Consider the following 115,343-nt stretch of genomic DNA (forward strand, 5'->3'; position numbering starts at 1 on the left):
AATTATACTGGCCTACCAGCAGGCTGACACAAAGCTATCCGGTTTTGCTGGGGTGGTGGTCAGGAGAAAATACCATGAACCGCCATTTATGGCCGGGAATAAGCGTTGGTCGCGATACAAGCTCCGTAAATACTACCGAGGTGACCAATGAGATCATGATCAGCCGCGGCATCACTCCTAAAAGCAGTGGCGTGGTGCATTGGAGTATTTCTTCACTTACTAAAAATCCCAAACTTGCTCAGGCCTTACTGGATGGCCCCTACAAAAAACAGGCGCTGGTGCCACCCAGCGGTTGGTTAGATAACATTGCTCGGCTGCGCCAAAAGTTAGCCTGAAGAAAGAGCCGGAAGAAGTGGAAATTAGCTGGACTCACGACCATAAAAATGATGTAGCGCAATGGGTAGTATATTATCAGTATGGAAAAACCTGGGGGTATCAAATACTGAACAGCCAACAACAGTTGCTGCGGTTAAAAAAGGCCCAGGGTAAAAATACTTTGAATAATGTGGCCGTAAGTGCTGTAGACCGGTTGGGAAATGAAAGTATAAAGGCGGCCATTTTCCCCGATATCGTGCATATTGAACTCCGCAAGGCCTGGAACGCCAGCGAACCAAAACCCTTTAAGCAACAGAAACCCGTGCGTATTACGGTTCATCATGAGGGAGGCAGGGTTTTATCGGATACCGCAAGCGCTACCACGCGTTTGAAAAATATTCAAACCTGGTGTATGGGACCGGACAGAAAATGGACCGATATTCCCTACCACTATCTGATCGCACCCGACGGAACGGTGTATGAAGGACGCAACCCGCTTACTGTTGGCGAAACCAATACAGAATACGACCCCTCCGGACATTTGCTGATCTGCTTTCTAGGTAATTACGGTCAGCAAAAAATGAATCAGCACTTGTTGGATGTACTTTCCAGGCTGATTGCTCACTTCTGTATTCAATACAATATTTCACCCGAAACCATCTCAACCCATCGTGATCATAGCAAAATGACCACCTGCCCCGGTGAAAATATTTATCCTTACTTTAAAAATGGCTACGTAAAACAGCGGGTTAAAGAGCTGTTGCAACAGATTGCTATTACTAATAAAATCTAATGTATTAAAATAATGTCCAACGGGCAAGATGATGCATTTAAATTTAATGGATATATATCATCGTTTTAAATCCCACAGGGATGTAATAATTGTAAAGATGTGCCAGGTAAGATTTGAAAGTACCCCGAAGGGTGTGATATTTTGTTCCTCCGGGATTTTAGAATATCTGCGAATATGTTTCCCGGTAATTATGTCGGCGCTGCCTGTACTTCATTCGGGATTTCAGCCTTAAGTATTTTTTAGATGAGTTTGTGCCTGGCATCATCTAAAGATGCCATACATTTAAAGCCACTTTCCTCTAATTTTGGCATTGCAAAAATTTAGGTATGGCAATGAACTGGGTCAATTGTTTTTCTTCAAAAAGGTACGGCATTGAGTATACAACAGAAGATGAGCGAAGCGATTTTGAAAGAGACTGGGATCGCATCATATTTTCTAGCCCCTTCAGGCGTTTGCAAAACAAAACACAGGTATTTCCTTTACCTGAAGAAATTTTTGTACATAACCGCTTAACGCATTCGTTGGAAGTAGCCAGTGTTGGTCGCTCTTTAGGAGGTCTGATAGGCGAAAAACTCGCTCAGTTACCTGATGTTGCTGCTGACAGCCGTGCCACCGATTTTTATACCAGTAACCTTAAATATGTAATAGCCGCTGCCTGCCTGGCACACGATATGGGGAATCCCGCTTTTGGTCATTCCGGGGAAGATGCTATTTCTAAATATTTCCGGAAAAGGGATACCAACAAGCCTGATGATATGGCATTTAAGCAATTGTTTACGCCCGCGCAGTGGAAAGACCTTACGACCTTCGAAGGAAATGCGAACGCGCTACGGATACTGACCATGCATCAGAATGGCCGGGCCAAAGGTGGTTTCCGGCTTACTTACAGTACATTAGGATCCATCATCAAATATCCCTGCGAGTCGCTGGGTTCTGGACGGAAAGGTGTTGCTCATCAAAAAAATACGGCTATTTTAATATTGATGAGCCGGTTTTTTTAGCTATTGTGAAAGAACTGAACATGGTGCCGGATGAAGGACAAAATTTAATGGTATACAAACGGCATCCCTTTGTTTTTATAGTGGAAGCAGCAGATGATATCTGTTATAATATTATTGATTTTGAAGACGCTCATCGCCTGGGCTTACTTGATTATGAAGAAGTTCGTGATAGCTTTATCAGCATCATACAGCATCATACCAGCAATATAGAGCGTGTAAAACAAATTGCGGAAGACCTGCGCGCCGACCCTAATGAGTCGATAGCGTACCTACGGGCCAAGTCTATCAATGTATTGATCAATAAGTGCACCGAAGTGTTCTGGCAGCACAGGGAGGAAATTCTAAAAGGCGACTTCAATCAAAGTTTGCTGGATGCTATACCCGGTATGCAGGAGGCTTTGAAAAAATTAATGAAGTATCGGTGGCAAGAATTTACAACGCCAAAAAAGTAATTGAGTTGGAGATCGCAGGTTTTCGTATCATGTCGGGCCTGGTAGAAGATTTTGTTGCTGCGGCGCTAACACCGAAGGATGTAAGAGATAAAGAGCATAAAAAATATTGGAGTTATTACCTCAACAGTTCCGTTTTGAAGATGCCGGTTCGCCGTATGAAAAAGTAATGCGCATGCTGGATTTCATATCGGGTATGACGGATGTATACGCTTTGAAGCTTTATCGTAAGCTAAGGGGGATTGAGATGTAGCATAAGACATTTCGTATATTTTTAAACCTGTGCAACCGGTTGTTCGTTTGCATTTCATAATCTGCGCTTACCTTTGATCAGACTTTTGAGGGCCACTTTTATGGAAACGATAGATAATTGGTATTGCAATCACAGGGGGAGACTTTTGGCTATTGCTTGTCAAAAGGGCTACAGTTACGAGGAAGCAAAAGATATTGTACAGCAGTTCTTTCTGGATATGCTCCAAAAAGAGCTGGGCGAGATCAACAATCCTGAAGCATTTCTGCTTACGGCATTTAAAAACCGTTTAATTGATCTGTATCGCTCAGGAAAGTCGGCGCCTGCATTTGAAACAGCGCCTGACGTGCCATCCACGCAGGAGATCATCGAAAACCTGGAATCTGATGCGGAATTGATTGAAAAAATTTCCCGCGCCTACAAGAAGTTACCCGCCCGATATCGCCGCGTTATCTATATGAAATACTACAGGGGCTTAACCACTGAACAAATTGTTGAAGAAACCGGGTTTACTTATCAAACGGTTTATAATAATCTATCCAAAGGTATTCAGTTGCTGCGGCGTAATCTCCAGGATAGCTCAGGCAATGTTGCCAACCTGAAAATGGCGGCTCTGCTGGGTATTTTATTTTCTCAAATTTTTTTGAATAAAAGCGATTAGATTTTTACAGGTCGTCCGTCTATATTAATAAACGGAGCTTCGCTATTATGCATTATTCTGTTGACGATCTGGTTATCAACGACTCATTTATTGCTTACTGTACAGAGCAGCATGCGGATGATATGGCATTCTGGGATCAATACCTGGAGCAGCATCCGGAGGCGCTACCGGTTATCGAAGAAGCCAGGCTACTGGTATTGGGGCTGAAATATATGCTGCAGAAAAAGCAAAATGAACTTTCTGCCAGCGATGAAAAAAGCGGGCACACACTTTATGTACCGGAAGCTACAGTGCAACAATTAAACCCCGTTAGTGATACAAAGCGAACCTATACTTTTAAAAGAAGATGGGCCTTGGCTGTAGCCTTGGTTGTCTTCGAGAGTAATGGCCCTGGGTATTTTTTACCAAACTACCCGGTCTGTAAATAGCAATCAAAAACCTGTCGAAAAAATTGCTTCAACAAAAACACCTGTTGAATCAAAACCAGGTGAGCTTAAAACATTGGTATTGCCGGATAACTCCGCCATTACCTTGAACATGGGCTCCACTTTAAAACTTGCTGAAGGATTTGGCACTGATAACAGGAATGTTTACCTGGATGGAGAGGCCTTTTTGATGTAACGCACAATAAAAATCTTCCTTTTGTAGTACACGTAAAAAATTATAAAGTAAAAGTGTTGGGAACAAGATTCAATGTAAAAGCCTACACAAATGACAGGATTAGTGAAACCTCTTTGCTGGAAGGAAGTGTGCAGATTATAGTAAATAAGAACGGTAAAGACGAAGTATATAAAACATTACAGATCAACCAAAAATTTACAATCAAGGCCGATTCCTCAGCTCAGCCTGTTAATGCTACTGAAAAAGTTTCGGGAGAAGTGGTTCCCCTTTCTTACTACGATGAGAATCAAACAGTGGAGACTGCCTGGGCCAAAGAGCTACTCATTTTTGAAGGCCAGTCCATGGAAGAAATTAAAAATGTTCTTGAGCGTAAATTCGATATGAAGATCATCATAGCTGACAAACCGGTTCGGAAGTACATGTATTCAGCCAATTTCAGCAACGAATCCATCGATGAAATATTAAAAGCTTTGCAATTGTCCTATCCATTTACCTACAAAAAAGAAGGAAATACGATCATTATAAATAAATAAACTATGCAGTAAAACCATCGCCAACAAAAAGGGAGCAACGGATTGCGGCCGTTCCTCCCCGGTAATGAAAAATGGAAGGGAAAAGCCTTCCACCTTTTAATTAAAACCAAAATAAAAGTATGAAAAAAGTGCTTACTTGAATAGGCGGCTCCATGGGCTGCTTAAAAACTGTTGTTTATGAAATTATCTATTGCCCTGCTATGCCTCACCGCAATGCAGGTTGCAGCAACAACACTTCGCTCGCAGGAAACGGTCTCCCTTAACCTGGACAAAGCCAAACTGTCTTCGGTGCTTAAAACAATAGAAAAGAAATCTGACTTCCGTTTTGCATACAGCAATAAAGTAGTTGATAGAGTTGCCATCACGCTTAAAATAAAGAATGTGTCGGTGCTACGGCTGCTACCAACGCTGTTGGAAGGAACCGGTCTTGAATTTCAGAAATTAAACGATAAACTTATTGTTGTAAGAGAGAAGACCCTGGCAACTATTATTGTAAAGGGCATGGTCGCAAATAATAAAGGGAGCCTGTAGCCGGGGTAACCATTACTTCAAACAAAGGAGAAACTACGGTTACCGACACTAAAGGTGAATACAGTATAGAGGTGAATGAAGATGCGGAACTTACTTTTACCCATATCAGCTATAAATCATACATAGTAAAAGTAAACGGTCAAACCTCGATCAATGCTGTATTACAGGACGCGGAAAGATCGCTGGATGAAGTGGTTGTTACAGCGCTCGGTATCAAACGGCAGGAAAAAGCGCTCGGTTATGCTACGCAAAAAGTAAGCGGGCAAAGCCTTCAAACAGTAAAAGGTGTTGATCTGGGAACTTCACTTACTGGTAAGGTAGCTGGATTGGTAGTTAAAAATTCTACAGAGTTTAATGGACGTCCATCGCTTGAAATGAGAGGCGAATCGCCGTTGGTAATTATTGACGGCGTTCAGTATTCCAACCTCACGTTAAGAGATATTCCAACTGACGATATTGAAAGCATCGACTTTTTGAAAGGACCAACAGCGGCGGCCTTGTATGGTGCTGGTGGTAAAAATGGTGCCGTAATGATCTCTACAAAGAAAGGCAAGGGCAAGGGCGTCTCCGTAGATTTCAATACGAATAATATGTTTACGCTGGGATATATCTCCATCCCTAAAGTGCAAACTTCTTACGGGCATGGTGAAAATGGAAAGATAACCGATGACTATGTTTGGGGACCTAAGTTAGATATAGGCGACAGCGCAATGCAGTGGAACCCTGCTACAAAAAAGAAGAAATGATGTTGCTGAGTTCAAGGGGAAAGAACAACCTGAAAAACTTTATGCAAACAGGCCTGATCACCAACAATAATATCAGCGTTACTCAAACCGGCGACAATGGTTACTTCAGGGCGGGCTTGAACCATATTTATAACAAAGGCCAGTTCCCCAATCAAAAATTAAACATTACCAATTTCACCATGGGTGGTGAAATGAGAGTGGGTACTAAGTTTTCGATGGAAGCGCATATGGGTTATACGCGCAAAGAGTCCCCCAGGTATGGGGCTCGGGCTATGGCGACCAGGGCTATCTCTACCAGATATTAATATGGACAGGCCCCGAATATGACCTGAGCCAGTATAAAGATTATTGGGCGGTAAAAGACCAAAAGCAAAACTGGCTGTATAAAAACTGGTATGATAATCCCTATTATATTGCGTATGAAAAACTCTGGGGTCTTAACCAAAACCTGATGAATGCCAGTTTCGTGGCTAACTATAAGTTTACCAATGATCTTAAATTGATGGTACGCAGCGGTTATGATTATTATAAAAATGAAGACGTTGTTAGAAATGCTATTGGTGCTATATCTACAAGGGGGCAATCTACAGGAGGTATGTCTTGGTCCTGGAATGCAAAAGGAATGTATGGACAGAATCAGACCTGGGGATTCACTACCACCAACGATGCGATCCTAAGCTATCAAAAGAACTTTGGTAAGTTTGGCGTAGATGTATTGGGTGGAGGCTCTATACGTTATCTCGAAGATCGTCAGCAGGGAGCCCGTACACGCAATGGTTTAAGCGTACCCGGCTGGTATTCTTTGGCAAATGCAATACCCTCAACAGTTGCAGGCCAGGATGCTATTGTAAACAACTACGGTTATCGGAGGTCGCAGGTGAACAGTGCCTACGGTAAAGCCACTTTATCCTGGGACAATGCCCTTTTTGTTGATGTAACGGGGAGGAATGATTGGTTCTCTACACAGCCTAAGTCAGAGCGGTCTTATTTTTACCCTTCTGTAGCAAGTAGCTTTGTTCTTTCCGAGTATATTCCGTTACCCCAATGGGTTAACATGTGGAAGCTAAGAGGCTCCTGGACCTTATCAAAGTCTGCGGCAAGTATGTATGAAATCAACAGAACCTATTCTACCGGTGCTGTATGGGGCAATGTTTCTGCTTCTTATCCAAGCAATTTGTATCCGCTCGATTTATTACCTTCCTCTGAAAGAACCTGGGAAATTGGTACAGCTGCGTACCTGTTAGGCCAGCGCTTACGCTTGGATGTAGCTTACTTTAATAAACTATACTACAATACAAAAATCTCTCAAACCATCTCTTCTGCTTCCGGTTTCGGAAGTACCTGATCAATAGTGACGAACAATTGGTTAGAAGAGGTTTAGAAATTACGCTTGACGGAACGATTATTAAAAACCAAAATCTTACCTGGAACTCTCTGGTTAACTGGTCATTCCAGCACCGCTATTATCATCAGCTCGATCCGGAATATTCTTCCGATGATGCTTTCACGAAAGTGGGCAATCGTTACGATATCTATAAGAGAGAACTATTTTTAAGAGACCCCGGTGGAAACATTATACATAGAAATGGCTACCCGGTAGAAAGCGATTATCAGTACCAGATGGGATATGGAGATCCTAACTTCTCGTTTGGCTTTTCCAATACCGTTAACTGGAAGAACATCATTTTTGGAATTTCAATTGATGGGCGCATAGGCGGGTTAATGTATAATTATATCTGGGATAAAATGTTTGATACGGGGGTACATCCGGATACCGATACCAAAGAGCGGTATGATGAAGTGGTGAATAAACTGACCAATTACATAGGCAAGGGTGTGAAAGTAGTTTCCGGTACGGTAGAGTATGACCAGTATGGTAATATTACCAGTGATACGCGCCAATACGCACCCAATGATGTGGCTGTAGGTTACCAGAGTTATATGCAGGATATTTCGGGCAAGGGCGAGCATGGTGTTATGAAGGAAAGCTTTGCCAAATTGAGAGAGATCTCTATTGGTTACCAGTTGCCTAAATCCTTCCTGGGTAATTCAAAGATCAAAAATGCATCAGTTTCGCTTACAGCTCAAAATGTATTGCTGATAACCGGGTTCAAGTATTCCGATCCGGACAGAGATACGGAAGATTTGAATGCACCTTCTCAAAGAATGGTTGGTTTCAGCATTAAGCTGGGATTATAATTACTGAACCCCAAACAAGCACAATCATGAAATTTATATATAATAAGCTATTTATAACCGGAATACTATTGGCAGCACTTACTTCCTGCAGCAAGTTTGATGCTATCAACAGCAACCCTGATACCAGTAACACGGCAAATCCCGAGTGGCTGGCCACATCGATCCTCGGTTCTATTACCGTAAGTGATATTTCAAGCCAGAAATCATTTATACAGCCTTTTCTGTTAAGCAAATACATGATCTGGAAAGAAGGAGGCCCCGAGTCTTTTCAATACAACCGGTTTGGACGTGCCAACTTTAATAGAATGACCCCATTGCGTAATATCGCTCCAATGATTGCGAATGCGACCACCGAGGAACTGAAAAATTCGTATACAGCGTTCGGTCATTTTGCGCGGGCCTGGCAGTTTTTTCAAATGACGATGCAGGTAGGAGACATTCCTTATACCGAAGCCATCAAGGGAGAATCAGAAAAAATACCAAACCGAAGTATGATACACAAAAGGATGTTTTTATTGGTATTCTGAATGAACTGGATCAGGCAGATGAGCTTTTAAAAAAGGTACTACATTTTCCGGTGATTTTATATACAGTGGTAATTTAACCAAATGGCGCAAGCTGGTTAATTCATTCCAGCTGCACGTTTTAATAAACCTGTCGAAAAAGACGGGGAAGCAGGACTGGATATCGTATCCCGTTTCCAGAAGATTGTAGCAGAACGCCCCATAATGGACACTTATACCGACAACTTTGCCGTTACTTACCTCAATGCTGCAGGTAGCTGCTACCCTTGGTCAAATACCCCTGTACAGGTTAACCCCTTTGTTATTTACTCCGCTTTATCTACTACTTTTATTAACCCGATGAAGACCAACGGAGATAGAAGATTGTTTTATGTGGCAGAGCCGGCTCCGGCCAAAATTACAGGAGGACTAACTGCTTCAAATTTCGATGCATATATGGGCATTGAACCTTCTTCAAAAATGGCGGATATTGTGGCAGCTTACAACGCTGGTAATTTTTCAGATTTTAACAAGCGATACGTGAGCTTATTTAACGCAGAACCGGTGGGGCTTTTGTGTGCCTGGGACGTCAAATTTATCTTAGCGGAAGCGGCTGTTCGAGGCTGGATTACCGGAACGCCTGCCCAAACCTATTATGCTGCGGGTATCCAGGAGTCCATGAAGTTTTTGGCTAATTATACTCCGGCAACTTATAATCATGGGGTAGCGATGGATGCGGAATATATCAACACCTATCCTGCAACAACAGGTGTAGCTTTAACCGGCAGCGCCGATAACCAGATCAGGCAGATTATTTCACAAAAGTATATCGCCGGGTTTTTGCAAAATTGCGATTACAATGCCTGGTATGAAAACAGGAGAACAGGTTATCCTGCTTTTGTGCTGAATCCTGAGACCAATTTAAACGACCCTACCTCTAAGTTTCCTTTGCGCTGGTTATATCCTTCTTCCGAATTGTCGTATAATACAGATAATCTTACGGAAGCGATCAAACAGCAGTATAATGGTAACGATAATGTGAACGAAACGATGTGGCTGCTTAAATAGCGCTGACAGCACCTGTATTTATAAAAACTTTGGAGTACAATGGGCATAGACTTTTCACGGAGAGATTTTTTAAAGAGAGACAGGATTGCTGGCGGGAGGCGCGGGAGTATTTTCCGCGTTTCCTGATGCTATACAAAAGGCAATGGCGATCAACCCTGCAAAGGGGACTACTTTTGAAGATGCCGAACATATTGTTTTGCTGATGCAGGAGAATCGTTCCTTTGATCATTGTTTTGGAGCGCTTCGTGGTGTACGGGGTTTTAATGACCCCCGTGCGCTCAGGCTGGCAAACGGTAACCCCGTATGGCTGCAAACCAATAAAGACAATAAATCCTACCTGCCTTTTCGGCTGGATATGCAGAACACAAAGATCACCTGGATGGGTGGGCTGCCGCATACCTGGAAAGACCAGGTGGATGCCAGAAATAACGGCCAATACGATCAATGGCTGACTGCAAAGAAAACAGGCTATAAAGGCTTTGAAGATAAACCCATGACGCTGGGTTATTATACCCGGCAAGACCTTCCTTTCAATTATGCATTGGCTGACGCTTTTACCATTTGTGATCAGCATTTTTGTTCGTCGTTAACGGGCACCACCCCTAACCGCCTTTACTTTTGGTCGGGAGCACTTCGCAAGGATGGATTAGCTGAGAATCCAGCCCTGGTGCGAAATCATGAAGCCGATCATAATGCTGAAGTTAGCTGGAAGACTTTGCCGGAGCTATTGCAGGAAAATGATGTTTCGTGGAAGGTATACCAGAACGAACTGAGTATACCGTCTGGTTTAAATGGGGAAGAAGATGCATGGCTGAGCAATTTTACCGATAACGACCTGGAGTGGTTTTCCCAGTATCATGTACGCCGGTCAAAAAAGTATGAAGCCTATTTAAGTGGCAAGCTGGCAGAATACGATAAAAGCCTGAAAGAGTTAAAAGAGCGGGTTGATAAAAATCCGGAAGATGAAAAAACGCAACGTGTCTGGAAAGGCTTAACCGAAAGAAAGCAATTCTACATTAAAGAATTAGATCGTTGCAGGGAAGAATTGAAAAAGAGCTAAGTGACCATGAGCAGGCTTTGCACAACAATGCTTTTGTAACCAATGAAGCCGATCCGCACTATCACAGCCTGGAAGAAATAACATACGATCATAAGGGTACCCAAAGAAAAATGAATGTTCCGAAATCAGATGTGTTGGCCAATTTCCGGAACGATGTAAAAAACGGAAAACTTCCTGCTGTCAGCTGGCTGGTAGCCCCTCAATATTTTTCTGATCACCCTTCGGCTCCCTGGTTTGGCGCCTGGTATGTATCAGAAGTGCTAAATATCCTCACACATAATGAAGAGGTTTGGAAGAAAACCATCTTTATTTTAACCTACGATGAGAACGATGGGTATTTCGATCACGTCTTACCTTTTGTGGCGCCCGATTACAGGGATCAAAAAACCGGCGCTGTTTCAGCAGGTATCCGAAATATAGCCAATGAGTTTGTTACGTTAAATGACGAGATCAACCAGAAGGGAGTGTCTAAGCCGAATGCCAGGGAGCATGCGATCGGACTGGGATATCGTGTTCCATTTATAGTAGCCAGTCCCTGGTCCAGGGGCGGCTATGTAAATTCTGAAGTGTTGGATCATACCTCCGTTGTTCAGTTTATTGAAAAGTTTGCTTCGCGAAAAACAGGCAAAAAATTGCAGCTGGATAATATATCAGATTTCAGGCGTGCAGTATGTGGAGATATGTCATCCGTTTTCAGGCCCTATAACGGCGAGAAATTACCACAACCCGACTTCCTGAAAAGGGATGCTTTTTTACAGCGGATTAATGAAGCCCGGTACACACCGGCTCCTGAAGGCATACATCCGGTAGATAAAAATGAAGAAGGGTTATTGAGGCAAGACCCTGCCGCTACAAAAAATATTTCAGGCAGGAAGCAGGTACTAAACCCTCTTCAGCATTGCCTTATGAGCTGTATGCAGAGGGCGCTATCGATAATAACCAGATGAAGTTTGAATTTGGTGCAGGAAAGGCATTGTTTAAAGAACGGTCTGCCGGGTTTCCATTGGTATTGTACGCCTATGAACCTTACCTCAGTCCTGATGGGAGTGAGAAGATAAGGAACCGTAACTGGACATTTGCTGTAGCGCCCGGCGAGCGTTTGAAATATGAAATTCCATTGAGTGGATTTGCAACAGCAGCCTATCACTTTGCTTTGTTTGGTCCTAATGGTTTTTTTCGTGAGTTAAAAGGGGATGGCATTACATCCATTACTACCAGCTGCGGCTACGAACTGGGCACTGTAAAAAAGAAAAGACAGGTTAGACTAACCATCAATAATTCAGCTAACAAGGCCATAGCGGTGCATATAAAAGACAATAGTTATGGTCAGCCAACTATTAAACGAACAGTGGCGGCGAAAGCCGCAACGGTACTGATTTTGCCGCTTGATACAACGCAGGGTTGGTACGACTTTTCAGTTTTGTGCGTTGATGATAAGACTTTTGAAAGACGGTATGCCGGAAGGGTGGAGAATGGGAAAGACTCCATCAGCGATCCTGCAATGAGCTAATTCATTTGTTTTGCTTTAGGCATAAAACGTTGATCATTCTCATCAGAGTCCTTGTAGTGTTTTCTTGTTTCCTGCAGCTTCTTGTGCATCATCTTTTTGTGTCGGCGTAACCAGGGTCATTGTAAACATTATTCAGCTCTTCAGGATCTTTTTGCAGATCGTATAATTCCCATTCGTCTGTATCATAATAAAAATGAATCAACTTGTACCGGTTTGTACGGATACCATAATGCCTTTTAACCATGTGAATGGAGGGGTACTCATAATAAGTATAGTAGATAACATCCCTCCATTTCTTTTCTTTGCCGCTGGCTAATTTTCTGAAAGATTTTCCCTGCATGTCTTTGGGTGCTGCTACCCCGGCATAATCGAGTAGGGTTGGCGCGAAGTCGAGATTTTGTACCAATGCGTCTGAAACTGTTCCCGCAGGTATCTCGGCCGGGTAGCGCACCAGCAAAGGAGTTCTTAAAGACTCTTCATACATAAATCTTTTATCAAACCAGCCATGTTCTCCCAGGTAAAAGCCCTGATCTGAAGTATATACAATAATCGTATGCTCATCCAGGCCATTTGCTTTTAAAAAATCAAGCATCCGGCCCACGCCATCATCCACTGCGGCAACGGTACCCAGGTAATCCTGCATATAACGTTGGTAGCGCCAGCGCATCAGTTCCTTGTCGTTCATAGAGGCATAATTCTTTTTAAACGCCTCCATAATAGGATTGTACACGCTGTCCCAGCTTGCACGCTCTGCCGGTGTCATTCGGCCAAGATTGTTATTAAAAGCGGCTTTATCCCAGCTCAGGTATTCCTTAATGCCCAATTCATCCATCAGGGTTGGTGGGATCTTATTATCTCCTGCCCAGTTCATGTGTTTTAAAATATTCATCTCAGCAGTTCTGGCAGCAGTACCTCTGTTGGTATAATTATCAAAAAGCGTTTTAGGTTCAGGAATGGTCATGCCAGTATAAGTAGACAAATGCCTGAGCGCCGGCAACCATTCGCGGTGAGGTGCCTTTTGATGATAGAGCAGGCAAAAGGGCTTTTCCGGGTCCCGGTTTTTGATCCAATCGATGGCCATGTCGGTGGTAAGGTCGGTAACGTATCCCTTCAATTCTTTCTTAGTGCCATCAATTATAAAATTGGGATTATAATATTCGCCCTGGTCAATCAACACTGCAGAATGATCAAAGCCCTGTGGTAAACCGTCCATATGTATTTTGCCTATGAGTGCTGTTTGGTAACCATGTTGTTGCAACTGCTTTGCAAAATTGTCCTGGTTCCAGTTAAACCGCGCTTCATTATCTACCTTGCCATTAACAAAACTGTGTTTACCTGTAAGCAGAACGGCCCTGCTGGGGGCACAGAGTGAGTTGGTAACAGTGGCTCTTGTAAACAAAATGCCTTCTTTAGCCAGCCGGTCAATATGAGGTGTTTTATTCAACCCATATCCATAAGCGCTGATGGCCTGGTAGCCATGATCATCGCTCATAATGTAAACGATATTGGGTCTTTGCTTTTTAGAAAGGTTGGATTGCCCTTTTGTACTTTGCCAGGTACAAAAAACGATCAGAGTCCAGGTTATTTTCTTTAAAGCCGCCTTCATGTGGATTGTTTTGTCAATAAATGTACAAAACAAATAGAAGCGGCAGTGCTGCAAGGGTTGTTAAACGGAAGCGGATTAAAAAAATAATACTGTGGTAATGTGTAAAAATAAAAAGGGAGAAGATAAGAATACCCCCTCCGTTGTTTTACATGAGAAAAAATTAGATCAGCCTATTGCCAGGCTGAGTTTGTCGAAGCTTATTTGTCGCCTCTTTTATATTTTGCTACTAACTCTGTATCGCCAATGCTATTGGCATTAATATGAGTGTAGGATTTGTCATCTTTTAAAACAATGCGGTAGTTCACCCCGTTTTTGTTGGCTACTTCAGTTACCCCAAATACTTCTTTGCCTTTATATTCTTTTTTAACTGCGTAAAGCACATTAGAAGGAAGGTTATTCTCGTTATAGTAACGAATGGTTTGGATCAGGTTGCCTTTCGCATCAATAGTAGCACGTGACTTAATGCCATCGCTCGTAAAGAATGCTTCATAAGTATTCCCTGTATTTGTCCATTTCACATCATCCGCATTTTTAAAAAGCTGGTTGAAGGTTTTCTCTGCTTTTGCAGTTACCGGCTCAACGGTGGATGCTGCAGCGGTAAAAGCCATAGTCAGCATCATTGCGGCAGAAAGAATTAAAGTTTTCATTTTATTAAGTTTAAATATTTTTTTAATTGTTTCACAAACATACACCTGGAGCAAGGGCGAGGTCAACAGCTAAATGGTAAACGACACTTAAATTACCGGTGAATAGCAGTTTTGTCTGGGTGAAAGTCCTGCTCTTATGCAACCATGGTTTGTTTATTTGTTTTTAATTTAGAGGAGTAATGCATTATTCCCGTCTCGATATATATTATTCGCAACAACAGGAATAATGTTACAGTTAAAAAGAATTTTTTTAAAGAATGACAATTGAAGACTCATTTAAATGCCTCATAACAAACTATGCTGCCAGTAGCAGCAGGGTTGATGATTATTGGAACGAGATCGTTTCCTGTTATACACAGCCACATCGGCACTATCATACACTTACGCATCTTAACTATTTAATAACAGCGCTTGCCGAAATCAATACACAATTGAAAAAACCGGATGCCGTACTGTTGGCGGCTTACTATCATGATGTCATTTATGATCCGTTGCGATCGGATAACGAAGAACAGAGTAGTGTATTGGCCCGTGAGCGATTAGCGCAGGCTGGCGTTCCTGATTGCATTACGCAACAAACGATCGTTTGCATTATGGCTACCCGCTCGCATGTGTTAACTGAGAGCTCCGATGCTAATTATTTTACAGATGCCGACCTGTCAGTTCTGGGCCAGGCTCCGGGTGTTTATGAAAAATATAGCAGCGATATCAGGAAAGAGTATGGAGCCTATCCCGATGTGGTTTACCAGCCGGCACGCAGGCAGGTTTTATCAGCTTTTCTGCAAATGCCCCAAATTTTTAAAACCGGTTTCTTTTGTCAGAAATATGAAGCACAGGCCAGGCTCAACATAGCTGCCGAAATTGCATTAATAGATAGGGGAGGGCGATAGGGTGTATTTCAAATTTTCGCTAAAGTCATGCCGTTCGAAGTGGAGCGTCTCGGAAATAGTAGAGATTTCCTCGGGCCGATGCATGAATCATTAATATATCGCTGCGATACAGCTCTACCCCTTTGTGATTATTGTTTTATTAGTATATCACAGCTATGCTGCTTTTATTGTTTTGATCATTGCCGCATAGCGGCATCGTATTAATATCTGCCATAATAATTCGTCAGTTATCTGAGCTGCGTAGCAGTGATATATTCTGTTTCATACAAGAGGAATTGATGCGATCGCACTGGAGATTTCCCGACAGGCTCAAAGGGATCTACAAAAGGAACTATAGCATAAGCGAAAATTTGAATTGCACCCAAGCGATAGTACCTATTGCTACAGTAGAAATGCTCATTGTATCTTTGGGGAGAAATACAGTAATTATGGATGTAAAAATGCTTACAATGTGTGGGCACATCAATATGATACCAATAAAAACAGGACAAGAGACCTGGAAGCAATATCATTAAAGGCAACGTTAAATAATATTCAATTTGATAGCTGTTTGGAAATAGGATGCGGCACGGGTAAGAATACACAATGGTTGTTAACCAAGGCCAGGCATATTACCGCAGTAGATCTATCTGAAGAAATGTTATCAAAAGCAAAGCAAAAGACCGATGCGGCGCATGTGCAATTTTTTCAGGCAGATATTAATGAGAACTGGTCTTTTGCGCAAGGTGTATATGATCTGGCTACTTTTAGCCTCGTGCTGGAGCATATTGAAAACCTGGATGCAATTTTCGAAAAGCTTTCGGAAAAGATCAAGCCGGGAGGCCATGTTTATGTGGGCGAGCTACATCCTTTTAAACAGTATAGCGGCACAAAAGCAAGATTTGAAACCGAAGATGGTACTGCTATTGTAAACTGCTTCAATCACCATATATCAGATTTTACCGGGGCCGCTGTAAGAAACGGGTTTCAGATAGTAGGGGTATCAGAATACTTCGATGACGATGACAGAACCGGCCTGCCGCGTATTCTCACTTTGTTATTTAAAAAGAATTAATCTAAAAGGCGATTGATGAAAAGCAGTTTTTAAAGATCTGGATGGTCTTCCTGTACTCTTCGTTTGCTTTTCAGGTATTTGTTATATACAATTTCCTGCATCGGCCTGCCGGCCACCTTGCTTTCCAGCCAGGAGATAATATCCAGGTAAGCCAGCGAGCGGGTTTCAAAACGGTTACCCTCCAGGTGCTGCACTTTTTCCAAAAAGTGTTCAAATTCGGGTTTCAGCTGGCGGTTGGTAAACTTAAAGGAGTTGCGTAAGAAGCGGAACATTTCCTGCTCAATGATCGTCAGGTTTTTCATACGTGACATATAGCGGAATACCGAACGCGTAAGCGAGTCCATCAGCTCCAGGTTGCCCAGTTCGTAATGCGCCAGCAAATGCATCAGGCGTGCATAACATTGCAGGTCCGTTCTTAGCTCCGATGAATCGTTGATGATCTTTTGCAGGTAATCGATACAGGTACTGTAATCCCCCGATAAATAATAGAGCAGGGCGATCTTATAAGTGATCACCATCACCCGGTGCTTATCCAGGAAAAGATCGTACTCCGCCATTTTTTCTTCGATCTGCGGAATGGCTTTTAAGCCTTCATCGCACAGGCCGGTAATATTGTAGAAATTGATCTTAGCGCGGCTATATAAACAAAGGACTGAACCGTAAAGTTTTCGTTATCCTGTACCCTTTTGCTTTGCGAAAATTCTTCAAACTCTTTTAGTACAGCTCTTAGCTCCGCATAATTGCGTAAATCAAAATGGGCATTCAGCAGGCTATGGTAACCCTTAACCAGGTGACCCGTTTCAACACGCATCATATTCGGCATCTCTTTAAACAGATCTACCCATTTTTGTGCATAACGGTAATACATTAAAAAGTCTTGCCTGATAAATGCATACCAGGTATAACATTGATAAAAATAAAGTCTTTCATAAAAACCTTCCTGCTGCCCGGAGCCTGAAGGCAGCGACTGGCGGAAAAACTTCTTTACTTTTTCTTCCTCATCCTCATTACGGGCATGCCCGTTGGCGATAAAGAATCCGTACATCTGTAAAGAAAGGTTAGAAAGGCGGGTGATCATGTCCAGTTTCCGGTTGGCCGCATTGGCTTCTTCCGATAACTCGTCAATACGCGTCTTAAAAGTATCCGTTACATTCAACGCTTCAATTCTTTTTCAAGGGATAATAACAGCGGCAGGAAGAAGAATTTCTGGTTCACATTGGCAACTTCCTTAGCCTTATCTATTGCGCGCAGACTCTGGAAGAACAATCCTTTTTTGTAAAGAATATGCGCCGAGTCAAATAGCTCGTTTAATTGCAGGTCGAGACTGTCGTTACTCTTCAATAAACGCAGGCTTGCCAGCAGTTCTTTGTACAAGTGAGACTTTAAATTGGATAATTGGGGCTTGGTAACACCCTTCATTTTCTTAATGAGCACTTTTTCATCATAAGCATCCATTTTATCCAAAACATCAAACAGCTTGATGATCTTAAGGTCCTCATTTCCCGAACTACGGGTAATGTACAATTTAAAGTGCCTTTTCTCTGCTTTCTCTAAAGAAAGAATCAATTGAAACAATATGTCGCTCGGCTTCTTCGGCATTTAAACAAAAATAACTTTAATAGTAAAAAAAACAATAAATATTGTTGAACATAACTGAAAAATAACTCCGAATCGATTGTATTATAATGTTTTTTGATGAATGGGTACCCATTTGGCATGCTATTATACCTCAAAATTGGTATATGCAAACAAATGGGCATATATTATCTTTGTGCTGTGATTGAGAGACAGAGAGGGAAAAGACAAGAAATAGATTTTTATTAAGATTTTTCATATGGCAAGCAATCGTTAGAGGTCAGTCCGTTTCTACGGAAGGACCTTTTTTATTTTCAGGCCATATTATAAAAAAAGCGATGGAATAAATCCATCGCCTTCGAAATATAGCAAAGCGGCTATATATTATTTAGGCTCCAGGGCCTGTTTAATCCTGTCTTGTAAATCCAGTAAATGATTTTTCGAAGCGGCATCTCCATAGCTGGCTGCAGCGCTGCGCAATTCTGCAGATACCGTACGTAATTGACCTTTTACTACAGACATAATATCACTGGTAGCAAAATTGATCTCTCCACCTCTTGATAAAGCAGCCTGCTCTTGTTTTGAAGGATTAGCTAAAGTAATTAACTTCTCTACAAAAGATTTCTGCAGCTGTCGGCGATACACGTCAATAGCTTTACGGGATGCCAGCTCGGTAAATACCGATTTTCTTACATCACTCAACATTTCTGTAGCAGCGTAGGCTTTTGCACCTTCCCTCGCTTCTGCGCTGATCAGTTTGCTAAGCGTTGAAGGATTGATAAGGATATTTAATGCCCTGTCCTGTACACGGGATACCACGCTTAAAGGTTCCTGCCCGGTTAAAGCAGCATATTCTTTTTGCACGATCCATGTAGGTGTAGTAAACACGTTGGTTTGTAACCAGGCCATTGCTTCTTTTTGCGTTGACTTATTGGTGAACTGGTATACAGAACCTGTTTGTTCCACACGCTTCGGGGTGCGTTCGATGCCACCGATATTATTGGTAACATGACCAATATAGCGGCCAAACTGGCCCACGATCTCACTGTAAATTGTAGACAGGTTGGTATAGTCTTTAGTAGCCTGGTGAGTATATTGAGGCAGGTTGGCAACAATACGTTTCAGGTTTTTAATACCATAAGTGCTTGCCTTCATCGCATTATCACTCAAATCTTCCGTCTGGCTTCTTGGATCATCGCGATTACCTTCGCCATCTCCCCACCATAAACGTGATTTTTTAATTTGTCAATAGTAATCTTATTTAACAATGCCACTTCCTGGTCTGCATTTTTAGCTTCGGGGTGCCAACGGTAACCCCATTCAATCGCCCATGTATCATAGTCTCCAATGCGTGGAAATAAACCTTTCTGTGCAATATTATCTTCCGGCTGTGCGATATAGTTAAAACGCGCATAGTCCATGATGGATGGTGTGTGGCCATTCGCTTCCACCCATGCTTTATCTCTCAGTTTTTCCGTTGGTACGGTAGAAGAAGATCCAAAATTGTGTCTTAATCCTAATGTATGGCCAACTTCATGGCTGCTTACAAAGCGGATTAACTGACCCATCAGCTCATCATCAAACTCCATTTTACGGGCCTGCGGATCAACCGCCGCTGTTTGGATCATATACCAGTTACGCACCAGGCTCATTACATTATGATACCAGTTGATATGGCTTTCCATGATCTCTCCACTGCGGGGGTCATGTACGTTCGGACCACTCGCATTAGGAATATCTGAGGGTTTGTAGATGATCGCGCTGTGGCGGGCATCTTCCAGGTTAAAAGTGCTGTCTTCCGCATAAGTGGGCGCCAGCTTCGCTACTATCGCATTTTTAAAGCCTGCTTTTTCAAAAGCGATCTGCCAGTCGTTTACACCCTGTATCAGGTAGGGGATCCATTTTTTGGCGTGGTAGGATCGATATAATAAACGATCTGCTTTTTAGGCTCTACCAGTTCACCGCGTTTGTATTTTTCGATATCCTCGTCTTTGGGCTCCAGCCTGTAACGTGCTATATAACGATAGCGGTCAACACCCTGCGGATTTACATCGAAATCAGTAATGTTTTGTGTGGTAAAATAACCCACCCTGTCATCGAAATAGCGGGGCTGCATCGGAACTTTGGGTAATAATACCAGTGATGTGTTTAGCTCAAAAGTTAAAGGAGCGCTCACCGCGTAAGGGTTAGGAGGCGTTCCCGGAGGCGTTACCGGCGTGTAACTATAGGTCTTTACCGTCTTAACCTCTATATTGGTTGGATAGCTTCTTACACTTTGAGTATAAGACCTGTCAGACTGCAACATGCCCAATCCTAATATTTTTTTATCACCGGGGAAAAGAAGAAGTAATCATTATCTCCGTTTATATAATCGGTAACATCAACTACTGCGGCTGCATTATCAGGCGACCATGCTTTTACATCAAAAGAAGCACCAATGGGTTGAATATTACTATTCATCACATTACGATACATTCCTTCTGTACTGTCGCGACCTATTTCCTGGAAAGAAGTACGTTTCAGGTAAATACGGTTATTAGGCCCTTTTTCGAAACGAACAGTACCCGAATTGATCTGGTCTCCTGCATAGCTGGCTCCGGTTCTGAAACCGGCTGCTGCCTTTGATAAGCGCGATACCACCAGGATGTCGCGATCTTGCATATCATTAGGAATCTCAAAAAAGTATTTATCCTCTATTTTATGCAGGGTAAACATACCTTTCGTCGTAATAGCTTTTGCTGTAATTACTTCTTTGTAGGGTTTGGGTTGGCCGGGAGGGCCTACAACAGCTTTTTTGGTAGTATCAGCTTTGGTCACAGCGGGCGGCGGCTGATTTTTTTGTTCCTTTTTGCGCATGAGAAGCGGTAGTTTGCAATCCCAGTAATGCCAATAAGGAAATAGTCAAAATTCTTTGCATGTGTTACAAGTTGGGGATTTAGTTTGAGAAAGAAGCGAATTTACTAATTGAAAGCACATGAAAAATCGTTTTTTGATGAACGGCAGTGTTCTGGTTAATTTGTTGATACATTATTATACTTAGTATAAAATCTTTGATGAATCTTTAATATCGCCGGTTGAAAACTTGCAATCTTTTTGAACCGTATCTTTGCCACCCTTAAAATAATAAGATGACCAGCAGCGAAATACGCGAACAGTTTTTGGAGTTTTTCAAAAGTAAAAGCCACCATATAGTGCCTTCGGCCCCCATTGTAGTAAAAACGACCCTACCCTTATGTTTACCAATGCGGGTATGAACCAGTTTAAGGACTTTTTCCTGGGCAATAAAAAAGCCCCAATCCGCGGGTGGCCGATACGCAGAAATGTTTGCGAGTAAGCGGTAAACATAATGACCTGGAGGAAGTGGGCGTTGATACCTACCATCATACTATGTTTGAAATGCTGGGCAACTGGAGCTTTGGCGATTACTTCAAAAAGGAGGCGATTGCCTGGAGCTGGGAGTTATTGACGGAGGTATATAAAATTGACAAGGACAAGCTCTATGTAACGGTTTTCGAGGGAGACGAAAAAGAAGGATTACCCTTTGATCAGGAAGCTTACGACGAATGGGCGAAGTGCCTGTCCGAGTCGGGTATGTCCGAGGCGGAGATTGCCGGCCGTATCTTAAAAGGAAATAAGAAAGACAATTTCTGGGAAATGGGTGATACAGGTCCATGTGGCCCCTGCAGTGAAATACATGTAGATTGCCGCTCGGATGAAGAAAAGAAAGAGGTAGCAGGCCATACGCTGGTGAATGCCGATCATCCGCAGGTGATAGAGATATGGAATAATGTATTTATCCAGTTCAACCGTAAAAAAGACGGCAGCCTGGAGAGCCTGCCGGCCAAACACGTAGATACCGGTATGGGCTTTGAGCGCCTGGTTCGGGTATTGCAGGGTAAAACCAGCAACTACGATACAGATGTATTTACCGGCACCATTGCAGAAATAGAAAAGATCACCGGTAAAACCTACGACTTCAGTGATACCAAACAGGCGATCGCTTTCCGCGTACTGGCCGATCATATCCGTGCTATCAGTTTTACTATTGCAGACGGACAATTGCCTTCTAATACAGGAGCAGGCTATGTAATTCGCCGCATTTTACGCCGTGCTGTACGCTATTATTACTCTTATTTAGATTATAAGCAGCCATTGCTGCACCAGCTGATCCCAGTTATTTCCAGTCAGTTTGCAACCGTGTTCCCTGAGCTACTTCAACAGGAAGCTTTTGTAACCAAGGTGATCCGGGAAGAAGAAGACTCTTTCTTAAGAACATTGGAGAAAGGACTGAAGCGAATTGACGATATCGTTCAGGCTTCAACAGGTGGCGAAATCAACGGAAAAGAAGCTTTTGAGTTATATGATACCTATGGTTTCCCCGCAGACCTCACAAGACTGATCGCTTCAGAAAACAACCTGCAGGTGGATGAAGCAGGGTTTAAGGCCGAAATGGAGCAACAGAAAAACCGTTCAAGGGCCGCAACCGCGGTTGATACCGAAGACTGGATATTGGTTACAGAAGAAACGCCTACTACATTTATTGGTTATGAACAACTGCAGGCGGTAACACATGTAGTAAAGTATCGAAAAGTAAAGGCCAAGGGAAAGGAACAATACCAGCTGGTATTACAAACCACGCCTTTTTACGCTGAAAGCGGAGGCCAGGTGGGCGATAAAGGAACCCTTCAGTTTGGCGATGAAAAGGTACTGGTGACAGACACCAAAAAAGAAAATGACCTGATCATTCACTTTACGGATAAATTACCCGGGCAGATAGAGCTGGAAGTGTTAGCTTCTGTAAATGCGGAGGAGCGTGCCCATATCACTTGCAACCACACTGCAACGCACCTGTTACATGCGGCTTTAAAACAGGTATTGGGAGCGCACGTAAACCAGAAGGGTTCCATGGTATCTCCGGAAGTACTGCGGTTCGACGTGTCACATTTTTCAAAAATCACAGACGAAGAGATCAAACAGGTAGAGCAGATCGTTAACCAGAAAATACGTGAGAATCACCCGGTAGTGATCAAAGAAATGCCAAAAGAAGAAGCGATGAAGCTGGGCGCTATGGCATTATTTGGCGAAAAATATGGAGATACCGTACGCGTGGTAACAGCAGACCCTGCATTCTCATTGGAGCTTTGCGGCGGAACGCATGTGCAGCAAACCGGTAATGTCGGTTTGTTTATTATAACCTCAGAGGGAGCTGTTGCGGCCGGTGTCCGTCGTATTGAAGCCTTAACCGGGCAGGCGGCTTTCGACTTTGTTGCTCAAAAGCTGGAGGAGCACAAGCAGGTAACTGAAGTGCTTAAAAGCAAAGAGCCATTAAAAGCGATTGAGAAGCTTTCTGCTGAAAAAGCAGCCCTGGAGAAAAGAGTAGAAAGGCTGGAAGCGAAAGGACTGGTTGGTATTCGTAATGAATTACTGCAAAAAGATGAGATCATCAACCAGGTGAACTTCATTGGGGACATAGTAGAAGTAAGCAATGCTGATGCCTTGAAAAAACTTTGTGCCGATTTAAAGAATCACCTGAAAGATTTTGTGATCGTGCTTTGCGCCAACATCGGAGGTAAGCCATTTGTAGCAGTAAGTGTTGCGGATAATGTGGTAGCTGCAAGGGGTTTGGATGCCGGACAGATCATTAAGCAATATATCGCACCGCTGATCAAAGGCGGCGGCGGCGGACAAAAACACTGGCTACAGCTGGCGGACAGGAAGCTGGTCAGCTACCGCAGGTGATCGAAGCAGTAAAGAGCCTTTTATAATTAATATGACCACATTCTCTATAAGTCTCACGGAAATTCAGCCGTGAGGCTTTTCTTTAGGCGTAAAAATTGTATTAAGAACACAAATACACATTATGCCTGAAGGTCCTTCCATTCTACTATTAAAGAAGCAATTACAGCCTTTCGTGGGTAAAATAGTGAAACAAGCAGGCGGTTATGGGCCAATGTCTACCGGTTGGCTGAAAGGCAAGAAACTGAAAGACATACAAACCCATGGCAAGCACCTGTATTTTATTTTTACGAACGGGGTAGTTCAGCTTCACCTGGGACTTTTTGGAGATGTATTAGTCAACGAACGTAAAAAAGTGAACCGGAAGTTTTACCTGGAATTTGCCCATGGAGAAATTAACGGCTATGTGGTAAGTGTAAAGAAAGTAGAAGGTGATAAAAAACTTTATGATCCACGTACTGATATTTTAAGCGCAGATTTTAGTGCGGCCCATGTAAAATCATTGGTTGGGGAGCAACCGGAGAAAGACATAGCCGGGCTATTAATGGACCAGAAAATCTTTGCAGGAGTGGGTAACAAAATAAGGGTGGAGGCTTTGTACAGATCGGGCATACACCCACTTAGCAAAGCAGGGAAGATTCCCTCCAAAGTTTTAAGTAAATTGATAGCCTCAGCGCGCAGCTATGCCAAAATCTTCTATAAAAACCTCGAAAAAACAGGAAGCAATAAAGATTTTAAAGCCTATCAGCAAGAGCATGATCCGCAGGGCAACGAAATCACTATGAAATATTTAGCCAAAGAAAAGAGGAAAGTATATTTTAGTGAACGCAAACAAAAATTATACACCTGATCGAATGCTCATTGTTTAGTACCTTACTATTATGTCTCTTTTAGAATGATACCTGATAAGCATGATGTGCTACAGGACGAGAATGCACCGGCTGAGAAAAGTACATTCCGGCATTGGCTATATGTGACCATTTTCCAAAGTAGTACACCCGCCGGGAAAGTATTCGATATAGGGCTATTTATTCTCATATTGGCCAATATTGCCCTGCTTATCCTCGAAAGTGTTGAGTCGATCGCAATTGCCTACGACAAAGTATTCAACCGGCTCGATTACTTTTTTATGATCGTATTCAGCATAGAGTATCTCCTCCGTTTATATTGCGTTAAAGAGGCCAAACGTTACGCCAAAAGCTTTTACGGTATTGTTGATCTGCTGGCTATATTACCTTCCTATCTTGAATTTATATTGCCCAACTGGCACATGTTAATGATCATTCGCTCTTTCCGCTTGTTAAGGGTCTTCAGGATATTCCGCATGGTTCGTTTTCTCGATGAAAGCCGCTATATGCTTTTTGCCCTTTTGCGAAGCTTTAGTAAGATCATGGTATTCTTATTTTTTATCGTGCTGTTGACTGTCTTTCTGGGATCAGTAATGTACGTATTGGAGTATGAGCATAATCCGGGCTTTCATAGCATTCCGCAAAGTATTTACTGGGCCATTGTAACCATCACTACAGTGGGTTATGGAGATGTGGCGCCTGTTACAGCCGTAGGAAAGATCATTGCCTCTTTTATAATGATCCTGGGTTATGCCATCATCGCCGTACCAACGGGCATTATGTCTGCCTCACTGGTTTCGCAGTACCGCGATATGGATAACGACGACAGAGCTTGTACCAATTGTAATAATCGAAACCATGCAGCCGATGCTAAATTTTGTAAAAAATGTGGAACCCAGCTTCCCGGAACAGGAGAATGACCCTATTTTAGAAATTATGAAAGTGATACTGGTGTAGATGCAAAAATATCTGCAAATCTTTAACAGTTCCGAAACGTTTCGTATTTCTTTTTTAGCCTATCTTTGAAATACGAAGACTAACGTAGTTTGGTTTTTCAGTATTAAAGAAGACAAAAATTTTTAAAATGAAAAAATCTTATTGATTACCGCCGCTGCCTTACCCGGAATATTATGGGCTCAGCAGGATAATGGCAATAAAAAAGAAGTGGAGCGCATCATTATCACCAAAAAGGGTAATGAAACGGGGAAAATGAATATCGTGGTGGATGGTGAAAACATAACGGTAAACGGAAAGCGGTTGGAAAGGATGAGGATGGGAATGTAACCGTGAGACGTTTGAAAATTAAAGATCCCAATACCTTTAACTGGTCGCCGGAGATAGGGTTTAATGATGAATCAGGCAATGGAAGCCGACAGATCAGCATTTTTCGTGCTCCCAATAAAGCCATGCTGGGGGTAACTACCGAAAAGACCGATGAAGGAGTGAAAGTGATGAGCGTAAACGATGAGACCGGAGCAAAAAAGCAGGTTTAAGAGAGGGAGATATTATCACGAAAGTAGACGATAAGGTGATTGAAGCTCCGGATCAGCTATCTGAAAGTCTGAAGGATAAGAAGCCGGGCGATAAAGTAACTATTTCTTACAAAAGAGATGGAAAAGCAGCTACTGCCACTGCAGAACTGACTAAATGGAATGCGCCGCAGGTAATGACTTTTAGTAATGGAAGCGCTAACTTCTCTACACCGGATATTAATTTTGAAGAGTTGATGTCACGGATTCCTAATAATGGGGATAATGGTAACTGGAACAATCGGAATGAGAATATCCGTATTTACGGGGCGCCTGCCTTTGGCATTAATGCCTCTGGTCCAAAATTGGGTGTTAAAATACAGGATGTGGAGAAAGGCTCGGGCGTGAAAATTATCGAACTGGAAAAAGGCTCGGATGCGGATAAAGCTGGGTTAAAAGAAGGGGATATTATTCAGGAAGCAAATGGAGCTGTTGTAGAAGGAACGGATGACCTGTTGGCGCAAACCCGTAAAAGTAAAGGGGGATCTACGTTAAAGCTGAAGGTAGATCGTAACGGGAAAGCACAAAATATAGATGTTGTATACAGTAAAAAGCTAAAAACAGCCGACCTGTAACGTCGAACAAAAAGAGTTTTCTGATTGTTGTTTAAATATAGTTTTTGAAGGTAGAATGCCTGAAATTTTCGGGCATTTTTAAAAAAGTTTGTGATTTAGGGTTTCGAAAGCGGTGGTGCCAAACACTACGGCTTTTTCTTAATTGGGTTCATTGATGGGGCTTTTTCAAATTTCAAACCCTAAATAAGAAATCCGCCTTATTTTTACAGCCTTCCATGAGTACAATTAATGATCAATACGAAATAGTTATAGGGCTTGAGGTTCACGCCCAATTGCTAACCCAAAGCAAGTTGTTTTGTGGCGATAGCATCGCTTTTGGGGCAGAAGCTAACACGCATGTAAGCCCCATTACACTGGCACATCCGGGTACTTTGCCTAAAATGAACCGCCAGGCTATTGGCCATGCCATTAAAATGGGACTTGCTTGTAACTGCGAAATAGAAAAGAAAAATTATTTCGCCCGCAAAAACTATTTCTACCCTGATTTGCCCAAGGGCTACCAGATATCGCAGCATACCACCCCCATTTGTAAAGAGGGGTTTGTGCCGATTAAAACCGAAGCCGGTGAAAAAATGTGCGGTTGAATCGTATTCACATGGAAGAAGATGCCGGTAAAAGCCTGCATGACGTTAATGAATACAATACGGCCGTGGATTATAACAGGGCGGGTACACCTCTTATAGAAATTGTAACGGAACCGGATTTACGCAGTAGCGATGAGGCTTTTGCCTATGTGAGCGAGTTGAGAAAGCTGGTGCGCTACCTGGGCGTTTGCGACGGGAATATGGAGGAAGGAAGCATGCGCTGTGATGCGAACGTATCCGTAAGAAAAAAGGAGATGAGCAGCTGGGAACCAAAGTGGAGGTAAAGAACCTGAATTCCATCCGTAATGTAAAACGAGCCATTGATTTTGAAGCGCAACGCCTGATCGATATGCTGGAGGCCGGCGAAACCATCAAACAGCAAACAAGGAGTTTTGATGCGAACAACGGCACTACATTCGCTATCCGCGATAAAGAGGATGCAGAGGATTATCGTTATTTCCCCGATCCGGATCTGACACCTTTTGATCTGAAAGATGATTTTATTAACGAGATCAAAGCTTCAATTCCGGCTTTGCCGGCTGAGCGTGTTGCTCTTTATTGCTCAGAATATAAGCTACCCGAGTACGACGCTTTGGTGCTTACTGAAGAAAAAGAAACCGCAGACTACTTTGAAGCAGCTATTCAGCACACAAAGAATTATAAGGCAGTGGCCAACTGGCTGTTAGGCCCGGTAAAAAGCTGGATAAATGATCATTCCCAATCGATTAACGATTTTGAGCTGAAGCCGGACCAGATTGCAGCCCTGGTTCAATGTGTAGACGATGGAAAGCTGAGCTTTTCAACCGCTTCCACCAAACTGTTCCACCTTTTATTGGAGAATCCAACGATGGAGCCAGCTGTACTTGCCGAACAAAATAACCTGATCCAGCAGTCTGACTCTTCGGAGCTGGAGCCGGTGATAGATGCGGTATTAGAGCAGTTAGCAGATAAGGTGACTGCTTACAAAAAAGGAAAGAAAGGGCTGTTGGCTTTATTTGTGGGAGAGGTAATGAAGCGTACGAAAGGCAAGGCAGACCCTAAAAAGACCAATGAGATTATATTAGAAAAACTAAAATAGTATATAAGTTCATGGGAAATGGTTCATGCGTTTTAATGAACAATGAACTATGAACCATCAACTTTCAAAAAATGAAAAAGATACTTTTTGTAGCATCGGCCCTCCTGGTACTGGTTGCTTGTAAAGATGATAACAAGAAAAACAGCTTCACTGTTTCGGGTAAAATCACCAACGGCAGTGGTAAAATGGTTTACCTGGAAGAAGTACTTATTGGCACAATGCGGCCGGTTATTGTAGATTCTGCTGCACTGAACAGTGACGGAACTTTTAAGATTGAAACAGAAACCGGTGAGTCGGCGATTTATAATGTGAGGTTGGATCAGGCTATGTACCCGGTGGCATCGGTTATTAATGATGGGCCTTCGGTTGAGCTGGATGTAGTAATGAACAAAGAAAATAACCAGTTTTCTGAAAAATACGAGGTGAAAGGTTCTCCCGCCAGCGAAAAAATGAAGACATTTATGTTTGCCTTCAACGAAAAGTTGCAAAATGTGTATGCCCAGGCAACTAAAATCGACAGCCTGCACCAGCTGAGCAAACCGGATAGCGTGATTGCTCCTTTATTACAGGCAAGGGCAGAAGGTACATCTTACTTAAGAGATCTTACTTTGAGTGAAATTAAAAAGTCGGATAATGCTGCATTAACTATGTTTGTGTTGGGGTATTACCAGTCTTCGGCCAGCAACCCGGCGGTTGGGCTAGAGCCTTTAAGTAATGAGGAAGTAAATACTACCGTTGCAGATATTATCAAAAAAATCCTGCTCATTCCGGGCTGGCAACACTACAAAAAGACCTCAAAGCGCAGATGGATAATGCGGGGAAAGGAAATTTAGTAGGTAAACCGGCACCTGAATTTACGATGCCTGATGTAAATGGCCGCCCTGTTGCATTAAGTTCTTTTAAAGGGAAATATGTATTGGTTGATTTCTGGGCGAGCTGGTGTAAACCCTGCCGCATGGAAAACCCGAATGTGGTAGCCGCCTATAACAGGTTTAAGGATAAGAATTTTACGGTATTAGGCGTTTCACTGGATCAGGCTAAAGAGCCCTGGCTAAAAGCGATTAAAGCCGATAAGTTAGACTGGCCTCAGTTGAGCGACCTGAAATTCTGGGAATCTCCTGTTGTTGCTTTATATGGGTTTGAAGGCATTCCTTTCAACGTGTTGCTTGATCCGGAAGGAAAGATCATTGCACAGGGGTTAAGAGGAGCCGATCTGGAGAGCAAGCTGGCCGAACTATTGAAATAGCTTAAGCCTGGTTATAATATTGATTACCAAAGTATGAGGGTTTGTAACCCATTATACTTTGGTTTTTTTCATTATAAGAATAGGATCCTTCTTTATTTTAATCCTCCTAAAATATAAGGATCTTAAATATTCACTCACTTAAGCTATATTAATGCATCATTAAGAACTATTCTCGTAAATTTGCGTTTCTTTTCCAGTATATGAGTGATGCAATTAAACACGAATGCGGCTTAGCCTTTATCAGGCTTCGCAAAAGTTTCTCCCATTATTTAAAAGAGTATGGAACCGTAATGTGGGGGCTGAACAAGCTATACCTGCTTATGGAAAAACAGCATAACCGCGGACAGGACGGGGCAGGAATTGCCGCTATAAAGCTGAATGTGGAGCCCGGCCATCCTTTTATGCACCGTATCAGAAGTGCGCAACCCCAGGCGATTGGCGCTTTGTTCCAGAATATTGCCGAAGAAGTAAATGAGCTCACGAAGTATAATCCTGAGATCGTTAACCACCCCGGATTAATGAAAGGGCATGTAAAGTTCTTAGGCGAATTGCTTTTAGGGCATTTGCGCTACGGAACCCAGGGTAAAAATAATGCGGAGTTTTGCCATCCCTTTCTAAAAAGGCATACTATGACTACCCCGACCTGGCGTTAGCGGGTAATTTTAATTTGGTGAATACCGAAGAGCTTTTTGCCAAACTGGGCATAGAGCCAGGCCCTTTTCAAAAACAGAGTGACCTGGCGGCAATGATGGAAATAGTGCATAAGCACCTGGTAGATGCTGATGAAGCATCCCCGGCAAAGCCAGATATTAAGAATGTATTGAAAGAAGTAATTCCCCAATTTGATGGTGGTTTCACTGTGGGTGGGGTAACCGGAGATGGGGTAGGCTTTGTTTTCCGCGATCCGCACGGTATCAGGCCTTGTTACTACTATGTTGATGACGATGTTATTGTGGCAGCTTCAGAGCGTGCAGCTATCCGTACTACTTTTAATGTCGGCGAAAACGAAGTAAAAGAATTGATGCCGGGCAATGCGTTGATCGTTCATGAAGACGGCAGCTTTGAAATAGAAGCGGTAGTGGGACCCAAAGAGCGTAAAGCCTGTAGCTTTGAACGGATTTACTTTTCACGCGGTAGCGATGAGAAAATATATAAAGAGCGCAAGGCTCTGGGCTTTAACCTGAGTGAGCAGGTATTGAATGCGATTGACTTTGACTTAAAAAATACGATTTTCTCTTATATCCCTAATACTGCGGAAGTTGCCTTCCTGGGCTTACAGAAAGGCATGCAGATGTATCTCAATAAAATTAAAACGGAGCGCATCTTAAGCTGGGGAAAGGACTATGATGAAGAGAAGCTGGAAGAGATGATCAGTCGCCGCATCCGGGTAGGTAAAATTGCCATAAAGGATGTAAAAATGCGTACGTTCATCACAGAAGATGCCAGCCGCAACGAAATGGTTCAACACGTATACGACATCACCTACGGCACGGTAAGGCCGGGTATCGATACGATTGTTATTATTGATGATTCTATTGTGAGGGGCACTACGCTGAAGCAAAGCATTATTAAAATGCTGGCCCGTTTACAGCCTAAAAAGATCCTCATATTATCCTCTGCTCCGCAGATCCGTTACCCGGATTGTTACGGGATCGACATGAGCAAAATGGGTGATTTTATAGCATTTAATGCAGCGGTGGAAATACTAAAAGATCGTGGGCAGGAAAACCTGCTGCATGAACTTTGGCAGCAATGCAAAGATCTTAAGGCTCAAAACCTCCTGCATACGGAGAACCTGGTTCAGAAAATTTACAAAAGCAGCACCAGTACCGAAATTGCTAATAAAATTGCAGAAATGATCACACCTAAAGACCTGGGTCTGCCGGTACAGGTGATCTTCCAGAGCATTGAGGATCTGCATAAAGCCTGTCCTAATAACCTGGGTGACTGGTATTTTACCGGTAACTATCCCACTCCGGGTGGAAATCGCGTGGTAAACCAGGCGTTCATGAACTATATGGAAGGAAAGAACGAAAGGGGATATTAACTCATCGTTTCAAGATAAAAAGTCCCCGGCATGCATCAGGCCGGGGATTTTCGTTGATAGGGATATTTGATTTTATAAAAATGACAGAGCAACAAACCTAATTTTTTTGATGAACACAACTGAAAATAAATACATTTGATGCCAAAAAACTTCCTTACCGCAAATTATTTATATGAAGACCTTGATCATTGTCAGACATGCAAAAGCAGAGCAGGGCTACGGAGTAGATAGCAAACGCAGGCTTGAAGAAAGAGGCCACCGCGATGCGGCTCTTATGGCACAACGGTTATTAGATAAAGGCTATAAAATCGATAAGATCTTTTGCAGCCCCTCTGAAAGAACCAAAGAAACGGCTGTTTATTTTGCTCAGGTGCATCATGTAGCAAGTAAGGATATTAAATACTTTGAGGATTTATACCTGGGCGACACCCTGCAGATTACCGAGGCTATTAACTGGTTGCAGGAAAATGTAGCAACACTGGCGGTTATTGGCCATAATCCGGGAGTTACTAATTTTACGAATGATGCTACAGGTTCCGATATAGAATCATTGCCAACTTCGGGCATCGCCATTATTAAAGTAGATTGCGATGACTGGCAGCAATTTAATGATGCTCAAAAAACATTGGTTGAAATAGATAGCCCGAAAGGAAGCTAATTTGTGTACGATGTGTGGGTTGTACGGCGTACGTACATCAAACATCGTACATTGTACATATCCTGTCATCTTAAATTATGGGACAAAAAAACTAATCCGTTTTGCGGAGCTCCTTACTTTCTCAAATGTGCTGCAGTACCCCGAAAATATGTCGGGTAGCTGGCATGAGCACTTCAATAATAACAATCCCCTGGTTTTAGAACTGGCCTGCGGAAAAGGTGAGTATGCTTTAGGACTGGCTCGAATTCATCCTGATAAAAATGCAATAGGGGTTGATATAAAAGGCAACCGTCTTTGGGTAGGTGCAAAAAAGCCATACAGAATAATATATCAAACGTTGCCTTTTTACGGGCACAGATTGAGCAGTTGACGCAATATTTCGCAAAAGATGAGGTGGATGAGATCTGGATTACCTTCCCTGACCCGCAATTGAGATTTTCGAAAGCAAAGAAGAGGCTAACCCATCCCCGGTTTTTAAGAACCTATCAGCAGGTATTGAAACCCGGCGGAAAAATACATCTTAAGACGGATAGCCCAGACCTTTACCGGTTTACCAAGGAAGTACTAACCATGTATAACTGCAATGTTATTGCTGATACGGATGATTTGTATCAGCAGGAAGATCGTGCTGAAGAATTAAAGCTTAAAACGCATTATGAAGCGCTTGACATAGCGCAAAGCAGCCGCATTCACTACCTGTGTTTTACTTTACCCGAGCCATTAGCGGGTCCTGAAATGGATGAGCAGTTAAAAGAAGCCATACGGTATGAGTTGGATAGAGGGTGAAGACTATTACCAGAATGCCGAGGGCCTGGTAACCTTAACTGCAAAATATTTGCGGGAACGTGGTTTTTGTTGTGGTAAAGGTTGTTTGCATTGCCCCTATGATTATATAAGAGTTCCCGAACCGCTTCGAACCGAATTGCTCGATGAAAGAAAAAAATAATACAGAAAGCGGATAGCTTAAAAGCCATCGTACCCTCTGGTCAGCAAGATCTTGATTTTTCCGAACAGGTGTACGAAATAGCGCGGCAAATACCTAAGGGGTGCGTTACGTCTTACGGTGCAATCGCCAAATGTATCGGTACAGGAAAGTCTGCACGGCTGGTAGGTTGGGCTATGAGTGCCTGCAGCGGTGTAAAACCTAAAGTTCCGGCACATAGAGTTGTAAATAGCGCCGGCGTATTAAGTGGCAAGCTGGCTTTTAAAACACCTACCCACATGGAAGAGCTTTTGGAAAAAGAAGGTGTTACCGTAAAAAATGATAAAGTAGTAGATTTTAAAAAACGTTTTTGGGATCCATCAATTGAAATGCAGTTTTAAGCGATTTGAGCTTCAATGGCTTTCTTAAGTGTGGTAAGAGCAGCTATGCTTTCTGTTTCATTAAAGGAGCCAAACCCCAACCTCATTGCCGTAAGGTCTTTGGTTTGATATAACAATGTAGTTGGGAGTTGCAAACCCTCCACGAGGCATTCTTTTGCAACCGCCGAAAGATTGAGCCGGGCCTGGAACGAAAGCCAAACAGCTAAACCTCCCTGTGGTAATTTATAATCGATTCTTGAGTGAAGGGTTTTATTTAAATGATTACAAAAGTGATCGCGGCGCTGATGATATACCTGGTGCGCTTTTTTCAAATGTCTTATTAGTTCTCCTTCGGCAACCATTTCTCCCAATACCTGCTCCATCATCAGGTCTCCGTTAAAATCCACAATGGCTTTCAGCTTGTTTATTTCTTTAATCAGGTTTTCGGGGCCCACAATAAACCCTGTTCTGAAACCGGGAGCCAGCGTTTTACAGAAGGAGCCGAGGTATACCACCATCCCTTTATCATCTATGCTAGCCAAAGGGAGGTCTACTTTCATGTTAAAGCTGAAGTCATAGTCATAATCATCTTCCAGGATGATGAAACCAAAGCGATATGCCAGTTCCAGTAATTGTAATCTTCTTTCTGTACTCAGTATTGAGGTAGTGGGATAATGGTAGTGGGGAGTGATATATACCATTTTTACCGGGTGTCGCTTACAGAGCCTTTTAATCGCTTCTACATCAATGCCGTCATCGTCAACCGGGACTGGTTTTAGCATAGCGCCCGCCTGCTGAAAAACCATATTAGCTTTGTGATAGCTGGGGTTGCCTACTACAACAAGGTCTTTTGGGCGCAGTAATATCTGAGCAGCCAGGTATAGATTCATTTCCGTACCACGCGTGGTAATAATGTTTTTAGGAAATGCTCTTAAACCACGCGTACTGTTAAGGAAATTGGTAAGCTGATTTTTAAAAAAATGTTTTCGCCGCCAGGCCGGTAACCCCATAACCGGCGGTTTACTTTTCGCCCAAGAGCAGCAGCGTACCTTGCCGCCAGTTCCTCGGCATAAGCCAGCCTGATATCCGGTTGCCCGTCATCAAAGGAAAGTTTAAATGAAACGTTATCAAAAACATGATCAAGAAGGGTATTGGTTACAACCGGGAAACCGCTTGCTGCAGGATAAGATACTAGTTGCCCTTTAATTGTTACCGCTTTTTTATTCTTTACAAAGCAGCCCTTGTTGGGTAACACAGTAATCCAGCCTTGCATTTCGAGTTCATTAAAAGCCGCTACAACTGTTTTTCTATGGACGCCAAGCAAACTGCTCAATGTTCTCGTGCCGGGTAGCTTATGATTTGCAGGCAGATGCCCACTACCGATTAAATGGACCATGCTTTGGGCTATTTGCAGGTAAACAGGAGTATGCTCTTCTGTGTCGATACGGATCAGACGCTGATAAGGAAAAGTAACCGGACTACTCATTTTATTAAAACCGGACTACTAGCCGGCAGCTGCAAGGTAATAGTTTTGCACAGATTTATTAAAACTGAAACATTAGTAATGAAAAGATTGAAGCGTTTAACCGTACTGGTTATTTTTATGATTGCAGGAATGAGAGGGGTGGCGCAGGAGCAAACCCTGGATCCCATTACGGTAACTTCTTCTCTGTCGGAGAAAAGGAGCTCAGAAACCGGCCGGAACATAATGATAGTGAGAGGGGAAGATATTTCAAAATTGCCGGTACACTCACTGGATGAATTATTGAAATATATCCCTGGCGTGGAAGTACAATCCCGCGGGCCACAGGGCGCTCAAAGCGATATAAGCATTCGCGGTGGTACCTACCAGCAGGTGCTGGTGATATTAGATGGCTTGAGGCTGAACGATCCCAATACCGGGCATTTCTCCGCCTATATTCCCATCACACCGGCTCAAATAGATAGGATAGAAGTGCTAAAGGGAGCATCCGCGGCTATTTATGGGTCAGACGCAGTAGGTGGGGTGATCAATATTATTACGCGTTCTTTTAATGCAGCAGCACAAAAAGCAATACCCTGGTGCAGGCCCAGGTAGCAGCAGGGGAACATAACCTGGTTAACACGAATATAGGAGGGTATATTCAGTCAGGGAATTTCAGTGTGGATGCCGGACTGCTGTCCAATCATTCAACTGGGGTACAACAGCGGGGCATAAAAGGATATTTTCATAATACCTCTGCTTCCGTTGGATTAAACTACAAAATAAATGAGTTTTGGAACATCTCTGCACGCAGTACTTACGATAACAGGGATTTTGCTGCCCAGAACTTTTATACCACTTTCGCTTCAGATACAGCTACCGAAACTGTAAGCAGTTGGTGGCACCAGCTAAGGGTCGGTTTTCAAAAGAACAAATCCAGATTAAGCCTGGATGCAGGCTATAAGACACTGGACGATGAATACCTTTTTAATAGCGCATCTATTGCCAATGAAAATACTTCCAGGCTTTTCCAGTCTTTATTACTGTTTCAACAGCAATTAAGTAGTAACACTTCGTTAAATACAGGTGTCAATTATCAGCATAAGGTAATTGCTTCTAACGACAGGGGAAATCATTCATTGAACATAGCAGCGCCTTTTATCAGTCTTTCACAAAAATTGGGCACTTATTTTAGCTTATTACCTTCTGTGCGGGTTGAATTTATTGGAGATAATAATCCTGAAGTATTACCCCAATTAAACGCGTCTTTCCATATCAGCAATTGGCAGTTAAGGGCCAGCGGTGGCAGAACGATAAGGGATGCAGACTTTACAGAACGATACAATAATTATAATAAACCTATTATTCGGAGTGGCAGTGTAGGCAATCCCTGGCTGGTACCTGAGGTTTCGTGGAGCTATGAAGCTGGATTCGACTGGTTTTATCAGAATTCGCTAAGGGTATCGTCCACTTTTTCCAGCGCTTTCACTCCAGGCTTATAGATTGGGTTACCACGCCTTACGCAAATATGCCCCGGCAGGAAAAACCTGGATGCTTCTGGTTCTTTTGCTTTAGCCAAGAACATATCAGAAGTGAATACTACCGGTTTGGAAACCGACATACAGTACATCGGTGCAATAAGCGAACAGCAAAAACTGGTTATAAATGCGGGACTGGTATGGTTATATAGCAAGAGTAGCGAAGCTAATCCATCCTTTTACATATCTTCTCATGCCAGATTTTTGAGCAACTTTAATGTGCAATATCAGTTAGGGAATGCAGCGCTCAGCTTTACCGGTATTTACAAATCCCGCCGGCCACAACAGGCGCCGGGCATTAATGCTTTTGTTAGTAAAGACTATTTCCTTTTGAACGGAAGGGCCTCTTATAGCTTGGTAAAACAGAGACTGGCTGTATTTGCACAGGTAGACAATATTTTTGACAGAAGCTACAGCGACTTGCTGGGTGCAGTAATGCCGGGCAGATGGTTGCAGGGCGGGTTGAGCTTTAAACTGTCGAAATAAAATAAGACGAATAATGCTCTGTTTAATAAAATAAGGGATTCATTTGAGTATGCCGTATTCGAATGACTCTTATTTCATTTATACTTACATGATAAGTTATTCTAAATTTATGAATTTCAAAAGCTCTAAACGCGGGGTCGTTATTGAGTCTATATTTATCGGCAGCATGCCTATGCGGATTATCAGAGAGTTGCTTAATGCAGGAAAAAATATCAGCCTTCACTTTTTCTGCATTTTGAAGAGAGTTTTTTCGGATATAAATAAAAGCCTGTTTAATGGCATTGCTTGCCTCTATATCTATGATGACTTTTAGCGTAGCCATTACCAGGTTCTCATTTCTTTTTCGAGATCTTCCATGGTTATATAAATCCCTTTGTCTATTCGCTCCATGGCCTCGTCTAATTCTTTATTATATCGGGCTACAGAGGTTTCATCAACGCTGTTTGTTACTGGCTTCAAAAATGACTTCATCATCTCAATAAGAGATTTTTTTGCGATTCATCAAGAAGCAAAAAGTATTTTAAGAATTCTCTGTCAATAACTGTTGCCATACAAATCCTGTTTTTACAAATTTATTTCTTTTTGATGCATTTTAAAGCGAAAATCCGGCAATTTGCCGGATTTTACAATGATATTTCAGCATTATACTAAAACCGCTTTTTCTTATAATTACCGTTGTTGTTGCCGTTACCGTTGCGGCGATTGCCGTTATTATTGTTGTTGTTATTATTGTTACGCTGCTGCTGGAACTTATTACGCTTTCCAAAATTGTTGTTCTTAGAAAGGGCCAGATCCTGCTTCATGCTATACGCTTTGACGTAAGGTGTATTGGTAAATTCCAGCTGACCATCGGTAATAGAGTTTAATTCGCTTTGGATCGCGTCATCATGAACTACCTCTTTATGCCAGTTATTATAAGCCAATTTCATGTAATAAGCAATAGCATTAGCAAATCCCTGGCGTTTCTCAGGATCTTGTTCTGCCAGTGCTTTATCAATAATGTCTTCCAGGTTCTTACCCAAATGTGAAAATCTTGAAGAACGCTTGGGATAAGGTATCGGCTGTGGTTTTGCCTTATACGTTTCTTTTGTGGGAATGGGATAAGGAGAATCTACCTTGAGACTGAAATCTGAAATTAAAAATAAATGATCCCAAAGCTTATGCCTGAAGTCCTCAACGTTTTTGAGGTGCGGATTTAAAAAACCCATTAATTCAATTACCGCTTCAGCGTTACTTTGCCTTCTTTCAGGATCTTCGATAGCCTGTATATGTTCCACCATTTTCTGTACATGTCGACCATACTCGCGCATCGCCAGGTGGTTTCTAGTAGTATTATATTCCATAAAAACTTTTGGTAAAAATGTATCTGCAAACAAACTTTTGTGTGGTGTTATACCTTTGCAGCTATTTAGCAAAGATATAGGAAAAACGTTTATTTATAATAATGGCAATAATTTTAGATACAGATGGACTTACAGGTGAAACCTATCGGGGATATCTGCAAAAATTACTATTTACTAAACTGGCTGCTTCGCTAACCGGGGAGCAGTTTATCGGCACATCCGCTACTGGTACTCAGGATCTGGCAACTGGTACAAACGCCGGCGATTTACCTGCGCAGAAAGGATTATTTTATCAAAGAAAGACGGAGAAATGGTTAGAGCAGCTAAATGCGTCCATTTTTATCAGCTTTAAAAGAATGTTAAAAACCAACTATCCGCTGAAACAGGTGCTCATTATTGCCGGTGAAGAGCAGCTTCATGACGAAAAAATGGTTCGTTCGGCAACCGCTATCGGTATCGTTTCGGCAGGCTTACACCAGGTTTTTAGCGAAAAGTATCCTGATCTGCTTTCAAAAACTATCCGGATTAATGGCATATTAGATGAGCGTATGCCTGTGTATACAACCATTGATGATATCAGGGAAACCGTGGCATCCGGCAGGGAGTATTTTATTTTAGCAGATTTTAATCTGACGCCTGAAACGCTCACTACGCTTTTAAAAGGCTTTTCGGCGTTTAAAAAAATGCTGCACAGCAGCTGGAAGTTCATGCTGGTATTGCGATCGGAAGAAACCATCAGGCGGATGGATGTGGAGCAGCTTCTATCCAATTATAAGTACCGGGAAGATATAATTGTGACTAACGAAGATCTGTTGGCTGAAAAGTTAAGAGATGCTTACGTCCTCGTAAGTATGGATGGGTCCGAAAGGCTTCCATTACCTGTAATTGAGGCTTCAAGGGGGAATACGCCCGTAATAGCGCCCGAAACGTTGACGCTAAAGCAAATTTTCGGAGACACCATTGTTTATCCGGAAAACAATACCAGCGAAGCCATCGGAAAAATGCTCATGAAAATGTATAAAGACGAAAATTTCAGGCAGGCTCAGAAGAAGAAGCTGGAAAACAGATCCTTATCATCTGGCTGGGAGGATACCATGCTGGCATTATCCCGGCTATTACGGATCGAATCAAAAGAAGGATAAATGCTTACTTTTGCGGCTTAAACTTTCGAAATCTAAAAATACTGATGACAAAATCGACAATTACTATTGATGTGCAAATGGACGAAAACCGTGTACCGGACTCCATACAGTGGAATGCTACTGAAAGTTCAGCGGATAATGCACAGAAAGCCAAAGCCATGATGATATCTTTTTGGGACAGTGCGGACAAAGCGGCTTTAAGGATTGACCTTTGGACCAAAGACATGATGGTTGACGAAATGGCCGATTTTTTTACCAGACGATGATGACCATGGCCGATACCTACGGCCGTGCTACCAAATACCAGGACCAGGTAGCTGAGATGAAAAGTTTTGCAAAAGATTTTTATAAAAAATTCCAAACCAAGCAGGTAGAACAAAATAAAGCGGGGTAGGGCTTGGCTAAAGCACTAAATAGGCTTCAGCAACTTAGGTAGTAGTACATTATTTACAGATCTTTTCACTTTGCGAATGAGATGGTATTCTTCGCGGTAATATGATATTTAATTGAGTTTTAAATTAAAAGACATTATTGTATTTGAAGACGAAAGCATCATAGGCCTGAACAAGCCGCCTGGTATGCTTTCCATTCCGGACCGGGAAGCCTCTGAGCCCAGTTTAAAGGATTTGCTGCAGCAACAATATTCCGAAATCTACACCGTGCACCGGCTGGATAAAGACACCAGCGGCCTGATTATTTTTGCAAAAACCGCCGCAGCGCATAAACATTTTAGCCGCCAGTTCGAAGAAAGAAAGACCGTTAAGATCTATTTGGGATTATTGATAGGGTCGGTGCAGCCTCCTGAAGGCACTATTGATCAGCCCATCGCCGAAAATATGACCAAGCGGGGCAGCATGCTGATCCATAAACGTGGTAAATCTGCGATCACCGATTACCAGGTATTGAAAGACTTTAAACAATATAGCTGGGTACAGTTTCGCATACACACCGGCAGAACCCACCAGATACGCGTGCACGCCAAATTTTTGGGCAATCCTTTAGTGGGAGATCCTATTTATGGAGATGGCCGAACTATATTACTGTCGTCCTTCAAAAATAAATTCAAGCTGAATAAAGATACGTTGGAAGAAAAGCCCCTGCTCAGCCGCCTGGCCCTGCATGCTTTTCAGTTAAGTATAACTGATGAAAATGGAAAGCTACTGGAGCTGGAAGCGCCGCTGTACAAGGATATGAAAGTGACTATGATGCAGCTGGAGAAGTTTTTGAAGAGGTAGTTGTTAATCAAAACACCATCTGCTTAGATTTGATACACCAGTTAAGGCAATGAATTGTATTGCAATTCACCGTAGTACAAAGTTTTTAATTACAAGAGACTGTTTAGGAGATTAGAGTTAGCTTAATCAGCCATATTTAAAATGCAAGAAGGAACAAGATTTTCATCTCATTCCTTCTTGAAAGTTTTTAAGGTTAAGAAATGTAATAGCAGCTCTTAAAATTGTCGATTCTCTAGGTTACATTGCATCCCCATTCGTTAGTGAGAAAGTGGCCTCCCCTCCATTATGAGGAGCCGGTCCATTTGTACTAGTTATGTCAATTGAAAGCGGTTGTGTTATCAAGCTCGAGTAAGCATTGTTGGTTAACGCGTATCCCCACCATCCGGTGTAATTATTTAAAACATTATCATTAAGTACTTGTGCCTGGCCAAGATACGATTGATTATTATATGGTATTCCGGGAATGTTATTCAACTCTGAAGGGTTAGAAACTAAATAATCAGATCCTAACACCACACCCTGATAATCGTAAACGTTACTGCCAATTGCCCCCTTAGGGTATAGAGGACCGTTCACCAGATTATGTGTCCCCATTGGCATGAAAACTATATCAAGTTGACCAAATAGGACTACTGCTTCAACACCTCTCTTGATCCATGTACCTAAAAGATTTCTCGATTGAAAATTTGCTTCTACCGTGATGAATCCCCTAACTCCGTTGCTTATAGTGCTAACGTTAAATAGACGTAGTCTCGCATATCCCCTACCATCAGAAGGATGAGGAATGCCAGAAGTTTCATTTCCCTGATTCCAAAGCTGATTTCTCAATGACCATCTTAAACCAGGACCCATAGCTGTCGATGATATGTTTCTGGCCGTTGTTTTACCCACATTTGCTGGGATTGAATACTTATGTAGAGTAGGATCAGAATTAATTAAAAGACTATTATCAGAGCTAAAATGTTTCTTTGACTTTAGAATATCAAGTACTTCATTAGGTCTTTTATTTAAAAATGTTACGGCTTGATTAGCTCCAAAATATATAACATCATTTTCAACCTTTACAATTCCATCTTTGTTTATCAAACAGGCTTCTAGTGAGCCAGAAGAATTGATTTCATATGAGGTATCTGTTGGTAGAACAATTCCTTTATACTTTGCAACATAATGATTGATTCTATTTTTGTACTCTGTGATGGAGGTAATGCTTTCTAATTGGTTAACGTCATCTAAGAAATTATCATACTGAGTTTTCATCGATTTAAATCCTATTTGTTTCTCCCAATTTAGCCGCTGTTCGCGTGTTATAGATGCTTGACCCATTATTGCATTGAAAAAGCTTGGTAATTGCTAAAATGCAAAATTCCATTTTCAACAGTGGTCGGAGACTCAACATTTTTTTCTTCTGATAGATTAGCTGTATTGAAATCTTTGGAACATGATAATAAGTAAGAGACTAGGATTAAAAAAATCCATAACAGGCTTTGTTTTTTCATAGTAATTGATGTTTTTACTTGGTGAGCAGCGAATATATTAGCTTTTGTTTAGAAACCAAAAAATTATGTAGAAATAAATACAGTATAGTAGTATCAAATCTATAATTCACTTAAGCGAATAGTCTGTATGCGTAACGTTTTCGCTATTGTAAGCAATTTAACTAAATGCTAATATGCCTTAATTATGGATATCATTATTACTAGTCGACTTGCAAAAGTTTAGAAAAAATGATCGTTACTGTTACGTCTTTCTTTTTAGCGAAAATTTTTTTGTTGCATTCTTGTGAGGTTTCTCGTTTGAAAAGCATCGTTATCTTTGAAAGAATGAAGGACACTTAATACTTTTGCTGCTGAGGGCGTATGTTGGCAGATTTAAAAATATAATTGATGAAGGTTTACGACTGTTTCACTTTTTTTAACGAGTTAGATCTTTTAGAATTCAGATTACGACTTCTGGAAGATTATGTTGATTATTTTGTTATTGCAGAATCCAATCTGACACATGCAGGGCATTCTAAAGAATATTTGTATGAAGGAAATAAAGATCGATTTACGAAATGGCACCATAAAATAATATATCTACCAATATCCCAGACTACGGAAGGCTTGCTCTTTAATGAAAATGAAACTTCATACAATGTTGAAAACGGGTCATGGAAACTCGAAAATGAACATCGTAATGCATTACTTAAAATAGTTAGCCGTTTGAATCCTGAAGATCTAATAATACTGAGTGATTTAGACGAGATCCCCGACCCGGCAATTCTTAAAACATTCAGAGCTCCTGAGTCTCCAATGGTTTTATCAATGCTATTCCACTATTACTTCATGAACTGTCAGCATTCTGGCCATGAAAGGTGGTGGAATGGTTCAATTGTGTGCTCCGGGAAGGACTTTAAGCAGCATACACCGCAGTCTTTAAGAGATAAACGTGACGGTGGACTGCCTTTAATTAGAAAAGCTGGGTGGCATTTTTCTTATTTGGGAGGGCTTGAGAAAATTAAATATAAGCTACAATCTTTTGCTCATACTGAATTTAATAAACCGGAATACTTAGATGATAAGAATATTCTTTCCTCATTGAAAAAGGCAAAGATGTTTTAAAAAGAAAAGGAACGCATTTCCGATTTGTACCGATAAATAAATACCCTAAGGATTTAGCTGATCTGATGGTTCAATACCCCGCATTCATCTCATCTGTGCCTTTAAAAAATAAGATTAAAGAATTGTTCCGCAGATATGATGCTACACAATAGTACTGTAACAAGCGGTGACTTTAGCCTTGCCTAATATAGCAGTATTTCAATCTCACTGGCCTTATTATGAATAGGCAGGCTTAAAAAGATGCTTTAATTTATAACGATACTGGCATTTAGTTCTGTAAAATTTGATGAAGGACCTTTGACAAAAGCTGCCCGAAACGCTTTTGCAACTCCTGTTTAAATTCATCTTTAACTTCCTGAGAAAAACTGGAGCGGGCTCTATAATATGCTCTTATGAACCGGCAAAGTCCTTTACGATACATCTTATCTGAGATATAGTCTTCATTTATCATTATATGTAAAACCCGCACTTCTTCTACAATTCCTTTCCCTGTTTTATACATCTTGCCACTAACATCATTGTCATGCTTTCTAAAGTAGTTAAGCACGCGGCCGCTGATATGTACTTTACCTATGGTTGCAAGTTGTACCCAAAACAGCCAATCACCACACATCTTAAAATCCATAAACCGCTTTGATATCAGATCATAATAACTCTTTTTCCATATAGCCATACTGGCATTAAAAATGGAGGTCTTTTCTATCATAAAGTCCCGGATAAATGCAGGTCCATCTTTGATCTCAGATAGAAGTGTATGATGTGAAGTAAAACGAATTTTGTTGTAGCCATCAACACAATAAGCCTGGCAGTAACTCACCGCACAATCAGGATCAGATTCTATTCCATCGACCAGGTATTTCAGCATGCTGGGTTCACACCAGTCGTCGCTCTCTGCAAACCAGATATATTCCCCTTTTGCTAGCCCAACACCCTTGTCCCACTGCTTAAATGTGCTACCAGAGTTTTTTTCGTTGTATATAATACCGGATATCTTTGGATTCCCTCGATATTTTTCAATGACATTCCTGCTATTATCAATAGAAACGTCGTCTAGTATAATTAATTCAAAATCCTGGAAAGTTTGATTTAGAATGCTGTCGATTCTTTCCTGTAAATAAATTCCGTGGTTGTAGTTAGGTAGTATAACTGATACTTTGGGCATTGAGAATATAAGCTTTATTAATAGGAGGCTTTTGCCATTTTTAATACATGTTTTAAAGCGCGGGGTATCGGTCTGCCTGTGGCCTGGTAGGCTCCCGCACGCATGCTGCAATAGGATATTAAGTGTATGATTTTCCCTGTGTTATTTGATAGAATTGCTTTTGCCATCTTTTTGTAAATCTTTGCTGAACGCCACAGGCTTTTTTCAAAGGGTTGCCGAAATTGGCTTTATACTCAGGCATTACTTGTGTCATAATCAAGTCATAATCGATGTGTCCGCCGTACGCCAATCGTTTCATGTAATTTAAGTTAGCCCGGCTCGCTGGGATAACGTGGTTCATTTTTAAGTCTGGCGATCGGCCGGCTGCATAGCCACTTATAATACAACATAACACCATTTGAGTGTCTTCTCCGCTGCTTAATCTATTCCCCTCTCTCCCTTTAAGCGTGAAATTTCCGCTTTCAAACATATTGACGTATAATAAAGCATGTTCGGTTTTTATGCACAAGCCCGTGCCGAAGGGGTAGCAATCTTGCCAGGATCTAAGACATGCAAAAACTGTGAAGTCATCATGTCTCTCCTGGAAAAGTTCCATCGCTTTAATTTTCAAATCGTCATCAACTCCATCAATAAAATTCACCCAAACGTTTCCGGGTCCCCATGCTCCAACGGATGAGTGTTGTTCGATCAATTTTGAAAGTACCTGCAAATAGTCAGAATGAGGATCATTGTCTCCGTCAAATATAACAATATATTTACCCCTGGCAGCCTTTATACCTGCGACCCTGGCATGACTGATCCCCTGTTTGGGTTCGACTAATGTAATCAGGTTAGGGATTATTTTCTGTGCATTCTGAACGATGGGATAGGTGTTTAGTGACGGGTTGCTATTATTATCGACTAAAATTACCTCTAGCGATATATTTGATGTATCCAAACCATTTACCGCATATATACATTTTGATAAAAGGCGCTCATCGGGGTTATACACACAAATAAGGATAGAAAAATCAATCATAAGTTTACTGAATACAAATAAAAATCTGGTCGAAGCATATAGCGTCGCTAAAATGTCAACCTTAATACATACACGATAGGTTACTTAAGCCTCCATATACCCGTTAGCTCTGTAAGTATATTTAAACAAAACGGTTTCCCGGTAGATCATTTCGTTGGGTACATAGTTCGCCCTGGAACTTCTTGGATGAAAAATATGATATCCTATAGCAGCCATTTTAAGCCGCTTCTTTTTAATTCCCAGGTTAATTAAGCGCTCTCCAAACTCATAATCTTCCCATCCCCAACCTTCGAAACCGCTATAATAACCATTAACTCTTATATAATCTTCACGCCAGAAAGCCAGGTTACAACCTTTTATATTGTAAGATTTTTTCGGATTTACCCAAAAAAGATTGGAAAAAGAGGTATCCTGAAAGAGTTGAAGCGGCTATATATGCCTCTTGCAAACGGATGCAAACCTTCTATATTTTTATCATCTAACAGGTCCTGACTTTTCCATTCTGTAAGCATGGTCCGGCTGCCCTGTATAAAAATCCTTTTTAGCGGCTTTGATATGATCGGCAATGAACTCGCGATGCATTATTATGTCACCGTCAATTTCTACCACATAGTCTGACTCAATTTCTTTAAAGGCTTTGTTTAAAATAAGGCTCTTCCTGAAACCAAGATCCTCGTGAGATACATGTTTCACTGGTATACCGTAGGCTCGTTTAAATCTTTCAATGCTATAAACGGTGCGTAAATCATCCCCATCCTCGGCAATGATAATTTCATCGGGCATCCGACTTTGATATACCACACTTTTTAATACAACTTCCAATGCCTCCGGCCATTTATAGGTCGAAATAAGTAAGGCTACTGTAAAAGGAGTTTTAATCATAAATTCATCTCGGTTTTCTATTTTTGAACCGGCCTCTCCGATTCTTCGTTTTTATACAACGAAAAGAAATATAAAAACGCAACTCGCCCCGGCCGGTAACAAAAAAATAATTTAATCTTTCACAATTTTCGTACCAGTGCAGCTTTTTTATAATACAATAAGAAAATGAGCACTTCACAAAAACAATTATCTGAAAATCAATTTTTTGGCGAAAGATTATTTGCAGTTTAGTTATCGATGGGGCAAAATTAATTTTTTTAATGAAAACCATGCAATAAAAAAGAACGATGGCTGTTATACTACTCTTAAACTCAGGTTTATATGTCGAATAAATTCTTTGAAGGATCGATTCTGTTGCCTAATAGGGTCTGTTGAAGTGTTTGAGCGCAAAGGCTGATCTCAGCCTAAAACCTCTTGGTATAAACTCCAGTATTTATCAGCAGCATTATTCCAGTCAAATTGCATAGCCCAATTTATCAGGTTTGTTCTTGTTTCAGTATTTATGTCGCTATTAAGGAATTCAGCAGCAGTTTGGCTTATAGCTTCTGCGCTGAAATCGGTGAAATATCGGGCATATGGACCACCAATTTCAGGTAAAGAAGTTGCATTTGACAAAATGACGGGTGTACCAAATTGCATTGCTTCCAGAACCGGGGCGCCAAAACCTTCGGCTAAAGATGGCAGGCAGAACGCTGCACAATTCTTATAAAGCCAGTACTTTTCGCTTTCAGTAATAGCGCCAAGAATATGAACCCGGTCAGCTACGCCAAGCTTTTGGGCGGTTTCCATTATATATGTTTTATAATCTTCTTCACCAACGACTCCTGCAATTACAAGTGTGTAGTCATTTTTCAAAAGCATTGCCGGCAATACATGAAAATTTTTTTCCGGTTAATAGTGCCTAGTGCAAAAAAGAATGTTGTATTAAAACTGCCGGTTGGTTTGTCAAAGTTTTGGTAGAGCGGTTTATTATGCCCATGATAGATGACTTCTATCTTATCACTATCTACGTTAAAAGCTTCAATAATATCCTTTTTTACAAAATTCGAAATTGCCACAATTTTGTCGGCCCTTGTCACCAATTTTTGGATTTTTTGGTGATGCTTATGCTGCATTTCTGCCGGGATGCCCTCGTGCAAGAAATTCAGATCGTGAATGGTTGCCACTATTTTAGCATGCATTCTTTTGGCTGGAAAATAGTTGCTTCCCTGGAAGGTGCAATGCCAGATATTGCAATTGGGCACATTTTTAGGCAAAAATTTATGAAGGTGATTTTGGATGACATAGTTACTATCCTTGCCAAAAACGCCTTTCTTATTTTCGGGGACGTAAAATGCGAGATCGCTATTTGGGGGTTGTTGATGAAGCAGGGCGTCGCCCAATTGTTTGCAGTAAGAATACAGGCCGTTATACGCAAACCGCATTCTTTCACAATCGAGTACTACATGTCTGTTATTGTTCAATTTCAAGGAAGGCATGATAATAAATGGTCAAAAGGTAGAGTTCTGAAAATGGATTTAACGAGCTGATGATTACTCCGTATATAGTTTCCAATACTTTTTGGCAGCAATATCCCAGTCAAACTGCATGGCCCAGTTAATGAGATCCTGGCGTGTGGCTCCTTTTATACCTGTTTTTATGAAGGTGTCAGCAGCTTGTGTAACAGATTCTGTATTCATGCTATTAAAGTAAACAGCACAGGGTCCGCCCACTTCAGGCAGCGAAGTAGATTTTGATAATATTACAGGCGTCCCTAATTGCATCGCTTCTATTACAGGCAAACCAAAGCCCTCAGCCAGTGAGGGAAAGCAGAAGGCCGCACAATGTTTAAAGAGCCAAAATTTTTCTTCTTCTGAAACGGCCCCGATCAGATGCACTCTTTTCTCTACCCCCAGCGCTTTGGCTGCTTCAATTATTCTATTATAATAGGTGGGGCTTTGGGTAATGCCGGCTATAATGAGGTTGTAATCATTATTCAGCAACATCGCGGGCAAAACGTGAAAATTTTTTTTATCTGTAATCGTTCCGATGCTAAAGAAAAAGGGCGCGTCACTAACCAGAGATGCTGGCCTTTTGAACGACCTGCAAGTGGGAACGTTTCTCCCATTATAAATAACGCTTAATCGTTCTGCATCTACCTGAAGATACTCAAGAACCTGTTGTCTTACAAAATTGGATATGGTAACAATATGCGCCGACCGGTCTGCCAGGCGCTGCAGCTTTTCCAGGTATTTGGTCTGCTTTGCGGATGATTTACCCTGTGCAAAAAGTTGAGATCATGAATGGTCGATATGATCTTGATCTGGCTGCTTTTGGGAGGCAAATAATTACTGCCCTGGTAGGTACAATGCCATATATCGTAACGGGACACTTTTCTTGGGAAAAATTTATGTAAATGGTTCTGAATCAGGTATTTTTGATGATTCCCGAATACACCCACCTCTTTTTCCGGCACATAAAAAGAAAGCTGATTGACCTGATCGTTGTTCTGCCTTACCAATGCTGATCCCAGCTCTTTGCAAAAGGAATAAAGACCCGTATACGCGTACTTCATTCTTTCACAATCGAATATAATAAGTCTGTTCACGTATTGGTTTATTAATATAGACTAAGGCCAACCGGCAGTCGCAGCCTTGTTTTTTTATTAAAAATAGGAAAATTGTGCTGTACGTAGCTTTTATTTCAATAATGTCGTTTGTCTGTATAAACAACTGTGATCACGATGTATGAAAACACTCATTGAGTTTCACCCCATGCAAAGTTGTTAAGCAAATTTTCGGTCTGCATTCATGGGCTTTTTATACGCTTTGCTGGCGGCGTTAAAACTGTAAAGTAAAGGCGTTAGAGGTAGTATTGGCATCTTTTTCGCAAATTTGTATCCATGACCAATTTTATACCCATATTTCCCTTGCAGGTAGTGGTATTCCCTGGCGAGAACCTGAACCTTCATATTTTCGAACCCCGGTATAAACAACTGATATCCGAATGTTTTGAGCAAAAAAGCCGTTTGGAATACCTGCGGTGATCGGGAGTGAATTGAGAGATTATGGATCGCTGATTTATATTAAAGAAATTGCCGCCACTCATGCCAACGGGGAAATGGACATCAAGACAAAAGGAGATAAGGTATTCAGGATACTTGAATTGATTAAAACCATTCCCGACAAATTATACTCCGGTGCTATTGTAAATTACCCTCATAATGAACTGAGAGGAGATCAGCAGGTGATGAAAATGCTGGTTGATAAAATGAAAGATCTGCATGCCAGCCTCCAGGTGAAAAAGACTTTCATAAGGACGAAGGGGATCTGACTTCCTACGATATCGCCCATCATGCAGGACTTACAATGGAGCAGGAGTACGAGTTTTTACAGCTAACCATGGAGCGGCAGCGACAGGAATATTTGAAAAGGCACTTCGAAGCTACGCTGCCGGCCGTTGACGAGATGAAAAAACTAAGAGAAAAGATACAGATGAACGGACACTTTAAAAACCTGTCTGGGTTCGATCTGAAATAGATTTTTTCTGCCGGGCTACGCAGGAATTCCCAGCACTTTTCCTACCTTTTTAACTGATCAACTTTTTAACTTTTCAACTATTCTGCCTACTTTCACACTCATGTCCACAACCCTTTGTTTTGACTTTGGTAATACAAGGAGAAAAGTCGCTGTTTTTGTGAACGGGGAAATCACAAAAGTGTTGACGTTAGAAGATGACGCCAGCGCCACCATTAATTCTTTAATAAATACTTATCGGCCCAACAGGTCGATACTGTCTTCTGTTATAGACCATAACGCTGAATTAGAGGATTTGCTGAAAAAAACACCCGGTTTCATTTACTCAATCATGCGTCTAAACTTCCTATTACTACGCCTGTTGGTAAACCAGAGACCATCGGAGCCGACCGTTTGGCAATAGCGGCGGGCGGAGTGCATTTTTTCCCGGGTAAAAACCTGCTGTTAATAGGTTTAGGAACCTGCATCACCCTCAATTTTGTAAATAAGTATAAAGAATTCCTGGGTGGGTCTATTTCGCCTGGTTTGGAAATGCGGTTAAAATCCCTGCAATACTACACGGCAAAGCTCCCTTATACGCCCGCCAGGGCTGACGTTCCACTAATTGGTTATGATACGGATACTAATATACTTTCGGGCGTAATTTTAGGAATGGCCTATGAATTAGATGGGTTTATAGATGCATATAATGCTAAATTTGACAACTTTAACGTGGTATTAACCGGTGGTGATACACAACATTTGGCATCACACGTTAAAAACAGGATATTTGCCGACCCTGATTTAATATTTAAAGGTCTTTATGCGATTAGTGAAATTAACAATGCTTAGGAAAAGAGAACTAGCAGCACCCCTGGCATTAACTATACCTTCAATTTTTTTATTCATTGGAGCGTCAGCGCAGGATAATTCTCCTATTCCAGGTATGGTTTGGGAAATCAGGCGCCAACAACCAATGTGGCCAACAGGGGAATGGGTGGTGTTGCAGCTGCATATAACGATCCTTATACGGTCAACTATGCCAATCCGGCATCTTATTCGTTTTTCCAGTCTTTACAGGAGGCTAATTCAAAAAAATTGAATTCCGGGAGAATCGTTTTCAATATTGGAGCAGACGGCCAGGGACGTACTCTTACCGACAAGTCAGAAACGAATAAATTTACCTCACCTAATCTATTATTCAGCCATGTAATGATAGGTTTACCCTTGAGAAAAGATTGGGGTATTGCTTTTGGCGTACGTCCCATCACCAATATCAACTATAAAATTCAGAATAACGGCAGAACCTTCGATCCCAACAGCGGGAAACTGATTGACTCCTCTTCTACATTGTATGAGGGACAGGGGGCGCTTACCTGGGTTCGCTGGGAACAGCAGTTAAGTTTAAAACCGGTAAATCGCAGTACCTGAGCCTTGGAGCCAGTGCGGTTATATGTTTGGAAGCCGGGATTATAATACCCGTTTATCGCTGTTCAACGATTCTACCCGTTATGCCAATGCGCACTATGAAACTAAAACCAGTATCGGTGATTTTTATTTTGATGCAGGTTTGCAATATCATTTTAAGGCCAGCGAAAAAATTTATATGAGCCTGGGTGCTTATGGTAACTGGAAGCAGGACATCAGAACTAATGCGAATACAGTTGCTCAAACCTTTACTTATAGCACAGAAACAGGCTACATTCCAATAGATACGGCTACTTTTACAAAAGACGAACGTGGCAGTTTCATATATCCTTCGAGCATTACAGGAGGGTTTATTATTCAGAAAGTGGGCGGCGGACCGGAAAGAGAAGCCGGTTGGTTAATTGGTGCCGACTTTACGAGTAATAACTGGAAACAATACCGTGTTAACGGTTTACCCGACGCTGATGTAAGAAGCAACTGGCAGGCTAAAGTGGGAGCTGAATTTCACCCGGCCCCTAAAAATAATTTCTTCAGCAGAACTTCTTACAGGGTGGGTGCATTTACAGGTCCGGATTATATCTACACCCAACAAACGAAAATACCAGTACTGGGTATTACCGCCGGTCTTGGGTTACCCATTGCAAACTATAGCTTGATGAGCCGTCAGGCTAGTATGATCAACCTAAGCTTTGAGTATATTAAGCGGGGTAATAATAACAATATTCTGCGAGAGAATCTGTACAGGCTTTCAGTTGGATTCTCGCTTACCGATCTGTGGTTTGGTGGAAAAACCAAGTACTACGAAGATTAACCGTGTTTCATCGATATCTTCGCTTTTTATTCAACCATTAATTTTGAAAAGGTTTTTAATCGTCATAGCAGCTTTGGGTTGGTTCTCCTGCGAAAACAGCGAGAGCGAGATCAAAGCCTTGTCGGACAAGAACATTCAAAAAGATGAGTCCATTAAAGTGGAAAGCTTTCTTTCGCAAGGCGGTGTTGTAAAAGCAAGACTAACGGCCCCCGTAATGCTGCGCGTGATGGCTCAGCGTATGGTAGATACGCCCTATGTAGAGTTCCCTAAAAAATTACATGTAGATTTTTACAATGAGCAGAAAATTGTAGAAAGCGGCTAGACAGCAAATATGGTCGCTACTTCGAATCATTGCAAAAAGTGTACCTGCGGGATAGCGTAAGGGTGGTTAGTATTAAAGGCGATACGCTGACCTGTGATGATCTTTGGTGGGACCAGGGTCGGCAAAAGTTTTATACAGATAAGCCAGCCAAACTCAGAAGACCGACGGGTCTTATAGATGCAAAATTGGGCCTTGAAGCAAATCAGGACTTCAGTGATATTCAATTCAAACAGGTAAAAGACAGCCGTATCTTAACGGAAGAAGGCGCTGTGCCTAACAGCCAATAACGATTTAATCTTTGATTAATCACAGCTTTAATTTTGCTGGCAAGGCCAATTGCTGTTGCTTTTTAGTATCTTAACCTGAGCAAACACTATTATTCCATTTTCAACCTGCGAGCCATGTCATTAAAAAATAAGACCGCATTTATTACCGGAGCCAGCCGCGGTATTGGTAAAGCTATTGCCCTTCGCCTTGCTAAAGAAGGTGTAAATATTGTTGTTGCCGCAAAATCTGTCAGGGAGAACGAAAAACTGGGTGGCACTATATTTACTGCTGCAGCGGAGATTGAAGAAGTGGGAGGAAAAGCGCTGGCCGTACAATGTGATATCAGGGATGAAGTAATGATAGAGGATGCCGTTGCTAAAACAGTAGCACAGTTTGGCGGGATTGACATTGTTATTAATAATGCGTCGGCCATAGCGCTTACAAAAACTGAGGAAACTAAAACCAACCGGTTCGACCTCATGCATGATATTAATGTGCGGGGTACTTTCCTGGTAGTGAAAACCACGCTTCCTTATTTAACTCAATCAGCACACGCACATATTCTTACCTTATCGCCACCCGTTAATTTAAACCCCAAATGGCTGGGAAATCATATTGCTTATACCATGAGTAAATATAATATGACGATGATGGCTTTAGGCTGGGCGGAGGAATTTAAAAAGAATCCCATTGCCTCTAACTCCTTGTGGCCGCGCACCACTATAGATACTGCAGCGGTAAGAAATTTGTTAGGCGGAGAGACGCTGGCCAATATGAGTCGTACCACGGATATTATGGCCGATGCGGCGTATCATATTCTTAAAGAAGCTCCTGCCAATTGCACCGGTCACAGCTTTATTGACGAAGATATTTTAAAGCAAAATGGTATCGAAAATTTCGAGCACTATGCCGTAAAAAAGGAGCGCCTTTATATACTGACTTATTTCTTGACTAAAAGCTTTACAGTTCTTTAAGAAAAAACAGGCTATTTTCTCAATAAATAGCTAAAACCGATGGTAAAAACCCTGTTTTGTACAGTATTTGATTAGGTAATGATTGAGCACAACGCTCCATTAATCTTAACCAAATTGAATTATTATGGACAAAATGGAAAAACTGGAAGCAATGAATAAGGTTTTGCGGGAACTGGAAGATCTGAAAAATAGTGAAACCTCAGTGTTGAAAAAGGTGGCACAGGTAGAGGCCGAAAATATAAACCTGGGTATTGGTTTATTGGATAAAAAACTACCCGATATTCATGAGTATTCAGATAAGTCAATTGAAACTATAGATGGCCTGCTCAATGAATTTTTGGAGTACCGTGATAAATTTGTAAAAGACAATAACCTGACTCCAAGCGAAGAAGTTATTTCATAATTGGTTTTTTATTACTAGGGGTTTAGCAAACTGCCCGCAATTTTTAGTTGCGGGCAGTTTCTTATTCTGTAGGTTGAGCGGGTTCAGATTGTTGTTGTTCTGAACTTCTGATGGCTTCCTCCAGTATATAGTCTTTACGTTTGAGCTCAAAGTTTCTACCCAGGTATAGTTTACGCACCTGCTCATTAGCAGCCAATGCCTCAGCTGTTCCCTGTTCAAAGATTTTTCCGTCAATCAGCAAATAAGCACGATCGCAAATAGACAGGGTTTCGTTTACATTGTGGTCGGTTATTAAAATACCGATATTTTTAAACTTCAGCTTTGCCACAATACTTTGAATATCTTCCACCGCAATAGGGTCAATACCGGCAAAGGGTTCATCTAATAAAATAAACTTAGGATTCACGGCTAACGCCCGCGCAATCTCTGTACGTCTGCGTTCACCTCCACTCAACACATCACCGTTACTTTTGCGTACGTGGCCCAATCTGAATTCGGCCAGTAAAGACTCCAGCTTTTCTTTCTGTTCGGTCTTATTCAGCTTCGTCATCTCCAGTACGGCAGAAATATTGTCTTCCACACTGAGTTTTCTAAATACAGAAGCCTCCTGTGGCAGGTAACCAATACCCATCTGGGCCCGTTTGTACATGGGTAGTTTGGTGATGTTCTGATCGTTCAGGAACACATTTCCCTCATCTGGTTTAATTAATCCTACTACCTGGTAAAAAGAGGTTGTTTTGCCCGCACCATTAGGTCCCAGCAATCCCACAATTTCGCCCTGGTTTACTTCAAACGAAACATTATTTACAACGGTACGTTGTCCGTAACGCTTCACCAGATTTTTTGTACGTATGGTCATTTCCATAAGGCACAAAAGTAACATGCTAATTCGATAATAGTGCTATGTGTTTCTGTTAAAAAGCAAATCAAAACATATAATGCCTGTACTTGACCAATGTTTGGGAGGGTTTGACTTTTATAATTAACAAAAGGGCCTGAAAGTACCCGGATAGGTGATAAGATTATTGGGCGTTTATACAATGTTGTGGCCCTCCTCCGAATGATATCTCAAAAAATATGGAATCTATAAAAGGCAGAGCGGGTGTTTGAATTACGGTAAACAAAAAATCAGATCAGGTGTTTGCCGCTAAAATTTCCTCTACATATTTTCTTTCATTGCAAAGCCTTGGTACTTTGTTTTGACCTCCGAGTTTGCCTTTTAGCTGCAGCCATTTATTAAAACTGCCTTTAGGCATATTGTGTACTTTGGGTAAGCTAAGCGCTATGTTCTTATACCGTTTTGCTTCATAGTCGCTGTTAATGCTTTGCAAGGCTGCATCAAGTTCGGTAACAAAAGCATCAAAATTGGCGGGTTCCTTTTCGAACTCAATCAGCCATTCGTGAGCCCCGTTGTTATTGTCAGAAAAATAAACAGGGGCTGCTGTATAATCATTTACCACAGCACCGGTTTTCTTACAAGCTATACCAATTGCCTGATCGCTATTGTCCACAATTACTTCTTCACCAAAAGCGTTAATATAGTGTTTTACCCGGCCGCTTACGATTATTTTATAAGGCTCTTTCGATACAAATTTGATGGTATCTCCCAGTAAATAACGCCATAAGCCACCGTTGGTGCTGATCACCAAAGCGTAATTGGTGTGGAGCTCTATATCTTTCAAACCAATTGTTTGTGGATTGGGGGTGCCATATTCGCTCATGGGCATGAACTCCATGAAAATGCCATGATCGGTAAACAAAGCCATACCCTCATCACCCGGTATGGCATTAGCTGCTGCAAAAAAATCCTTCGCTGGCATTATAGCTTTCCAGGTAATGAATGGGCTTGCCAATAATACTTTTAAATTGTTCGCGGTAAGGTGTAAACGAAACGCCGCCATGCATATACAGCTCCAGATCGGGCCATATTTCAGCAATCGTTTTTTTACCCGTCATCTCCAGCAATCGCTTAAACAGTATCAGGGTCCAGGTGGGAACCCCACTGATAGAAGTTACATTTTCATTGACGGTTTGAAGCGCCATTTTCTCCAACTTATCCTCCCATTTATCCATCAGCGCAATCTCCAGGTCGGGCGTACGAAGCCAGTGACCCCAAAAAGGACTATTTTGTAAAAGCACAGCGCTTAAGTCTCCGTATTGCGCTTCGTTATTAACCGGGTTAATAGTATGGCTACCTCCCAGTACCAGCCCTTTCCCGGTGAGCATGGCGCTGTCCGGGTTATAGGTATAATACATCGTCAATACATCCTTGGCTGCCTTAAAATGACAATCTTCCAGGCTTTCCTCGCTAATAGGTATAAACTTGCTTTTGTCGCTGGTTGTACCACTGCTTTTGGCAAACCAGAATATAGGACTATTCCATAGCAGGTTTTGCTCTCCCTTCATCATCCTTTCGATATAGGGCTTGAGGTCGTCATATTCACAAATAGGAACAGCCTTTTTAAAGTCTCTTATATTATCGATATTATGAAAATCGTGCTTGCGGCCATATTCTGTGTACTGGGCTGAAGTTACCAGGTTTTGAATAACCTCCCTTTGAGAATCTACAGGATGGCTACGCCAGGCATCAATACGCCATTGACGCATACGGGCAAGAGATGATATGGCAGGACTTAATAGAGCCATGGTGAGTTGCGCAATATTAATACAAAAGCTTAATAAATAAATGGGTTATGATGGGAATCATCGGCAACTGTGAGCAATATCAACTGTAACCCAACAAAAGCGGTCAGATAGCGCCATGTTAAATTTTAATCAAAAAAATTAATATAAAGAAAATGTAACAAATCGTAAATTTTAGAAATTTTTATTTTGTTTTGCTTTCTGAAACTTTTGTTATATTTGGTTTCATAAGTTTTCGTTTTAAATAAATCGAAACTTCTATGCAAAGTATTTTTAACCGCGATTATGTCTTGCAGCAACTGGCCTCCCAGGAGATCTGGGATGTGTTGGTTATTGGTGGTGGGGCTACAGGGTTAGGTGTGGCGATGGATGCGGTATCGAGAGGGTATAAGACCCTTTTGGTAGAGCAGGCCGACTTTGCCAAGGAACATCCAGCCGTAGTACCAAGCTGGTACATGGCGGGGTACGCTACCTTGCACAAGGCGATATAAAGCTGGTGCGGGAAGCTTGCATAGAACGGGGGTTGCTTCAAAAAATGCACCTCACCTGGTGAAAAATCAAACCTTTGTCATTCCAGTTTATAATTTCTGGGATAAAATAAAATACACGCTGGGCTTAAAGGTTTATGACTGGATTGCCGGTAAGCTCTCGTTGGGCAGATCGGTATTTATAACAAGAGCCGAAACCCTGGAGCAGTTACCTGGTATTAAAGAAAAGGGACTGTTAGGAGGCGTTTTATATCACGACGGGCAATTTGACGATTCGAGATTAGCTATCAATATCGCGCAAAGCGTGGTTGAGAACGGCGGATTTGTACTAAATTATGCTAAGGTGACTGGCTTGCTCAAAAACGAAAATGGCAAGCTTAATGGCGCTACGGTTGTGGATGAAGAAAAGGCAGAAGCCTACCAGGTAAAAGCCAAAGCAATTGTAAATGCTACCGGCGTGTTTGTCGACGATATTTTAAAAATGGATAATGCCAAAGCCGGGCAAACAGTAGTGGCGAGCCAGGGGATTCACCTGGTGGTTAATAAAAAATTTTATCCTTCTGCGCATGCATTAATGATCCCGGAAACCAGTGATGGCCGCGTGCTGTTTGCAGTACCCTGGCATAACGAAGTGGTGCTGGGCACTACCGATACACCTGTGGGCAAGCCCAGCATGGAGCCTCGGGCATTGGAGCGGGAGATTGACTTTATATTACAAACGGCATCGGCTTACCTGCATGATGCGCCTACCCGTAAAGATGTTTTAAGTGTGTTTGCCGGTTTACGACCCCTGGCGGCACCCCAAAATGATTCTCAGAAAACAAAGGAAATATCCCGGAGTCACAAGATCATTACCTCCTCATCTGATCTCTTTACTATTATTGGCGGTAAGTGGACCACTTTCAGGAAAATGGGGGAGGATATGATGAATATCATAGAAAGTCATTTGCAATGGCCGTCTCAAAAAACCAAAACCGAAACTAAAAGAATACACGGCTTCAGCGAAACAGTTAACTGGAGCGACCCTTTTTATTTTTATGGCAGCGATGCCCCGGCCATCAGGCAACAAATTAATGGAGCTCACCATACATGGTTAAGTGAAAGCCTGAAAATACACGAGATGCAGGTACGCTGGGCGGTACGGCATGAGATGGCCCGTACAGTGGAAGATGTTTTAGCACGCAGAACAAGGGCACTACTCCTTGATGCAAAGGAGAGCTTGCGAATATGTTCTGATGTAGCGCATATTATAGCTACTGAATTAGACCGGGATAATGACTGGATCGACGAGCAGATTGACAGTTATACGAAGCTTGCAGAGCAGTATCAATTAGCTTAAAAGCCGCTACAGTACTGCGTTTGCTGCGGTATGACTATTTCGATATTATCTTTTTATTATCAAAAGTTGAAAAAATTATTACCATTTTTTTCGTGTGATTTGGAACGGTTATTAACACTTCTTTTGCAAACCAAAAAATAAGCTACAATGTCCTTTTTAAACAAGATTCCTCATTTTCGGCAAAGAAAATTATTGGTTGTGCTGTTGTTAATGCTATCGGGCATGACAACATTTGCGCAGCAGCGTATGGTTACCGGTACGGTAAAAGATGCAAAAACAAAACAGCCTTTGGCGTTAATCAGTGTGCAGGTAGAGGCAAGTTCAAGAGGTACCATGACTGATAACAAAGGTGTGTTTACGATTCAGGTTGCTACTGGCGAAAGATTGACATTTTCAGGCGTAGGCTATGCTACAAACCAAATAGTTATGGACAACAGAACAACACTAAATGTTGAGCTGGTGGCTGGTGAGGGTGAGCTGGAAAATGTGCAGATCACCACGGCCCTGGGTATCAAAAAGAAAGCCCAGGGAATTGGGCTTTGCAACCACTACTTTAGAAAACGAAGATTTAACCAATGCGTTGTCTAACAACTGGACAGATGCTCTTTCAGGTAAGGTTGCAGGTTTAAACCTGGTTCGCTCTAATAGTGGGCCTGATGGTTCAAATAAAATTATACTTAGAGGTGAAAATAACCTTACGGGTGAAAATGAGGCATTGATCGTTGTTGATGGTGTTGTAATTAACAACGGTAGCGCCCGGCGTTCTGCAAATGGCAGCGATCAGGTTTATGGTGTTGGTAGCGATAACATGCCTGCTGACTACGGTAGCGGCTTGAATGATATCAACCCGGAAGACATCGAGTCGGTAACGGTTTTGAAAGGGCCGGGTGCAGCGGCTTTATATGGTTCCAGGGGTGCTAATGGTGCTATTATCATTACTACAAAATCGGGATCCAACAGAGATAAAAAGAAATGGAAAGTATCTTTAAATTCCAACTACGCATGGGAGCAGGTAAATAAATGGCCTGACTTGCAATATGAGTATGGTATTGGCTTAGATGGCCAGGCTGACTTATTAACCAACACCGGCACCTCATCGGCGTACGGACCAAAATTCGAGGGGCAACAGTTTACGAATCAATTTGGGCCAGGGCTGCAAACAAGAGATGCACAGAATGCAACACTTTGGCGCCCTTATCCGGGAAAACATGGTGTTAACGGTTATTTCGAAAACGGAGAAACATATACTAATTCTATAACACTGGCACGTAGCTGGCAAAAAACAAACCTTAGACTGTCTTACACCGACGTAAGGAATAGCTGGATTACCCCGAATACAGGCTACCAACGTGGAACTTTTGCGCTTTCGGGTGACACGAAGATTACTGATAAGCTTAAAGTTTCAGTAAAAGGCGGTTATACCAACAAATCGAGTGATAATATTCCCGGTGCGGTTATGGTAACCAGTCCATTATGTATTGGTATATTTTCTGGCAGCCCAATGCGGATATTGATTGGCTGAAAAACTATTGGGTGAATGGGCAGGAAGGTCGAAAAATATTTTATCCGTATTCTACCTTTCCTGAAAACCCCTATGCTATAGCTTATGAGTTCTTAAACGAATATGAGCGGAATAATCTAACGGGAAACGTTCAGGTGAGTTACGATTTTACGAAGGACTTAAGCCTGATGGTGAGACAATCGGGTGATTATACCATGGATGACCGCGCTCAAAAGCGACCATGGGATGCGGGATCTAAAATGATACGCGGCAGCTATCGCACCCAGGACATTACTTCGCAGGAATATACTTCAGATTTCTTGTTAGGCTACAAGAAGCAGCTAAACAGCAATTGGGATTTGAAAGGAACGCTTGGCGGGAGTATTACTAAAAACAGGTATAGCAGAGAAGACTTAAGGGCCGATGGGCTTTTATCTCCCGGCGCCTACACTCTTGATAGTGCCGAAACAGACGTGCAGTCCTATCCATACAGAAGTATGTTCGAATACAGTAGTTTGTACGCGATAGTGAACGCCGGCTATAAAGATTATTTGTATTTAGAGCTGACCGGGCGCAGAGACTGGACCAGTACGCTCGCCAATCCTTATAGAAGCAACTCAGTTGGGTTCACGTATCCGTCTTTAAATATTAGCTATATCTTATCGGAAGCTGTCAAACTTCCTTCAAGTATCGACTATGCAAAATTAAGAGCGTCCTTTTCTAATGTGGGTAGCGGTGGTACAGTACCTTATCGTACTTCTTACGGATATGGCCCGCTTCCTATGTACGATTCATATGCGAATGGCGATTATTATTCTGCCCCATTGGTTTTGGTAAAGCCCGATTTAAGGCCGCTGCGAACCGTAACATACGAAGTAGGAGCCGAAATACAAATGCTTAAAAGGCGTCTTGGTTTAGATATTGCCGCGTATATGGGTAATACAAAGGACCAGATACTGCAATCCATTATAGACCGTTCGTCTGGTTACAGCGGCGAAATTATCAATGCAGGTAAGGTTCGCAATATAGGTTTAGAAATAGCGTTGAATGGTACACCTGTAAAAGTTAAAGCAAAAAATGGGTTTAAGTGGGATGTTAATGTTACTTTTTCCAGCAATAGAAACAGAATTATGGAAATTCCCGACTCCTCTGTAGTGTTAGGAACCGGAGCTGTAGGTAGTGGCCAGATTGTGGCAAGAGTTGGAGGTAGTATGGGTGATATGTATGGCCGGGGCTTTGTACGTTCTCCTGACGGACAGGTGGTTTTTGATCCCGTAACCGGCAACGCTAAAATTACCGAAGGGGTAGTGTTTATAGGTAACACCATACCGAAAGGCAAATTGAGTATTCAAAACGCATTTTCATTCAGAAACTTCAGAGTCTCTGCCTTATTCGATGGACAGTGGGGTGCAGTAGGTCACTCATTAATGCATTATAAAATGGTAGAGCAGGGTAAACTTAAGGTAACTGTACCTGGCCGCTATAATGGTATTATTGGCAATGGCGTATTAGAAGTGTTAGACGCCAAAGGAAATGTAACCGGATATAGGAAGAATGATGCAGTGGCAACAGATATAGATGAGTACTATCGATCGATGATGGGGGTAGATAATGCAGAAGGAAGTTCATTCAGCACTGACTTCATCAAATTTAGAGAAGCGCGCATAGACTATACGGTACCTGCCAGACATTTAAAAAGACTAGGTATTGATAGAGTAACGCTTGGCCTTTATGGCAGGAACCTGTTTATCTGGTCGCCATGGCCCATGTTCGATCCCGAATTTGGTACTCTGAGCGGAACCGATATTACACAAGGATTTGAAATGGCTCAGTTCCCTTCCACACGTACTTTGGGAGCCAATTTAGTAATTACGTTCTAAACATTAAAATATTTGACATGATAAAGAATATATTATTGGGAACTTTATTGCTGACATTTGTGCTGCAATCCTGTACCAAAAGATATGACGAAATTAATACAAACCCTAACCTTCAACCTGTCGTAAGTCCCGAGCAATTATTTGCACCTGCGCTTGTAAATATTCTGAGCATCAATATGTCTCGTAACTACAGTTTCAATAATGAGCTGATGCAGGTTACGGTAAATATGGGTGATGGTGACGGTAAGGTTTTTCGTTATGATATTCGCACTACCTGGGGTACACAGCCCTGGAACAATTTGTACTTGCAGCTTACTAATCTTAAAAATGTATACAGTATCGCTGATACAAGCAGCAGGTATAAAAATGATAGCTATAAAGGGGTTTCTATAATTCTGCAGTCCTGGGTATACTCGATACTGACAGATACTTATGGTGATATACCTTATTCAGAATCGAACCTGGGCAGGCTGGAAGATGGTGCCAATCGCAGGCCGAAGTTCGATAAGCAAAAGGACATTTACATGGCTATCTATGATAGTCTTGAAGTGGCGAATAAAATTTTAGAGCAAAGTAAAGATACCATCACCAGTAACTCCGATCCTGTATTTAAAGGCGATATAACCAAGTGGCGCAAATTTGGCAACGCTTTATATATGCGCCTGTTGTTGCGTTTGTCTGGTAAAAGCGAGGTTGCTGCAGCGGTCGTTTCAAAATTTCAAAATATTATAAATAATCCTGTACAATATCCCATTATTTCAAGTAATAGTGAATCGGCCATTTTACGTTGGTCAGGCAGCGCAGTAGCAGCCGAGCCCATGTCTTCTCCGTTTAACTCGATGCGTGTGCAGGATTTTCGTTCTCCGGGTCTGGGAGAATTTTTTATAGGCAATTTGCGTAACTGGAACTCTCCTCTTATACAAACTGCTGCGCGCACGGCACCAACAGCATTAACCGTTTAGGTATTGCGCAGGGCTCTAACGCCTGGTCCGGTATACCTTCAGGTTATGCTCCCGGCCAGGATGTTTCAAAATCGTCTTACTTTTTCAGTAGCGATCAAAATACAACCAACCAGGTTACAACTCCCAGAATTAACATGCAAACAGATCCACTCACGGGACAAATGCTGAATTACTCAGAGGTGCAATTTATGTTAGCTGAAGCGGCATTAAAAGGCTGGATTAGCGGAAACGATTCTCTTTATTATAATAAGGGAGTATTGGCTTACATGCAAATGTGGTTACCTACTTCATTCACTCAGGCCCTCCTTACTTCAGGCGGTACTACCGGCGGCGGATTTTTAGGCGACGCAGATATATCTTACCTGCCGCACCTTTCTTTCGACGAGAAAATGGATCTTATTCATCTGCAAAAATATTACGCTTTGTTATGGTGCGATATGCAACAGTGGATTGAATATCGACGTACCGGACATCCGGTTTTGCCTAAAGGTCCGGGCTTGAGAAACAATGGTGTTATGCCTGCAAGATTGAACTACCCGGTAGAGGTTCAATCTACCAACCCTACGTACTATAAAGAGGCGGTTGCATCGCAGGGACCAGACAATATAGCTACACAAGTGTGGTGGCAAAAACCATAACCCATTTTATTAAAAGCAACATCAGAAAACGATAAAAAAAGAGATAGATGAAAAAAATATTTTAAACAGCTTTTTTATAGCCTTGGTGCTTTTGGCTTTGGGTAGCTGTAAAAAAGGAGGCTTTGGCAACTATCCCGGAGGTGTACCCTACGAATATATTGCAATATTCGATATTCGAAATATATACAAAGGCCAGGATGTACAGTTAACCAGGGATGCTTTAGCCGGAGCAACATTCTTACATGCGATAGTAACTTCAGATCACTCCGGAGGTAACCTGCCTGAAGGCTTGCTGGTTTTGCAGGATAATCGCCGCAATAACTGGCTGAGAGGGATTTGCGTAAACCTTGGTGCCGATGCAGCTAATTATCATCCGGGAGACTCCGTAAAAATAAAAATTGAAGGCGCTACGCTGACCCGTAAAGATGGGGTATTACAAATTACTGATTTATCAGCCAGTGATGTGGTTAAGACTTCTTCAGGCAATGAAGTAACGGTTACAAAAATAGATGCAGGCGCCATTTTAGCCAATCCGCAGACGTATGAAAGTATTTTTGTAATGGTCACCAAGGCTGGGTTTACGCCAGTCCCTCCAGAAGGTGCTTTAATGAAGGATGAAGAATATGTGAATGATGGTTTTGCTACTATACGGTTAATTACGAACCCTAACGCTGTTTTTGCCAATGACCCTGCCCCGGGGTTGGCTGTTTACAAAGGGATTACTTTTAACACTTTAGATGCGGCTGGCAAATTAATTCCACAACTAAGACCCAGAATTAAGAGCGATTTGATTTCTATGGGTAATATTTCTTTGGCTCAACCCCTTATTATTACCGGTTTGCAGCGCGACCCGCAAGGGGGCGACGGTAACTACGAGTATGTGCAGATGATGGCTACTAACAATGATATCGATTTTTCTGTAACGCCTTATTGTATTGTGTTTACCAATAATGCCGGAGCTTCCACACCGTTGGGTGCTCCTGCACATGGGTGGGCTACAGGAGGCCAGCGAACTATTAAGTGGAATATAACATCTGGCATTGCCAAAAAAGGACAATTCTTCTATTTTGGAGGAACTACCAAAATGATTAACGGATCAGCATCTACTCCTTACACCGGGGATAGCTGGTATGCAAAACAATTTATCACAACAACGGGCTATTTTAATGCGGGAGATGGAGGCGTTGTAACGCCTTCCGCTTTTGGTTCTGCTACAGGTACTCCATCGGGCCCTTTTGCTAACTCTGGTAACCCATGCGGTGTGGCTATATTTAAAGGTATCAACATCAATAAAGAATCGGTTCCGGCAGATGTGATTTTTGTGAGTTTAAAAGGTACAGGAGGCTCTTTGTACCAGCCGGCTACAGAAACAGCACAAGCGCTGGGGTATAGGGTAACTACAAACGATTGGTACGATGCCGTAAATCCTGATAACCTGGAGCCACAGCCGTTCGCAAGAATGACAACGGGTGCTTTGGGTATCAACACCAAAAGTGTTCCATACTACACAGCAGATTTGGGGTATTTCGATTTGTTAGGAGGCGTATATAATACAACATTAGGCAGGTGGACCAAAGCACGTTCCGAATCTACCTTTATAGACCTAGAAAAGACGTCTACCTGGGCTGAAATAGAAACAGGAGACAATGTTACCAGGCTGGAAGAGTAGTACATCAATGTTCTTTATTATTATCGGTTTCAGGTCATATTGCTTATTCAATAACTTAAAAATTTTAAAATGAAAATCAAAAGCATTTACACCTTATTTGTTGTGTTTCTTATTATCGTAGGGAATATATTCCCTTCACAAGTTAACGCAACAATGCAGGCGACTACCGGCTTACCTAGTTGTCATACATCATTAATTGGCCGGCTCGGAAGTTTCAACTGTTCGGGTTATGGCGAATATCTATCTATAAAACCGCTTACACTTACTAAAAATGATCCTACGAAACCCTATTTGAAATTAAATATACTGGATAGGGACACCGTAGTTGTAGAAGAGGATAATGAACAAAAAATTGTAGAAGTACGGGGAGATATTGTTTTACACTTCTATACAGATGCAACGATGCAGTATTTTGGAAATGCGGCTTATGTAACGGCTAGTATAAGTATAACCGGAGCGTCAAGCCCGCTTATAACTACTATTGAAGAAGTGGAGAACTACATTCTTTATGATGCAACATTAAGCAGGAGCCATTATTACAAGGATGGAAGTGGTAATTGGGTTTTTGGTTGCCCCGCCGGTTAATACTTCATACATACTTAATTCCAGTAGTGAATATAATGTATTATAAAGTTTAACTTAAAAGCGAAAGGGTTGGTTAGCATTTTATCTTTTGTTGCAGTAAAGAAGATGAGGGAAATGGCCTTATCCACGTGCTTCTTTATGCTATTGTCGTGTTTATGTACAGCAACTTGTCTCGGTCAAATAAATTTTGATGCCCAGGCTCACCGGGGCGGTCGCGGACTGATGCCTGAGAATACTATTGCTGCAATGCGGGATGCGATTGACTGGGGAGTAACTACCCTGGAAATGGACCTGCAGCTAACCCGGGACAAACAGGTAATTGTTTCGCATGACCCTACGTTCAATGCTAACTTCGCCATTACGCCACAAGGAGATACAATGACTGTCGCAGCCGCACGTAAAGTCATTCTTTATCAGCTGCCTTACGATTCGATTGCGAAGTATGATGTAGGGCTTAAGTTCAACCCTGAATTTCCCAGGCAAAAAAGATGCCTGCCATAAAACCACTTCTGGCTGTTTTGTTGGACAGCACGGAGGCCTATGCCAAAGCAAAGGGCAGGAAAATTCACTATAATATTGAAATCAAATCTAAGCCGGCTGGAGATGGTATTTATTACCCGGACATCGCCACGTTTGTTGACCTGGCGATGCGTGTGATAGACAGCCGGAATATTACTGATAGAGTGGTGATTCAATCTTTTGATATCAGAGCTTTGCAACTGCTGCATCAAAGACATCCGCAATACGCTTTGTCTTACCTTATCGATGCAAAAGAAAACAGAACCTTAGCTGAATTGACCAGTGCTTTAGGATTTAAACCCGAAGTGTTAAGTCCGAATAGCGCTATAGTGAGTACTAAATTGATTAAAGATTGCCATAAACAGGGTATAAAAATAATACCCTGGACGGTTAACGATGCAGACGGTATACGAAAGTTGAAAAAGATGGGTGTGGATGGAATTATTACCGACTATCCGGATTTGTTTTCTCAATTGTAAGTTCTATCTTGGTATAATAAATTAACGATTGAACGAAGCTTGCAGGTTTAGTATATTAGTGAGTAATGCGAATTGGGTTTAAACCATTAAGGAATTAAGAAATGTTAAGTACAGTTCCTATGGCATCAATGGTTCGTTACTATGATTAGTGATGAACGCGGGTTTAAACAACTTAAGAGTTAAGGACGATCAGGAGGCATTTTCTTAATAACCTTAACGACTTAATGTTCATCAATGTTATTATTATGAAGCGTTATTTATAAAATAATACTGTTCCTGATATTGAACAATAAAACGATTGATTATGTCAAAATACATCCTGTCATTTGACGCGGGCACTACAAGTTCGCGCGCTATTGTTTTCGACAAAAAGGGCGACATTATTGCGGTTGCTCAAAAAGAATTTCAACAGATATTTCCTAAACCCGGTTGGGTAGAACACGATGCCAACGAGATCTGGAGCACCCAGATAGGTGTTGCCGCAGAAGCTATTGTAAAAGCGGGGATAACAGCTACAGACATTGCTGCGATAGGCATTACCAACCAGCGGGAGACCACCGTTGTATGGGACCGCGCTACATCACAACCCATTTACCATGCTATCGTTTGGCAGGACCGCCGCACCAGCGATTACTGCGATGAATTAAAAATAGATGGCACGGCTGAAATTATTAAAGAAAAACCGGGCTGGTAACCGATGCTTATTTTTCGGGGACCAAGCTAAAATGGATATTGGATAATGTTGAGGGCGCCAGGGAAAAGGCGCAAAACGGAGAACTGTGTTTTGGCACCGTAGATACCTGGTTGCTCTGGAAATTAACTAACGGCAAATCGCATTGTACGGACGTGAGTAATGCATCACGTACCATGATCTTCAATATACATACCCTGCAGTGGGACCAAGAACTGCTGCAGAAAATGAACATACCGGCGGCTGTATTGCCTGAAGTGCGCTCCAGCAGTGAAGTGTATGGGCATACCCAACACCTGCTAACATCGGCCGAAATACCTGTAGCAGGTATCGCAGGCGATCAGCAGGCGGCCTTATTTGGCCAGATGTGCACCCATGAAGGCATGGTAAAAATACATACGGCACGGGCTGCTTTATGTTGATGCATACCGGCACACAACCGGTTGTCTCTAAAAACAACCTGCTAACCACTATTGCCTGGAAGATCAACAATGAAGTGCATTACGCTTTGGAAGGCAGTGTATTTATTGCCGGAGCAGTGGTGCAATGGCTGAGAGACGGATTAAAAGTAATTAAAAAGTCGGCCGATGTAGAAGCATTGACGGCTACAGAGCAGGACAACGGCGGGGTGTATATGGTGCCGGCGTTTACCGGCCTGGGAGCGCCTTACTGGAATCAGCATGCAAGGGGCATTATTGTAGGATTAACCCGCGGCTCCAGCGATGGTCATATTGCCCGTGCTGCCGTGGAGAGTATTGCTTACCAAACAATGGATGTACTAAAAGCGATGGAAGCCGATGCCGGGATTACAATTAAAGAAGTACGGGTCGACGGTGGCGCTACAATCAATGATTACCTGATGCAGTTCCAGTCCAACCTGCTCAATACAGCGGTAGTACGACCTACGATTACAGAAACTACTGCGCTTGGGGCAGCTTACTTGGCTGGACTGGCAGTTGGTTTCTGGGAAAGTGTTGATGAAGTGCAGGCTTATTGGAAAAAGGAAAAATCTTTTGAGCCTTATATGAAAGATGAGGTTCGAGGCAAACTTCAAAAAGAATGGAAGCGGGCGATAAAAGCTGCACAGACCTGGTCGGAAGAGTAATTCAATGTTAAAACTGCGGTTGCTTATACACACGTAAACCTTAAACAGATTTCAATGAACATATTTACAAGCGAATTAGTAGGTACGGCTATTCTTATTCTATTAGGGAATGGCGTGGTAGCTAATGTTGTACTTAATAAGACGAAGGGTAATAACAGTGGCTGGATCGTTATTACGTTTGGTTGGGCCATGGCTGTTTTTGTCGGCGTATTTATTTCATCTAAAGCGAGCGGGGCACATTTAAATCCGGCGGTAACACTGGCTTTAGCTTACCTGGGTAAAGTCGAAGGGGCTCTGATCCCTTCTTATATCGGGGGCAAATGCTGGGCGCTATGTTGGGTTCCTTATTGGTTTGGCTTACTTACCGGCAGCATTATACCGCTACGGAAGATACAGCAGCTAAACTGGCTACCTTTAGTACAGGGCCGGCAATAAGAAATACTTTTCATAACCTGGTTACAGAAGCTATCGGCACTTTTGTGCTCATATTCGCAGTGTTATTTATTATTGCACCTGCCAATAGCTTAGGCGCTCTCGATGCTTTACCCGTTGCCTTTATAGTACTGGCTATAGGCTTAAGTTTAGGAGGGGCAACCGGCTATGCTATCAATCCTGCGAGAGACCTGGGCCCTCGTATCATGCATGCCCTGTTGCCCATTGGTAAAAAAGGCAGTAGTGATTGGGCTTACAGCTGGATACCTGTTGTAGGGCCAGTTCTAGGGGCTCTGGCAGCAGCAATGATTTTTAAACATTATATGATGTAGTTTGCCTTTGCTTCTTTAGCTTTTAAGGCTCATTGTATCAATGATTATTTTGAACCAGGGTGTATATTTGTCTGGATGAGCTGAAATGTCCTGTTGAAGTGAATCCATTGATGTGAATTTCCAGTTGGCTACTTCATCTGTATTGATAACAGGGTTACCGCTAAATGTTCCAACAAATACATGATCATACTCATGCTCTGTGAGGCCATTGTCAAATTCGGCTTTGTAAATAAACTCAAATGACTTTTGCAGGTCGCATTCAATCCCCATTTCTTCCTTAAGTCTTCGAAAGGCTGCGTCTTTTACATCTTCATCAGGATATGGATGGCTGCAACAGGTATTGGTCCATAGTCCGCCACAGTGGTATTTGTCAAATGCCCGTTGCTGCAAAAGCAGTTCTTTTTATCATTAAATAAGAGTACTGAAAACGCCCGATGGAGGACGCCTTTTTGATGCGCTTCCAGCTTCTCCATTAATCCAATAGGTTTGTCATCTTTATCAACGAGTACTACCTGCTCATGTAATGAGTTCATGTAGCGAAGATAAGATTTCGTGAATGTAATTGGTGTCCGGCAAAGGACTAAGTACATTCCACATTATAATATAAGGCTTTGTTGCGTTCAGTTTCGATTGAACGTCATTCTAAATAAACCATAATTTATGAGAAACACGTTTTTAATAACCCTGTTTTTAGCAACTGCTATGATATCTATTTTTACGGGTTGCAATAAAAGAAGCGGCGGCAGGGGATGTGATGTCTCAAGAACCGTTTATTCAAGAGAAGTGGCGATGGTGTTATCTTTTATAAACAAAGACAGCATCAATCTTCTAACAACCAAAGAAGTGAACCCCAGGATATAACTGTGAAGTATGGTGGTGTGGATGTAGATACGCTATTGGTTTATGATGGAAACAACCCTCAAACTCTAAAGTATTTATCAGTTCTGAACTTCACTAAGACCGGTGAAAATACACTAACCATTTCCGTTAGGGGGATACCACACACCTAAGCTTCAACAGTAAATGGGTGCCGGGAGGCTGCGCCGGACCCAAAAAGGATCTTTCTGATTTTAAAGTGGATGGTAAAGTTGTGACATCAACATTGACATCCGAGCAGGTATATGCAAGGGGTACTAAAATGAATATGAATTTTATAAAGCTTTACTTTATTCTGTAAGCGCTGTAGCAATTTGGACAACCTCAGAATGTTTATGCTATGAGCAGATATGAGCAGAGCTAACAAAAAAGTCCCTGCCAGTGGCAAGGACTTTCTCGAGATAACTAGAAAGTTGTTATTTACTCAAAAACATGCTTCTGTCTTTATAAAGCTGTCTGAAATAGGGATCTTTTAAATCTTTAATAAAGCGGATGGCTTCACCTGTACTTTTCATTTCAGGGCCTAACTCCTTATTCACTCCCGGGAACTTATTAAAGCTGAATACAGGCTCCTTTATAGCAAAGCCTTTTAGCTTCTTTTCAAACTTAAAATCTGTCAGTTTATTAGCCCCCAACATTACTTTAGTAGCGATGTTCAGGTAAGGGATCTGGTAAGCTTTTGCAATAAATGGCGTAGTACGCGAAGCACGAGGATTCGCTTCGATTACAAACACGTTACCATCTTTAATAGCAAATTGTATGTTAATCAAGCCCTTAATGTTTAGCGCTCTTGCAATTTTCTCAGCATAATGCTCCATGGTCGTTACTTCCATTGGAGAAAGGTTGAAAGCGGCAGCATGGCGTGGCTGTCACCACTGTGAATACCAGCAGGCTCAATATGTTCCATCACACCCATTACGTGGAAGTTTTCACCATCAAAAATGGCATCCACTTCTGCCTCCTGGCAACGATCCAGGAAATGATCGATCAGGATCTTATTACCAGGAATATGTTTCAGCAGGCTGATTACTGCTTTTTCCACTTCTTCATCATTAATTACAATACGCATGCGCTGACCACCTAATACATAGGAAGGGCGAACGAGTACCGGATATCCCACGCGGTTGGCTACTTCCACGGCTTCATCCACCGTCCAGGCTGTTCCGTAGTCAGGGTAAGGGATCTTTAAGTCTTTCAGCATATCGCTAAAACGACCACGATCTTCGGCAATATCCATATTATCAAAAGAAGTACCGATGATCTCCACGCCCAGGTTCTTGATCTTCTCAGCCAGCTTTAAGGCTGTTTGTCCACCCAGCTGAACAATTACACCTGCAGGTTTTTCGTATTCGATCAGCTCACGTACATGCTCCCAGTATACCGGCTCGAAGTATAATTTGTCCGCCATGTCGAAGTCTGTACTTACCGTTTCGGGGTTACAGTTCATCATAATGGCTTCGTATCCTGCTTCTTTAATCGCCAGAAGTCCATGCACGCAGCAGTAATCAAATTCAATACCCTGGCCGATGCGGTTAGGGCCACTACCTAAAACAATGATTTTTTGCTTTTCGGTGATTTTTGATTCATTATGTGTTAGTCCGTCGCCTCCAAAAGAAATGCTCGGACTGTCAAACGTACTGTAGAAATAAGGCGTTTTTGCTTCAAATTCTGCGCTGCAGGTGTCTACCATTTTATAAACGCGGTTAATGCCTAAAGTTTTACGTTTAGCATATACCTCGTCTTCTTCAGCACCTACCAAAGCCGCTATCTGTGCATCGCTAAAGCCGTTTACTTTCGCTTCGCGGATGATCTCAGTTGTCAGATCTTCCAGGCCCAGCTCAGTTAATTTTTTCTCTATTACGCAAAGTTTCTGTATCTCAGAAAGGAACCAACGATCGATACCATTAGTGGCTTTCGATATGGTACCTACTGATACACCAGCCATCAGAGCATCCTTGATTCGGAAGATCCTGTCCCATTTCGGAGTTTTGATGTATTCCAGTAACTCCTCGCCATGCATCAGGCTTTTACCATAATAGCCCAACCCGATCGCATTATTCTCCAGGCTCTGGCAGGCTTTCTGTACCGCTTCGTTAAAGCTGCGGCCAATAGCCATTACCTCACCCACACTCTTCATCTGTAAGCCAAGGGTATCGTCGGCTCCTTTAAATTTATCAAAGTTCCAGCGTGGAATTTTTACGATCACATAATCCAGCGCCGGCTCAAAATAAGCTGATGTAGTTTTGGTGATCTGGTTTTCCAATTCATCCAAATTATAACCGATAGCTAGTTTCGCAGCAATTTTTGCAATAGGATATCCTGTTGCTTTTGAAGCCAGGGCCGAAGAACGGCTTACCCGGGGGTTGATCTCGATAGCAATGATTTCTTCAGTAGTTGGGCTCATAGAGAACTGAACGTTGCAGCCTCCTGCAAAATTCCCCAGGTCGCGCATCATTTTAATAGCGGTATTTCGCATCAATTGCATGCCGGTGTCGCTCAGGGTCATAGCCGGAGCTACGGTAATGGAGTCGCCGGTATGTACGCCCATTGGGTCAAAGTTTTCCACTGTACATATAATACATACGTTGTCGGCATTATCGCGTAAAAGTTCCAACTCAAACTCTTTCCAACCCAAAATAGCCTTTTCTACCAAAACCTCGTGAATGGGGGATGCCTGTAAGCCTCGGTTGAGGGCTTCATCCAATTCATCTTTATCATGAACAAATCCACCACCGGTACCACCAAGGGTAAAGGAGGGGCGAATTACCAGCGGAAATCCGATTTCCTGTGCAAATTCCTTTCCTTCAAGGAAGGAGTTGGCTGTTTTGGCAGTGGCCACGGGTACGCCCAGTTGAATCATCCACTGGCGGAACTTTTCGCGGTCTTCCGCTTTGTCGATCGCTTTAATGTCTACACCAATAAGCCGTACATTGTGGTGCTGCCAAATGCCCAGTTCCTCAGCTTCTTTAGCCAGGTTCAAAGCGGTTTGTCCGCCCATAGTAGGCAACACCGCATCAATGTCATTCTCCTGCAGTATCTGCTCAATGCTTTCTACTGTAAGGGGCAACAGGTACACCTTATCCGCCATCATAGGGTCTGTCATGATAGTGGCGGGGTTACTGTTGATCAGTATTACTTTAATACCTTCTTCGCGTAAACTTCGGGCGGCTTGCGTACCAGAGTAGTCAAATTCACAAGCTTGTCCGATAATAATGGGGCCGGAGCCGATAATCAAAACTGATTTTATAGAAGTATCCTTGGGCATTTTTTTATTTTCCTTTTTACCTAAAAAAACAAATTGCGCAAAAGTACGGGTTTGAAGGGAAAAGGGGGCTGGTTTTTTATTATTTTATCATCAAATGTGAGCTCCCGTTTGGATTTTTGTTTGCTGTGGGTATTATCGGGGTCGATCAGTCAAAATTTAATGCGTATAGTTTTTCTTTTTCCAAACGGCCTTTTAGTTCGATGGTCCCGATTTCCGTAATGATGTAAGAGAAGGGTTGATGAAAATTGTTCATAAATCCGCCCGAAACGATGAAAGGTTGCCCAAATTCATGGCATTTTCCCCGCAGGCGGGCCGTGGTGTTTAATGTGTCGCCGCTATAAATCAGGTCCTTTTTTATAATACCAACAAAACCAGCGGTTACGGATCCACAGTGCACACCCGCCTTGAATGTAGGAACCGCCCCATATTTATCTCTATAAAATTTCTCTCTTCTTTTTAATATATAAAAAGCCTGGCGGATAAATCGTAATGCATAAATTTTATTTTCCGGCGATTCTTTCCACGATAACACAACTTCGTCACCTACGTACTGATAAATTTCGCCGCCATTAGCTAATACCGGTTGGGTGATATCCGAAAAGAAATCTCTCAATAGTAAGAAATACCGTTCATGCCCGATTTGTTCAGCAATGGAAGTGGCATCGTTAATGTCGAGGAAAATAAAAATTCGGTTTTCTATTTTAGGTTGATGATACTCGCCACGCATCATACTCCAGAAACCACCTGGTCCGTATTTATCAGTAATTTCAAGCCATACCAGCGACAGTAGAGTGAGTAGCCCCATGTCCAGCATGAAAACCAAAAATCCCCTTGTATATAATATATCTTCAAAAAAGCGTTCTGAAAACCGGGTGATCGTTCCATTGTAGCTAAAAACAAAATAAGCCAGCAACATGAAGAAAGCTACAATGATAAACAGGCCCAATGCCAGGGCGAGTTTAAACAGGAAGGCCAGCCACAGGGCATGTTTTCGAAATGCATTACGCAGGTAAAAGATCAACGTAGCCGAGACCGCAGTTCCCATAACAGCAAAAGACAGGCAGAATATAAACAGGGAGTGATTGCTTAATAACTGCTTTTCAATTTCCAGAATGTTGAACAGGAAGAGAATGCCAAATAGTATCCAGATCCCACAAAGGGTAAACAGCATTTTTAACCTGAAGTATAGAATACGTTTGGAAATCATTTTATGGTTTAAGCATCGTGCAGCAATTTAAAAACGGTAAAGCAAAAATAGAAGATCAGTTTGTATCTTAATTGCATTTTTAAAATGAACATCAGCAGTTTTTCCAGAGTTGTTGATGCTGTATTTCTATGGGTAAGAGATAATGATCTATTTATATCAAAAGGGGGTGGGAAGTTTCGCGTGTTTCTCAACCAGAGTATCTATTCGTTATAATTGATACAGATGGCTAATAGAGAGGCCCGGTTGAACGTTCAACCGGGCCTCTTGATGTGTTTTTATTGTATTTTTTACTAATTGAGTATTTTAAAATACTGCCTGGCTGCTTCATAATTTTTTAAATCAACACCCTGCCTGGCCGCGGCAGCGGCAATGCCTCCGGGAATAATAACATATCGATATTCTAAAGATTGCGGGAGGTTTATCATAACCGGTTGTCCGGGAAAATCTTCAGGAACTGCACTTGTAAACCTGCATGAATTAAAAGTGTGCCTGTAAACAAATATCTTTCCTGGTTTATAAAAGCAATTAACCGAATTGGTAGCACCTCCGGCATCTGAAATATAGGGCATTTGGTATGGTCCAATACTTCCAATTCTAAAATAGGTAATTATGGTGCCTGCATTTAAAATTGTAGCAGTAAGCAATGGTGCATCAAGATGCCTTACTCTATAGCAGGTGCCATCTACTGTAGTATCTCTGGACTCATACGGGCTGGTCATCCAGGCAGAATAAATAACATTTGTAGCGCCTGTTGCACCTGTTGGTCCTGTTGCTCCTGTAGGACCTTGTGGCCCCATTGGGCCTTGTAAGTTTACCGGTACCCCCAGGCACCTCCGGTTTTAGGACCGTATAACAAATAGGTTGTTTTGTCTAAGAAGTAATCTCCCTCTGCACCTAATGCAGCATCAGGTGCACCAGTGCCGCTCAATATTTTTGATCCTGGCGTGCCAGCGGCACCTGCACCGGTAGCTCCGATGGCTCCAGCAACACCCGCAGCACCAGTAGCACCAATGGCTCCAGTATTTCCCTGTACCCCGGTAGCACCGGTAGCACCTTGTATCCCCGTGGCACCTGTCGCACCGGTAGCACCTGTAAGGCTTAAAGGTGTACCCCAGCTTGCAGCTGTTTTGGGTCCGTATAATCTAGAGCTATTAATATCCAAATAAAAATCTCCATTAACGCCAAGGCTGGCAGCAGGAGCGCCCGACCCGCTTAAAATCTGGCTTCCGCTGGGCCCCTGAATACCTTGTGCGCCGGCAGCGCCCTGTGGTCCTTGTGGTCCGGCAGGTCCCGTATCACCTTTTTTGCAGGAAATGATAAGTAACAGTAAAAAGAAAGCGTAAAAAACAGGCCGATATACCATTTGTATTTTTGTTTCCAGCGCTGTTAGACTTCTAGCATTTTTCATGTTTTAACTTTTTAAAATATTTAACTTTAGTTTATACAAATGTATTTTATTCGGAAACGCATGAAAATCACTAATAAAGGTGACCTGGGGGATTAACGGACCTAACCGCCTGTCAATTTTCAATTCCCTATTTTTGACCCATGTCGAAGAAAATTTTATTGCCTTTTATATTATTATTGACAGGATTTGTTTCTTTTGGCCAATTATATAAAAACCTGTATATCCGCAAGGCTATTTTAGGTGGGTGACCAACCTTAAGCCAGATATCGTGGCTAATATGGGAGAATTAAGGTCGAATCACTGGCACATGGGCCTTGATGTGCGTACTAATAGCGTGGTCAATCAAAATGTATATGCGGCGGCCGATGGGTATATTTCTTTTGTAGGTATTGAGCCGCTAAGCTGGGGGAGATGGATCATTATAAATCACCCCAATGGCACTTCTACTTTATATGGGCATCTGAATGATTTTAGAGATGATCTGGAGCGTTATGTAACCGAACATCAATATGAGACAGAGTCCTGGAAAACTGCTTTAACCATTCCGCCGGGGCTTTTCCTGTAAAAAAGGTGATTTTATTTCTTTCAGCGGTACCACGGGCGGCTCCCAAGGCCCACATGTGCATTGGGAGGTTATTGATACCAGGTCTGACCGGCGGCTGAATCCAACTTTGTTTGGAACTCCGATTGCCGATAATATTCCTCCCACCGTAATTAAACTAGCTATGTACGACCGGAATAATTCCGTTTACGACCAGACCCCGGTTCAGTACAAGTTATCAAAAGCTGGCGGTAATTACACGGTGCCTGGTGGTGTCATTACTACCAGTCTTGATAAGCTGAGTTTCTCTATACAGGCTTACGATACCAGGAATGGTACCGGAAATCAGGATGGAATTTACAGTGCGAGACTTTTTGTGGATGGGGTTGAAAAAAGCAGCTTTTATATTGATAGCATCGATTACCCGGATAGCAGGTATATGAACTGTCATGTAGATTATAAAATGATCAGCACAGGTGGTAGCTGGATGCAGCACACTTCTAAATTACCAGGTGATTTAAGCGGAGTATACTATGATCTGGGACTGAATAACCTGATACATCTTAACGATACGCTATTGCATAGCGTGAGAATAGAGGTGGCTGATGCCAATGGAAACCAATCGGATATCAATTTCAATATCAGGAATAATGGTGCAATGGCGCCGGCAGTCAGATCTTACGAGTGGCAGGCAGCAAGGCCCAACCGGTTGAGCAAGGCTTCATTTGAAGTAAATATGCCATTGAATGCCATTTATGATAAAATGAATACAGGCTACTCCAGTTCTCCGTCAGCTGCATTGAATAGTGTTTCAGCAAGACATAAATTGGGCGAGACCTATATACCTGTTCACAGTAATTTTGAAGTGCGGATTAAGCCGGATAAATATATTAGTCCCGAAAACCGCAATAAGATCGTTATCAAAAGAGTAGGTAAGAATACAACAGTACGAAAAGCTGTATGGAATGGAGAATGGCTAACTGCCCAGTTTCGAGATTTTGGAGTTTTTGAGGCGTTTATCGATAATGCGCCACCTTCTGTTAATGCATTAGGCAGTGGTGAAGTGGTAAACTTAAATAAAGCAACCCGGATCACTTTCACACCGACGGATAACTATGGCATTGCCGATCTTAGGGTGGAAGTGGATGGGAGCTGGCTTCGATTTACCAATGATAAAGGGCGGAACTGGATCTATAATTTTTCGGATGGAAAAATAGCTACAGGCCAGCACGAACTAGCCGTTATAATAACTGATATCGCCGGAAATACAACGCGCAGGAGCTGGCAGTTTGTGAGAGGCGTTAATCCTCCCGTAGCTACAAAGCCTGCTACTACTAATCTTTTAGAAGAAAAAGAGCGGGCCCCGGTTATCAAAAAGACACCGGCAATTACAAAAACAACGAACAAGGCAAGCGCTAAAACTGCAGCTGCAAAAAAGCAGATAGAAAAGCAACATCAAAGTCTTCTTCTAAAGCATCCTCAAAAACATTAGTAAAAGCTCCGGCAAAGTCCACTGCAAAAACATCCTCAACGACCAAAAAAAGCAGTACGGCGAAAAAAGAGAGCACAACCAAAACAGCAACAACAAAAAAGACGGCCATTTCTTCTAAAACAAGTGACAAGAAAACTACTACAAAAAGCAGTTCGGCTAAAACAGGCACTACAACAAAGAAGAAATAGCATCTTCAGGAATTAAAAAATCGATAATCGCTTCATGGCTACACATTTAAAAGAGGGGCAAAAAGCTCCGGCATTTACAGGAAAAGACCAGGACGGAAACAAGATTTCTTTATCACAGTACAAAGGGCAAAAAGTGGCGTTGTATTTTTACCCGCAGGATCTTACACCCACCTGTACTATACAGGCCTGCAACCTCAGGGATAATTTTACATTGTTGCAACAGCAGGGAATTGCAGTGATAGGTGTTAGCCCGGATGATGAAGCCAAACACAAGCGGTTTGAACAACGCAATGCCCTTCCGTTTCCGTTAATTGCAGATACCAATCATAAAATACTGGAGAAGTATGGTGTTTGGGGCGAGAAGCAAATGTTTGGTCATAAATACATGGGTGTATACAGAACCACGTTTTTAATTGATGAAAAAGGAATCATCAAAAAGATCTTGCTGAAACCTAAAAGCAAGCAGCATGCCGAAGAGATCATCGAAAACTTTTAGTCAGTAAGATGTGTTCCATTGTATACGTCGTGAACCGGAATAGTTACATCAACAGATGGGAGGATTAAATGATCGGCGAGCTTTTTATATTCTTCCAATTCCCAATGTCCGCCTGTGTTGATGCCGAATACTTCTATATTTACTGATTCTGAATCAATCAAAATATATTCTTTTAGTGAAGGAATATCGCGATACAATTTAAATTTTCCACCACGGTCATAATTTTTTGTAGATGGAGAAAGAATTTCTATCAACACAACAGGTAAGATCATCGTATCATCATCTTCCTGCGACGAAATAAAGTCACCGCAAAAAATAGAGATATCCGGGTAGGTATACAAGGTATTTTGCGGAATATGTATGCGAAGATCACTTCCGTAGGGTTGACAGCGTTTACCTTTTAATGATATGTATAATTCACCTAATACATTTTTGGAAATCACATTGTGTTTTCCTCCAGCCCCGGCCATAGCAAAAATTTCTCCCTGGAAAAATTCGTGTTTGGTATCGGACTCCTTTTCCATAGCCAGGTATTCAGCTGCGGTGTAAATGGCTTTGCGATAGGCTGCTTCAGGTTCATTTAAGATGTTATCCATATCTGCAATTTACTTAATTTTTGGGGATGCTCTAGCTTTCAAAAGTTAAAACGGGAGAATACAAGTGTTCTGATATTACTTTAAAACAAAAGCCAGCAGTCTGTTTTAAACCACTGGCTTTTATATGATTAATTAGAGATTATATCAGGTTATTAGCCACCAGGTATTCGGCTACCTGAACAGCATTAGTAGCAGCACCTTTACGCAGGTTGTCGCTTACGATCCACATATTTAATGTTTTAGGTTGTGTTTCATCGCGACGGATGCGACCTACAAAAACCTCATCTTTTTCGTGCGCGTCCATTGGCATAGGATATTGCTGGTTAGCCAGGTCATCAACTACCACAACGCCTGGAGCCGATTCCAGCAGGTTTCTTACTTCTGTCAGTTCAAATTCATTTTCGAATTCAATATTTACGCTTTCGCTATGACCGCCCATAACCGGTATACGAACGGTAGTTGCAGTTACTTTAATATTGTCATCACGCATAATTTTTTTAGTCTCGTTCACCATTTTCATTTCTTCTTTGGTGTAACCATTATCTGTGAACACATCAATCTGCGGAATAACATTTAAATCGATAGGGTATTTGTAAGCCATCGGGTATTCACTGGCATTGTTTCTTTCACCCATTAACTGATCTACTGCTTTAACGCCAGTACCTGTTACGCTCTGGTAAGTTGATACAACAACACGTTTAATTTTATATACTTTATGCAAAGGCTGAAGCGCTACTACCATTTGTATGGTGGAGCAGTTAGGATTTGCTATAATTTTATCGTTAGTCGTCAGTATATCTGCGTTGATCTCAGGAACGATCAATGGTTTTGACGGATCCATTCTCCAGGCAGATGAATTATCTACCACGGTTATGCCTGCCGCTGCAAACTGAGGAGCCCATTCGGTTGACGTGCTTCCTCCAGCCGAAAATAAAGCCACAGCTGGTTTTGCTGCAATGCCGTCTGTCATGCTCACCACTTTATATTTTTTCCCCTTGAACTCAACTTCTTTACCCACACTTCTTTCAGATGCTACCGGAACCAGTTCCGTAACCGGAAAGTTTCTTTCAGCCAATACCTGCAACATTTTGGTGCCCACAAGGCCGGTGGCGCCCACTACTGCAACTTTCATTTTTTATTTTTTGGTTTTAGATATAAAAAAAGCCTTCCGTATTTACGGAAGGCCTGTTAAAAAATTTATGTTCTGCACACAAAAACTACAACCTTCCGTTACGGATGTTTCTTAATCTTTGTATGTTTCTTTATTGTCATTGGGTTGCAAAAATAGATTGATGACTGAAATCAACAAAATATTTTTACCCGAACGGGTTTCTTTAACGTTCATTTGGCGAATTAAAAAGTAAAGGAAACCACAAACTCCCGCATACATTGCTGCTGCCTGGAGCTGGTTGAACCTAATCAACGACCCTTTATTTTGCCTTTACAGGAATGATTTGTGATCTTTTACCTGCTCCTGACTTCTGGGCCAGGAACCACATAATGGTAAAGGATGGGATAATGTCCATGCCGGGCATAATCTCTTCAACAAAGTTGAAAATACCACCAAATACGCCTTTCGCACCACCGAAGGTTTTAGCAAAAATGATGGCCGAGATGGGAGCCCAGACTACATCTGAAAATTCTCCAACTCCGGGAATGGCGAAAGACAGGTAACCAATAGCATCCATAATAATACAAAACAACAGGGATGGCGATTTCTGAATATTTGTCATTTTTAAAGTTTGTTTCAAATAAGAGGTCAAATATTGAGCAAAAGTTGTACGGGGCATCGCTGTTCACCGATCTTTTAAATAGGTATACCGACAATTAAAAAGCGGACCTTTGGAGCCCGCTTAATTAATATAATTGATTTTCAGCCTAAGACAATTCAGCCTGGTAGTTGGTTAATTCTCTAAACTGCTGAACTCTCTGGTTAATATCTTCTTTGGTAATTTCCTTGAGGCGTGTAGTTCCAAATTTTTCTACACAAAAGCTGGCTAAAGCGCTTCCTACGATAATAGCTGTTTTCATATTTTCGAAAGAAATATCGCCTGTTTTTGCCAGGTATCCGATAAATCCACCTGCAAAAGTATCACCCGCACCGGTAGGGTCAAATACCTCCTCTAATGGCAGGGCCGGTGCTACAAACACCTGGTTTTCGTGGAACAATAAAGCGCCATGCTCCCCTTTTTTAATGATCAGGTATTTAGGTCCCATTGTAAGGATTTTTTAGCTGCTTTTACCAGGGAAAACTCTGCCGTTAACTGCCGGGCTTCGCTATCGTTTACCAACAGCACATCTATCTTGCTGATCACTTCTTCTAATTCTGGCAGTGCTATGTCCATCCAGAAGTTCATGGTATCCAGCACAATCAGTTTCGGTCTTTGAGTAAGCTGGTTAATAACGCTCAACTGAACAGCGGGGGCCAGGTTGCCCAGCATTAAAAAGTCTGCACCCTGGTAACTTTCAGGAATTACCGGTTTAAAATCACCCAATACATTTAATTCTGTAACCAAAGTGTCACGGGTATTCATGTCCAGGTGATACTTACCTGCCCAAAAAACGATTTCCTGTCCGGCACTATTTCAACAGCCTCCGTTTCAACACCACGACGGCGTAAGTCTTCGAGTTCTTCTTCAGGGAAATCATATCCCACCACCGATACCTGTTGTATCGGCTGTACAAAATTGGCCGCGGCGTAAGCGATATAGGTACCCGCTCCACCAATTATTTTATTCGACTTGCCAAAAGGCGTTTCAATGTCATCAAAGGCCATGGAGCCTACTACTATAACAGACATACTTCAATTATGATTTGCAACCTGTCTCTGCCGACAGGCAGGTTTACGATTGTAATAACGGCGGCAAAAGTAAGATTAATGCAGAATGTTTAAGGTTTAAAGTTCTGGCGTTCAATTGTAACAATTCCAATCGTTAACCTTAAACCTTGAATTTTAAACCGGGCGCGGTTCCCTATACTAATTCCTTCCTCAATCTGGCAACCGGTATATTTAATTGTTCGCGATATTTCGCTACGGTTCTGCGGGCAATATTATAACCTTTTTCCTGCAATAGTTCTGTTAGTTTCTCATCGCTTAAAGGGTGTCTTTTACTCTCAGATTCAATCATATCGCTCAGGATCTTTTTTACCTCACGTGTAGAAACCTCTTCACCACTATCGGTGCTGAGTGATTCGCTGAAAAAGAATTTTAGCCGGTAAGTACCAAACTCGGTTTGCACAAATTTACTGTTGGCCACGCGACTTACTGTAGAAATATCCAGGTGGGTTTTCTCCGCAATATCTTTCAATATCATTGGCCGGAGCGAGGTCTCATCGCCTGTAAGGAAAAACTCTTCCTGGTGACTCATGATAGCGCCCATGGTGTCGAGCAAAGTATGCTGCCGCTGTTTAATAGCGTCTATAAACCACTTGGCTGCATCTATTTTTTGTTTTATAAAAAGAACTGCCTCTTTTTGCTGTCTATCTTTTTTAGTACCACGACTGTACTCCTTCATCATATCCCGGTAGCCTTCGCTGATGCGCAATTCGGGCGCGTTACGGCTATTGAGCGTTAACTCCAGTTTGCTGTTGTTGTTAAGAATGAAGAAGTCAGGTACTACATAACTCTCCGCCTTATTTACCGATCCGATATTACCTCCGGGTTTGGGATTTAACCGGATGATTTGCTGCATTACTTCTTTTAATTCGCCATCTTCCAGGCCAAGGCCACGCTGAATCTTTTCATAATGCTTCTTGGTAAACTCGTCAAAGTATTTTTCGATAGCTACAATGGCAATGTCTACATCTTTTCCTTCGGCTTTCTGCCTTCTCAATTGTAGTAAAAGGCATTCAGGTAAATCTCTTGCACCCACTCCTGGTGGGTCAAATTGCTGAATTTTCGAAATAATATCATCCACTTCTTCTACAGAAGTCTCAATGTTTTGTCTGAAGGCCAGGTCATCTACCAACGCGGGGTATCTCTTCTCAGATATCCGTCTTCGTCTATACTGCCTATGATGTGTTCAGCGATTCTCTTTTGCTGATCACTTAAGGAAAGTAAGCCCAGTTGGCTCACCATCAAATCATAAAAACTCGCTTCATTTTTAACAGGTAGCTGTCGGTTGTCTTCATCGTCTGCGTAATTGTCTTCCCGGGTTTTATATTCTGCAATTTCGCCGTCGTCATCGTGCAGGTACTCGGTAACATCTATGTTCTCATAATCATCAACGCTTCCGTCCTGTTCTTCATAATTGTCGGACTCCTCAGCATTATCACTGAACTCATCGGCATAGGGGTCTTCATCTTTATGCGCCTCCTCGTCTACTTCAAGGGCGGGGTTTGCTTCGAGCTCTTCTTTAATACGCTCTTCCAGGTTAGCCGTAGGCACCTGCAGTAATTTCATTAATTGAATTTGCTGGGGAGAAAGCTTTTGTAAGAGTTTTTGTTGTAGAGATTGTCCTAGAGCCACCGTTCAAAAATTTCATTATCAAAAATCGAGCCTAACTTTACAAAGATAGCTATCTGGGTTACTGAAAATATTTTTTATTGTAGTTTTATTGACGTATATTTTTGGGTTTCTACCACTTATCCGAAAAACGAATACATTAAAGGCTTCCAATTAGGGATCATACTTCCGGGATTTTTCTTTTGTACAATTTGCTGTTTTTTTGCGGCACTATTCGTTGACCAGCCCTACAATGCGGTACTGTAGCGGCTTTGAGCATGTTGTGCTGGCTGGCGCTGTATTTTGTGGAACGAAGTTTTGCAAAATCGTTTTTAGCTCAATAGAGGTAAAAACGGTAAAAATTTTTCTACACTATCCGTCGACCGCTTATCAAATTATTAAAAATATTTTAACGTATTTTTTAATAATGTATTTAAAACACATTAACTTTGTGTTAACTAACGGTTGTTGTCTTGTTGCTTTGCTATAACCGTATTCGTGAAAACTGTATTCTTTATTAATTAAACGATCTTAAATGAAAGGCTTGCAATTCAGGAGGGAATCACCTCTGCGCATCCGTACCCATAATTGGGCCGGGTTGTTTCTGTTTTTTTTAGCAATCTTTTGTGGCAGCGTAGGTTTTGCTCAAACTATTACCGTTAAGGGTAATGTAATGAGCGATGCCGGTTCGGCACTACCCAATGTATCTGTACAGGTGAAAGGTTCTTCCGCAGGTACCGCGACTGACTCCTCTGGAAATTTTACTATTAATGTGCCTAATGCCAATGCTGTTCTTGTTTTTTCATCTGTAGGATACACAGAAAAGGAAGAAGCGGTAAATGGCAGGGAGGAAATAGCCGTAGTCTTAACAGCTTCGGCAGAAAACCTGGAGCAGGTAGTGGTGATTGGTTATGGTACGCAGAAAAAGGAAAATGTAACCGGAAGTATTGGCGTTATCTCTTCAAAAGACTTGCAGGATCGTCCCAACCCTAATCCGATAAGCTCTGTTCAGGGTAAAGTTTCGGGTGTGCAGATTCTAAACTCTGGTGCGCCAGGCGGCTCGCCCAGGGTTGACATTAGAGGTATTAGTTCAATTACAGGCAAAACAGTTTTTATTGTAGATGGAATGATTACCGATGATATATCTTTCTTAAATCCTCAGGATATTGAATCGATGAGTATTTTGAAAGATGCGTCAAGTTTGGCGATTTTTGGTGCGCAGGCATCGAACGGAGCCGTAATTATAAAAACCAAAGCGGGAAGAGGAAAGCCTGTCTTCAATCTTAATTCTTATGTAGGTGTGTAAAAAAAGTAACCAATATTCCCGAGATGGTTAATGCAGACCAATATATAGAGTTGTATAACGAAAAATTGAACAACGAAAAGGTTGCAAATCCTGTTTATCTTTCAAGAGTTGATACGACAGCTAATACCAATTGGTTTGACGAAGTTTTTAAATCGGGGATCATTCACGCTACGGATTTTTCTGTACAGGGAAAATGGAAACCATTGGGTTATTTTTTAAGCGTAGGTTATTTAGATGATGGCGGAACGCTCAATGCCGGCAAAGGTGTAAACTCCGGCAACAATTTTAGAAAGTTTACTGCTAGAGCCAATTTGTCGTACAAAATTTCTAACAGTATTACAATTGGGAACAATTTTACCTGGAGTAAAATTAATACCAACAATGCCAACAATCCATTGCTCACGGCGTACAGTGCACCTCCGGTTTATGCTCCATTTAATCCTACAACAAACGATTATACATTCTTTTCTTTGGTTTCTTTAGCAAACCCAAGAGCTACTCTGGATTTATTTCGTTCCAAAAACGACGAAAACAGATTTTTAGAAAATATTTGGGGTGAAGTAAAATTCCTAAAAGACTTTACTTTCAAAATCAGCTATTCGATAGACAATAGAAATGTAAGCCGTTATAATTACACTGCCATAAGTTCTTATCTGCCTACGCCTAACCGGGCTACTTTGGAAGATTGGGACGAAGACTATAAAAACTACGTTTGGGATAATACGCTTAGCTGGAAAAAAGTTTTACCGAACATAATTTTGAAGTTCTTGCAGGTTATTCCCGATCTCAAAGCCATTACAACGGAATTTGGAGAAAGGCCTGGGATGTAGATTTCACCGGCGATGAGTCTTCGCTTGATATAGCAAAAGGTGTGGATCAAATTGAAAGCGACCATGTTCGATATCCTGACAAATTAGACCCGTACAAAAACAGGATCGAATCTCAGTTTGGAAGAATTAACTACGATTATGCAGGTAAATATCTTATCAATGCTTCGGTAAGAAGAGACGGTGCTACAGGTTTTTCTTCTGATGACAGATACAGAATATTTCCAGCAGTTAGTGCGGGTTGGGTAATCTCCAAAGAGAGCTTTATGAAAGACCAGGATCTTTTCAGCTTCTTAAAACTTAGAGGAAGTTGGGGTAGATTGGGTAATCCTAATGTTACCCGGGCTTATACCCTTGCAACTACAGTATTCAACGATGGCGCATATTTTGGCGGTGTAGGTTTTCCTGCTGAAACCATCACCGAGGTAATAGATCCCACTATTGGCTGGGAAACTACAGAAGGTACTGATTTTGGTTTAGAAATAGGGTTCTTACGCAACAAGCTTAAAATAGAAGCAACATTGTTCAACAAATTATCAAATGATGTAGTGTATAGAATTAATCAGCCTGTAGTTTCAGGGGCCAGCAACGCATCAAGTTTTATTACCAATGCGTATTCTTTTAGAAACAAAGGTTTTGAAGGCGCGGTAAACTATGATGGCAGATTGGGCAATGCCTTGAAATTTGGTGTTTACGCAAACATTACCACTTTAAACAACAAAATTACCGAAGTTTACGGGGGCTCATTTAATGAACCCGGTCCTTTCCTTTTTGGTAATACTATTGTAAGATTGCAGTTAGGACAACCTGTTGGCTCTTATTACGGCTATAAAGTTGCTGGTATTTTCCAAAACCAGGCAGAAGTAGATGCAGCACCTACCCAAAATGGTAAAACAGTGGGTGGTTTCAAATTTGCCGATTTAGATGACAATGGTTTGATAGACAACCGGGACAAAACTTTCTTAGGCAGCCCCGTTCCTAAATTCACTTATGGTTTTGGTTTTAATCTAGCCTATTACAGTTTAGATTTTGGTATAGATTTTCAAGGTGTTCAGGGCAACGAAATTTACAACTATAATAGGGAGCAGCGCTTCGGAAATGAAAGCTGGGATTTGGATATGTACAATAAACGTTGGCATGGAGCGGGAACGTCAAATACCAATGCTATGATTACCAACAATCAGGCGATCATTGTACCAAACAGCTTTTATGTAGAGGATGGTAGCTATTTTAGAATCAGAAATGTAGTAATGGGATATACGCTTCCGCAGCGCACTTTACAATCCCTGGGCATACAAAAAATAAGATTTTACCTAGGCGCACAAAATCCTCTAACAACATTTAAATACAACGGATTTTCTCCGGAAATCTTAAATAGTGACAGGGTGCAAATGGGCGTAGATAATAATATCTATCCGCTTTCTGCGACTTATACTTTGGGCGTAAACGTAATATTTTAAAACACTAGAAATCATTTTGACATGAAAAAATATTAATCATATCAGCTGCGTTTACATTGCTAATATCCGGTTGTAAGGGCGACTTTTTAGATATTCCTTTGGAAGGGCAAACAGAGGCTCCGGAATTCTTTCAAACGCAAGACGATGCGCTCAAAGCTGTAAGCGCCATTTATACTTTTTTAAGAAGCTGGGATAATTCGGCCTTCCCGTATCAATACCTGTTTGGTGTTCCGGCAGATGATGTAGAGAAAGGCTCTAACCCTGGAGACGCCTCATTTATAAATGCCTACAATAATTTTACTTTTACTGAAAGTGATGATGGTGTGAACGGTTATTGGAACGGGCAATGGCAGGCTATAGGCCGTACGAATCAGGTTATAACCAATGTTCCAAACATCAATATGGATGCAACATTAAAGAATCGCCTTGTTGCGGAGAGCAAAATGTTGAGAGCCTACTTTTACTTTAACCTGGTAAGAATTTATGGTGGCGTACCTATCTTCGATGGGCTTCAGGAGAACTATAATATACCCAGAAATACAGTAGAAGAAGTGTACGCATTCATTGCAAAAGATCTTACGGAAGCGGCAGATGTTTTGCCTCAAACATATTCAGCAGCCGATTTGGGAAGAGTAACGAAAGGCGGTGCACTGGGGCTTTTATCAAAAGTATATTTATATCAAAAAAACTGGCAAAAAGCCTATGATGTTTCAAATCAGGTAATAGCATTGGGTTATAGTTTAGATCCGGACTTCAATCATCTTTTTAGAGTTGCCGGGGAGTTTGGAACCGAATCGGTTTTTGAAGTAAATTGCGATTGTAAGCCCGGTTTTGGCGGTTCTCAATATGCCGAAGTGCAAGGTGTAAGAAACCTTTTTGGTTGGGGGTTCTTTGTTCCTACTACAAGTTTAGAAAGTGCTTTTGAAGCAGGAGATATTCGCAAAGAGCTCACAATTTTAAGGCAAGGAGAGACCACGCTTGAAGGCGATTTAATTCAAAAAGGAGATCCTTTGGCCGGAGATATGTGGAATCAAAAAATATATGTTCCTAAATCGGTTAATAATAATACCTGTGGATATGGTTCTGTACAAAACATCAGAATTTTGCGTTTTGCAGAAATATTATTAATCAATGCTGAAGCAGCAAATGAATTAGGTAATTCTGCTGTTGCTGAAACTCAATTAAATAAAGTAAGAAAAAGAGCCAATTTGGGAAATACAACAGCCACTACACAGCCGACTTTAAGAACGGCAATTTGGAAGGAAAGAAGAGTAGAATTGGCAATGGAGGGTGACCGTTTTGTGGATTTGGTAAGAACCGGTCAGGCTGCAACAGCATTGGCTTCCCTGGGATTTCAAGCCGGCAAAAACGAATTGTTTCCGATTCCTTTGCTTGCTATTAATCAAAGTAATGGAGTGCTTACACAAAACCCTGGATACTAGTGTCAAGAGCAAGCAATAAATATTCAATTCAATTTAATTGTTTGGTATTTGATGCTTTGCGGGAAATGGACTTGTGTGTTTTGTAACAGACACGCAAATGGTTAAACAACGAGCCAGGTCATTGTAAATAGCGTCAAAGGAGTTGCTGATATAATCAGTAGCTCCTTTAAAATTGTATAAAAGCTGGTAGCTATAAAGACAATTTTGTCATAGAGTTTTTTAAGTCGATGGAGTACTGCAAGTTGGTTATTTTATTTTCCTGTATACTACTACTTTCTTGTGGATCGAAAGAGGGGCAATGACCCAACCTGTTGATATGGTAAAAAATCCATCTTTGTATGCGGCAACGTTGAACAATACTTTATTAAGTGCAACTTTATGGAACGCATCAGTAAGCCCGCTGATAAAGCTCACCTTTTCTCAGCCGCTCAAACCTGCTACAGTAATCACTTCTGTAACATTGAAGGGTAACACTGGTAATGTCATTCCTGTATTAGCGACAGTTACGAATGGAGATTCCGCAATTCTTGTTCAAAGTATGGCTTCACTTGCTTATCTGACGCAGTATACTCTAACTGTATCCAAGAACCTTCAATCTGCATCCGGCGGTAATTTACAAACCGCAGTTAATAATAGTTTTGTTACACATCTCGACTCTTCCCGAAAATTTCCCACACTTACCAATGAGCAGCTTTTAGATAAAGTGCAGCAGCAAACATTGAAATATTTCTGGGATTTTGCGCATCCAACAAGTGGTATGATCAGGGAGGGTAGTAAACATTCGCCTGATATTGTCACCAGTGGCGGCACTGGTTTTGGTGTAATGGCTTTACTGGCTGGAATGGAACGAGGGTTTGTTAATAGGACAGAGGGGCTTGCGCGCATACAAAATATTGTTACATTTTTGAAAGACAAGGCGCAGCGTTTTCATGGCGCCTTTCCGCATTGGATGAACGGGGCTTCGGGAGCGGTGATCCCTTTCAGTGCTAATGATAACGGCGCCGATCTGGTGGAGACCTCACTGCTGCTGATGGGGTTAATAACGGCTCGCCAGTACTTTACCGGTGCAGATGCTTTAGAGACGAACCTGCGAAACGATATCAATGGCTTATGGAATGCCGTAGAATGGGATTGGTTCCGGCAAAACAGTCAAAATGTTCTCTATTGGCATTGGAGTCCTTCGGCGGCCTGGACCATAAACCTTAAAGTGCAGGGATGGAATGAGTGCCTCATTACCTATGTGCTGGCGGCATCCTCCACCACACATACTATTACAAAGGATGTTTATGACAATGGCTGGGCCAGGAGCGGAGCCTTCAAAAATGGCAATACTTACTATAACTACGTGCTGCCATTAGGTGAAAATATGGGTGGTCCGTTGTTCCTGGCACATTACTCTTTTATGGGTATTAATCCTAACGGGTTGAGTGATGCTTATGCTAATTATCAAACACAAACAAAAAATCATACACTCATCAATTACGAATATTGTAAGGCAAATCCAAAAAGTTATTATGGTTATAGCGATTCGGTATGGGGATTAACAGCGAGTAATATCAAAGATGGTTATACTGCTTCTTCACCCACTAATGATCAGGGGTTTATAGCGCCTACTGCTGCTATTTCTTCTATGCCTTATACGCCTAATGAGTCGATGGCAGCACTGAAATTCTTTTATTATGTTTTAGGAGATAAGCTGTTTAAGGATTATGGCTTTGTAGATGCTTTCTCTTTGGATGTCGTAAAGAATAATGGAGCCTGGTTTGCGGACACATATCTGGCTATTGACCAGGGACCTATTATCGTAATGATTGAAAATTATAGATCGGGCCTGCTATGGAATTTGTTTATGAGCGCACCGGAAGTAAAATCGGGAATGAGAAAACTGGGATTTAATGGACCCGCTTTGTAAAAGAAATGCTTTTGAGTTTTAAGAAATTAATTTAATCCAATACTTTTGCAGAACTTGAGATCCGATAGTATCCATAACGATGACCTTATTGGAGACGAACTTCGCCAGCTTCAGCATCAAATACAAAAAGGAGATACGGCTGCCTTTACACGGCTATATAGCATCCTGTTTAAGCGATTGTATAGCTTTTCTTTTTCGATAGTAAAGGTGGCTGATCTTGCCCACGAAGTGGTAGAAGATGTTTTGCTGAAGCTTTGGATGCAGCGCGAAAAAATAGATGCGATCCAAAACCTGCCGGTATATCTATATGTAGCCGTTAAAAATCAATCACTAAATAAACTGGCACTAAAAGCCAACCAATGGCTAACCGAGGACTTTGATGAGTTGACTCCTGAAGTAGCTACTATTCAAAATGATCCCCTCCGGTTAATGATTACCAGGGAGATGCTTGACAAGATCAATGAAGCCATCGAAAACCTGCCTCCACGTTGTAAAATGATTTTCAAGCTGGTTCGGGAGGATGGACTTCGTTATAAGGAAGTGGCCGAAATTCTCAATATTTCTGTCAATACCATCGATGTACAAATGGCCACTGCTGTAAAACGCATCTGTGAGTCGCTGGGTGTTTCGCCTAAACAGCCTTTTTCTCTTTTTCAGAAAAAAATAAAAAAATGCTATTTTTTATAGTAGATGATTTTCATTCTACTGTCCTTTATGGTATAACGGTTGTCTGTTTGCTATAATGAGGATTAACGAAGAGATATGGAAATTAATGTCGCGCTGCGTTTTTAACGAAGCGACTGACGAAGAAATGCAACAGCTTCAGCAATTGCTGAATGATGATCCAGGCCTACAACAACAGTATGACTTGATCAGCCAGGTATTTAAGAACGCAAGTGCTCCGAATTTACCAGATCCTTATAATTACGAGTTACAAGCTTTAAGCTTATTGGATAAGGCTGAGAAAATGGAAGCTCTGGCAGGCCCAGAAACAGTAATCCGTCCCATAAAAAAATAAAATATTGGCTGGTGGCTGCCTCCATAGTTGCATTGATAGCGACAGCAGCCACAGTCTTTTATAATACAGGAACTAAAAAAAAGAACCACAAATTGCCGGCGTTACCAGGGATGGAGAGCGAAAGCCATTGGTGCTGACGGATGGTACTAAAGTATGGTTAAATGCAGGATCGAGGTTAAGTTACCTTCCCGGGTTTAGTGCTGCCACGCGTGAGGTAATGTTGGAGGGCGAAGCTTTTTTTGATGTTACTGAAGATAAATCGAAGCCCTTTGTGGTACATGCCGGGCATGTATTGATCAGGGTACTGGGAACCGCGTTCAATGTAAAAGCTTACCATGAAGATCACTCGGTAACAACCTCCTTATACAGAGGGCTGGTTAGCATTACGCGGGAGCAGGATGGACAAACAAGTCAACCGATTTTGTTGTATCCCCACCAGAAAATAATACTGCCTGTAGATGCGCAAGCGTTGGGTGACCAGTCCGCTTCCCCGAAAGAGTTGGCTCCTGTTAAGATAGAATTTATGGATAGCTCGCAGGCAGAACCTAAGCGTATCGAAACCTCGTGGATCTACAATAGGCTTGAGTTCAGGGGAGATGATTTTATAACACTGGCTTATAAACTGCAGCACTGGTTCAACATTAAAGTCAATTTCGGTGATGTGGCAGTACAGCGTTTAAGCTTTAATGGTTCTTTCGAAAAGGAAACCATCGATCAGGCAATGAAGGCGCTTCAACTCGCCAATCCCTTTTTGTATAAAATAGAAAATAATGAGGTATTTATTTATTCTGCTCCATAGGCTGCACCTGCATTAAAGCCGTGCAATAGTAATTATAAAAATAGTTAATCGTAATGCCTGTCACAAATGAAATGATCGACGGGCAATAATCAAAAAATCAACAATCGAAATGAAATGCTTGCAAAAAGATGTTGCTTATCTGCACAAAACTAAAGTTGTACTTGCCATGAAATTGATGCTGATGTTATTGCTGTTTACTTTTAACCTGAATGCAACAGGTTTTAGTCAGCACCGCATCTCGCTAAAAATTAAAAAAACCGAGATTGCTGAAATTTTCCGCACATTGGAAAGCCAGTCTTCTTACCGGTTTTTGTACAACAACAATCTAAGGGATTTGAAAACCCGGGCGTCGGTTAATGTAAAAGATGCATCTATAGATGAAATACTTCCTGTTTTATTATTCCATACCAATATGACCTATCATAAAATGGAAAATAACCTGGTAGTGATTAAGGAAGACCCTTTGGCTAAGAAAGATGTAACAGTAACGGGCCAGGTTACCGATAGCTCCGGTGCTCCGCTCTCAGGGGTTTCGGTACAGGTAAAGAATACCGATATAGGTACTGTTACAAATAACGAAGGACAGTTCAGTATTAGCGTTCCCGATGCCAATAGCATACTGGTTTTTTCCAGGGTGGGTTATGAAACCGTAGAACGTAGCCTGAATGGTTCGACTTCTGTCGATATTGTTTTACTGGCATCACAGGCTATATTAGACCAGGTGGTAGTGGTAGGGTACGGAACGCAAAGAAAAAGAGATTTAACGGGTGCTATTGCCTCTGTAAGTGGAGAGGAAATAGCGCGAATGCCTAATACTAATCCGATCAGCTCTTTACAAGGTAAAGTAGCCGGTTTAACTATTTCTAATTCTGGTTCACCTGGCGCTGCTCCGGTTGTGAGAATAAGAGGCGTCAATAGTACCAATAACAGCAATCCTATTTACGTGGTAGATGGAATTATACAGGATAACATTGATTATTTAAACCCTGGCGATATTGAGAGCATTGATGTTTTACGCGACCCATCTTCCATAGCCATTTATGGTCTCGCCGGCGCTAATGGTGTTATTGCAGTTACTACTAAGGTAGCAGCACGCGGGCAAACAAGGATTAACCTGGTTAGTTCGGTAGGGATTAATAAAGTACAAAATAAAATTGGTGTTACTGATGCGGAAGGATTTAAAAAACTATATAATGCACAGCTTGCGAATTTGGGAGCTCAACCATTTGACTATAGTAAGTATACCGCTAATACAGATTGGCAGGACGAAATTTTTAGAAATGCCATATTCACCAATCACAGTTTAAGTATTTCGAACAATGGTGAAAAAGCTACTACCTATTTAAATGTTGGCTACGCCAAGCAGGAAGGCGTGGTTAAAAACGGAGCTTATGAAAGATTTAATGCCCGGTTGAAAGAGGAACTGCGTGTTAATAAAAACATCAAAGTAGGTGGGGAGATTACAGGAACATACTGGAAGGCAGACCCTACAGAAGCATCGGTAACCAATGCGCAATGGGCGGCGCCCATTGTGCCTATACAAGCAGGTCCAGGCCTTTACTACGCCATGCCTTCGTTTCAAAAGGCACAGGTCGGAAATCCAATAGCCGCTATTGACAGGGGTGATGGTACCTCTTTAAATCGGGGGTATAGATTTGTTGGAAGTCTTTTTGCGGAGATCAAATTTTTGAAAGATTTCACCTGGAAGTCTATCGTGTATGGTGACATGGGCTTCAATAATGCCCGTTCGTATAGCCCATTACCTTACAGGTTTATCAACCTCGGTGAAAATGGCCCATCTGATACTGCTTACGACGACAGGGTTTTCACCAGTGTTTCGCAAAGCCAGAATGAGTACAGGCGCTTTCAGCAAGATCACACTTTAAGCTGGGACAAAAATTTAGGGGGAGGACATAGGTTTAGTGCTGTAGGTGGATTTACATCGGTTTATACCGATAACACGCAATTAAGTGGAAACCGTAGAGATACTACCATCAATGTCCCTAATAGTCCGGATTTTTGGTATATCAATATTATCAATGTAGCTAACCCTGGAACGTATGGAGGCAGTGGTGGTAAGAATTCGTTGGTGGGTGCTTTTGCCAGGGCAAGTTATTCTTTTAAAAATAAATACCTGCTGAATGCAACAGTGCGCCGTGATGGTAGTTCAAAATTTGCAGCTTCTAACAGGTGGGCTACGGCAGGAAGTGTTGGTTTAGGATGGGTGTTAAGCGAGGAGGATTTTCTCAAATCTGTGGAAAAAATCAATTTCCTGAAATTGCGGGGAGCTTGGGGTAAGCTAGGAAACTCGCAGGGCGTTCCCGATAATTTATACCAGCCAGGTATTAGTAATGCAAGCACAGCTGTTTTTGGAGATAATGTATATACTGCTATACAGGCAGCCTATTTATTAAGTCCTGATGTGCGTTGGGAAATGGTGCGAGGTATAGATTTAGGGTTAGATCTGAAAGCGTTTGATAACCGGTTCAACATGGAGGTTAATTTTTATGACAGAACTACAGATGGTATTTTAACCAGCCTTGAAATTCCCAATGATCAAAGAAGATTGTTTAAGAACCTGGGTAAAATTACCAACAAGGGTGTTGAAGTCACTGCTGGCTGGAGCGATCGTTTCGAAAGTGGGTTTAGTTATGGCGTAAGCGGCAACTTTAGTTATAATAAAAACATTGTAAATTCTATAGGAGACAAAATTAATTTCCAGATCATAGGTAACGGTGGAGCCAATCTTACCGAAACCGGCAAATCGATAGGATACTTTTATGGATATCGGCAGGAAGGTATTTATCAAACACCTACCCATATACAGAATAGTCCTTATTTTGCTAATGCTCTTCCGGGTGATATCAGGTATGCAGATATTAATGGCAATGATACGGTCACTACAGCGGATAGAACCTACCTGGGAACACCATTTCCACCTTACAGTTTTGCCTTTAGCTTTAATGTTGGCTATAAGGGCTTTGATCTGTTGGTAGACGGACAAGGCGTTGCAGGCAACAAAATTTATGCGCAGCGTAGAACATCCAACTTCGCAACATTAAATTATGAGGTAAACAGGCTGAATGCATGGACCGGTCCCGGCACATCTAATATCGAACCAATACTGGATGCTACCAGGGGAAATAATTACCTGTTCAGTAGCTATTTCCTGGAGCCGGGAGACTATTTCCGCCTACGTACCGTTCAATTGGGCTATTCCTTTAATTCGACACTATTACAGAAAGCTTCCATCAAAAATGCACGCATCTATGTTAGCGGCCAAAACGTAGTTACATGGACGAAGGCGACAGGGTACACTCCTGAAGCACAGATAGGAAGCATTACCGGTGGTGGTGCTGACAACGGCGTTTATCCGATTCCTTCCACCTACACTTTAGGTATTAATCTTACTTTTTAATAAAAAGACTATGAAGATATTTAATTATAAAATACTAATTGTACTTGTATTTATCACTTCGCTCATGAGTTGTAAGAAATTTCTTACAACCGAAAGACAGGGGCTTACACCGCTGATAACTATCCTTATCCGGGTGGTTCGGGCCCTTATGATCAATATGTATTTGGCGCTTACAACGATTTAAGAAGTTATCATGTACATGTAGATGGATTTTTGAATGCAACCAGCATCAGGAGCGACGACGCAGATAAAGGTAGCACGCCAGCAGATGGCGGTGCTGACGTTGCACAGATGGAAAACTTCCCGGTGTTGCCAACTAATGGGCGTTGTAATTCTCTTTGGACTGGCTACTACGGGTTGATCAATAAATGTAATAGTGCAATTGCTAATATTGACACCTTGAAAAATATAACGGCAGGAGAAGATGTAAAGCTGCAGACCAAAGCAGAAGTGCGGTTTATAAGGGGGTACGCCTACTTTATGCTGGTGCGTCTTTTTGGTAATGTACCTATTATAGATACTATTTATGCCGATGTTTCTACCCAACCGGTAGTACCTCAAAGCACACCGGCACAGATTTATGCTTTTATAGAGAATGAGTTGAATTATGCTATTGAGTACCTGCCCTTAGAATGGGATAAATCTAAATTTGCTGGGCGGGTTACAAAAGGCGCTGCCTATGGTATGCTAGCCAAAGTTTATCTTACGCAAAAGAAATGGGCACAGGCCTCAGCTGCTGCCCAGGCTGTTATGAGTTCAGGTATATATGATCTCTCTGTTCTTTACAGCGATATATTTAGCGAGCAGGGAGAAAACAGCAAAGAATCTGTTTTTGAAGTGCAAGCTACAGCAGATGCAACCGTAAGAGAGGCCCAGGGTACGCAGTACTCAAGTTTGCAAGGAGTTCGTGGATCTGGCATCTGGAACAATGGATGGGGATGGAATGTGCCCAGCGATATTTTGGAAGCTCAATATGAGGCCGGAGATCCGCGTAAAGCAAGAACCATACTTTATTCAAGTACTGCTACCCAACAAAATACCTCCATGTTTGGAGAAGTGATGCCACTGTATCCAAGCCAGGTGCCCAATCCGAAGTATAATCATAAGGTACTGGGAAATCCTACGCTCAGAAATTCTATTAGTCGTGGTTGCTGGTGGATGAATATTCGTATACTCCGTTATGCCGATGTTGTATTGATGTACGCTGAAGCTCAGAATGAATTGGGCAATACAGGCGCAGCCCTTACTGCGGTTAATTCGGTGAGAGCGCGTGCAAGAAGAGGGGCAGCAGCAACTGTACTACCGGATTTGGTAATTACCGACCAGGGGTTGATGCGTGAAGCGGTTTGGAAAGAAAGAAGAATTGAATTGGCAATGGAGCATGAGCGCTTTTTTGATATTGTACGCTGGGGAATTTCGCAACAGGCATTACATGCAGCTGGTAAAACTAATTTCCTTGCCAGTAGAGATGTTTTGCTGCCTATTCCGCAAACGCAGATTGATCTGAGCAAACAGGTTTTAAAACAAAATCCGGGGTATTAGTAAATAATAAGTCAAAAAGAAGATTATGAATTTTAAGAAAAATATACTTCGTTTATGTACAGGCATGGTAGCCCTGATGCTGCTGTTTGTTGCCTGCACCAAAAACGGTAATCCGAATAATTTGCCTGAAAGTGTTCCTGAGGCAGAGTATACAGGCCAAACCGGCACTGATGTTATTAAAGTACTTGCGGTAGGCAATAGCTTTTCTGAAGATGCTATCGAGGCCCATCTCTATAATCTTGCTAAGGCCGATGGTAAAAAAATTATCATTGGTAACTTATATATAGGAGGAGCCTCACTGGAACTGCATGTAAAAAATGCCAACAGCAATGCCTCTATATATGAATATAGAAAGGTGGACACCGCCGGTGTACGTAGAAATTATACAAAAGCATCCATTGTCACTGCTTTGGCTGATGAGAAATGGGATTATATAAGCTTTCAGCAGGTAAGTCAGAACAGCGGTCAGTACAATACTTTCGAGGCGTCATTGCCAACGCTTTACAATTATGTGAAAGCACATAGCAATAACGCTAATACAAAGTATATTTTGCATCAAACATGGGCTTATGCGCAGAACTCCACTCACGACGGATTTGCTAATTATAACAAAAGCCAGGCTACAATGTATAGCGCTATCGTAGATGCGTATAGCAGGGCTAAGACGTTGATAGGAGCCAGTATGATCGTCCCTGCAGGAACCGCCATACAAAATGCCCGAACCAGTGTAGTTGGCGATAATTTTTGTCGAGATGGCTATCATCTTACCATTCCTATGGGAAGGTATGTGGCTGCATGCACCTGGTATGAATCTATTTTTGGAAAGAATGTAGTGGGTAATGCCTATAAGCCAATAGAGTTGTCCGATTTTGAGAAATCTATTTGTCAGAATGCGGCACACCTGGCGCATCAGAAACCAGATGGTGTTACCGAGATGGTTGCTTTCCAGGGTGATGGTAATTTCACCGGGTCGATCTTTGTTAATTTTGGATTAGCAGCTGCGCCAACAGGCTGGAATGGCGTTACCAGTTTTAATGCCGGAACCTCAGTGGCATTAAAGAACAATACGAATAATTATACGGGCATTGGTCTGACTATCACAGAAAGATTTAATGCAGAAAACACTGCAGGAGAAACAGGAACAACAACAGATTTTAATATGTCCAATGCGGTTTCTTCTACATCATTTTTTGGTAACTCCAAAGGCGCATTCAACGGTATCATAGTTGCTCAAAGTAAGGTGAAAATAACGGGTCTTAATAAAGATTTGAAATACAATTTCTGCTATTTCGGCTCCAGGTCTGCATCAAGCGATAATAGGGAAACTAAATTTACAACAACAGGTGCTAATGAATCTGTTGTAAGAGTAAACACATCTAATAATAAAACCCAGGTTGTCTGTGCCGAAAATATAACTCCTACTGCAGCGGGTGAAGTGGTAATTACTGTTACGTCAGGTGAAAACAATAATAACAGTAGTGGTTTTTATTACCTCAACGCTATGCGTATAACAAAAGGACAATAATAGACCAGATTTGTTTTCAAGATAGCTGCAAAAAACTGCAGCTATCTTTTTTAGAAAGCGATTATATTTAATAAGAAATAGCCTGTTTTTTACCATATTTGTATCCGGTTGTTGCTATGTTCTTCTGAAGAAATTATCGGGTATTATATACATAGCTTTCGCATTGCTTTGTTCAATTAAAAAAGTTCTCATGAAAACAAAATTGATCCTTATCCAGGGATTTTTTTCCTGCTATTTTCGTCGTTGGCAATTGCACAAAAAACAGTTGCTACAAAACCGGCGGCAATACCCTACACCGTTAAGGTCGATAAAAACATTTCCGATTCGGCCCTGGTAGACCTGGTGCAGAAGCAAACCCTGCGTTATTTCTGGGATTTTGCGCACCCGGTTAGCGGGTTGGCCCGTGAGCGTAGTAATATCTCTTTTAACTACGGTCCCGAAGTAACTACTACAGGCGGAACGGGTTTTGGTATTATGGCTCTGATCGTAGGCGTTAACAGGGGATGGATTGAACGGGATACCGCAGCCCGGTTTATGCTAAAAATGGTAAAGTTTCTTTCCAAAGCGGATGCCTACCACGGGGTATTCCCTCACTGGCTGGATGGGGCAACGGGTAAAACCATTCCTTTTAGCAGGAAGGACGATGGCGCCGACCTTGTTGAATCCTCTTTTTTGTTCCAGGGCCTTTTAACGGCCAGGCAATATTTTAATGGCAACAATAATGTTGAACGCGATTTACGTAACCGCATTAACTGGTTATGGAATGACATAGAATGGAACTGGTTTACCAACGGGGGCAAAATGTATTATACTGGCACTGGAGCCCTAATAATGGCTGGGCAATGGATTTCCCGGTGCGTGGATTTAACGAATGCCTCATCATGTATGTGTTGGCTGCCTCTACCCCTAATGAAAAGTACCAGGTTCCGGCTTCCATCTATCACAGGGGCTGGGCACAAAGCGATTTCTTTATTAATAAGCGAAAGTTTTATAATTACACTTTACCGCTGGGTTTTGATTATGGCGGACCTTTATTCTTCTCTCATTACTCTTTTCTGGGACTTTCTCCCAAAGGTTTAAAAGACCGTTATGCAGACTACTGGGAGCAGAATCAAAACCATACATTGATCAATTACAGCTATTGCGTAGATAATCCCAAAGCTTTCAAAGGTTACGGGGAGAACTGCTGGGGACTCACTGCCAGCGATACTTACAATGGATACGACGCGCATTCTCCAACCAACGATCATGGAACCATAACGCCTACAGCCGCACTTTCTGCATTTCCTTATTCGCCTGCGCAATCGATGAAGGCACTGAGACATTTCTATGTGGACCTCGGAGATAAGATATGGAGTCAATATGGCTTTACGGATGCCTTTAACCAAACGCAAAACTGGTATGCAACATCACACCTGGCAATAGATCAGGGCCCGATTGTTGTGATGATAGAGAATTACAGAACAGGCTTGTTGTGGAATCTTTTTATGAGTTGTCCTGAAGTGAAAAATGGTTTAAAAAAACTGGGTTTTACAAGTGAGTACCACCGGTAAAAATACAATACAAAAAAGCCGGGTAGAGCGGTTAAGCGATGATGCTTTGCTGGAACTGGTGCAGCAACGCACGTTCCGCTATTTCTGGGAGTTTGCAGAGCCTCACTCAGGTATGGCGCGCGAGCGCAACCGCGATGTATATCAGAATGTAGTTACCACCGGTGGTTCGGGCTTTGGAGTAATGGCCATTATAGTAGCAGTGGAACGGAAATGGATAACAAGAGTGGAGGCGGTTGCCCGCATAAGTAAGATCCTTGCTTTTTTGTCCCAAGCAGATCGATACCATGGTGCTTTTGCTCACTGGATAGATGGAAGCACAGGCAAAACAATTGCTTTTAGTAAAAAAGATAATGGAGCGGACATAGTAGAGACTTCATTCCTGTTCCAGGGACTTCTAACGGCGAGACAGTATTTTACGAAGAGAGATGGAGAGGAAAAAGAATACGCGAGGCAATTACCCGGTTGTGGGAGCAGGTGAACTGGGAATGGTTTACGAGAGGGCGCGATGTTTTATATTGGCATTGGAGCCCCGAACATCGATGGAAAATGAACCTGAAGATCGAAGGGTATAACGAAGCGCTGATCACCTATATATTAGCCGCAGCTTCTCCCCAATATGCCATCTCTAAAAATGTATATGATAAGGGTTGGGCCCGAAACGGCGATATGAAAAATGGTCAGGTTTTTTATGATGTGAAACTACCTTTGGGACCCGATTTTGGTGGTCCATTGTTCTTTGCCCACTTTGGTTTTGCAGGGTTAGACCCACGCGGTTTAAAAGATGGTTTCGCTGATTATGGTAAACAGAACCTGGCGCACGTAAAGATCAATTACCGGTACTGTGTAAATAACCCTGGCGGTTTCAAAGGGTATGGCAAAGAAAGCTGGGGTCTCTCTGCCTGTGATTATAAAAAGAGATACCATGAGCAGTCTCCGCTAAATGATAATGGAACTATTTGTTGTTCGGCTGCCCTGGCCAGCATGCCTTATACACCCAAAGAGTCCCTGGCAGCGTTGCGTTATTTTTATGAATCATTAGGCGATAGGATTTTCGGGGAATATGGGTTTACCGACAGCTTTAATCAAACACATAACTGGTATGCCGGTTCTTACCTGGCCATTAACCAGGGCATCACTATTTTAATGATAGAAAATTATCGGACCGGTTTGCTTTGGAACCTGTTTATGAAGGATCCTGATGTAAAAAACGGTTTATTGAAGCTGAACTTTAAAAGCCCCTGGCTAACAAAATAGTTTTTATGATACCCGCTTTAAGAATAAACAGCAGCAAATTTGCGACGCTCCATTTAACGGTGTTGCTACTATCATCTTTTTTGTGCTTAACACTTAATGCGCAGAAGGGGAATGCAAATAAAGCCAATACTTATTGTAATCCCATCAACATTGATTACGGCTACACTCCCATTCCCAACTTTAGTACCTGGGGAAGGCACCGGGCAACAGCCGATCCCGTGATCGTTAATTACAAGGGCGATTATTATTTGTTCAGCACTAATCAGTGGGGTTATTGGTGGAGCAACGATATGTTGAACTGGAAATTTATATCTAAGAAATTTTTGCGCCCCTGGAACGCAGGTATTTATGATGAGCTATGCGCACCAGCAGTAGGCATTATCGGAGATACCATGCTGGTTTTCGGATCTACGTATTCTCGTAATTTTACTATATGGATGAGCACCAATCCCAAAGCTAACGAATGGAAACCCCTGGTAGATTCTTTTGACATCGGCGGTTGGGATCCTTCATTTTTTACGGACGATGACAAGCGATTGTATATGTATAATGGTAGCAGCAATAAGTTTCCCATGTATGGTGTAGAGTTGAACAGGAAGACAATGGAACCGCAGGGGACAAGAAAAGAAATGTACCTGCTGGAGCCCTGGCGTTTTGGCTGGCAACGTTTTGGCGAGCACATGGATAATACCTTTTTAGATCCGTTTATTGAAGGCAGCCACATGACAAAATATAAAGGGAAATATTACCTGCAATACGGAGCACCTGGTACTGAATTCAGCGGTTATGCTGATGGCTTACTGATAGGGTCCGGTCCGCTCGGCCCTTTCGAAGCACAGTCTGATCCGTTAAGTATCAAGTTAGGAGGCTTTGTACGTGGAGCAGGTCATGGAGCTACTTTTGAAGACAACTTTAACCGCTTCTGGCATGTATCCACTACGGTACTTTCTGTAAAGAACACCTTTGAACGTCGCCTGGGTATATGGCCAACCGGTTTTGATAGCGATGGAAATATGTGGTGCAATACAACTTTCGGAGACTATCCGCATTATATTCCCTCGGGAATTGTAAAAGATGGCTATGGAGCAAATGGACTTTCACCTTATTTTACGGGCTGGATGTTGCTTAATTACAATAAGCCGGTGCAGGCATCCTCAACCTTAGGCGGCTATGTTCCTAATAATGCAGTGGATGAATTGATGAAAACCTACTGGAGCGCTAAAACAGATCGTAAGGGAGAATGGTTTCAAACAGACCTCGGCAATACCTCCACCGTCAACGCAATACAAATCAACTATGCAGACCAGGATGTAGCAGACGATCGGTTGGGTAAGTTTACTGATCAGTATCATCAGTATAAACTATATTATTCGGTGAACGGAAAAAATGGAACACCCTGGTTGACAAACGCGCTAATAAGACGGACATTCCACATGAATATGTACAGCTGGATAAGTCAGTACAGGCGCGTTATATCAAGCTGGAAAATATACACATGCCAACGGGCAAATTTGCGTTAAGTGGATTTAGGATATTTGGAAACGGAAACGGAGCCAAGCCTGTAGCTGTAAAGGATTTTGTAGTGCTTAGGACAGAGAAGGATAAACGTAGTGCCTTCATAAAATGGAACCCGGTAGATAATGCATTTGCCTATAATATTTTTACGGCACACATCCGGATAAATTATATACCAGTATTATGGTACATAGTAATAACGAATACTGGATGAAGGCGATGGATTCTCAGAAGTCCTATTATTATTGTATACAGTCTGTTAATGAAAACGGGGTGAGTGAAAGAAGTAAAGTGATTAAGGTGGATTAACTTATTCTCGCCCGGAGGCCTGCGTGACTTATATCAGGCAGGGGACAACATAATGATTCGAGGGCGCCTCGAATAGTTGAAATAGCAGGAGGGATTTCTGTTTGAGGCGTCCTCGCCTCAAACCCTTAAGTTATCGCCTCATGGCGATATGAAAAACATAAACTATGACTTACGAATTTGCAGATGGCTATAAAATAAGAGATCAGAGCGGCTTGTATTTTATGACTTTTACGGTGGAGGGGTGGGTCGATCTTTTTACGCGGGAATTGTACAGGAATATTTTCGTTAAAAATATGATCTATTGTCAAAAAGAAAAGAGTTTAAGGGTGGGAGCATTTGTGGTAATGAGCAATCATGCACACGTCATCTGGCAATCTTTAACAGGGAAATTAAGCGACACCATCCGGGATTTTAAATCTTACAGCACAAAGCGTTTTATCGAAGCCATCCATAAAATGGGAGAAAGCAGAAGAGACTGGCTCTTGCATATGTTTAAGTATTATGCGAAAGGAACCAATCAAAACAAGGATTATAAAATATGGACTAATGATAACCATCCGGAAGAAATTACATCGGAACAGTTTCTTAGAGTTAAACTAAATTATATACATGAAAATCCGGTCAGGACAGGTTGGGTGAAAGAGCCAGGTGATTATATATACAGTAGCGCTTCTAATTATGTAAACGGGAAAGGTATTATGGAAATAGATTATTTATTTTGAAGTTTGTTGCGAGGAGGCCTACCCGACTTATATCAGGCGGGCGACAAAAGAATAAGGAAAGGGACGCATGAAAATAGTTTTTTTGCTTAGTATATGTCGCCAGGAGCCGACTACATAATGATTCGAGGCGAGGACGCCTCGAATAGGGATTGCTGCTGTTGTATATACATCAGCCTGAAATATAAAAATTAAAATTTGCTATATGATAAAGAATGCGTTATTGTCAGTTGTTTTTCTTTTCGTTTTGGTGGGCATAGCTGGCGCCCAGGTTGGTGATGCAGCTATGAGCAGTTACATCAACAGCCTGATGAGCAAGATGACACTCGATGAGAAAATTGGTCAATTGAATTTACCCAGTGCCGGTGAATTTACTACGGGTACAGCTACCAATTCTGATATCGGTGTAAATGTGAAAAAGGGATTGGTTGGCGGGCTCTTTAATATTAAGGGCGTAGAAAAGATCAAAGCCATTCAAAAAGTAGCGGTAGAGGAAAGCCGCATGAAAATTCCCATGCTGTTTGGTATGGATGTGATTCACGGCTATGAAACCACATTCCCCATTCCGCTGGGTTTATCCTGTACCTGGGATATGAAAGCGGTAGAACAATCGGCCCGTATTGCGGCCATCGAGGCCAGTGCCGATGGTATTGGTTGGACCTTTAGCCCGATGGTAGACATCTCACGCGATCCGCGTTGGGGAAGGGTTTCAGAGGGCAATGGAGAAGATCCTTTTCTGGGATCGCAGATAGCGAAGGCTATGGTAAAAGGATACCAGGGAGATTTAAAGTCCAATAGCAATATACTGGCCTGTGTAAAACATTATGCCTTATACGGCGCCGGCGAGGCGGGCAGGGATTATAATACGGTGGACATGAGCCGTATCCGGATGTATAATGAATATTTCCCTCCTTATAAAGCGGCTGTGGATGCGGGGGTAGTAAGTGTTATGGCTTCTTTTAATGAAATTGACGGTATTCCTGCAACAGGTAATAAATGGTTGCTGACCGATGTATTGCGCAAGCAATGGGGTTTTAAGGGGTTTGTCGTAACGGACTATACCGGCATCAATGAAATGGTAGATCATGGCATGGGGGATCTGCAAGCTGTATCGGCGCTTGCTTTGAAAGCCGGCGTGGACATGGATATGGTAGGGGAAGGTTTCTTAAAGACACTCAAAAAATCTTTAGCAGAAAAGAAGGTGACGGCAGCAGAAATTGACCTGGCTTGCCGCCGTATGTTGGAAGCAAAATATAAACTGGGCTTATTTAAAGATCCTTATAAATACTGCGATGCAACCCGCGCGAAAAATGAAATTTTTACAGATGCTAACCGGAAAGTAGCCCGGCAGATCGCTGCTGAAAGCTTCGTGCTTTTGAAAAATCAAAATAATGTACTGCCTTTAAAAAAGCAGGAAAGATTGCTTTAATTGGTCCACTGGCCGATGCTGCCAATAATATGGCTGGTACCTGGAGCGTGGCTACCAAACAAGATAAGTCGATATCCGTTTTAGCGGGATTAAAACAGGTATTAGGCAATAGTGCTGAAGTCCTGTATGCAAAAGGAAGTAATCTTACTGCAGATGCCGTATTAGAAGAAAGAGCAACTATGTTTGGCAAGGACTTAAAACGCGATAAACGCAGTGAAGAGGAGCTGGCCAAAGAGGCATTGGAGATAGCCGCAAAATCAGATGTGATCGTTGCCGCCATGGGCGAATCTGCGGAGTTTAGTGGTGAGGCCAGCAGCCGATCAGATATTGATATCCCTGAAACGCAGCAAAAGCTCCTGAAAAAATTACTGGCCACAGGCAAGCCCGTAGTATTAGTACTGTTTGCTGGTAGACCGCTAACCTTAAGCTGGGAAGAAAAAAATGTACCGGCCATCCTGAATGTTTGGTTTGGCGGAAGTGAGGCTGGTACTGCTATTGCGGATGTGTTATTCGGAGACGTAAATCCTTCGGGTAAATTAACTATGAGCTTTCCTCAGAACGTGGGACAGATCCCTATTTATTATGCACACAAAAATACCGGCCGTCCATTGGCTGAAGGTAAATGGTTCCAGAAGTTCAGGAGTAATTATATTGATGTAAGTAATGATCCTTTATATCCTTTTGGGTATGGTTTGAGTTATAGTTCTTTTACCTACAGTGATGTTAAGTTAAGCAGCACTTCTTTAAAGGGCAACCAAACTTTAAAGGCCAGTGTTACATTAACCAACTCCGGCAAGTTCGATGGACAGGAGGTAGTGCAGCTTTATATAAGGGATGTTGTGGGTAGCGTAACCAGGCCAATGAAGGAGCTGAAAGGATTTCAAAAAATGATGTTGAAGGCGGGGAGTCAAAAACGGTGACCTTCAGTATCACACCCGAAGATCTCAAATTCTATAACAGCAACCTAAAGCACGATTGGGAGCCGGGTGAGTTTGAAGTGATGATCGGCAGTAACTCCAGGGATGTGAAAATGCAAAAACTTAACTGGGCAAAATAACTCGCCCCAATAAACAGGCCACGGTTTAAACCGTGGCCTGTTTATTTTAATAATATATCGTTCTACCCTTTCTTTACATATTTGGTAAGAATAACAATGGTTTGGTCATTTATTTTTCCTTCGATCTGTTCGGTATTGTCCGGTACCAGCCTTATTCGTTTCACAACGGTACCCTTAGCTGCAGTAAAGCTGGTGCCTTTTACATTCAACCCCTGGGTAAGTGTAACTGTGTCGCCGCTCTCAAGCGTATTGCCAAATACATCTTTATGTACTTCGGCCACCTCAAAGGCACTTAACGCCCATTGAATAACAGGCTCTTCTAACTCGATCGATTGTATCACATCATTAGCCCAATCGTTTTCCTTACAAGTATACAATAACCGGTAGCTTAAAGCCTGCACTGCAGGTTCTGCACTCCAGATGCTTCCTTCCAGGCATCTCCAGTATTCGCTTTTATCCTCATTTTTAATAGCAGTCAGGCAGGTGTCACAAACTGCTACCTGGTTGTCGGTTGCCGAATCATCTTTAGGACTTACCGTATACTCTTGTGTTGCGGTTAAGGTAGCGCAAAGCTCACAGGTTCCTCCACTTCGTTCTGCTAGTTTTGTATTGATTGACATATTAATTTTTTTAAGTGCCGCAAAAGTAATATTAATGCGGTTGCAGCGTTAATTAAAAGATATTGTGTTCAATCTCCTGATATAAATTGAATAAGATCAATTTTTTTAATAAAGAAGTATGAAAAATGATGTGATTGTTGAAACCCAGATGTTGATTCGTAAACCTGTAGAAATTGTTTTTAATGCCTTTATAGATCCGGTAATCACTACCAAATTCTGGTTTACCAAATCGAGTGGTCCACTGCAGGAAGGTACAACGGTAACATGGGAATGGGAGATGTATAAGGTGACCAGTAATGTAACCACCAGGAAAATTATTCCCAATCAATTGATCTCTACGGAATGGGGGACGCCCTTAACTACTGTTGATTATGAGTTCAATGCATTGACAGAAGATACTACTTATGTAGTTATAAAAAATTACGGCTTCGACTTGTCGGGTAGCGAGTTAATAGCCGCAGTGATGAATAATACCGGAGGCTTTACCACGGTACTGGATGGTTTAAAAGCTTACCTGGAGTACGGTATTGAACTAAACCTGGTGGGTGATAAGTTTATCAAAAAGTAACCTGGTATTGCGGACCTTTTGAACTTTGCCCGCAAATGAGTGCCCGGCATAGTTTCTGCTTGTAGAGGGGAATTACTTATATTTGTTTTGACGCTTGCTTGCACAATGCACGAAGATATATTGCCCGATAACGTTTTTACTGAGAAGTGGAAGCACTTGATTGCCGATGGTAATGAAGATGCCTTCAGGGAGATGTTTAATGCCTATGCTGCCCGTTTAACGGCATTTGCTTTTTCAATTACCAAGAACAAAGAAGCTGCTATAGAAATAATGGATGAAGTGTTCATCAAAATATGGAAACATAAAGAGCAGCTGGTACAGGTATCTAATATTACTACCTACTTGTATACCGCAATCAAAAACACCTCCTTGAATTTCTTGTCTCATAAAAGCCGGGAAACGCACCTGCAGGCTTTTGATTTTATCAATATTGAATTGATGGAAGAAGACAGGCCCGATCAACGACTCATCTCATCTGAAATTTTTACAAAAATTAAAAAGGCCGTCGATGCGCTTCCTCCCAAATGCAAAATAATTTTCAAGCTGGTTCGCGAAGACGGCCTGAAATACAGGGAGGCAGCCGAAGTGTTAGGCGTTTCTGAAAAAACGATAGATGCACAAATGGTTATAGCCGTGAAGCGTATTGGAGACGCTGTTGGTAAATATTTTGATTACTTTCCTGCAAGATTTCAAAAAAGTAAATTCTTTTTAGGGTCATCTCTTCTTTTGGTTGTCTATTATAATAGAGCAGCTATATGCAGGAAAAACTGGCCATACTATTATCCCGTAAATTATCAGGCGAAGCAACACCTGGTGAGTTAACAGAACTGGAAGAATGGATCAGGAAGCATCCTGAGGATCACTATATTATTGAGTCGGTTCAATTATATTGGTATAATATGCCTGCGCAGGACTTTTTCAATATTACAGATAACAGCCACTTTGAGCATATATTGAATAAAGCAGAGATACCAGTTATTGCAATAGCTGAACAACAAAGGCCAGGAAAGAAAATTCGGCCGGTTTGGCTGAAATGGGCTGCAGCCGCCATTTTCATCGGTATTACAGCAATAGCCGCGGTAATGTTCAACCGGCAACAGTTGCAAAAACAAAGTGCTACAGCAGAGAATGATATAGTCACTACCCGGGGCACAAAATCAAAGATCATCTTACCGGATGGAACAAAAGTGTGGTTGAATGCGGATACCCGGCTGAATTTCGATAAAGCGTTTAATGGTGCGCTGCGCGAAGTGTACCTGGACGGTGAGGCTTTTTTGATGTAGCCAAAAACAAAGACCGACCTTTTATAGTGCATACTTCAGATATTGATATCAGGGTATTGGGTACGGCTTTTAATGTAAAATCTTATAAAGAAGAACCTACTATTGAAGCCACCCTTATCCATGGTTCTATACAGGTAACTAAACAGAAAGAATGCATACCTAAAATAATACTCAGCCCTAATGAAAAGCTGGTATTTAACAAGTTGATCGGGAAAGTGATAGCGTCGCCCCATCCTTTGCTGACAGCCAACGAAAATGAGCCTCAGTACCTGGTATCAAAAATTGCTGTAAATGAAAGCAATGATTCCTCGATTGTAGAAACCGCCTGGATCCACAACAGGTTATTATTTGATGGCGACACGTTTAAAGAACTGGCGATAAAAATGGAACGCTGGTTCGATGTACAAATAAAATTTAATAATGCCGAAGTAGCCAATTACCGGTTACGAGGAGCATTCGAAGACGAAACGATTGAAGAAGCCTTAAAAGCCTTGCAACAAATAGCCAACTTTAAATTTACCGTAAGAGATAAAACTGTAACGATAGCCAAATAAAAACCGGAGAATGCTGCAACATCCACCGGTCGTAAGATAAACGGAATGCCACTTTACCGGAGGAATTCCTATTGTTTAACTCTAAAATCAAAAGTATGAAAAAAACGTACTGAGGGGTTTTCTATTCCCTTCAGGGGCGCTGCTCAAAACCTTGCTTGTTATGAAGCTTGCTATTGCAATTGTGTTGTTTACTGCTTTTCAGGTACAGGCCGGCAATGCCTCGGGCCAGGGTATTTCTATTAACTTAAAAAATACCGATGTAAGAACCGTGCTTACAGCCATAGAAAAAAGCACGCGTTACCGCTTCATTTACAATTATGATTTAAGCGGGCTTAAGGCCCAGCTGGATTTTAAAGCCAGAGAAGCTTCATTAAACGAAGTGCTGAGTAAGCTACTGGAAGGCAATAACCTGGCCTATAAAAAACTCAATAGAAACCTCATCGCTATAGTTTCTACGATTGATGAAGAGAAGCGGCAGATAGAAGTCACCGGCAGGGTGACCGATACCAAAGGTGATCCCATACCGGGTACATCGATTACCGAAAAAGGTACTACTAATGGTGTTGTTACTAACAACGACGGAAACTATAAAATTACCGTGGGCGATGGCGCCGTATTGGTAGTGAGCGCAGTAGGTTTTCAGCAACAGGAAGTAATTGTTGGCACGCAAACAGAGATCAATGTATCGCTTGAAACTTCTGTATCCAGTTTAAATGAAGTAATAGTGATTGGTTATGGAACACAGCGCAAAAAAGATCTGACAGGTTCGGTGGCTGTTGTGGATATGAAGGAGCTAAAAGCACAGCCTGCGGCAAGTCCACTGGAAGCATTGCAGGGCAAGGCCGCTGGTGTGCAAATTGTAAATGACGGATCGCCGGGGCAACACCACAAATCCGCATTCGTGGTTTTAGTACGATCAACAATAATGATCCGTTATTTATTATAGATGGAATGCCTTACCAGGGCAAGCTAAGCTGGCTAAGCGCTAATGATATAGAAAGTATGCAGGTGTTAAAAGATGCGTCTGCGGCATCTATATACGGATCAAGAGCGAATAACGGTGTAGTGATCATCACTACAAAAAAGGGTAGATCAGGAAAACCCCAGGTTAACCTGGATATTTATTACGGTAGTCAAAATCCTAACCGTAACAGGTTCCCCACCTATTTAAATCCACAGCAATTTGCCGACTATTTATTTACCGGCTACAGAAACGCGGGATTAGATCCAACCCAAACCGACTATTATGGTACCAATGCTAATCAGCCCACATTGCCCGAGTATTTATTGGCGGGTGCTGTTAATGGTCAAAAGATCACAGCTGCAATGGTAGATCCCTCACGATATAAGTATACCACTAGTCAAAGTACTTTTTACCAGATCACTAAAGCCAACCAGCAGGGCACCGATTGGTTTAGAACAATAACTCAAAATGCGCCCATGCAGAACTACCAGCTTACGGTAAGCGGCGGCTCAGAAAAATCTAATTACGCAGTAAGCGGTGGTTATCTCAACCAGGATGGTATTGTAAAACATACAGGATTTAAACGGTATACGATAAGAGCTAATACCAACTTCACCTTACTAAACGATCGGCTTCAATTGGGTGAAAATATCCAGTATTCGAGAACCCAGGGGGTAGGCTTTGCCACCAACGTAAATACACCGGGTAGTTATATGGGCGAAGGCTCTCCTATAGGATGGGCATACCGTGTTCAAACCATTATACCCGTATACGATATTATGGGAAATTTTGCGGGTAGCCGGGGTAACCTGCTGGGAAATGCGGAAAACCCTCTTGCGGTACTCGTTCGCGGAAAAGATAACTTAAACACGAGCAATCAATTTTTTGGTAGTGCTTTTGCCGATCTGAAAATTCTGGAAGGCCTTAATTTACGAACAACTTATGGCGTACGCTATGAAACCTGGAATGGTGTTGCGGTAACCTATCCAAATCCCGAACGGGCCGAAGGTAGTTACGATAACCACTCCTTTAGTGAAAATATGGGTTGGGGTACCGACTGGACATGGTCGAATACGTTGACCTACAAAAAGCAATTCAACGAAAATCATGAGATCACTATTCTGGCAGGCACCGAGGCCATTAAAGCAAACGGCCGGATTTTACGAGGTTCCGCTAATGGTTTTTACCTTATGGGCGATATGAATTATTATTATATGAATACGGCTAATTCTTCGCCCGTTGCAGCTAATGATATCATACAGCCCAGCTCTCTTTTTCGATATTGGGAAGAGTGGACTATAACCTGATGGATAAATATCTTATCTCCGCTACTTTACGCCGGGACGGCTCCTCCAGGTTCGGCTCAAATAACCAATATGGTAATTTCCCGGCAGCCAGTGTTGCATGGAGGCTTTCTAATGAAGAGTTTTTTAAAAGAGTTACCTGGATCAACGACCTGAAACTTCGGGCCGGCTATGGTGTTACGGGTAACCAGTCCATTCGCGATTTTGAATTTCTGAAAAGATTGCAAGCCTCTCTGAATAATTCATTCTACCCCATCAACGGAAGCCTGTCAAGCGGTGTATGGATTGCGAACTATGATAATAAGGATGTAAAATGGGAGCAGGCGCAATCACTCAACCTGGGTATAGATTTCACTTTATTTAATAATAAGCTGGGTGGTTCATTTGATGTGTACAATAAAAAGACCACCGACCTGTTATATGTATTGGACCTGCCGGCACAGGCTATCGGGGGCGGGCAATCGCCTTTTGTGAACCTGGGTAATATGAGTAACAAGGGATTTGAAATAGCATTGAATTATCACTATTCGAGCCTAGCGCCGATCAATCCTTTTTCTTTTGATGTAGGAGTGAACCTTTCAAGAAACATCAATGAGTTAACCAAGCTGGCCGAAGGCGTTAAAAGAACCTTCCTGTTAAGCAATCGTTCGGTGCAACCATCCGTACTACAGGAAGGCCTCCCTTTGGTGCGTTTTATGGATATAAAGTAGACGGTATTTTCAAGTCTGCTGACGAAATTGCGGGTGCAGCTACACAGCCAGGTGCCCATCTCGGCGGCTTTAGGTATGCTGATATATCTGGTCCCAATGGCACACCTGATGGTATCATTGACGATGATGACCGTACCTTTATAGGAAATCCACATCCCGACTTTATTTACGGCTTTAACCTGAGTGCGCGCTATTCTAATTTTGATGTTTCATTATTTTTTAATGGTTCGCAGGGGAATGATCTGTTTGATATGACGCGCTTATACACAGACCTGAGCTTGTTTGATGGAGCCGTAAGTGATAGAATGCTTAATGCGTGGAGCCCCACCAATACCAGTAGCAATGTCCCTGCACCATACAGAGACCGGCCTGCAATTGAAATGCTTTCCAACAGCTACTTTGTACAGGATGGAAGCTACCTGAAGCTGAAATTGCTGCAAATAGGCTACAATTTTAAATTTAAAGGCGTTTTGCAAGACAAGGTAAAAAACTGCAGGCTATATGTAAGTGGCACTAATTTGTTCACTGTAACAAAGTATACGGGTTTAGATCCCGAAGTTACTTCCTCACCAGGAAGCACCGCGCCTGGGCTGCACCGGGAGTTGATATGGGTATGTACCCCATGTCGCGTCAATACCTGGTTGGGTTAAATGTTACATTCTAAAACAGTGATCATAAAAAAATAAACTACGATGAAAAATTTATATAAATCTATTTTTATCCTCTACCTGCTATTGGTCATTTATTCCTGCGGGAAAGGATTCCTGGACCAGAAACCTCAGGCTATTCTTTCGGAAGAGCAACTAAAAGGAACAAAAGGAGTAGAGTCTGCATTGATTGGCGCATATGGAATCATGAACGGCAATATAAGCGGCACCTGGGGCAACTACTCCAGCTCACCCAGCCAGTGGTTGTTTGGGGAAGTGGGTTCCGATAACGCGCACAAAGGCAGTAATTCCCTTGATCAGTCTCCCATGAACGATATTGAGCTGCATCGGGTTGACCCCTCCAATGATAACTTGCCTACTATGTGGCGGGTGTACTACGAAGGTATTGGCCGCTGTAACTTAACCCTTAGCCTTTTAAAAGCAGTACAGGAGGGAAGTGGTGAAAAACTGAGCGATCAGAGAGCAAAGGAGATTACCGGAGAAGCCAGAATGTTACGGGGCCATTATTATTTTTTCCTGGCAAGAGTGTTCAAAAACATACCTTATGTAGATGAGACCATGAGTACACAAGAGGCTGCTAAAGTTAAAAATGATAAGGAAATATGGCCCATGATCGAAGCAGACTTTAAGGCTGCCATGGATAACCTTCCTGTAGAGAAACCACTGGGAGATGTGGGCCGCGCAGATAAACTGGCAGCACAAGCTTATTTAGGAAAGCTTTACCTCTACCAGAAAAAATACACCGACGCATTACCCTTGCTCCAGGATGTGATAGCCAAAAAACCTGCGTTAAACACGCTTGCTTTTGATGCCAACTTTAATATTAAGACAAAAAACGGTCCCGAAGGCATCTTTGTTTCGCAAAGCATTATCAACCCGGATGGTAGCGGAGACAACGGTAATGTGGGCGATATGTTGGGCGGTCTCTATGGTGGTCCTATCAACTGTTGCGGATTCTTTCAGCCTACGGTAGACCTGGTTAATGCATTTAAAGTGGATGCCAATGGACTGCCTTTCTTAGACGGTAGCTACAGGAATAATCCCTTTGTATCAGATCAGGGTTTAACCGGCGCCGAAAAAGATAATTATAAAGTGAATACGGCCATTGCTTTCGATCCCCGCCTGGACTATACCGTAGGCAGAAGGGATGTGAATTATCGTGATTGGGGCGTGTTGCAAACCTCCTGGATTCGGGACCAGGCTTTTAGCGGTCCCTTTGTTGGTGTTAAACAAATGATCAATGTTGCCGATATGGATGGAAATGTTTCTCCGGGTACCAGCAATATTACATCTCAAAATGTAAACGTCATCCGCCTTTCGGACGTGTACCTGATGGCTGCGGAATGTGCGGTTGAAACCAATGCGCTGCCGTTGGCCCTTACTATGGTAAACGCGGTAAGATCAAGGGCCGCCAGCCTGCCGGTTGTAAGAGCCAGCTCTGGCGCTGCTGCAGCTCAATATAATGTAAAGCCATATACCTCATTCCCCAACCAGGAGTATGCCCGCAATGCGGTTCGTTTTGAAAGAAGACTTGAACTGGCTTTGGAAGGTCACCGGTTTTTTGACCTCGTGCGCTGGGGGACTGCCAAGTCGGTATTAGAACCGTTTATGGAGTTTGAGAAGAGATTT

Annotated in this window: 133 protein-coding genes and 9 pseudogenes (2 of these 142 running past the window's edge); 103 read left to right on the plus strand and 39 right to left on the minus strand. The window is 42.0% G+C overall.

What is annotated here, in order from left to right; all coding sequences use genetic code 11:
* The 20 genes from MKP07_RS38165 to MKP07_RS09890 form a co-directional block, all read left to right on the plus strand.
* Positions 1-335: the 3' portion of a family 10 glycosylhydrolase gene (locus MKP07_RS38165; RefSeq protein WP_317235980.1), read on the plus strand. The gene continues 112 nt to the left of window position 1, outside the view; only the last 335 of its 447 coding nucleotides appear in the window; its start codon lies beyond the left edge, outside the window; its stop codon occupies positions 333-335.
* 17 nt (positions 336-352) lie between these two features.
* Entirely contained in the window at positions 353-1,108 is a 756-nt protein-coding gene (locus tag MKP07_RS09805; protein WP_240847047.1) for an N-acetylmuramoyl-L-alanine amidase, read from the plus strand.
* Between the two features lie 326 nt (positions 1,109-1,434).
* Positions 1,435-2,109, plus strand: a complete 675-nt coding sequence (gene dgt, locus MKP07_RS09810; protein WP_240847048.1) for a dGTP triphosphohydrolase — start codon at positions 1,435-1,437, stop codon at positions 2,107-2,109.
* 5 nt (positions 2,110-2,114) lie between these two features.
* Positions 2,115-2,561: a hypothetical protein gene (locus MKP07_RS09815; RefSeq protein ID WP_240847049.1), complete on the plus strand. Its 447-nt coding sequence runs from the start codon at positions 2,115-2,117 to the stop codon at positions 2,559-2,561.
* On the plus strand, positions 2,531-2,728 hold the full coding sequence (locus MKP07_RS09820) for a hypothetical protein (RefSeq protein WP_240851119.1): 198 nt from the start codon (positions 2,531-2,533) through the stop codon (positions 2,726-2,728). The genes MKP07_RS09815 and MKP07_RS09820 overlap by 31 nt, the downstream gene beginning before the upstream one ends.
* Positions 2,728-2,811 carry a hypothetical protein gene (locus tag MKP07_RS09825; RefSeq protein WP_240850737.1) on the plus strand — a complete coding sequence of 28 codons (84 nt, stop codon included), beginning with the start codon at positions 2,728-2,730 and terminating at the stop codon, positions 2,809-2,811. Before MKP07_RS09820 ends, MKP07_RS09825 begins: the two co-directional genes overlap by 1 nt.
* 73 nt (positions 2,812-2,884) lie before the next feature.
* A complete protein-coding gene (locus MKP07_RS09830) occupies positions 2,885-3,469 on the plus strand; it encodes an RNA polymerase sigma factor (protein ID WP_240847050.1) in 585 nt (194 codons plus the stop codon).
* Positions 3,470-3,516: 47 nt separating this feature from the next.
* Positions 3,517-3,897 carry a hypothetical protein gene (locus tag MKP07_RS09835; RefSeq protein ID WP_240847051.1) on the plus strand — a complete coding sequence of 127 codons (381 nt, stop codon included), beginning with the start codon at positions 3,517-3,519 and terminating at the stop codon, positions 3,895-3,897.
* A 321-nt stretch (positions 3,898-4,218) separates the two neighbouring features.
* Entirely contained in the window at positions 4,219-4,623 is a 405-nt protein-coding gene (locus tag MKP07_RS42345) for a FecR domain-containing protein (protein WP_394803643.1), read from the plus strand.
* 177 nt (positions 4,624-4,800) lie between these two features.
* Entirely contained in the window at positions 4,801-5,154 is a 354-nt protein-coding gene (locus MKP07_RS09850; protein ID WP_240847052.1) for an STN domain-containing protein, read from the plus strand.
* Positions 5,155-5,165: 11 nt separating this feature from the next.
* The gene (locus tag MKP07_RS41085) at positions 5,166-5,900 is read left to right on the plus strand and encodes a TonB-dependent receptor plug domain-containing protein (RefSeq protein WP_240850741.1); all 735 of its coding nucleotides are present in this window, start codon (positions 5,166-5,168) and stop codon (positions 5,898-5,900) included.
* Complete coding sequence (locus MKP07_RS09860; RefSeq protein WP_240847053.1) at positions 5,897-6,205, plus strand: hypothetical protein; 309 nt, start codon at positions 5,897-5,899, stop codon at positions 6,203-6,205. Before MKP07_RS41085 ends, MKP07_RS09860 begins: the two co-directional genes overlap by 4 nt.
* A gap of 23 nt (positions 6,206-6,228) precedes the next feature.
* The gene (locus tag MKP07_RS09865; RefSeq protein ID WP_394803644.1) at positions 6,229-7,245 is read left to right on the plus strand and encodes a TonB-dependent receptor domain-containing protein; all 1,017 of its coding nucleotides are present in this window, start codon (positions 6,229-6,231) and stop codon (positions 7,243-7,245) included.
* A 17-nt stretch (positions 7,246-7,262) separates the two neighbouring features.
* Positions 7,263-8,099 carry a hypothetical protein gene (locus MKP07_RS09870; protein WP_240847054.1) on the plus strand — a complete coding sequence of 279 codons (837 nt, stop codon included), beginning with the start codon at positions 7,263-7,265 and terminating at the stop codon, positions 8,097-8,099.
* Between the two features lie 26 nt (positions 8,100-8,125).
* A complete protein-coding gene (locus tag MKP07_RS38185) occupies positions 8,126-8,626 on the plus strand; it encodes a SusD/RagB family nutrient-binding outer membrane lipoprotein (RefSeq protein ID WP_262919233.1) in 501 nt (166 codons plus the stop codon).
* Positions 8,627-8,684: 58 nt separating this feature from the next.
* Positions 8,685-8,813 (plus strand): hypothetical protein, encoded by a 129-nt coding sequence (locus tag MKP07_RS38190; RefSeq protein ID WP_317235982.1) that lies wholly within the window; start codon positions 8,685-8,687, stop codon positions 8,811-8,813.
* The gene (locus MKP07_RS38195; RefSeq protein ID WP_317235983.1) at positions 8,786-9,670 is read left to right on the plus strand and encodes a SusD/RagB family nutrient-binding outer membrane lipoprotein; all 885 of its coding nucleotides are present in this window, start codon (positions 8,786-8,788) and stop codon (positions 9,668-9,670) included. The genes MKP07_RS38190 and MKP07_RS38195 overlap by 28 nt, the downstream gene beginning before the upstream one ends.
* An 85-nt stretch (positions 9,671-9,755) precedes the next feature.
* Positions 9,756-10,730, plus strand: a complete 975-nt coding sequence (locus tag MKP07_RS09880; protein WP_240847055.1) for an alkaline phosphatase family protein — start codon at positions 9,756-9,758, stop codon at positions 10,728-10,730.
* Positions 10,703-11,677, plus strand: coding sequence for an alkaline phosphatase family protein (locus MKP07_RS09885; RefSeq protein WP_240847056.1), 975 nt, complete (start codon positions 10,703-10,705; stop codon positions 11,675-11,677). The genes MKP07_RS09880 and MKP07_RS09885 overlap by 28 nt, the downstream gene beginning before the upstream one ends.
* Positions 11,629-12,240 carry a phospholipase domain-containing protein gene (locus MKP07_RS09890; RefSeq protein ID WP_240847057.1) on the plus strand — a complete coding sequence of 204 codons (612 nt, stop codon included), beginning with the start codon at positions 11,629-11,631 and terminating at the stop codon, positions 12,238-12,240. The genes MKP07_RS09885 and MKP07_RS09890 overlap by 49 nt, the downstream gene beginning before the upstream one ends.
* Before the next feature lie 88 nt (positions 12,241-12,328).
* Here MKP07_RS09890 and MKP07_RS09895 read toward each other — a convergent pair whose 3' ends face one another.
* Positions 12,329-13,846, minus strand: a complete 1,518-nt coding sequence (locus tag MKP07_RS09895; RefSeq protein ID WP_240847058.1) for a sulfatase family protein — start codon at positions 13,844-13,846, stop codon at positions 12,329-12,331.
* A gap of 197 nt (positions 13,847-14,043) precedes the next feature.
* A complete protein-coding gene (locus MKP07_RS09900; protein ID WP_240847059.1) occupies positions 14,044-14,493 on the minus strand; it encodes a hypothetical protein in 450 nt (149 codons plus the stop codon).
* A 257-nt stretch (positions 14,494-14,750) separates the two neighbouring features.
* Between MKP07_RS09900 and MKP07_RS09905 the strand changes: the two genes are divergently transcribed.
* Positions 14,751-15,383 carry an HD domain-containing protein gene (locus MKP07_RS09905; protein WP_240847060.1) on the plus strand — a complete coding sequence of 211 codons (633 nt, stop codon included), beginning with the start codon at positions 14,751-14,753 and terminating at the stop codon, positions 15,381-15,383.
* A 451-nt stretch (positions 15,384-15,834) separates the two neighbouring features.
* Entirely contained in the window at positions 15,835-16,437 is a 603-nt protein-coding gene (locus MKP07_RS09910) for a class I SAM-dependent methyltransferase (protein ID WP_240847061.1), read from the plus strand.
* 29 nt (positions 16,438-16,466) lie between these two features.
* Here MKP07_RS09910 and MKP07_RS09915 read toward each other — a convergent pair whose 3' ends face one another.
* The 6 genes and pseudogenes from MKP07_RS09915 to MKP07_RS38205 form a co-directional block, all read right to left on the minus strand.
* On the minus strand, positions 16,467-16,994 hold the full coding sequence (locus MKP07_RS09915) for a hypothetical protein (RefSeq protein WP_240847062.1): 528 nt from the start codon (positions 16,992-16,994) through the stop codon (positions 16,467-16,469).
* A gap of 26 nt (positions 16,995-17,020) precedes the next feature.
* On the minus strand, positions 17,021-17,593 hold the full coding sequence (locus MKP07_RS09920; RefSeq protein ID WP_240847063.1) for a hypothetical protein: 573 nt from the start codon (positions 17,591-17,593) through the stop codon (positions 17,021-17,023).
* The gene (locus tag MKP07_RS09925) at positions 17,590-18,036 is read right to left on the minus strand and encodes a hypothetical protein (RefSeq protein ID WP_240847064.1); all 447 of its coding nucleotides are present in this window, start codon (positions 18,034-18,036) and stop codon (positions 17,590-17,592) included. The genes MKP07_RS09920 and MKP07_RS09925 overlap by 4 nt, the downstream gene beginning before the upstream one ends.
* A gap of 360 nt (positions 18,037-18,396) precedes the next feature.
* Positions 18,397-19,697: pseudogene (locus MKP07_RS09930) on the minus strand (zinc-dependent metalloprotease).
* 200 nt (positions 19,698-19,897) lie between these two features.
* A complete protein-coding gene (locus tag MKP07_RS38200; protein WP_262919684.1) occupies positions 19,898-20,317 on the minus strand; it encodes a DUF5117 domain-containing protein in 420 nt (139 codons plus the stop codon).
* 8 nt (positions 20,318-20,325) lie between these two features.
* On the minus strand, positions 20,326-20,829 hold the full coding sequence (locus tag MKP07_RS38205) for a DUF5117 domain-containing protein (RefSeq protein ID WP_317235795.1): 504 nt from the start codon (positions 20,827-20,829) through the stop codon (positions 20,326-20,328).
* Between the two features lie 433 nt (positions 20,830-21,262).
* Here MKP07_RS38205 and alaS point away from each other — a divergent pair.
* The 17 genes and pseudogenes from alaS (at position 21,263) to MKP07_RS10020 (ending at position 33,636) form a co-directional block, all read left to right on the plus strand.
* A pseudogene (alaS, locus tag MKP07_RS09945) lies at positions 21,263-23,751 on the plus strand (alanine--tRNA ligase).
* A 121-nt stretch (positions 23,752-23,872) separates the two neighbouring features.
* Positions 23,873-24,598 carry a DNA-formamidopyrimidine glycosylase family protein gene (locus tag MKP07_RS09950; protein WP_240847066.1) on the plus strand — a complete coding sequence of 242 codons (726 nt, stop codon included), beginning with the start codon at positions 23,873-23,875 and terminating at the stop codon, positions 24,596-24,598.
* Between the two features lie 45 nt (positions 24,599-24,643).
* Entirely contained in the window at positions 24,644-25,516 is an 873-nt protein-coding gene (locus MKP07_RS09955; RefSeq protein ID WP_240847067.1) for an ion transporter, read from the plus strand.
* 178 nt (positions 25,517-25,694) lie between these two features.
* Positions 25,695-25,880: a hypothetical protein gene (locus MKP07_RS09960; protein ID WP_240847068.1), complete on the plus strand. Its 186-nt coding sequence runs from the start codon at positions 25,695-25,697 to the stop codon at positions 25,878-25,880.
* An 11-nt stretch (positions 25,881-25,891) separates the two neighbouring features.
* Positions 25,892-26,089, plus strand: a complete 198-nt coding sequence (locus MKP07_RS09965; RefSeq protein WP_240847069.1) for a hypothetical protein — start codon at positions 25,892-25,894, stop codon at positions 26,087-26,089.
* 35 nt (positions 26,090-26,124) lie between these two features.
* Positions 26,125-26,700 carry a PDZ domain-containing protein gene (locus MKP07_RS09970; RefSeq protein ID WP_240847070.1) on the plus strand — a complete coding sequence of 192 codons (576 nt, stop codon included), beginning with the start codon at positions 26,125-26,127 and terminating at the stop codon, positions 26,698-26,700.
* A 215-nt stretch (positions 26,701-26,915) separates the two neighbouring features.
* Positions 26,916-27,729, plus strand: a pseudogene (gatB, locus tag MKP07_RS42350) (Asp-tRNA(Asn)/Glu-tRNA(Gln) amidotransferase subunit GatB); the annotation flags it as partial.
* Between the two features lie 222 nt (positions 27,730-27,951).
* On the plus strand, positions 27,952-28,362 hold the full coding sequence (locus MKP07_RS09980; protein ID WP_240850747.1) for an Asp-tRNA(Asn)/Glu-tRNA(Gln) amidotransferase subunit GatB: 411 nt from the start codon (positions 27,952-27,954) through the stop codon (positions 28,360-28,362).
* A gap of 71 nt (positions 28,363-28,433) precedes the next feature.
* On the plus strand, positions 28,434-29,195 hold the full coding sequence (locus tag MKP07_RS09985) for a DUF4369 domain-containing protein (RefSeq protein ID WP_240847071.1): 762 nt from the start codon (positions 28,434-28,436) through the stop codon (positions 29,193-29,195).
* A complete protein-coding gene (locus MKP07_RS09990; RefSeq protein ID WP_240847072.1) occupies positions 29,168-29,608 on the plus strand; it encodes a peroxiredoxin family protein in 441 nt (146 codons plus the stop codon). Before MKP07_RS09985 ends, MKP07_RS09990 begins: the two co-directional genes overlap by 28 nt.
* A 200-nt stretch (positions 29,609-29,808) precedes the next feature.
* A complete protein-coding gene (locus tag MKP07_RS09995; RefSeq protein ID WP_240847073.1) occupies positions 29,809-30,261 on the plus strand; it encodes a class II glutamine amidotransferase domain-containing protein in 453 nt (150 codons plus the stop codon).
* On the plus strand, positions 30,210-31,655 hold the full coding sequence (locus tag MKP07_RS10000; RefSeq protein WP_240847074.1) for an amidophosphoribosyltransferase: 1,446 nt from the start codon (positions 30,210-30,212) through the stop codon (positions 31,653-31,655). The genes MKP07_RS09995 and MKP07_RS10000 overlap by 52 nt, the downstream gene beginning before the upstream one ends.
* Positions 31,656-31,827: 172 nt before the next feature.
* The gene (locus MKP07_RS10005) at positions 31,828-32,313 is read left to right on the plus strand and encodes a SixA phosphatase family protein (protein ID WP_240847075.1); all 486 of its coding nucleotides are present in this window, start codon (positions 31,828-31,830) and stop codon (positions 32,311-32,313) included.
* Between the two features lie 148 nt (positions 32,314-32,461).
* Positions 32,462-32,683: a class I SAM-dependent methyltransferase gene (locus MKP07_RS38225; protein WP_262919688.1), complete on the plus strand. Its 222-nt coding sequence runs from the start codon at positions 32,462-32,464 to the stop codon at positions 32,681-32,683.
* Positions 32,608-33,099: a tRNA (guanosine(46)-N7)-methyltransferase TrmB gene (gene trmB, locus MKP07_RS10010; RefSeq protein ID WP_262919235.1), complete on the plus strand. Its 492-nt coding sequence runs from the start codon at positions 32,608-32,610 to the stop codon at positions 33,097-33,099. Before MKP07_RS38225 ends, trmB begins: the two co-directional genes overlap by 76 nt.
* On the plus strand, positions 33,080-33,259 hold the full coding sequence (locus MKP07_RS10015) for a DUF5522 domain-containing protein (RefSeq protein ID WP_240847076.1): 180 nt from the start codon (positions 33,080-33,082) through the stop codon (positions 33,257-33,259). The genes trmB and MKP07_RS10015 overlap by 20 nt, the downstream gene beginning before the upstream one ends.
* Positions 33,260-33,285: 26 nt before the next feature.
* Positions 33,286-33,636, plus strand: coding sequence for an MGMT family protein (locus MKP07_RS10020; RefSeq protein ID WP_394803645.1), 351 nt, complete (start codon positions 33,286-33,288; stop codon positions 33,634-33,636).
* Here the strand turns inward: MKP07_RS10020 and MKP07_RS10025 are convergent.
* Both MKP07_RS10025 and MKP07_RS10030 read right to left on the minus strand, forming a co-directional pair.
* Positions 33,633-34,625, minus strand: coding sequence for an aminotransferase-like domain-containing protein (locus tag MKP07_RS10025; protein ID WP_240847078.1), 993 nt, complete (start codon positions 34,623-34,625; stop codon positions 33,633-33,635). The two genes, MKP07_RS10020 and MKP07_RS10025, sit on opposite strands and share 4 nt — an antisense overlap.
* On the minus strand, positions 34,547-35,101 hold the full coding sequence (locus tag MKP07_RS10030) for a GntR family transcriptional regulator (RefSeq protein ID WP_240847079.1): 555 nt from the start codon (positions 35,099-35,101) through the stop codon (positions 34,547-34,549). The genes MKP07_RS10025 and MKP07_RS10030 overlap by 79 nt, the downstream gene beginning before the upstream one ends.
* 78 nt (positions 35,102-35,179) lie before the next feature.
* Here MKP07_RS10030 and MKP07_RS10035 point away from each other — a divergent pair, with 78 nt between their 5' ends.
* The 3 genes from MKP07_RS10035 (at position 35,180) to MKP07_RS42360 (ending at position 37,101) form a co-directional block, all read left to right on the plus strand.
* Entirely contained in the window at positions 35,180-35,692 is a 513-nt protein-coding gene (locus MKP07_RS10035; protein WP_240847080.1) for a TonB-dependent receptor, read from the plus strand.
* On the plus strand, positions 35,677-36,579 hold the full coding sequence (locus tag MKP07_RS42355) for a TonB-dependent receptor domain-containing protein (protein WP_394803554.1): 903 nt from the start codon (positions 35,677-35,679) through the stop codon (positions 36,577-36,579). The genes MKP07_RS10035 and MKP07_RS42355 overlap by 16 nt, the downstream gene beginning before the upstream one ends.
* Before the next feature lie 90 nt (positions 36,580-36,669).
* On the plus strand, positions 36,670-37,101 hold the full coding sequence (locus MKP07_RS42360) for a hypothetical protein (protein WP_394803555.1): 432 nt from the start codon (positions 36,670-36,672) through the stop codon (positions 37,099-37,101).
* Between the two features lie 22 nt (positions 37,102-37,123).
* Here MKP07_RS42360 and MKP07_RS10045 read toward each other — a convergent pair whose 3' ends face one another.
* The 3 genes from MKP07_RS10045 to MKP07_RS10055 all read right to left on the minus strand — a co-directional run bounded on the left by MKP07_RS10045 (position 37,124) and on the right by MKP07_RS10055 (position 38,444).
* Entirely contained in the window at positions 37,124-37,423 is a 300-nt protein-coding gene (locus MKP07_RS10045) for a type II toxin-antitoxin system RelE/ParE family toxin (RefSeq protein WP_240847081.1), read from the minus strand.
* Positions 37,423-37,575, minus strand: coding sequence for a hypothetical protein (locus tag MKP07_RS10050; RefSeq protein ID WP_240847082.1), 153 nt, complete (start codon positions 37,573-37,575; stop codon positions 37,423-37,425). The genes MKP07_RS10045 and MKP07_RS10050 overlap by 1 nt, the downstream gene beginning before the upstream one ends.
* A gap of 173 nt (positions 37,576-37,748) precedes the next feature.
* Entirely contained in the window at positions 37,749-38,444 is a 696-nt protein-coding gene (locus MKP07_RS10055; protein WP_240847083.1) for a DUF4290 domain-containing protein, read from the minus strand.
* 101 nt (positions 38,445-38,545) lie between these two features.
* On the opposite strand from MKP07_RS10055, the gene MKP07_RS10060 reads away from it, so the two are divergent.
* The 3 genes and pseudogenes from MKP07_RS10060 to MKP07_RS10070 all read left to right on the plus strand — a co-directional run bounded on the left by MKP07_RS10060 (position 38,546) and on the right by MKP07_RS10070 (position 40,821).
* Positions 38,546-39,586 carry a glycosyltransferase family protein gene (locus MKP07_RS10060; RefSeq protein ID WP_240847084.1) on the plus strand — a complete coding sequence of 347 codons (1,041 nt, stop codon included), beginning with the start codon at positions 38,546-38,548 and terminating at the stop codon, positions 39,584-39,586.
* Between the two features lie 77 nt (positions 39,587-39,663).
* Positions 39,664-39,980 (plus strand): annotated as a pseudogene (locus MKP07_RS10065) (gliding motility protein GldC).
* Positions 39,981-40,092: 112 nt separating this feature from the next.
* Entirely contained in the window at positions 40,093-40,821 is a 729-nt protein-coding gene (locus tag MKP07_RS10070) for an RluA family pseudouridine synthase (protein ID WP_240847085.1), read from the plus strand.
* A gap of 237 nt (positions 40,822-41,058) precedes the next feature.
* Here MKP07_RS10070 and MKP07_RS10075 read toward each other — a convergent pair whose 3' ends face one another.
* The gene (locus tag MKP07_RS10075; RefSeq protein WP_240847086.1) at positions 41,059-42,078 is read right to left on the minus strand and encodes a hypothetical protein; all 1,020 of its coding nucleotides are present in this window, start codon (positions 42,076-42,078) and stop codon (positions 41,059-41,061) included.
* Between the two features lie 626 nt (positions 42,079-42,704).
* Between MKP07_RS10075 and MKP07_RS10080 the strand changes: the two genes are divergently transcribed.
* Complete coding sequence (locus MKP07_RS10080) at positions 42,705-43,421, plus strand: glycosyltransferase family 17 protein (protein WP_240847087.1); 717 nt, start codon at positions 42,705-42,707, stop codon at positions 43,419-43,421.
* A gap of 268 nt (positions 43,422-43,689) precedes the next feature.
* Here MKP07_RS10080 and MKP07_RS10085 read toward each other — a convergent pair whose 3' ends face one another.
* From MKP07_RS10085 to MKP07_RS10120, 8 genes are all read right to left on the minus strand, one after another.
* Entirely contained in the window at positions 43,690-44,583 is an 894-nt protein-coding gene (locus tag MKP07_RS10085; RefSeq protein WP_240847088.1) for a glycosyltransferase family 2 protein, read from the minus strand.
* A gap of 118 nt (positions 44,584-44,701) precedes the next feature.
* Positions 44,702-45,601: a glycosyltransferase gene (locus MKP07_RS10090; protein ID WP_240847089.1), complete on the minus strand. Its 900-nt coding sequence runs from the start codon at positions 45,599-45,601 to the stop codon at positions 44,702-44,704.
* An 84-nt stretch (positions 45,602-45,685) separates the two neighbouring features.
* Positions 45,686-45,961: a galactosyltransferase-related protein gene (locus MKP07_RS38230; RefSeq protein WP_317235984.1), complete on the minus strand. Its 276-nt coding sequence runs from the start codon at positions 45,959-45,961 to the stop codon at positions 45,686-45,688.
* Positions 45,962-46,075: 114 nt separating this feature from the next.
* Positions 46,076-46,483, minus strand: coding sequence for a glycosyltransferase (locus tag MKP07_RS10100; protein ID WP_240847090.1), 408 nt, complete (start codon positions 46,481-46,483; stop codon positions 46,076-46,078).
* Positions 46,484-46,882: 399 nt separating this feature from the next.
* Positions 46,883-47,344: a glycosyltransferase gene (locus MKP07_RS10105; RefSeq protein WP_240850748.1), complete on the minus strand. Its 462-nt coding sequence runs from the start codon at positions 47,342-47,344 to the stop codon at positions 46,883-46,885.
* Positions 47,335-47,946 (minus strand): glycosyltransferase, encoded by a 612-nt coding sequence (locus MKP07_RS10110; RefSeq protein ID WP_240847091.1) that lies wholly within the window; start codon positions 47,944-47,946, stop codon positions 47,335-47,337. The genes MKP07_RS10105 and MKP07_RS10110 overlap by 10 nt, the downstream gene beginning before the upstream one ends.
* A 69-nt stretch (positions 47,947-48,015) precedes the next feature.
* Positions 48,016-48,711: a glycosyltransferase family 4 protein gene (locus MKP07_RS10115; RefSeq protein WP_317235985.1), complete on the minus strand. Its 696-nt coding sequence runs from the start codon at positions 48,709-48,711 to the stop codon at positions 48,016-48,018.
* Positions 48,648-49,070: a glycosyltransferase family protein gene (locus MKP07_RS10120; protein ID WP_240847092.1), complete on the minus strand. Its 423-nt coding sequence runs from the start codon at positions 49,068-49,070 to the stop codon at positions 48,648-48,650. Before MKP07_RS10120 ends, MKP07_RS10115 begins: the two co-directional genes overlap by 64 nt.
* Positions 49,071-49,364: 294 nt before the next feature.
* Here MKP07_RS10120 and MKP07_RS42365 point away from each other — a divergent pair, with 294 nt between their 5' ends.
* The 10 genes from MKP07_RS42365 (at position 49,365) to MKP07_RS10165 (ending at position 54,182) form a co-directional block, all read left to right on the plus strand.
* Positions 49,365-49,508: an LON peptidase substrate-binding domain-containing protein gene (locus MKP07_RS42365; protein ID WP_394803556.1), complete on the plus strand. Its 144-nt coding sequence runs from the start codon at positions 49,365-49,367 to the stop codon at positions 49,506-49,508.
* Positions 49,505-49,795: a hypothetical protein gene (locus MKP07_RS10125; RefSeq protein WP_240847093.1), complete on the plus strand. Its 291-nt coding sequence runs from the start codon at positions 49,505-49,507 to the stop codon at positions 49,793-49,795. Before MKP07_RS42365 ends, MKP07_RS10125 begins: the two co-directional genes overlap by 4 nt.
* Positions 49,796-49,830: 35 nt before the next feature.
* Positions 49,831-50,001 (plus strand): hypothetical protein, encoded by a 171-nt coding sequence (locus tag MKP07_RS10130; RefSeq protein WP_240847094.1) that lies wholly within the window; start codon positions 49,831-49,833, stop codon positions 49,999-50,001.
* A gap of 345 nt (positions 50,002-50,346) precedes the next feature.
* Positions 50,347-50,829: a type III pantothenate kinase gene (locus tag MKP07_RS10135; protein ID WP_240850751.1), complete on the plus strand. Its 483-nt coding sequence runs from the start codon at positions 50,347-50,349 to the stop codon at positions 50,827-50,829.
* A 99-nt stretch (positions 50,830-50,928) separates the two neighbouring features.
* Positions 50,929-51,408: a hypothetical protein gene (locus MKP07_RS10140; protein ID WP_240847095.1), complete on the plus strand. Its 480-nt coding sequence runs from the start codon at positions 50,929-50,931 to the stop codon at positions 51,406-51,408.
* 22 nt (positions 51,409-51,430) lie between these two features.
* Complete coding sequence (locus tag MKP07_RS10145; protein ID WP_240847096.1) at positions 51,431-52,216, plus strand: hypothetical protein; 786 nt, start codon at positions 51,431-51,433, stop codon at positions 52,214-52,216.
* A 43-nt stretch (positions 52,217-52,259) separates the two neighbouring features.
* Positions 52,260-52,538 carry a hypothetical protein gene (locus tag MKP07_RS10150; RefSeq protein ID WP_240847097.1) on the plus strand — a complete coding sequence of 93 codons (279 nt, stop codon included), beginning with the start codon at positions 52,260-52,262 and terminating at the stop codon, positions 52,536-52,538.
* A gap of 38 nt (positions 52,539-52,576) precedes the next feature.
* Positions 52,577-52,825, plus strand: a complete 249-nt coding sequence (locus MKP07_RS10155) for a hypothetical protein (protein WP_240847098.1) — start codon at positions 52,577-52,579, stop codon at positions 52,823-52,825.
* 114 nt (positions 52,826-52,939) lie between these two features.
* Positions 52,940-53,779 carry an SDR family oxidoreductase gene (locus MKP07_RS10160; RefSeq protein ID WP_240847099.1) on the plus strand — a complete coding sequence of 280 codons (840 nt, stop codon included), beginning with the start codon at positions 52,940-52,942 and terminating at the stop codon, positions 53,777-53,779.
* A 124-nt stretch (positions 53,780-53,903) separates the two neighbouring features.
* Positions 53,904-54,182 carry a hypothetical protein gene (locus MKP07_RS10165; RefSeq protein WP_240847100.1) on the plus strand — a complete coding sequence of 93 codons (279 nt, stop codon included), beginning with the start codon at positions 53,904-53,906 and terminating at the stop codon, positions 54,180-54,182.
* A gap of 61 nt (positions 54,183-54,243) precedes the next feature.
* Here MKP07_RS10165 and lptB read toward each other — a convergent pair whose 3' ends face one another.
* The 3 genes from lptB to MKP07_RS38240 all read right to left on the minus strand — a co-directional run bounded on the left by lptB (position 54,244) and on the right by MKP07_RS38240 (position 56,828).
* Positions 54,244-55,065, minus strand: coding sequence for an LPS export ABC transporter ATP-binding protein (gene lptB, locus MKP07_RS10170; RefSeq protein ID WP_317235797.1), 822 nt, complete (start codon positions 55,063-55,065; stop codon positions 54,244-54,246).
* A 250-nt stretch (positions 55,066-55,315) separates the two neighbouring features.
* Complete coding sequence (locus MKP07_RS38235; protein WP_262919237.1) at positions 55,316-56,002, minus strand: GH3 auxin-responsive promoter family protein; 687 nt, start codon at positions 56,000-56,002, stop codon at positions 55,316-55,318.
* Positions 55,971-56,828: a GH3 auxin-responsive promoter family protein gene (locus MKP07_RS38240; protein WP_262919238.1), complete on the minus strand. Its 858-nt coding sequence runs from the start codon at positions 56,826-56,828 to the stop codon at positions 55,971-55,973. The genes MKP07_RS38235 and MKP07_RS38240 overlap by 32 nt, the downstream gene beginning before the upstream one ends.
* Positions 56,829-57,085: 257 nt before the next feature.
* Between MKP07_RS38240 and MKP07_RS38245 the strand changes: the two genes are divergently transcribed.
* From MKP07_RS38245 to MKP07_RS10230, 14 genes and pseudogenes are all read left to right on the plus strand, one after another.
* Positions 57,086-57,316 carry an FAD-dependent oxidoreductase gene (locus tag MKP07_RS38245; RefSeq protein WP_262919239.1) on the plus strand — a complete coding sequence of 77 codons (231 nt, stop codon included), beginning with the start codon at positions 57,086-57,088 and terminating at the stop codon, positions 57,314-57,316.
* Positions 57,317-57,374: 58 nt separating this feature from the next.
* Entirely contained in the window at positions 57,375-58,652 is a 1,278-nt protein-coding gene (locus MKP07_RS38250) for a glycerol-3-phosphate dehydrogenase/oxidase (RefSeq protein WP_317235798.1), read from the plus strand.
* A gap of 147 nt (positions 58,653-58,799) precedes the next feature.
* Positions 58,800-59,240, plus strand: a complete 441-nt coding sequence (locus tag MKP07_RS10190; protein ID WP_240847102.1) for a carboxypeptidase-like regulatory domain-containing protein — start codon at positions 58,800-58,802, stop codon at positions 59,238-59,240.
* Positions 59,185-60,174, plus strand: a complete 990-nt coding sequence (locus tag MKP07_RS10195; protein ID WP_240847103.1) for a TonB-dependent receptor plug domain-containing protein — start codon at positions 59,185-59,187, stop codon at positions 60,172-60,174. The genes MKP07_RS10190 and MKP07_RS10195 overlap by 56 nt, the downstream gene beginning before the upstream one ends.
* A complete protein-coding gene (locus MKP07_RS10200) occupies positions 60,126-62,033 on the plus strand; it encodes a SusC/RagA family TonB-linked outer membrane protein (RefSeq protein WP_240847104.1) in 1,908 nt (635 codons plus the stop codon). Before MKP07_RS10195 ends, MKP07_RS10200 begins: the two co-directional genes overlap by 49 nt.
* Positions 62,034-62,050: 17 nt before the next feature.
* Entirely contained in the window at positions 62,051-62,995 is a 945-nt protein-coding gene (locus tag MKP07_RS38255) for a SusD/RagB family nutrient-binding outer membrane lipoprotein (protein WP_262919241.1), read from the plus strand.
* 32 nt (positions 62,996-63,027) lie between these two features.
* A complete protein-coding gene (locus MKP07_RS38260; protein ID WP_317235986.1) occupies positions 63,028-63,633 on the plus strand; it encodes a SusD/RagB family nutrient-binding outer membrane lipoprotein in 606 nt (201 codons plus the stop codon).
* A gap of 85 nt (positions 63,634-63,718) precedes the next feature.
* Positions 63,719-65,302 carry a DUF5689 domain-containing protein gene (locus MKP07_RS10210; protein ID WP_240850754.1) on the plus strand — a complete coding sequence of 528 codons (1,584 nt, stop codon included), beginning with the start codon at positions 63,719-63,721 and terminating at the stop codon, positions 65,300-65,302.
* 69 nt (positions 65,303-65,371) lie between these two features.
* Positions 65,372-65,887: a hypothetical protein gene (locus MKP07_RS10215; RefSeq protein ID WP_240847105.1), complete on the plus strand. Its 516-nt coding sequence runs from the start codon at positions 65,372-65,374 to the stop codon at positions 65,885-65,887.
* Between the two features lie 246 nt (positions 65,888-66,133).
* Positions 66,134-66,388, plus strand: a complete 255-nt coding sequence (locus MKP07_RS38265; RefSeq protein ID WP_262919243.1) for a glycerophosphodiester phosphodiesterase family protein — start codon at positions 66,134-66,136, stop codon at positions 66,386-66,388.
* Entirely contained in the window at positions 66,376-66,885 is a 510-nt protein-coding gene (locus tag MKP07_RS10220; RefSeq protein WP_262919244.1) for a glycerophosphodiester phosphodiesterase family protein, read from the plus strand. The genes MKP07_RS38265 and MKP07_RS10220 overlap by 13 nt, the downstream gene beginning before the upstream one ends.
* A gap of 304 nt (positions 66,886-67,189) precedes the next feature.
* Positions 67,190-67,998: pseudogene (locus tag MKP07_RS43680) on the plus strand (FGGY family carbohydrate kinase).
* Entirely contained in the window at positions 67,992-68,681 is a 690-nt protein-coding gene (locus MKP07_RS43685; protein ID WP_262919245.1) for an FGGY family carbohydrate kinase, read from the plus strand. The pseudogene MKP07_RS43680 and the gene MKP07_RS43685 overlap by 7 nt, the downstream one beginning before the upstream one ends.
* A gap of 54 nt (positions 68,682-68,735) precedes the next feature.
* Positions 68,736-69,445, plus strand: a pseudogene (locus MKP07_RS10230) (MIP/aquaporin family protein).
* A gap of 15 nt (positions 69,446-69,460) precedes the next feature.
* Here MKP07_RS10230 and MKP07_RS10235 read toward each other — a convergent pair.
* Entirely contained in the window at positions 69,461-69,835 is a 375-nt protein-coding gene (locus MKP07_RS10235) for an isopentenyl-diphosphate Delta-isomerase (RefSeq protein WP_240847106.1), read from the minus strand.
* Positions 69,836-70,105: 270 nt separating this feature from the next.
* Here MKP07_RS10235 and MKP07_RS10240 point away from each other — a divergent pair, with 270 nt between their 5' ends.
* Positions 70,106-70,306: a hypothetical protein gene (locus MKP07_RS10240; RefSeq protein ID WP_240847107.1), complete on the plus strand. Its 201-nt coding sequence runs from the start codon at positions 70,106-70,108 to the stop codon at positions 70,304-70,306.
* A gap of 431 nt (positions 70,307-70,737) precedes the next feature.
* On the opposite strand, the pseudogene carB reads toward MKP07_RS10240, so the two are convergent.
* The 4 genes and pseudogenes from carB to MKP07_RS10265 form a co-directional block, all read right to left on the minus strand.
* Positions 70,738-73,586 (minus strand): annotated as a pseudogene (gene carB / locus MKP07_RS10250) (carbamoyl-phosphate synthase large subunit).
* A 145-nt stretch (positions 73,587-73,731) separates the two neighbouring features.
* Positions 73,732-74,793, minus strand: a complete 1,062-nt coding sequence (locus MKP07_RS10255) for an adenylate/guanylate cyclase domain-containing protein (RefSeq protein WP_240847110.1) — start codon at positions 74,791-74,793, stop codon at positions 73,732-73,734.
* A gap of 290 nt (positions 74,794-75,083) precedes the next feature.
* On the minus strand, positions 75,084-75,590 hold the full coding sequence (locus tag MKP07_RS10260) for a hypothetical protein (protein ID WP_240847111.1): 507 nt from the start codon (positions 75,588-75,590) through the stop codon (positions 75,084-75,086).
* A gap of 14 nt (positions 75,591-75,604) precedes the next feature.
* Positions 75,605-76,201 (minus strand): hypothetical protein, encoded by a 597-nt coding sequence (locus MKP07_RS10265; protein ID WP_240847112.1) that lies wholly within the window; start codon positions 76,199-76,201, stop codon positions 75,605-75,607.
* Between the two features lie 244 nt (positions 76,202-76,445).
* Here MKP07_RS10265 and MKP07_RS10270 point away from each other — a divergent pair, with 244 nt between their 5' ends.
* From MKP07_RS10270 to bcp, 3 genes are all read left to right on the plus strand, one after another.
* Positions 76,446-76,766, plus strand: coding sequence for a M23 family metallopeptidase (locus MKP07_RS10270; RefSeq protein ID WP_240847113.1), 321 nt, complete (start codon positions 76,446-76,448; stop codon positions 76,764-76,766).
* Positions 76,767-76,821: 55 nt separating this feature from the next.
* On the plus strand, positions 76,822-78,234 hold the full coding sequence (locus tag MKP07_RS10275) for a M23 family peptidase (RefSeq protein WP_240847114.1): 1,413 nt from the start codon (positions 76,822-76,824) through the stop codon (positions 78,232-78,234).
* Positions 78,235-78,456: 222 nt separating this feature from the next.
* On the plus strand, positions 78,457-78,918 hold the full coding sequence (bcp, locus tag MKP07_RS10280) for a thioredoxin-dependent thiol peroxidase (RefSeq protein ID WP_240847115.1): 462 nt from the start codon (positions 78,457-78,459) through the stop codon (positions 78,916-78,918).
* Here the strand turns inward: bcp and MKP07_RS10285 are convergent.
* The 8 genes from MKP07_RS10285 to MKP07_RS38280 form a co-directional block, all read right to left on the minus strand.
* The gene (locus tag MKP07_RS10285; protein WP_240847116.1) at positions 78,915-79,514 is read right to left on the minus strand and encodes a Uma2 family endonuclease; all 600 of its coding nucleotides are present in this window, start codon (positions 79,512-79,514) and stop codon (positions 78,915-78,917) included. The two genes, bcp and MKP07_RS10285, sit on opposite strands and share 4 nt — an antisense overlap.
* Before the next feature lie 139 nt (positions 79,515-79,653).
* Positions 79,654-80,646 (minus strand): aspartate-semialdehyde dehydrogenase, encoded by a 993-nt coding sequence (locus tag MKP07_RS10290; RefSeq protein ID WP_240847117.1) that lies wholly within the window; start codon positions 80,644-80,646, stop codon positions 79,654-79,656.
* Between the two features lie 298 nt (positions 80,647-80,944).
* Positions 80,945-81,247 carry a hypothetical protein gene (locus tag MKP07_RS10295; protein WP_240847118.1) on the minus strand — a complete coding sequence of 101 codons (303 nt, stop codon included), beginning with the start codon at positions 81,245-81,247 and terminating at the stop codon, positions 80,945-80,947.
* A 145-nt stretch (positions 81,248-81,392) separates the two neighbouring features.
* Positions 81,393-81,731, minus strand: coding sequence for a PfkB family carbohydrate kinase (locus tag MKP07_RS10300; protein ID WP_240847119.1), 339 nt, complete (start codon positions 81,729-81,731; stop codon positions 81,393-81,395).
* Complete coding sequence (locus MKP07_RS10305; RefSeq protein ID WP_240847120.1) at positions 81,713-82,048, minus strand: carbohydrate kinase family protein; 336 nt, start codon at positions 82,046-82,048, stop codon at positions 81,713-81,715. The genes MKP07_RS10300 and MKP07_RS10305 overlap by 19 nt, the downstream gene beginning before the upstream one ends.
* The gene (locus tag MKP07_RS10310) at positions 82,045-82,314 is read right to left on the minus strand and encodes a carbohydrate kinase family protein (protein ID WP_240847121.1); all 270 of its coding nucleotides are present in this window, start codon (positions 82,312-82,314) and stop codon (positions 82,045-82,047) included. Before MKP07_RS10310 ends, MKP07_RS10305 begins: the two co-directional genes overlap by 4 nt.
* 172 nt (positions 82,315-82,486) lie before the next feature.
* Positions 82,487-83,482, minus strand: a complete 996-nt coding sequence (gene rpoN, locus MKP07_RS10315; protein WP_262919246.1) for an RNA polymerase factor sigma-54 — start codon at positions 83,480-83,482, stop codon at positions 82,487-82,489.
* Positions 83,476-83,916, minus strand: a complete 441-nt coding sequence (locus MKP07_RS38280; protein ID WP_262919247.1) for an RNA polymerase factor sigma-54 — start codon at positions 83,914-83,916, stop codon at positions 83,476-83,478. The genes rpoN and MKP07_RS38280 overlap by 7 nt, the downstream gene beginning before the upstream one ends.
* A gap of 577 nt (positions 83,917-84,493) precedes the next feature.
* Between MKP07_RS38280 and MKP07_RS10320 the strand changes: the two genes are divergently transcribed.
* The 20 genes and pseudogenes from MKP07_RS10320 to MKP07_RS10410 all read left to right on the plus strand — a co-directional run bounded on the left by MKP07_RS10320 (position 84,494) and on the right by MKP07_RS10410 (position 107,043).
* On the plus strand, positions 84,494-85,264 hold the full coding sequence (locus MKP07_RS10320) for a carboxypeptidase-like regulatory domain-containing protein (protein ID WP_240847122.1): 771 nt from the start codon (positions 84,494-84,496) through the stop codon (positions 85,262-85,264).
* A gap of 23 nt (positions 85,265-85,287) precedes the next feature.
* Positions 85,288-86,094 (plus strand): hypothetical protein, encoded by an 807-nt coding sequence (locus MKP07_RS10325; protein ID WP_240847123.1) that lies wholly within the window; start codon positions 85,288-85,290, stop codon positions 86,092-86,094.
* Positions 86,095-86,135: 41 nt separating this feature from the next.
* Positions 86,136-87,551: a SusC/RagA family TonB-linked outer membrane protein gene (locus MKP07_RS10330; protein ID WP_240847124.1), complete on the plus strand. Its 1,416-nt coding sequence runs from the start codon at positions 86,136-86,138 to the stop codon at positions 87,549-87,551.
* Positions 87,552-87,607: 56 nt separating this feature from the next.
* Entirely contained in the window at positions 87,608-88,993 is a 1,386-nt protein-coding gene (locus MKP07_RS10335; protein WP_240847125.1) for a RagB/SusD family nutrient uptake outer membrane protein, read from the plus strand.
* Between the two features lie 277 nt (positions 88,994-89,270).
* Positions 89,271-90,905, plus strand: a complete 1,635-nt coding sequence (locus MKP07_RS10340) for a glucoamylase family protein (RefSeq protein ID WP_240847126.1) — start codon at positions 89,271-89,273, stop codon at positions 90,903-90,905.
* Positions 90,906-90,950: 45 nt separating this feature from the next.
* Complete coding sequence (locus tag MKP07_RS10345) at positions 90,951-91,592, plus strand: RNA polymerase sigma-70 factor (protein ID WP_240847127.1); 642 nt, start codon at positions 90,951-90,953, stop codon at positions 91,590-91,592.
* Between the two features lie 85 nt (positions 91,593-91,677).
* Entirely contained in the window at positions 91,678-91,923 is a 246-nt protein-coding gene (locus tag MKP07_RS10350; RefSeq protein ID WP_240847128.1) for a hypothetical protein, read from the plus strand.
* Between the two features lie 91 nt (positions 91,924-92,014).
* A complete protein-coding gene (locus MKP07_RS41090) occupies positions 92,015-92,722 on the plus strand; it encodes a FecR family protein (RefSeq protein WP_317235987.1) in 708 nt (235 codons plus the stop codon).
* 109 nt (positions 92,723-92,831) lie between these two features.
* The gene (locus MKP07_RS10360) at positions 92,832-96,140 is read left to right on the plus strand and encodes a TonB-dependent receptor (protein ID WP_240847130.1); all 3,309 of its coding nucleotides are present in this window, start codon (positions 92,832-92,834) and stop codon (positions 96,138-96,140) included.
* Positions 96,141-96,150: 10 nt separating this feature from the next.
* Positions 96,151-96,324 (plus strand): hypothetical protein, encoded by a 174-nt coding sequence (locus tag MKP07_RS10365; RefSeq protein ID WP_240847131.1) that lies wholly within the window; start codon positions 96,151-96,153, stop codon positions 96,322-96,324.
* A 29-nt stretch (positions 96,325-96,353) separates the two neighbouring features.
* Complete coding sequence (locus tag MKP07_RS10370) at positions 96,354-97,682, plus strand: RagB/SusD family nutrient uptake outer membrane protein (protein ID WP_240847132.1); 1,329 nt, start codon at positions 96,354-96,356, stop codon at positions 97,680-97,682.
* 25 nt (positions 97,683-97,707) lie between these two features.
* Positions 97,708-99,207: a DUF4886 domain-containing protein gene (locus MKP07_RS10375; RefSeq protein WP_240847133.1), complete on the plus strand. Its 1,500-nt coding sequence runs from the start codon at positions 97,708-97,710 to the stop codon at positions 99,205-99,207.
* Positions 99,208-100,088: 881 nt separating this feature from the next.
* Entirely contained in the window at positions 100,089-100,760 is a 672-nt protein-coding gene (locus tag MKP07_RS10380) for a glucoamylase family protein (RefSeq protein WP_240850756.1), read from the plus strand.
* A complete protein-coding gene (locus MKP07_RS10385; RefSeq protein ID WP_240847134.1) occupies positions 100,744-101,238 on the plus strand; it encodes a DUF3131 domain-containing protein in 495 nt (164 codons plus the stop codon). Before MKP07_RS10380 ends, MKP07_RS10385 begins: the two co-directional genes overlap by 17 nt.
* A complete protein-coding gene (locus tag MKP07_RS10390; protein ID WP_240847135.1) occupies positions 101,235-102,014 on the plus strand; it encodes a glucoamylase family protein in 780 nt (259 codons plus the stop codon). The genes MKP07_RS10385 and MKP07_RS10390 overlap by 4 nt, the downstream gene beginning before the upstream one ends.
* Before the next feature lie 5 nt (positions 102,015-102,019).
* A complete protein-coding gene (locus MKP07_RS10395) occupies positions 102,020-103,534 on the plus strand; it encodes a family 43 glycosylhydrolase (protein ID WP_240847136.1) in 1,515 nt (504 codons plus the stop codon).
* Positions 103,535-103,712: 178 nt separating this feature from the next.
* Positions 103,713-103,838 (plus strand): hypothetical protein, encoded by a 126-nt coding sequence (locus tag MKP07_RS38295; protein ID WP_262919249.1) that lies wholly within the window; start codon positions 103,713-103,715, stop codon positions 103,836-103,838.
* Between the two features lie 164 nt (positions 103,839-104,002).
* A complete protein-coding gene (locus MKP07_RS10400; protein ID WP_240847137.1) occupies positions 104,003-104,560 on the plus strand; it encodes an REP-associated tyrosine transposase in 558 nt (185 codons plus the stop codon).
* A gap of 202 nt (positions 104,561-104,762) precedes the next feature.
* On the plus strand, positions 104,763-105,986 hold the full coding sequence (locus tag MKP07_RS10405) for a glycoside hydrolase family 3 N-terminal domain-containing protein (RefSeq protein ID WP_240847138.1): 1,224 nt from the start codon (positions 104,763-104,765) through the stop codon (positions 105,984-105,986).
* Between the two features lie 29 nt (positions 105,987-106,015).
* Positions 106,016-107,043 (plus strand): annotated as a pseudogene (locus MKP07_RS10410) (glycoside hydrolase family 3 C-terminal domain-containing protein).
* A 62-nt stretch (positions 107,044-107,105) separates the two neighbouring features.
* Here MKP07_RS10410 and MKP07_RS10415 read toward each other — a convergent pair.
* A complete protein-coding gene (locus MKP07_RS10415) occupies positions 107,106-107,663 on the minus strand; it encodes a PhnA domain-containing protein (RefSeq protein ID WP_240847139.1) in 558 nt (185 codons plus the stop codon).
* Positions 107,664-107,781: 118 nt separating this feature from the next.
* On the opposite strand from MKP07_RS10415, the gene MKP07_RS10420 reads away from it, so the two are divergent.
* From MKP07_RS10420 to MKP07_RS10460, 9 genes and pseudogenes are all read left to right on the plus strand, one after another.
* A complete protein-coding gene (locus MKP07_RS10420; RefSeq protein ID WP_240847140.1) occupies positions 107,782-108,231 on the plus strand; it encodes an SRPBCC family protein in 450 nt (149 codons plus the stop codon).
* A gap of 105 nt (positions 108,232-108,336) precedes the next feature.
* Positions 108,337-109,053 (plus strand): RNA polymerase sigma-70 factor, encoded by a 717-nt coding sequence (locus tag MKP07_RS10425; protein WP_240847141.1) that lies wholly within the window; start codon positions 108,337-108,339, stop codon positions 109,051-109,053.
* A gap of 260 nt (positions 109,054-109,313) precedes the next feature.
* Positions 109,314-109,585 (plus strand): annotated as a pseudogene (locus MKP07_RS10430) (FecR family protein); the annotation flags it as partial.
* A 144-nt stretch (positions 109,586-109,729) separates the two neighbouring features.
* A complete protein-coding gene (locus tag MKP07_RS38300; protein ID WP_317235988.1) occupies positions 109,730-110,068 on the plus strand; it encodes a DUF4974 domain-containing protein in 339 nt (112 codons plus the stop codon).
* Between the two features lie 160 nt (positions 110,069-110,228).
* Positions 110,229-111,014, plus strand: a complete 786-nt coding sequence (locus MKP07_RS10440) for a TonB-dependent receptor (protein WP_262919250.1) — start codon at positions 110,229-110,231, stop codon at positions 111,012-111,014.
* Positions 110,984-112,339 (plus strand): TonB-dependent receptor plug domain-containing protein, encoded by a 1,356-nt coding sequence (locus tag MKP07_RS10445; RefSeq protein WP_317235989.1) that lies wholly within the window; start codon positions 110,984-110,986, stop codon positions 112,337-112,339. The genes MKP07_RS10440 and MKP07_RS10445 overlap by 31 nt, the downstream gene beginning before the upstream one ends.
* On the plus strand, positions 112,339-113,046 hold the full coding sequence (locus MKP07_RS10450) for a TonB-dependent receptor domain-containing protein (protein WP_240847142.1): 708 nt from the start codon (positions 112,339-112,341) through the stop codon (positions 113,044-113,046). The genes MKP07_RS10445 and MKP07_RS10450 overlap by 1 nt, the downstream gene beginning before the upstream one ends.
* Before the next feature lie 251 nt (positions 113,047-113,297).
* On the plus strand, positions 113,298-113,696 hold the full coding sequence (locus tag MKP07_RS10455) for a hypothetical protein (RefSeq protein WP_240847143.1): 399 nt from the start codon (positions 113,298-113,300) through the stop codon (positions 113,694-113,696).
* A gap of 42 nt (positions 113,697-113,738) precedes the next feature.
* On the plus strand, positions 113,739-115,343 hold the 5' portion of the coding sequence (locus MKP07_RS10460; RefSeq protein WP_240847144.1) for a RagB/SusD family nutrient uptake outer membrane protein. Its footprint extends 105 nt past the window's final position; the window shows 1,605 of its 1,710 coding nt (coding positions 1-1,605); the start codon lies at positions 113,739-113,741; its stop codon lies beyond the right edge, outside the window.

The organism is Paraniabella hibiscisoli (assembly GCF_022512515.1).
GTDB classification, from domain to species: domain Bacteria; phylum Bacteroidota; class Bacteroidia; order Chitinophagales; family Chitinophagaceae; genus Niabella; species Niabella hibiscisoli.

Coding starts and splice junctions, on each gene's coding strand:
- MKP07_RS38265 (WP_262919243.1), top strand. CDS start 66,134: ATGCGGGATGCGATTGACTGGGGAGTAACTACCCTGGAAATGGACCTG.
- MKP07_RS10190 (WP_240847102.1), top strand. CDS start 58,800: ATGTCCTTTTTAAACAAGATTCCTCATTTTCGGCAAAGAAAATTATTG.
- MKP07_RS10360 (WP_240847130.1), top strand. CDS start 92,832: ATGAAATGCTTGCAAAAAGATGTTGCTTATCTGCACAAAACTAAAGTT.
- MKP07_RS10320 (WP_240847122.1), top strand. CDS start 84,494: ATGAAAGGCTTGCAATTCAGGAGGGAATCACCTCTGCGCATCCGTACC.
- MKP07_RS10005 (WP_240847075.1), top strand. CDS start 31,828: ATGAAGACCTTGATCATTGTCAGACATGCAAAAGCAGAGCAGGGCTAC.
- MKP07_RS09900 (WP_240847059.1), bottom strand. CDS start 14,493: ATGAAAACTTTAATTCTTTCTGCCGCAATGATGCTGACTATGGCTTTT.
- MKP07_RS10415 (WP_240847139.1), bottom strand. CDS start 107,663: ATGTCAATCAATACAAAACTAGCAGAACGAAGTGGAGGAACCTGTGAG.
- MKP07_RS10025 (WP_240847078.1), bottom strand. CDS start 34,625: ATGGGGTTACCGGCCTGGCGGCGAAAACATTTTTTTAAAAATCAGCTT.
- MKP07_RS10215 (WP_240847105.1), top strand. CDS start 65,372: ATGAAAATCAAAAGCATTTACACCTTATTTGTTGTGTTTCTTATTATC.
- MKP07_RS10220 (WP_262919244.1), top strand. CDS start 66,376: ATGCCTGCCATAAAACCACTTCTGGCTGTTTTGTTGGACAGCACGGAG.
- MKP07_RS10105 (WP_240850748.1), bottom strand. CDS start 47,344: ATGCTTTTGAAAAATGACTACACACTTGTAATTGCAGGAGTCGTTGGT.
- MKP07_RS09860 (WP_240847053.1), top strand. CDS start 5,897: ATGATGTTGCTGAGTTCAAGGGGAAAGAACAACCTGAAAAACTTTATG.
- MKP07_RS09825 (WP_240850737.1), top strand. CDS start 2,728: ATGCGCATGCTGGATTTCATATCGGGTATGACGGATGTATACGCTTTG.
- MKP07_RS38245 (WP_262919239.1), top strand. CDS start 57,086: ATGCAAAGTATTTTTAACCGCGATTATGTCTTGCAGCAACTGGCCTCC.
- MKP07_RS38225 (WP_262919688.1), top strand. CDS start 32,462: ATGTCGGGTAGCTGGCATGAGCACTTCAATAATAACAATCCCCTGGTT.
- MKP07_RS10240 (WP_240847107.1), top strand. CDS start 70,106: ATGAGAAACACGTTTTTAATAACCCTGTTTTTAGCAACTGCTATGATA.
- MKP07_RS10255 (WP_240847110.1), bottom strand. CDS start 74,793: ATGATTTCCAAACGTATTCTATACTTCAGGTTAAAAATGCTGTTTACC.
- MKP07_RS10450 (WP_240847142.1), top strand. CDS start 112,339: ATGGATAAATATCTTATCTCCGCTACTTTACGCCGGGACGGCTCCTCC.
- MKP07_RS09990 (WP_240847072.1), top strand. CDS start 29,168: ATGGATAATGCGGGGAAAGGAAATTTAGTAGGTAAACCGGCACCTGAA.
- MKP07_RS09915 (WP_240847062.1), bottom strand. CDS start 16,994: ATGGCGGAGTACGATCTTTTCCTGGATAAGCACCGGGTGATGGTGATC.
- MKP07_RS38240 (WP_262919238.1), bottom strand. CDS start 56,828: ATGGCTCTATTAAGTCCTGCCATATCATCTCTTGCCCGTATGCGTCAA.
- MKP07_RS09995 (WP_240847073.1), top strand. CDS start 29,809: ATGAGTGATGCAATTAAACACGAATGCGGCTTAGCCTTTATCAGGCTT.
- MKP07_RS10090 (WP_240847089.1), bottom strand. CDS start 45,601: ATGATTGATTTTTCTATCCTTATTTGTGTGTATAACCCCGATGAGCGC.
- MKP07_RS09925 (WP_240847064.1), bottom strand. CDS start 18,036: ATGCCGAAGAAGCCGAGCGACATATTGTTTCAATTGATTCTTTCTTTA.
- MKP07_RS09905 (WP_240847060.1), top strand. CDS start 14,751: ATGACAATTGAAGACTCATTTAAATGCCTCATAACAAACTATGCTGCC.
- MKP07_RS10425 (WP_240847141.1), top strand. CDS start 108,337: ATGCACGAAGATATATTGCCCGATAACGTTTTTACTGAGAAGTGGAAG.
- MKP07_RS09835 (WP_240847051.1), top strand. CDS start 3,517: ATGCATTATTCTGTTGACGATCTGGTTATCAACGACTCATTTATTGCT.
- MKP07_RS10260 (WP_240847111.1), bottom strand. CDS start 75,590: ATGGGGCCACAAGGTCCTACAGGAGCAACAGGACCAACAGGTGCAACA.
- MKP07_RS09950 (WP_240847066.1), top strand. CDS start 23,873: ATGCCTGAAGGTCCTTCCATTCTACTATTAAAGAAGCAATTACAGCCT.
- MKP07_RS09895 (WP_240847058.1), bottom strand. CDS start 13,846: ATGAAGGCGGCTTTAAAGAAAATAACCTGGACTCTGATCGTTTTTTGT.
- MKP07_RS10400 (WP_240847137.1), top strand. CDS start 104,003: ATGACTTACGAATTTGCAGATGGCTATAAAATAAGAGATCAGAGCGGC.
- MKP07_RS10305 (WP_240847120.1), bottom strand. CDS start 82,048: ATGAATACCCGTGACACTTTGGTTACAGAATTAAATGTATTGGGTGAT.
- MKP07_RS10030 (WP_240847079.1), bottom strand. CDS start 35,101: ATGAGTAGTCCGGTTACTTTTCCTTATCAGCGTCTGATCCGTATCGAC.
- MKP07_RS10130 (WP_240847094.1), top strand. CDS start 49,831: ATGGAGCAGGAGTACGAGTTTTTACAGCTAACCATGGAGCGGCAGCGA.
- MKP07_RS10440 (WP_262919250.1), top strand. CDS start 110,229: ATGAAGCTTGCTATTGCAATTGTGTTGTTTACTGCTTTTCAGGTACAG.
- MKP07_RS10045 (WP_240847081.1), bottom strand. CDS start 37,423: ATGGCTACGCTAAAAGTCATCATAGATATAGAGGCAAGCAATGCCATT.
- MKP07_RS10055 (WP_240847083.1), bottom strand. CDS start 38,444: ATGGAATATAATACTACTAGAAACCACCTGGCGATGCGCGAGTATGGT.
- bcp (WP_240847115.1), top strand. CDS start 78,457: ATGGCTACACATTTAAAAGAGGGGCAAAAAGCTCCGGCATTTACAGGA.
- MKP07_RS38200 (WP_262919684.1), bottom strand. CDS start 20,317: ATGTTGCAGTCTGACAGGTCTTATACTCAAAGTGTAAGAAGCTATCCA.
- MKP07_RS10015 (WP_240847076.1), top strand. CDS start 33,080: ATGAGTTGGATAGAGGGTGAAGACTATTACCAGAATGCCGAGGGCCTG.
- MKP07_RS10395 (WP_240847136.1), top strand. CDS start 102,020: ATGATACCCGCTTTAAGAATAAACAGCAGCAAATTTGCGACGCTCCAT.
- MKP07_RS10165 (WP_240847100.1), top strand. CDS start 53,904: ATGGACAAAATGGAAAAACTGGAAGCAATGAATAAGGTTTTGCGGGAA.
- MKP07_RS10310 (WP_240847121.1), bottom strand. CDS start 82,314: ATGTCTGTTATAGTAGTAGGCTCCATGGCCTTTGATGACATTGAAACG.
- MKP07_RS10455 (WP_240847143.1), top strand. CDS start 113,298: ATGACGCGCTTATACACAGACCTGAGCTTGTTTGATGGAGCCGTAAGT.
- MKP07_RS10060 (WP_240847084.1), top strand. CDS start 38,546: ATGGCAATAATTTTAGATACAGATGGACTTACAGGTGAAACCTATCGG.
- MKP07_RS10100 (WP_240847090.1), bottom strand. CDS start 46,483: ATGATTAAAACTCCTTTTACAGTAGCCTTACTTATTTCGACCTATAAA.
- MKP07_RS10350 (WP_240847128.1), top strand. CDS start 91,678: ATGTCGCGCTGCGTTTTTAACGAAGCGACTGACGAAGAAATGCAACAG.
- MKP07_RS10380 (WP_240850756.1), top strand. CDS start 100,089: ATGTATGTGTTGGCTGCCTCTACCCCTAATGAAAAGTACCAGGTTCCG.
- MKP07_RS10265 (WP_240847112.1), bottom strand. CDS start 76,201: ATGAAAAATGCTAGAAGTCTAACAGCGCTGGAAACAAAAATACAAATG.
- MKP07_RS10145 (WP_240847096.1), top strand. CDS start 51,431: ATGTTTGGAAGCCGGGATTATAATACCCGTTTATCGCTGTTCAACGAT.
- MKP07_RS10325 (WP_240847123.1), top strand. CDS start 85,288: ATGGTTAATGCAGACCAATATATAGAGTTGTATAACGAAAAATTGAAC.
- MKP07_RS10365 (WP_240847131.1), top strand. CDS start 96,151: ATGAAGATATTTAATTATAAAATACTAATTGTACTTGTATTTATCACT.
- MKP07_RS10200 (WP_240847104.1), top strand. CDS start 60,126: ATGTATTGGTATATTTTCTGGCAGCCCAATGCGGATATTGATTGGCTG.
- MKP07_RS10080 (WP_240847087.1), top strand. CDS start 42,705: ATGAAGGTTTACGACTGTTTCACTTTTTTTAACGAGTTAGATCTTTTA.
- MKP07_RS10295 (WP_240847118.1), bottom strand. CDS start 81,247: ATGACAAATATTCAGAAATCGCCATCCCTGTTGTTTTGTATTATTATG.
- MKP07_RS09955 (WP_240847067.1), top strand. CDS start 24,644: ATGATACCTGATAAGCATGATGTGCTACAGGACGAGAATGCACCGGCT.
- MKP07_RS38185 (WP_262919233.1), top strand. CDS start 8,126: ATGAAATTTATATATAATAAGCTATTTATAACCGGAATACTATTGGCA.
- MKP07_RS10420 (WP_240847140.1), top strand. CDS start 107,782: ATGAAAAATGATGTGATTGTTGAAACCCAGATGTTGATTCGTAAACCT.
- lptB (WP_317235797.1), bottom strand. CDS start 55,065: ATGTTACTTTTGTGCCTTATGGAAATGACCATACGTACAAAAAATCTG.
- MKP07_RS42365 (WP_394803556.1), top strand. CDS start 49,365: ATGACCAATTTTATACCCATATTTCCCTTGCAGGTAGTGGTATTCCCT.
- MKP07_RS10375 (WP_240847133.1), top strand. CDS start 97,708: ATGAATTTTAAGAAAAATATACTTCGTTTATGTACAGGCATGGTAGCC.
- MKP07_RS10300 (WP_240847119.1), bottom strand. CDS start 81,731: ATGGGACCTAAATACCTGATCATTAAAAAAGGGGAGCATGGCGCTTTA.
- MKP07_RS38235 (WP_262919237.1), bottom strand. CDS start 56,002: ATGCCAGCGAAGGATTTTTTTGCAGCAGCTAATGCCATACCGGGTGAT.
- MKP07_RS09850 (WP_240847052.1), top strand. CDS start 4,801: ATGAAATTATCTATTGCCCTGCTATGCCTCACCGCAATGCAGGTTGCA.
- MKP07_RS10285 (WP_240847116.1), bottom strand. CDS start 79,514: ATGGATAACATCTTAAATGAACCTGAAGCAGCCTATCGCAAAGCCATT.
- MKP07_RS09985 (WP_240847071.1), top strand. CDS start 28,434: ATGAAAAAGATACTTTTTGTAGCATCGGCCCTCCTGGTACTGGTTGCT.
- MKP07_RS10035 (WP_240847080.1), top strand. CDS start 35,180: ATGAAAAGATTGAAGCGTTTAACCGTACTGGTTATTTTTATGATTGCA.
- MKP07_RS10075 (WP_240847086.1), bottom strand. CDS start 42,078: ATGAAAACTCAGTATGATAATTTCTTAGATGACGTTAACCAATTAGAA.
- MKP07_RS38295 (WP_262919249.1), top strand. CDS start 103,713: ATGGTACATAGTAATAACGAATACTGGATGAAGGCGATGGATTCTCAG.
- MKP07_RS38255 (WP_262919241.1), top strand. CDS start 62,051: ATGATAAAGAATATATTATTGGGAACTTTATTGCTGACATTTGTGCTG.
- MKP07_RS10050 (WP_240847082.1), bottom strand. CDS start 37,575: ATGATGAAGTCATTTTTGAAGCCAGTAACAAACAGCGTTGATGAAACC.
- MKP07_RS10405 (WP_240847138.1), top strand. CDS start 104,763: ATGATAAAGAATGCGTTATTGTCAGTTGTTTTTCTTTTCGTTTTGGTG.
- MKP07_RS38280 (WP_262919247.1), bottom strand. CDS start 83,916: ATGAAATTACTGCAGGTGCCTACGGCTAACCTGGAAGAGCGTATTAAA.
- MKP07_RS10085 (WP_240847088.1), bottom strand. CDS start 44,583: ATGCCCAAAGTATCAGTTATACTACCTAACTACAACCACGGAATTTAT.
- dgt (WP_240847048.1), top strand. CDS start 1,435: ATGGCAATGAACTGGGTCAATTGTTTTTCTTCAAAAAGGTACGGCATT.
- MKP07_RS43685 (WP_262919245.1), top strand. CDS start 67,992: ATGTTGATGCATACCGGCACACAACCGGTTGTCTCTAAAAACAACCTG.
- MKP07_RS10160 (WP_240847099.1), top strand. CDS start 52,940: ATGTCATTAAAAAATAAGACCGCATTTATTACCGGAGCCAGCCGCGGT.
- MKP07_RS10290 (WP_240847117.1), bottom strand. CDS start 80,646: ATGAAAGTTGCAGTAGTGGGCGCCACCGGCCTTGTGGGCACCAAAATG.